The organism is Erysipelothrix urinaevulpis, from assembly GCF_009828835.1.
Taxonomy (GTDB): domain Bacteria; phylum Bacillota_I; class Bacilli_A; order Erysipelotrichales; family Erysipelotrichaceae; genus Erysipelothrix; species Erysipelothrix urinaevulpis.
Genome location: NZ_WTTB01000002.1, coordinates 173,015 through 288,357 on the forward strand (window position 1 = coordinate 173,015; position 115,343 = coordinate 288,357).

At 35.5% G+C, this 115,343-nt stretch carries 111 protein-coding genes, 1 other RNA gene and 1 other annotated feature (2 of these 113 running past the window's edge); of the genes, 12 read left to right on the top strand and 100 right to left on the bottom strand.

Going from position 1 to position 115,343, the window contains the following annotated elements:
• The 21 genes from ribF to rplU form a co-directional block, all read right to left on the bottom strand.
• Positions 1-185, bottom strand: partial view of a riboflavin biosynthesis protein RibF gene (ribF, locus tag GVV10_RS02890; RefSeq protein ID WP_159519414.1) — the 5' end (the start) only. 742 nt of this gene lie to the left of the window's left edge; the window shows 185 of its 927 coding nt (coding positions 1-185); the start codon lies at positions 183-185; its stop codon lies beyond the left edge, outside the window.
• Between the two features lies 1 nt (position 186).
• Complete coding sequence (gene truB, locus GVV10_RS02895; RefSeq protein WP_159519416.1) at positions 187-1,023, bottom strand: tRNA pseudouridine(55) synthase TruB; 837 nt, start codon at positions 1,021-1,023, stop codon at positions 187-189.
• A 96-nt stretch (positions 1,024-1,119) separates the two neighbouring features.
• A complete protein-coding gene (rbfA, locus tag GVV10_RS02900; protein ID WP_159519418.1) occupies positions 1,120-1,461 on the bottom strand; it encodes a 30S ribosome-binding factor RbfA in 342 nt (113 codons plus the stop codon).
• Positions 1,462-1,468: 7 nt separating this feature from the next.
• Positions 1,469-3,313, bottom strand: a complete 1,845-nt coding sequence (infB, locus tag GVV10_RS02905; RefSeq protein ID WP_159519420.1) for a translation initiation factor IF-2 — start codon at positions 3,311-3,313, stop codon at positions 1,469-1,471.
• 13 nt (positions 3,314-3,326) lie between these two features.
• On the bottom strand, positions 3,327-3,629 hold the full coding sequence (locus GVV10_RS02910) for a L7Ae/L30e/S12e/Gadd45 family ribosomal protein (protein ID WP_159519422.1): 303 nt from the start codon (positions 3,627-3,629) through the stop codon (positions 3,327-3,329).
• A complete protein-coding gene (gene rnpM, locus GVV10_RS02915) occupies positions 3,619-3,873 on the bottom strand; it encodes an RNase P modulator RnpM (protein ID WP_159519424.1) in 255 nt (84 codons plus the stop codon). The genes GVV10_RS02910 and rnpM overlap by 11 nt, the downstream gene beginning before the upstream one ends.
• Before the next feature lie 8 nt (positions 3,874-3,881).
• Positions 3,882-5,510 (bottom strand): transcription termination factor NusA, encoded by a 1,629-nt coding sequence (nusA, locus tag GVV10_RS02920; RefSeq protein WP_159519426.1) that lies wholly within the window; start codon positions 5,508-5,510, stop codon positions 3,882-3,884.
• A 60-nt stretch (positions 5,511-5,570) separates the two neighbouring features.
• Positions 5,571-6,002: a ribosome maturation factor RimP gene (locus GVV10_RS02925; RefSeq protein ID WP_159519428.1), complete on the bottom strand. Its 432-nt coding sequence runs from the start codon at positions 6,000-6,002 to the stop codon at positions 5,571-5,573.
• Between the two features lie 94 nt (positions 6,003-6,096).
• Positions 6,097-10,401, bottom strand: a complete 4,305-nt coding sequence (locus GVV10_RS02930; RefSeq protein ID WP_159519430.1) for a PolC-type DNA polymerase III — start codon at positions 10,399-10,401, stop codon at positions 6,097-6,099.
• A gap of 23 nt (positions 10,402-10,424) precedes the next feature.
• The gene (rnc, locus tag GVV10_RS02935; RefSeq protein ID WP_159519432.1) at positions 10,425-11,105 is read right to left on the bottom strand and encodes a ribonuclease III; all 681 of its coding nucleotides are present in this window, start codon (positions 11,103-11,105) and stop codon (positions 10,425-10,427) included.
• A 6-nt stretch (positions 11,106-11,111) separates the two neighbouring features.
• The gene (locus GVV10_RS02940) at positions 11,112-13,046 is read right to left on the bottom strand and encodes an ATP-dependent DNA helicase RecG (RefSeq protein WP_159519435.1); all 1,935 of its coding nucleotides are present in this window, start codon (positions 13,044-13,046) and stop codon (positions 11,112-11,114) included.
• A gap of 25 nt (positions 13,047-13,071) precedes the next feature.
• Entirely contained in the window at positions 13,072-14,688 is a 1,617-nt protein-coding gene (locus GVV10_RS02945; RefSeq protein WP_159519437.1) for a DAK2 domain-containing protein, read from the bottom strand.
• Positions 14,688-15,047, bottom strand: coding sequence for an Asp23/Gls24 family envelope stress response protein (locus GVV10_RS02950; protein ID WP_159519439.1), 360 nt, complete (start codon positions 15,045-15,047; stop codon positions 14,688-14,690). The genes GVV10_RS02945 and GVV10_RS02950 overlap by 1 nt, the downstream gene beginning before the upstream one ends.
• 27 nt (positions 15,048-15,074) lie before the next feature.
• On the bottom strand, positions 15,075-15,890 hold the full coding sequence (locus tag GVV10_RS02955; protein WP_159519441.1) for a cell division protein FtsQ/DivIB: 816 nt from the start codon (positions 15,888-15,890) through the stop codon (positions 15,075-15,077).
• Positions 15,887-16,960 carry an undecaprenyldiphospho-muramoylpentapeptide beta-N-acetylglucosaminyltransferase gene (murG, locus tag GVV10_RS02960; protein ID WP_159519443.1) on the bottom strand — a complete coding sequence of 358 codons (1,074 nt, stop codon included), beginning with the start codon at positions 16,958-16,960 and terminating at the stop codon, positions 15,887-15,889. Before murG ends, GVV10_RS02955 begins: the two co-directional genes overlap by 4 nt.
• A gap of 11 nt (positions 16,961-16,971) precedes the next feature.
• Positions 16,972-17,967 carry a Holliday junction branch migration DNA helicase RuvB gene (ruvB, locus tag GVV10_RS02965; protein ID WP_159519445.1) on the bottom strand — a complete coding sequence of 332 codons (996 nt, stop codon included), beginning with the start codon at positions 17,965-17,967 and terminating at the stop codon, positions 16,972-16,974.
• Positions 17,964-18,545: a Holliday junction branch migration protein RuvA gene (gene ruvA, locus GVV10_RS02970; RefSeq protein ID WP_159519447.1), complete on the bottom strand. Its 582-nt coding sequence runs from the start codon at positions 18,543-18,545 to the stop codon at positions 17,964-17,966. Before ruvA ends, ruvB begins: the two co-directional genes overlap by 4 nt.
• A gap of 14 nt (positions 18,546-18,559) precedes the next feature.
• Positions 18,560-19,843, bottom strand: coding sequence for a GTPase ObgE (gene obgE / locus GVV10_RS02975; RefSeq protein ID WP_159519449.1), 1,284 nt, complete (start codon positions 19,841-19,843; stop codon positions 18,560-18,562).
• A 59-nt stretch (positions 19,844-19,902) separates the two neighbouring features.
• On the bottom strand, positions 19,903-20,187 hold the full coding sequence (gene rpmA, locus GVV10_RS02980) for a 50S ribosomal protein L27 (RefSeq protein WP_159519451.1): 285 nt from the start codon (positions 20,185-20,187) through the stop codon (positions 19,903-19,905).
• Positions 20,184-20,504: a ribosomal-processing cysteine protease Prp gene (locus GVV10_RS02985; protein WP_159519453.1), complete on the bottom strand. Its 321-nt coding sequence runs from the start codon at positions 20,502-20,504 to the stop codon at positions 20,184-20,186. Before GVV10_RS02985 ends, rpmA begins: the two co-directional genes overlap by 4 nt.
• 2 nt (positions 20,505-20,506) lie before the next feature.
• A complete protein-coding gene (gene rplU, locus GVV10_RS02990; protein WP_159519455.1) occupies positions 20,507-20,818 on the bottom strand; it encodes a 50S ribosomal protein L21 in 312 nt (103 codons plus the stop codon).
• A 15-nt stretch (positions 20,819-20,833) separates the two neighbouring features.
• Positions 20,834-20,909: a sequence feature (ribosomal protein L21 leader region), on the bottom strand.
• A 355-nt stretch (positions 20,910-21,264) separates the two neighbouring features.
• On the opposite strand from rplU, the gene GVV10_RS02995 reads away from it, so the two are divergent.
• Positions 21,265-22,608: a polysaccharide deacetylase family protein gene (locus GVV10_RS02995; RefSeq protein ID WP_159519457.1), complete on the top strand. Its 1,344-nt coding sequence runs from the start codon at positions 21,265-21,267 to the stop codon at positions 22,606-22,608.
• A 51-nt stretch (positions 22,609-22,659) separates the two neighbouring features.
• On the opposite strand, the gene GVV10_RS03000 is transcribed toward GVV10_RS02995, so the two are convergent.
• From GVV10_RS03000 to GVV10_RS03045, 10 genes are all read right to left on the bottom strand, one after another.
• Positions 22,660-23,295, bottom strand: a complete 636-nt coding sequence (locus GVV10_RS03000) for an ATP-binding cassette domain-containing protein (protein WP_201289974.1) — start codon at positions 23,293-23,295, stop codon at positions 22,660-22,662.
• Position 23,296: 1 nt separating this feature from the next.
• Entirely contained in the window at positions 23,297-25,423 is a 2,127-nt protein-coding gene (locus GVV10_RS03005) for a hypothetical protein (RefSeq protein ID WP_159519459.1), read from the bottom strand.
• Positions 25,424-25,823: 400 nt separating this feature from the next.
• On the bottom strand, positions 25,824-27,188 hold the full coding sequence (locus GVV10_RS03010) for a sensor histidine kinase (protein WP_236261856.1): 1,365 nt from the start codon (positions 27,186-27,188) through the stop codon (positions 25,824-25,826).
• A 31-nt stretch (positions 27,189-27,219) separates the two neighbouring features.
• Positions 27,220-27,888: a response regulator transcription factor gene (locus GVV10_RS03015; RefSeq protein WP_159519461.1), complete on the bottom strand. Its 669-nt coding sequence runs from the start codon at positions 27,886-27,888 to the stop codon at positions 27,220-27,222.
• 20 nt (positions 27,889-27,908) lie between these two features.
• Positions 27,909-30,932, bottom strand: coding sequence for a DNA polymerase III subunit alpha (locus GVV10_RS03020; protein ID WP_159519464.1), 3,024 nt, complete (start codon positions 30,930-30,932; stop codon positions 27,909-27,911).
• A 44-nt stretch (positions 30,933-30,976) separates the two neighbouring features.
• Positions 30,977-31,903 (bottom strand): DHH family phosphoesterase, encoded by a 927-nt coding sequence (locus GVV10_RS03025; protein WP_159519466.1) that lies wholly within the window; start codon positions 31,901-31,903, stop codon positions 30,977-30,979.
• Positions 31,890-33,092, bottom strand: coding sequence for an acetate kinase (locus GVV10_RS03030; protein WP_159519468.1), 1,203 nt, complete (start codon positions 33,090-33,092; stop codon positions 31,890-31,892). The genes GVV10_RS03025 and GVV10_RS03030 overlap by 14 nt, the downstream gene beginning before the upstream one ends.
• Complete coding sequence (gene ylxM / locus GVV10_RS03035; RefSeq protein ID WP_159519470.1) at positions 33,085-33,399, bottom strand: YlxM family DNA-binding protein; 315 nt, start codon at positions 33,397-33,399, stop codon at positions 33,085-33,087. The genes GVV10_RS03030 and ylxM overlap by 8 nt, the downstream gene beginning before the upstream one ends.
• Positions 33,392-34,342 (bottom strand): signal recognition particle-docking protein FtsY, encoded by a 951-nt coding sequence (gene ftsY / locus GVV10_RS03040; protein ID WP_159519472.1) that lies wholly within the window; start codon positions 34,340-34,342, stop codon positions 33,392-33,394. Before ftsY ends, ylxM begins: the two co-directional genes overlap by 8 nt.
• Entirely contained in the window at positions 34,339-37,269 is a 2,931-nt protein-coding gene (locus GVV10_RS03045; RefSeq protein ID WP_159519475.1) for an AAA family ATPase, read from the bottom strand. Before GVV10_RS03045 ends, ftsY begins: the two co-directional genes overlap by 4 nt.
• Before the next feature lie 165 nt (positions 37,270-37,434).
• Here GVV10_RS03045 and GVV10_RS03050 point away from each other — a divergent pair, with 165 nt between their 5' ends.
• On the top strand, positions 37,435-37,962 hold the full coding sequence (locus GVV10_RS03050; RefSeq protein WP_159519477.1) for a hypothetical protein: 528 nt from the start codon (positions 37,435-37,437) through the stop codon (positions 37,960-37,962).
• Here the strand turns inward: GVV10_RS03050 and GVV10_RS03055 are convergent.
• From GVV10_RS03055 to parE, 8 genes are read right to left on the bottom strand one after another with little or no spacing between them, the layout of a single operon-like run.
• A complete protein-coding gene (locus GVV10_RS03055) occupies positions 37,959-38,642 on the bottom strand; it encodes a 5'-methylthioadenosine/adenosylhomocysteine nucleosidase (protein WP_159519479.1) in 684 nt (227 codons plus the stop codon). The genes GVV10_RS03050 and GVV10_RS03055 overlap by 4 nt on opposite strands.
• Complete coding sequence (locus GVV10_RS03060) at positions 38,639-39,313, bottom strand: class I SAM-dependent methyltransferase (RefSeq protein ID WP_159519481.1); 675 nt, start codon at positions 39,311-39,313, stop codon at positions 38,639-38,641. Before GVV10_RS03060 ends, GVV10_RS03055 begins: the two co-directional genes overlap by 4 nt.
• Positions 39,297-39,632 carry a ribosome silencing factor gene (gene rsfS / locus GVV10_RS03065; protein ID WP_159519483.1) on the bottom strand — a complete coding sequence of 112 codons (336 nt, stop codon included), beginning with the start codon at positions 39,630-39,632 and terminating at the stop codon, positions 39,297-39,299. Before rsfS ends, GVV10_RS03060 begins: the two co-directional genes overlap by 17 nt.
• Complete coding sequence (nadD, locus tag GVV10_RS03070) at positions 39,629-40,627, bottom strand: nicotinate (nicotinamide) nucleotide adenylyltransferase (RefSeq protein WP_159519486.1); 999 nt, start codon at positions 40,625-40,627, stop codon at positions 39,629-39,631. Before nadD ends, rsfS begins: the two co-directional genes overlap by 4 nt.
• Entirely contained in the window at positions 40,627-40,911 is a 285-nt protein-coding gene (locus GVV10_RS03075; protein WP_159519488.1) for a YhbY family RNA-binding protein, read from the bottom strand. The genes nadD and GVV10_RS03075 overlap by 1 nt, the downstream gene beginning before the upstream one ends.
• Entirely contained in the window at positions 40,911-41,930 is a 1,020-nt protein-coding gene (locus GVV10_RS03080; RefSeq protein ID WP_159519490.1) for a GTPase, read from the bottom strand. The genes GVV10_RS03075 and GVV10_RS03080 overlap by 1 nt, the downstream gene beginning before the upstream one ends.
• 59 nt (positions 41,931-41,989) lie before the next feature.
• Entirely contained in the window at positions 41,990-44,383 is a 2,394-nt protein-coding gene (gene parC, locus GVV10_RS03085) for a DNA topoisomerase IV subunit A (RefSeq protein ID WP_159519492.1), read from the bottom strand.
• Positions 44,373-46,283, bottom strand: coding sequence for a DNA topoisomerase IV subunit B (gene parE / locus GVV10_RS03090; RefSeq protein WP_159519494.1), 1,911 nt, complete (start codon positions 46,281-46,283; stop codon positions 44,373-44,375). Before parE ends, parC begins: the two co-directional genes overlap by 11 nt.
• 185 nt (positions 46,284-46,468) lie before the next feature.
• Between parE and plsY the strand changes: the two genes are divergently transcribed.
• Positions 46,469-47,077, top strand: coding sequence for a glycerol-3-phosphate 1-O-acyltransferase PlsY (gene plsY / locus GVV10_RS03095; RefSeq protein ID WP_159519496.1), 609 nt, complete (start codon positions 46,469-46,471; stop codon positions 47,075-47,077).
• 45 nt (positions 47,078-47,122) lie between these two features.
• Here plsY and GVV10_RS03100 read toward each other — a convergent pair whose 3' ends face one another.
• The 7 genes from GVV10_RS03100 to GVV10_RS03130 form a co-directional block, all read right to left on the bottom strand.
• Positions 47,123-47,491, bottom strand: coding sequence for a hypothetical protein (locus tag GVV10_RS03100; protein WP_159519498.1), 369 nt, complete (start codon positions 47,489-47,491; stop codon positions 47,123-47,125).
• On the bottom strand, positions 47,488-48,318 hold the full coding sequence (locus GVV10_RS03105) for a methyltransferase domain-containing protein (protein WP_159519500.1): 831 nt from the start codon (positions 48,316-48,318) through the stop codon (positions 47,488-47,490). Before GVV10_RS03105 ends, GVV10_RS03100 begins: the two co-directional genes overlap by 4 nt.
• A gap of 92 nt (positions 48,319-48,410) precedes the next feature.
• Positions 48,411-49,547, bottom strand: a complete 1,137-nt coding sequence (anmK, locus tag GVV10_RS03110) for an anhydro-N-acetylmuramic acid kinase AnmK (RefSeq protein ID WP_159519502.1) — start codon at positions 49,545-49,547, stop codon at positions 48,411-48,413.
• Positions 49,548-49,552: 5 nt separating this feature from the next.
• On the bottom strand, positions 49,553-50,461 hold the full coding sequence (murQ, locus tag GVV10_RS03115) for an N-acetylmuramic acid 6-phosphate etherase (protein WP_159519504.1): 909 nt from the start codon (positions 50,459-50,461) through the stop codon (positions 49,553-49,555).
• 184 nt (positions 50,462-50,645) lie between these two features.
• Positions 50,646-51,479, bottom strand: a complete 834-nt coding sequence (locus GVV10_RS03120; RefSeq protein WP_159519506.1) for a MurR/RpiR family transcriptional regulator — start codon at positions 51,477-51,479, stop codon at positions 50,646-50,648.
• Between the two features lie 90 nt (positions 51,480-51,569).
• The gene (locus GVV10_RS03125; RefSeq protein WP_159519508.1) at positions 51,570-52,427 is read right to left on the bottom strand and encodes a Cof-type HAD-IIB family hydrolase; all 858 of its coding nucleotides are present in this window, start codon (positions 52,425-52,427) and stop codon (positions 51,570-51,572) included.
• A 12-nt stretch (positions 52,428-52,439) separates the two neighbouring features.
• Positions 52,440-53,300 (bottom strand): DegV family protein, encoded by an 861-nt coding sequence (locus GVV10_RS03130; RefSeq protein WP_159519511.1) that lies wholly within the window; start codon positions 53,298-53,300, stop codon positions 52,440-52,442.
• 139 nt (positions 53,301-53,439) lie between these two features.
• Between GVV10_RS03130 and GVV10_RS03135 the strand changes: the two genes are divergently transcribed.
• The gene (locus tag GVV10_RS03135) at positions 53,440-54,870 is read left to right on the top strand and encodes a leucyl aminopeptidase (RefSeq protein WP_159519513.1); all 1,431 of its coding nucleotides are present in this window, start codon (positions 53,440-53,442) and stop codon (positions 54,868-54,870) included.
• A gap of 43 nt (positions 54,871-54,913) precedes the next feature.
• On the opposite strand, the gene GVV10_RS03140 is transcribed toward GVV10_RS03135, so the two are convergent.
• A complete protein-coding gene (locus GVV10_RS03140; protein WP_159519514.1) occupies positions 54,914-55,999 on the bottom strand; it encodes a phosphotransferase enzyme family protein in 1,086 nt (361 codons plus the stop codon).
• 154 nt (positions 56,000-56,153) lie between these two features.
• Complete coding sequence (gene galE / locus GVV10_RS03145) at positions 56,154-57,167, bottom strand: UDP-glucose 4-epimerase GalE (protein WP_159519515.1); 1,014 nt, start codon at positions 57,165-57,167, stop codon at positions 56,154-56,156.
• Between the two features lie 188 nt (positions 57,168-57,355).
• Here galE and GVV10_RS03150 point away from each other — a divergent pair, with 188 nt between their 5' ends.
• The gene (locus tag GVV10_RS03150) at positions 57,356-57,808 is read left to right on the top strand and encodes a hypothetical protein (RefSeq protein WP_159519516.1); all 453 of its coding nucleotides are present in this window, start codon (positions 57,356-57,358) and stop codon (positions 57,806-57,808) included.
• A gap of 136 nt (positions 57,809-57,944) precedes the next feature.
• Here GVV10_RS03150 and GVV10_RS03155 read toward each other — a convergent pair whose 3' ends face one another.
• Together GVV10_RS03155 and GVV10_RS03160 are read right to left on the bottom strand one after the other, a co-directional pair.
• Positions 57,945-58,325, bottom strand: a complete 381-nt coding sequence (locus tag GVV10_RS03155) for a prepilin-type N-terminal cleavage/methylation domain-containing protein (RefSeq protein WP_201289975.1) — start codon at positions 58,323-58,325, stop codon at positions 57,945-57,947.
• Between the two features lie 23 nt (positions 58,326-58,348).
• Positions 58,349-60,013: a GspE/PulE family protein gene (locus GVV10_RS03160; protein WP_159519517.1), complete on the bottom strand. Its 1,665-nt coding sequence runs from the start codon at positions 60,011-60,013 to the stop codon at positions 58,349-58,351.
• A 42-nt stretch (positions 60,014-60,055) separates the two neighbouring features.
• On the opposite strand from GVV10_RS03160, the gene GVV10_RS03165 reads away from it, so the two are divergent.
• Positions 60,056-60,793, top strand: coding sequence for a prepilin peptidase (locus GVV10_RS03165; protein ID WP_159519518.1), 738 nt, complete (start codon positions 60,056-60,058; stop codon positions 60,791-60,793).
• On the opposite strand, the gene GVV10_RS03170 is transcribed toward GVV10_RS03165, so the two are convergent.
• The 8 genes from GVV10_RS03170 to GVV10_RS03205 form a co-directional block, all read right to left on the bottom strand.
• On the bottom strand, positions 60,785-61,480 hold the full coding sequence (locus tag GVV10_RS03170; protein ID WP_159519519.1) for a hypothetical protein: 696 nt from the start codon (positions 61,478-61,480) through the stop codon (positions 60,785-60,787). The two genes, GVV10_RS03165 and GVV10_RS03170, sit on opposite strands and share 9 nt — an antisense overlap.
• A complete protein-coding gene (locus GVV10_RS03175; RefSeq protein WP_159519520.1) occupies positions 61,480-62,082 on the bottom strand; it encodes a hypothetical protein in 603 nt (200 codons plus the stop codon). The genes GVV10_RS03170 and GVV10_RS03175 overlap by 1 nt, the downstream gene beginning before the upstream one ends.
• On the bottom strand, positions 62,079-62,963 hold the full coding sequence (locus tag GVV10_RS03180; protein ID WP_159519521.1) for a hypothetical protein: 885 nt from the start codon (positions 62,961-62,963) through the stop codon (positions 62,079-62,081). Before GVV10_RS03180 ends, GVV10_RS03175 begins: the two co-directional genes overlap by 4 nt.
• A 15-nt stretch (positions 62,964-62,978) precedes the next feature.
• Positions 62,979-64,163, bottom strand: a complete 1,185-nt coding sequence (locus tag GVV10_RS03185; protein ID WP_159519522.1) for a type II secretion system F family protein — start codon at positions 64,161-64,163, stop codon at positions 62,979-62,981.
• The gene (locus GVV10_RS03190) at positions 64,163-65,869 is read right to left on the bottom strand and encodes a hypothetical protein (RefSeq protein WP_159519523.1); all 1,707 of its coding nucleotides are present in this window, start codon (positions 65,867-65,869) and stop codon (positions 64,163-64,165) included. Before GVV10_RS03190 ends, GVV10_RS03185 begins: the two co-directional genes overlap by 1 nt.
• Positions 65,823-66,266, bottom strand: a complete 444-nt coding sequence (locus tag GVV10_RS03195) for a type II secretion system protein (RefSeq protein WP_159519524.1) — start codon at positions 66,264-66,266, stop codon at positions 65,823-65,825. The genes GVV10_RS03190 and GVV10_RS03195 overlap by 47 nt, the downstream gene beginning before the upstream one ends.
• Positions 66,259-66,666, bottom strand: a complete 408-nt coding sequence (locus GVV10_RS03200) for a prepilin-type N-terminal cleavage/methylation domain-containing protein (protein ID WP_159519525.1) — start codon at positions 66,664-66,666, stop codon at positions 66,259-66,261. The genes GVV10_RS03195 and GVV10_RS03200 overlap by 8 nt, the downstream gene beginning before the upstream one ends.
• 135 nt (positions 66,667-66,801) lie before the next feature.
• On the bottom strand, positions 66,802-67,767 hold the full coding sequence (locus tag GVV10_RS03205) for a nucleoid-associated protein (protein ID WP_159519526.1): 966 nt from the start codon (positions 67,765-67,767) through the stop codon (positions 66,802-66,804).
• A 115-nt stretch (positions 67,768-67,882) separates the two neighbouring features.
• Here GVV10_RS03205 and GVV10_RS03210 point away from each other — a divergent pair, with 115 nt between their 5' ends.
• The gene (locus GVV10_RS03210) at positions 67,883-68,659 is read left to right on the top strand and encodes a lipoate--protein ligase family protein (protein WP_159519527.1); all 777 of its coding nucleotides are present in this window, start codon (positions 67,883-67,885) and stop codon (positions 68,657-68,659) included.
• Positions 68,656-69,471, top strand: coding sequence for a VOC family protein (locus GVV10_RS03215; protein ID WP_159519528.1), 816 nt, complete (start codon positions 68,656-68,658; stop codon positions 69,469-69,471). Before GVV10_RS03210 ends, GVV10_RS03215 begins: the two co-directional genes overlap by 4 nt.
• Before the next feature lie 29 nt (positions 69,472-69,500).
• Here GVV10_RS03215 and GVV10_RS03220 read toward each other — a convergent pair whose 3' ends face one another.
• From GVV10_RS03220 to GVV10_RS03305, 18 genes are all read right to left on the bottom strand, one after another.
• Entirely contained in the window at positions 69,501-69,740 is a 240-nt protein-coding gene (locus tag GVV10_RS03220) for a hypothetical protein (RefSeq protein ID WP_159519529.1), read from the bottom strand.
• The gene (locus tag GVV10_RS03225; protein ID WP_159519531.1) at positions 69,737-70,312 is read right to left on the bottom strand and encodes a hypothetical protein; all 576 of its coding nucleotides are present in this window, start codon (positions 70,310-70,312) and stop codon (positions 69,737-69,739) included. Before GVV10_RS03225 ends, GVV10_RS03220 begins: the two co-directional genes overlap by 4 nt.
• Positions 70,305-71,042, bottom strand: coding sequence for an epoxyqueuosine reductase QueH (locus GVV10_RS03230; RefSeq protein ID WP_159519533.1), 738 nt, complete (start codon positions 71,040-71,042; stop codon positions 70,305-70,307). The genes GVV10_RS03225 and GVV10_RS03230 overlap by 8 nt, the downstream gene beginning before the upstream one ends.
• 52 nt (positions 71,043-71,094) lie before the next feature.
• Positions 71,095-71,403, bottom strand: coding sequence for a YjgN family protein (locus tag GVV10_RS03235; protein WP_159519535.1), 309 nt, complete (start codon positions 71,401-71,403; stop codon positions 71,095-71,097).
• Positions 71,404-71,451: 48 nt separating this feature from the next.
• Positions 71,452-71,769 (bottom strand): hypothetical protein, encoded by a 318-nt coding sequence (locus tag GVV10_RS03240; RefSeq protein WP_159519537.1) that lies wholly within the window; start codon positions 71,767-71,769, stop codon positions 71,452-71,454.
• 36 nt (positions 71,770-71,805) lie between these two features.
• The gene (locus tag GVV10_RS03245) at positions 71,806-73,083 is read right to left on the bottom strand and encodes a Glu/Leu/Phe/Val dehydrogenase dimerization domain-containing protein (protein WP_159519539.1); all 1,278 of its coding nucleotides are present in this window, start codon (positions 73,081-73,083) and stop codon (positions 71,806-71,808) included.
• Positions 73,080-73,805: a YebC/PmpR family DNA-binding transcriptional regulator gene (locus GVV10_RS03250; protein WP_159519541.1), complete on the bottom strand. Its 726-nt coding sequence runs from the start codon at positions 73,803-73,805 to the stop codon at positions 73,080-73,082. Before GVV10_RS03250 ends, GVV10_RS03245 begins: the two co-directional genes overlap by 4 nt.
• A gap of 10 nt (positions 73,806-73,815) precedes the next feature.
• On the bottom strand, positions 73,816-76,188 hold the full coding sequence (gene pheT, locus GVV10_RS03255; RefSeq protein WP_159519543.1) for a phenylalanine--tRNA ligase subunit beta: 2,373 nt from the start codon (positions 76,186-76,188) through the stop codon (positions 73,816-73,818).
• A gap of 8 nt (positions 76,189-76,196) precedes the next feature.
• Positions 76,197-77,228 carry a phenylalanine--tRNA ligase subunit alpha gene (gene pheS / locus GVV10_RS03260; protein ID WP_159519545.1) on the bottom strand — a complete coding sequence of 344 codons (1,032 nt, stop codon included), beginning with the start codon at positions 77,226-77,228 and terminating at the stop codon, positions 76,197-76,199.
• A gap of 308 nt (positions 77,229-77,536) precedes the next feature.
• Positions 77,537-79,744 (bottom strand): DNA translocase FtsK, encoded by a 2,208-nt coding sequence (locus GVV10_RS03265; protein ID WP_159519547.1) that lies wholly within the window; start codon positions 79,742-79,744, stop codon positions 77,537-77,539.
• Between the two features lie 17 nt (positions 79,745-79,761).
• Entirely contained in the window at positions 79,762-81,417 is a 1,656-nt protein-coding gene (locus tag GVV10_RS03270) for a ribonuclease J (RefSeq protein WP_159519549.1), read from the bottom strand.
• A gap of 53 nt (positions 81,418-81,470) precedes the next feature.
• On the bottom strand, positions 81,471-82,235 hold the full coding sequence (locus tag GVV10_RS03275; RefSeq protein WP_159519551.1) for a TIGR00282 family metallophosphoesterase: 765 nt from the start codon (positions 82,233-82,235) through the stop codon (positions 81,471-81,473).
• Positions 82,236-83,792, bottom strand: coding sequence for a ribonuclease Y (gene rny / locus GVV10_RS03280; protein ID WP_159519553.1), 1,557 nt, complete (start codon positions 83,790-83,792; stop codon positions 82,236-82,238).
• A gap of 191 nt (positions 83,793-83,983) precedes the next feature.
• Positions 83,984-84,976: a recombinase RecA gene (gene recA / locus GVV10_RS03285; RefSeq protein WP_159519555.1), complete on the bottom strand. Its 993-nt coding sequence runs from the start codon at positions 84,974-84,976 to the stop codon at positions 83,984-83,986.
• A 46-nt stretch (positions 84,977-85,022) separates the two neighbouring features.
• Positions 85,023-85,616: a CDP-diacylglycerol--glycerol-3-phosphate 3-phosphatidyltransferase gene (gene pgsA / locus GVV10_RS03290; RefSeq protein ID WP_159519557.1), complete on the bottom strand. Its 594-nt coding sequence runs from the start codon at positions 85,614-85,616 to the stop codon at positions 85,023-85,025.
• Positions 85,613-86,494: a helix-turn-helix domain-containing protein gene (locus GVV10_RS03295; protein ID WP_159519559.1), complete on the bottom strand. Its 882-nt coding sequence runs from the start codon at positions 86,492-86,494 to the stop codon at positions 85,613-85,615. Before GVV10_RS03295 ends, pgsA begins: the two co-directional genes overlap by 4 nt.
• A 130-nt stretch (positions 86,495-86,624) precedes the next feature.
• Positions 86,625-86,957: RNase P RNA component class B (gene rnpB / locus GVV10_RS03300), an RNA gene on the bottom strand.
• Positions 86,958-86,966: 9 nt separating this feature from the next.
• Complete coding sequence (locus GVV10_RS03305; RefSeq protein WP_159519561.1) at positions 86,967-87,278, bottom strand: DivIVA domain-containing protein; 312 nt, start codon at positions 87,276-87,278, stop codon at positions 86,967-86,969.
• A gap of 189 nt (positions 87,279-87,467) precedes the next feature.
• Between GVV10_RS03305 and recU the strand changes: the two genes are divergently transcribed.
• The 3 genes from recU to GVV10_RS03320 are packed head-to-tail and all read left to right on the top strand — an operon-like array spanning position 87,468 to position 91,790.
• Positions 87,468-88,049, top strand: coding sequence for a Holliday junction resolvase RecU (gene recU / locus GVV10_RS03310; RefSeq protein ID WP_159519563.1), 582 nt, complete (start codon positions 87,468-87,470; stop codon positions 88,047-88,049).
• A complete protein-coding gene (locus GVV10_RS03315; protein WP_159519565.1) occupies positions 88,046-91,009 on the top strand; it encodes a transglycosylase domain-containing protein in 2,964 nt (987 codons plus the stop codon). Before recU ends, GVV10_RS03315 begins: the two co-directional genes overlap by 4 nt.
• Positions 91,010-91,061: 52 nt before the next feature.
• Positions 91,062-91,790 carry a DUF695 domain-containing protein gene (locus GVV10_RS03320; protein WP_159519567.1) on the top strand — a complete coding sequence of 243 codons (729 nt, stop codon included), beginning with the start codon at positions 91,062-91,064 and terminating at the stop codon, positions 91,788-91,790.
• A gap of 42 nt (positions 91,791-91,832) precedes the next feature.
• On the opposite strand, the gene alr is transcribed toward GVV10_RS03320, so the two are convergent.
• The 8 genes from alr to GVV10_RS03360 form a co-directional block, all read right to left on the bottom strand.
• Entirely contained in the window at positions 91,833-92,951 is a 1,119-nt protein-coding gene (gene alr, locus GVV10_RS03325; RefSeq protein WP_159519569.1) for an alanine racemase, read from the bottom strand.
• Positions 92,945-93,961 (bottom strand): D-alanine--D-alanine ligase family protein, encoded by a 1,017-nt coding sequence (locus GVV10_RS03330; protein WP_159519571.1) that lies wholly within the window; start codon positions 93,959-93,961, stop codon positions 92,945-92,947. Before GVV10_RS03330 ends, alr begins: the two co-directional genes overlap by 7 nt.
• Before the next feature lie 2 nt (positions 93,962-93,963).
• The gene (locus GVV10_RS03335; protein ID WP_159519573.1) at positions 93,964-95,271 is read right to left on the bottom strand and encodes a UDP-N-acetylmuramoyl-tripeptide--D-alanyl-D-alanine ligase; all 1,308 of its coding nucleotides are present in this window, start codon (positions 95,269-95,271) and stop codon (positions 93,964-93,966) included.
• A complete protein-coding gene (gene nth, locus GVV10_RS03340; RefSeq protein ID WP_159519747.1) occupies positions 95,268-95,888 on the bottom strand; it encodes an endonuclease III in 621 nt (206 codons plus the stop codon). Before nth ends, GVV10_RS03335 begins: the two co-directional genes overlap by 4 nt.
• A gap of 5 nt (positions 95,889-95,893) precedes the next feature.
• On the bottom strand, positions 95,894-96,391 hold the full coding sequence (locus GVV10_RS03345) for a DnaD domain-containing protein (RefSeq protein WP_159519575.1): 498 nt from the start codon (positions 96,389-96,391) through the stop codon (positions 95,894-95,896).
• Positions 96,391-96,855, bottom strand: a complete 465-nt coding sequence (locus GVV10_RS03350; protein WP_159519577.1) for a transporter — start codon at positions 96,853-96,855, stop codon at positions 96,391-96,393. The genes GVV10_RS03345 and GVV10_RS03350 overlap by 1 nt, the downstream gene beginning before the upstream one ends.
• A gap of 105 nt (positions 96,856-96,960) precedes the next feature.
• A complete protein-coding gene (locus GVV10_RS03355; protein WP_159519579.1) occupies positions 96,961-98,496 on the bottom strand; it encodes a hypothetical protein in 1,536 nt (511 codons plus the stop codon).
• An 8-nt stretch (positions 98,497-98,504) separates the two neighbouring features.
• Positions 98,505-100,802, bottom strand: a complete 2,298-nt coding sequence (locus GVV10_RS03360; RefSeq protein ID WP_159519582.1) for an SH3 domain-containing protein — start codon at positions 100,800-100,802, stop codon at positions 98,505-98,507.
• A gap of 257 nt (positions 100,803-101,059) precedes the next feature.
• Between GVV10_RS03360 and trhA the strand changes: the two genes are divergently transcribed.
• Complete coding sequence (trhA, locus tag GVV10_RS03365; protein ID WP_159519584.1) at positions 101,060-101,719, top strand: PAQR family membrane homeostasis protein TrhA; 660 nt, start codon at positions 101,060-101,062, stop codon at positions 101,717-101,719.
• Between the two features lie 85 nt (positions 101,720-101,804).
• On the opposite strand, the gene GVV10_RS03370 is transcribed toward trhA, so the two are convergent.
• The 16 genes from GVV10_RS03370 to GVV10_RS03445 all read right to left on the bottom strand — a co-directional run.
• Positions 101,805-102,584 (bottom strand): DeoR/GlpR family DNA-binding transcription regulator, encoded by a 780-nt coding sequence (locus GVV10_RS03370; protein WP_159519586.1) that lies wholly within the window; start codon positions 102,582-102,584, stop codon positions 101,805-101,807.
• Between the two features lie 62 nt (positions 102,585-102,646).
• Positions 102,647-103,687 (bottom strand): S-methyl-5-thioribose-1-phosphate isomerase, encoded by a 1,041-nt coding sequence (locus GVV10_RS03375; protein ID WP_159519588.1) that lies wholly within the window; start codon positions 103,685-103,687, stop codon positions 102,647-102,649.
• Between the two features lie 2 nt (positions 103,688-103,689).
• Positions 103,690-104,886, bottom strand: a complete 1,197-nt coding sequence (gene mtnK, locus GVV10_RS03380) for an S-methyl-5-thioribose kinase (protein ID WP_159519590.1) — start codon at positions 104,884-104,886, stop codon at positions 103,690-103,692.
• Positions 104,883-105,386, bottom strand: a complete 504-nt coding sequence (locus GVV10_RS03385) for a GNAT family N-acetyltransferase (protein WP_159519592.1) — start codon at positions 105,384-105,386, stop codon at positions 104,883-104,885. Before GVV10_RS03385 ends, mtnK begins: the two co-directional genes overlap by 4 nt.
• A 2-nt stretch (positions 105,387-105,388) precedes the next feature.
• The gene (locus GVV10_RS03390) at positions 105,389-106,531 is read right to left on the bottom strand and encodes an iron-containing alcohol dehydrogenase (RefSeq protein WP_159519594.1); all 1,143 of its coding nucleotides are present in this window, start codon (positions 106,529-106,531) and stop codon (positions 105,389-105,391) included.
• Between the two features lie 33 nt (positions 106,532-106,564).
• A complete protein-coding gene (locus GVV10_RS03395) occupies positions 106,565-107,209 on the bottom strand; it encodes a class II aldolase/adducin family protein (protein ID WP_159519596.1) in 645 nt (214 codons plus the stop codon).
• 20 nt (positions 107,210-107,229) lie between these two features.
• Positions 107,230-108,639, bottom strand: a complete 1,410-nt coding sequence (locus GVV10_RS03400) for a YfcC family protein (protein WP_159519598.1) — start codon at positions 108,637-108,639, stop codon at positions 107,230-107,232.
• Positions 108,640-108,996: 357 nt separating this feature from the next.
• Entirely contained in the window at positions 108,997-109,443 is a 447-nt protein-coding gene (locus GVV10_RS03405) for a hypothetical protein (protein WP_159519600.1), read from the bottom strand.
• A gap of 32 nt (positions 109,444-109,475) precedes the next feature.
• Positions 109,476-110,537 (bottom strand): RIP metalloprotease RseP, encoded by a 1,062-nt coding sequence (gene rseP, locus GVV10_RS03410; protein WP_159519602.1) that lies wholly within the window; start codon positions 110,535-110,537, stop codon positions 109,476-109,478.
• Positions 110,538-110,553: 16 nt separating this feature from the next.
• Complete coding sequence (locus tag GVV10_RS03415; protein WP_159519604.1) at positions 110,554-111,324, bottom strand: phosphatidate cytidylyltransferase; 771 nt, start codon at positions 111,322-111,324, stop codon at positions 110,554-110,556.
• A gap of 1 nt (position 111,325) precedes the next feature.
• Entirely contained in the window at positions 111,326-112,000 is a 675-nt protein-coding gene (locus GVV10_RS03420; protein ID WP_159519606.1) for an isoprenyl transferase, read from the bottom strand.
• 2 nt (positions 112,001-112,002) lie between these two features.
• Positions 112,003-112,536, bottom strand: coding sequence for a ribosome recycling factor (gene frr / locus GVV10_RS03425; protein ID WP_159519608.1), 534 nt, complete (start codon positions 112,534-112,536; stop codon positions 112,003-112,005).
• On the bottom strand, positions 112,537-113,250 hold the full coding sequence (gene pyrH, locus GVV10_RS03430) for a UMP kinase (protein ID WP_159519610.1): 714 nt from the start codon (positions 113,248-113,250) through the stop codon (positions 112,537-112,539).
• 53 nt (positions 113,251-113,303) lie between these two features.
• Positions 113,304-114,188: a translation elongation factor Ts gene (gene tsf / locus GVV10_RS03435; RefSeq protein ID WP_159519612.1), complete on the bottom strand. Its 885-nt coding sequence runs from the start codon at positions 114,186-114,188 to the stop codon at positions 113,304-113,306.
• Positions 114,189-114,228: 40 nt separating this feature from the next.
• Positions 114,229-115,137 carry a 30S ribosomal protein S2 gene (gene rpsB, locus GVV10_RS03440; RefSeq protein WP_159519614.1) on the bottom strand — a complete coding sequence of 303 codons (909 nt, stop codon included), beginning with the start codon at positions 115,135-115,137 and terminating at the stop codon, positions 114,229-114,231.
• Between the two features lie 186 nt (positions 115,138-115,323).
• Positions 115,324-115,343, bottom strand: partial view of a pyridoxal phosphate-dependent aminotransferase gene (locus GVV10_RS03445; protein WP_159519617.1) — the end only. Its footprint extends 1,111 nt past the window's final position; only the last 20 of its 1,131 coding nucleotides appear in the window; its start codon lies off the right edge, out of view; the stop codon is at positions 115,324-115,326.

The following is a 115,343-nucleotide window of genomic DNA, read 5'->3' on the forward strand; positions in this document are numbered from 1 at the left end:
GTCCAAGGATCAGGATCAAAGGTAATGAGTGCAGATTTTAAGCCTTTTTCTTTTGCTACAGCAATTGTTTTATTGATGAGTTTTTGATGACCAAGATGAACTCCGTCAAAATACCCGATGCATGCAGCGATATCGTAATCTGATTGAAATAATTCTCGATGATCTTTTATAATTCTTTGTTGCATTTTACCATAACCCCCTAATTGATTTAAATGTATTGTCTTTGACTCGTTGATATACTGCATAAAAATCTCCACCATCAACCACAACTTGATCATGCTGAGTCATCAACTCAATGGTTTGACCATACATAATCTGCTTTTGAAATTGTTGGGCTTCAATAAGCGGTATGTTCAAGTGTTCTCTTACTGGCAATAATTCAGTTTCTAAACTTAAATCTTCTAACTTGATGGTATCCTCAAGTGTAAACGAACCAATTTGCTCACGCACTAAATACGTCATTGTCCCTAGATTATTTAAACCTTTTGCTATATCCTCACACAGCGTACGAATGTAGGTGCCGTTTGAGACATGAGCACGAATCTCAATTTCATTTTCGCTCATTGAAATTAAGTCAATCCGATAAATTTCTACATCTGTGTATTGAGTTTCGACAGGCTCACCATCTAGGACATATTGGTAAAGTCTTTTCCCGTTAACACGTTTTGCCGATACCATGGGGACCCGTTGTTTCTGTGGTCCTGTTAATGATTGGATAACCTCTTCAACCTGAGAGGATGTTATGGGCTGAATCATTTGTTCTTCCAAGACATCTCCCCATATATCGCCGGTATGTGTTTTGAGTCCTAGTTTTAATTTAGCGTGATAAACTTTGTCATAAACATCAAGATATGACAATGATTTGGTCGCTTTATTGATAGCACAAACAAGCACACCTTCTGCATTGGGATCAAGTGTTCCACTATGACCGACTTTTTTTGTGTGAAATACCCGTTTCACCTGACGAACGACATCAAACGATGTCATATTAGCTTCTTTATATATACAAATTAATCCGTTCATGAGTACCTCATTTCTGTTTAATTATAAACCTTTCATAATATATTTCAATGACTTAGCACAAAAAAGGAATCAGTTCGCTGATTCCCTCTTTTACGATTAATCTTTTTTACTTATTTGATCAAGTAATTGATCAATTTTTGCACCATGTTGAATTGAATCGTCGTACTTGAAGATTAATTCAGGTGTACGACGTGTTGTAAGAACTTTCGCAATTTCTGAACGAAGTAAGCCTTTTGCTTTATCTAAAGCTGCGAGGCCCTTTTCTTTATTTTCTTCTTTGAGAAAACTTACATAGATGGTTGCATACGATAAATCATTGGTGAGTTCAACATCCGTTATACTGACAAATTCTAATGATGGATCATTTAATCTGTTTTGAATAATCGGTGCTAATTCACGCTTAATCAATGACTCAATTCTGTCTTTTTTTACTGACATATTATCACTACTCCCTATCGATTTCTATTTCTCCATGTGATTCAATAATATCGCCTTCTTTAAGGTCGTTAAAGTTGTCGATGGTAATTCCACACTCAAATCCTGTTGCCACTTCTTTTGCATCGTTTTGGAATCGTTTCAATGACCCCATGGTTCCTTCATAAACAACAGCACCATCACGCAACAATCGAACGGATGAGCCACTTACCATTTTACCACCAGTGACCATACATCCAGCAATTGTACCAATTTTCGATACTTTATAAAGTTCACGAACTTCTGCTTGTCCAAAGACTATGTCTTCATATTCTGGAGCAAGCATTCCCTTCATGGCGAGTTCCATCGCTTCAATCGCTTTATAAATAACATTATAAAGTCTGATTTCAATCCCTTGTTCTTCCGCAGTTTTACGAATTGCCATGGTTGGACGGATATTAAAACCAATAATTAATGCATTCGATGCTGCAGCCAACATGATGTCATTTTCAGTGATTCCACCAACAGTGGCACGAATAACATTAATTCTAACATCACCATCTCCAACATCAAGTCGCTCTAAGGATGATTTAACAGCTTCTGCTGATCCTTGAACATCCGCTTTTAAGATAACATTAATATCTTGAATTGTTCCATCAGCAATTTGTTGTGATAAATCATCTAAACTGAGGGCTGATGTTTGATTACGTTCTGCTTCAACACGAGCAATATTACGTTTATCCGCAATAGCACGAGCATCTTTTTCTTCTTCAAATACTTTGAATAAATCGCCAGCAATTGGAACTTCACTAAGTCCAATTATTTCAACTGGCATTGATGGCAAGGCTTCATTAAGTTCGGTTCCACGATGGTCAACCATCTTACGAACACGACCAAAGCTTGTTCCAACGACGATTGGATCTCCTTGTTTTAATGTTCCTTTTTGAACAAGAAGTGTCGCTACAGGACCGCGACCTTTATCTAATTTAGCTTCAATCACAGTTCCAACAGCTGTTCTATCTGGATTGGCTTTAAGTTCTTCTAGTTCAGCAGCCACAAGAACAGTTTCAAGTAAATCATTAATTCCTTCTCCGGTACGGGCAGAAATTTCAGCAAAAACAGTGTCACCACCCCATGCTTCAGGAATAATGTTCAATTCGGAAAACTCTGAATAGATACGATCAATGTTTTTATCTGGTTTGTCAATCTTGTTAATAGCAACAATCAATGGTACTTTTGCTGCTTTCGCATGGTCAATCGCTTCGCGTGTTTGTGGCATCACACCATCATCCGCTGCAACCACAACAATAACTAAGTCTGTTACTTGAGCACCACGTGCACGCATTGCTGTAAAAGCTTCGTGACCTGGTGTATCTAAAAAGGTGATTTTTTGACCTTTATAGTTAATTTGATAAGCACCAATATGTTGGGTAATTCCCCCAAATTCATCACTGACGACATCTGTTTTACGGATTGTGTCAAGTGTTGTTGTTTTACCATGGTCGACATGACCCATAATGGTTACAATCGCCGGACGTTGTTTTAATGATTCAGCATCATCAACAATATCGTCTTCTAGTGTAAACTCTTCTTTTTCTTCAACTTTTGTTGGTGTTATGTCATACTCCATACAAATTAATTCAACCGTCTCATCGTCAAGGGATGTATTAATGGTAACCATTGTCCCCATCATAAAGAGAAGTTTAATAATATCTGCAGGCGATTGATTAATTTTATCGGCTAAATCTTTAACAGTAATTCCTTCAGTATAGTCGATCGCCTCTACTTTTTCGACTTTTTTAGTGTTAACGGAATTATTTTGTTTGTTTGCGTTGTTATTACGCTTGTTGTTTCTTCTTCTATTTTTATTACTCACTTATTGCGTCACCTCATTTTTCTATATAAGTACTCAGTTTTTTGGCAAGACCCTCATCAATCACCCCTACAGCAGCACGGTTCATCAAGGAAGTAGCCTCCTCAATTTCCTGACTGCTTAGAAGTTCAATGACAGGAACCTTATAAGTCTTTGCTTTGTCTTTTAATTGTTTTTGTGTTCGCAAGGATGCATCATTTGCAAGAACAATTAATTTTACTTGATGTGGTAAAGATTTCATTAACTCATCACCACTCACTAACAACCTAGCTCGTTGACATAAGCCCAATGTTTGTTGAAACCTTTGTTTAGTCAACATGTTTCAACAACTCCTCATAAATTTCGTTTGGAACCTTGCTTTTTAAACTTTTATTTAAAAGCCCTTTACTTTGAGCACTTAAAATTGCTTCTTTATTTTTCTGTATATATGCGCCTCGTCCATTTTTTCGACCCGTTAAATCAAGTTCTACTTCACCATCAGGTGTCAAAACAACTCGGATTAATTCATTTTTTGGAAATTGTTCACGACTTACGATACATTTTCTCATGGGTGTCTTTTTCATTTTACACCTTATTCTTCGTCATAGAATTCGTCGAATAAGTCGAAGTCAATCTCTTCTTCATACCATGAAGATTCCTCTTCTTCTTGACGTTTTCTAATTTCTTCTAATTCATCGTCACTATACTCTGGAACAATTTCATATTCTTTTTCTTTTAATAATTCTGATGTGCTAACTGGCTCATCAAAGCGACGTTTTTTACGTCCACGCCCACCACGTTGATCTTCATCTTGTTTCGATGCATCCGCCAATTTCTCAAATTTGGAAACATAATCTGTTCTTGGTCTAAATACATCTTCACGTTCGATGACAATTCCTTCATCTTCAAGTTCAACAGCAGGTGCAAATTCTACTTCTTCTTTTTCTTCTATTGCTTCTTCAACAACTTTTTCTTCAACAATGTCTTCTTCAATGTCTTCAACTTCAGGAGCAATCACTTCTTCAAACTCAACAATTTCTTCTGGTCTTTCATCATTGAGAACGATTTCAGTTTCTTCGATAGTTTCAACACTAGCGTCAACAACAGGTTCAACTTCAACAACGACTTCTTCGACTTTTTCTAAGCTTTCGAGGTACTCTGTCATTTTGCTCATGTAATCAATGTTTTCACCGTCAAGATCTGACGCTGACTTAATATCGATTCTTTGTTTTGTTAAACGAACCGCTAAGCGGGCATTTTTTCCTCGTTTACCAATTGCCAGTGATAATTGATCATCTGCAACAACAACAATTAAGCCTTTGTTATCTTCATTTGGGTAAACTGCTAATACTTCAGCTGGAGCCAAAGCATTACGAACTAATTCAACCATGTTTTCTGACCATTCGAAAATATCAATTTTTTCACCGTTTAATTCTTCAATAACTTCTTGGACACGGCTTCCACGTGGCCCAATACATGCACCAATCGCATCAATGTCTGGGTCATGTGAATAAACGGCCATCTTTGTCCGGTCACCTGCTTCACGAGCAATTGCTTTAATTTCAACTTGACCATCAAATATCTCAGGAACTTCAGTTTCAAATAATCGACGAACTAACATAGAATCGGCACGTGAAACCAAGATTTGTGCTCCCTTAGTGTCACGATTAACATCCGTAATAACAACTTTGAGTGTTTGACCTTCACGGTAGTTTTCTCCTTCAATTTGTGCTGAACGTGGCATAACAGCCAAATACTTCCCTAAATTAACAACAACAAATTTTTCTTCGACAGATTCAACCATCGCCATAATCATCTCGCCAAGTTGATCAATGTATTCATCATAAATCGCTTGTTTTTCAGCTTCACGTAATTTTTGTTTGATAACGTTTTTAGCCAAAGTCACCGCAGCACGACCTAAGTCAGCAATCGGTTCTTCAACACGATAGTATTCACCAATTGGTAATTTTTCTTCAATTTCATCAACGCCAACTTCAAGTTCATCGTCTTCCACTGTTTCAACAACTAGAAATTTATGGAATAAACGCATTTCTTCTGAATCTTCGTCAATGACAATCTCTACCAATGCATCTGGAACGCCAATTTCACGACGATACGCTTTAACCAGTGATTCCTCTAACGCCTCAGCGATAACATCTCGTTCAATATTACGATGTTCTTCAAGTTCTTGAATTGCTGTGACAATATCTCTAAAATTCATTTCTTTTTCTCCCTACCCAATCCTTTTTAGGATTCAATTCATACTTTGTGACTTTCATAATCAAACCTTCACCGCTAAACGGCACATTGAAATGTTATTGAGTGGAATATCCGCTTCCTTGAAACGGTGCATCACTTGATACGATAGTCGCATCATCTCATCATCCACATGAACAACAGTTCCTTCAACATAGTCGGCACCTTGAAACGGATTTTTAAATTTAACAAGAACATATTGTTCTGTTAAAGTATGAAAATCATCAGCTTCGATTTCTCGTTCCGCTCCAGCAGAACTTACATCAAGGCTAATTTCAAAATCAATCGCTTCACCAAAGGCACGACTTGCATCAACACAGGTATCCAAACTAATCGCTTGAAAATCTTGATGTGCAATTCTCAAAGCCATTAAGTCATTGTTTACAAATTCAACATCAACTATTTCTAAGCCCATTTGGTGAGCGACATCAACCAATACTTCTAAATATTTTTCCATAATCGCTCCTTACACAATATATAAGGAGTGGTCAGACCACTCCTTTGTTTCCTATGCTTTAATTATACACCAATTTTTTACAAAAGCCAAATAATTAGAACAGACTCATTTGGTTACTATCTTGAAGGTGTTTGGTAACATTTAACTCGTCTAATTTTTTGATGAGGGTCGAACTGACTCCAGCTCTTCGCATCATGTCTTCTTTTGAAATAAACATTTCTTCATCACGTGCCTTAACAATGTTTTGAGCCACTGAATTACCTAAGCCATCAACCACATTAAAGGGTGGTAAAATCGCTTCGTCATCCTGTGGATCTAAGATAAATTGTGTTGCGTGTGAATTTTCTAAAGACAAAGGATTAATTTTAAAGCCACGATGATTCATTTCCAATGTGACTTCAAGTGTATCAATGAGGTTTTTCTCTTTAATCGACACATCACGCATTGTTTCAAATTGGCGTAATCGTTGATTAATAGAATTTAAACGATGAGCAATTGTTTCGGTCGCTGCAGTCATTGTTTCAAGCTCATAAGCATTCACCCGTAATGTAAAGTAAACAGCGTAATAAGCTAAAGGATAGTACACTTTAAACCAAGCAACTCGAATCGCCATCATAACATACGCAGCAGCATGTGCTTTGGGGAACATATACTTAATCTTTATACAGGAATCGATGTACCATTCCGGCACATCATTGTCTCTCATAACTTTAATCCACTCATCACGAAGACCTCGCCCTTTTCGAACAGATTCCATGATATCAAATGATGTTTTATGGGGCAGACCATGTTGCATGAGGTAAACCATGATGTCATCTCGACACGCAATAACATCGCCTAACTCCAAGCCATCCTTAATGAGGGTTTCGGCATTATTGGCCCAAACATCCGTTCCGTGTGACAGCCCTGATATCCGAACAAGATCAGAAAATTTATTCGGTAAAGTCGCTTCGAGCATTCGGCGCACAAAAGGTGTTCCAAACTCTGGCAGACCTAGCCCACCTGTTTTTTCAAAATATTTTCTTTCATCAACACCCAACGCTTCTGTTGAACTAAATAAAGAGATTGTTTTTGGATCGTTCATTGGGACTGTGTGGATATCAACCCCTGTCATCTCTTCAAGAAGTTTCATCGCAGTAGGATCAACATGACCTAAAATATCCAACTTTAAAACATTATCATCGATATCGTGAAATTCGTAGTGAGTTGTGTACCATGATGAATTGGGATTGTTGGCTGGGTATTGAATCGGCGTAAAATCATGAACATCCATATCGGAAGGAATAACAATAATCCCTCCTGGATGTTGCCCGGTTGTTCGCTTTACCCCTTCCGCACCTGAGGCAAGGAATTCTTTCCAAGATTTATTTTCCGATTCAATTTTCATACTTTCTTGATACCCAAGCACATATCCATAAGCAGTTTTTTCCGCAACCGTTGAAATCGTTCCGGCTCTAAACACATAATCCTCACCAAAAATTTCTTTCGTGTATGCATGAGCATGTTCTTGGTAATCACCTGAAAAGTTTAAATCAATATCAGGAACTTTATCCCCTTCAAACCCTAAGAAAGTTTCGAAAGGAATATCTTGTCCTTCACGAAGCATGTTAACATGACAAGATGGACAATCTTTTGCTGGTAAGTCATAGCCACTGGAGTATTCTCCCTCAGTAAAAAATTCTGTGTGATGACATTGTTCACAAATATAATGAGGAATTAACGGATTGACTTCCGTGATTTCAGAAAGGGTCGCAACAAATGAGGAACCAACTGATCCCCTTGAACCCACTAAGTATCCATCTTCGAGCGATCGTTTAACAAGCAAATGCGAAATATAGTAGATAACACCATAACCATGACCAATAATTGACTTAAGTTCACGAACAATTCGTTCTTCGACAATTTCCGGTAAAGGATTACCGTATATTTTTTCAGCATTTCGATAAACAATTTCTTTTAACAAGGTATCTGAATTATCAAGACTTGGTGTGTATAATCCTTTTGGAACAGGTGCAACCTCTTCAATTTGTGCAAAAAGTTCTTTTGGATTAGTGATGACATATCGGTATGCTTGTTCTTCGCCTAGGTATGCCATATCGTTCAACATCTCATCTGTTGAACGAAGGTGTTGATTGGGTGCTTGGAATCGTAAACGTCTCTCTTCGTTGAATATAAACAATGGATGACGCGTTCCGCCAATACCTTGAGAATGAATATAAACATCACGAAGCATTTTTTGATTGGGATGATTATAATGAACATCTGAAGCACCAATCACAGGAATACCAAGTTCATTTGCTGTTGAAATTATTCTCTGAATGATTTCAATGAGACGTGCTTCGCTTGCAACCGCATTTCTTTCCAATAGATGACTATAAAGATTGAGTGGCATCACCTCGACGTAGTCATAAAAACTCATTGCAGTTTTTAATGCAGCTTGTCCTTTATTTGAAGCAAGTTCGAAAATTTCTGAGTTTGTACAGCCAGCACCAATTAATAGATTTTCTCGTCGTGCATCGAGTTCGGATCGAATAATTCGTGGTTCTGCCAAAAATTCTTCGCCGCCTTTTGAGGATTTACCCGATGATGCAAGATATTTTGTATGGGAGATTGAAACGAGTTCATAAAGACTTTTTAGACCGTCTTGATTTTTCGCAATAACATTCACATGTTGAGCGCGTAACTTCGCAAACGCTTGGGAATCACTGAGTTTCTGTAAGTCAGTAATACAGTCAAGTTCTTTTAGTGATTGATGACGCAACATTTCTAAAAAAACCAAACTTAAAACTTCAGCATCATAATCTGCACGGTGAGCAACTCCTTCATCATAGCCAATCTTTAAAAGACGAGCAATGCTACCCAAACGATAGGAGCGTCGATCAGAATAAAGAACTCTTGCAAAGTCTAGTGTATCAATCACCGGATTTGTTAAGGGACTTCGGTTGAGTTTATTCATCGTTTCTTGAAGGAAATCAAGGTCAAAGCCCGCATTATGTGCAACCAAGGTATCATCTTGAATAAACTCAAGAATATCATCAATTGCTTTGTCTATCGGGGCAGCATGGCTCAAATCCGCATTTGAAATCCCTGTTAATTCTTGAATAAAAGGCTTAACAGTTTCTTCAGGTTTAACAAACATTTGCATTTTGTCGATAACCTTACCATTCACAATCCGTACAGCACCAAATTCAATGATTTCATCATAATAAGCTGAAAGACCAGTGGTTTCAAGGTCAAAAACAATGTAGTTACCTGTGTGTAATGATCGTTTTTGTGCCTGGCGCACAATTTGTAAGTCTTCGTCAACTAAATTCATCTCCAAGCCATACCCCAACTTAAATTCGTGGTCGGGGTGTTGTTTTCGAAGGCCTTGAAGATGACGGTATGCTTTAGGGAATGATTGAACTCCACCATGATCTGTTATGACAAATCCTGGCATTTTCCATTCAAACGCTTGATCGAGGTATTCAGTAACATCACTGACACCATCCATATCCGATTTATTGGTATGCAGATGAAATTCTACCCGTTTTTCTTCTGCACGATCAAACCGGTCAAAAAGCCCTTCAACTAGATCGTATTGATGGATTTGAAAAACAAAATCTTTGTCAAACCGTGCTTCATAGATATAATGACCATACACTTTGACCGTTTTCCCTTTTTTCAAAATTTCGTCTTCCTTTTCGACAAACTCCATGGCCATCAACGCAGATTTACCATTATGAATGCCATATTTAACCAAAAAGTTCCCTGTTCGTGTCTCGCGGACATCAACTTTGAATATTTCACCGACGATTGCTACAAACTGTGCTTCAGTTTGTAAATGATCGAGTGCAACATCTTGATATTGTTCTTTTTTGGAACGACGTCGTGGGGTTCTATCAACTGTTTGTGTTTTCGTTAATGCTTGAGGTTTATACTCTTTTTTTACTTTAACCGTAAGATTCTCTTTTTTGTGCTCTTCCAAAACAGCGAGGAGTTCTAAATTAATTCCGCAGCCCTGCATCGCCTTCTTTAAAAAAGGAAGTTCTTCTTCAACTTGATCTTTATGGTGCTTGTTCAAACACATCAACTTAATATCGCCGTTGACTTGTAACGTAACATCACGCATCGCATTCAATGTCTCCCTGTTGACACAGTAATCTAAGTACATGCTCAAATTTGTAAAATCAAGCGTGCATGTTTCTGCTGATACTAAAAGTCTAACTTCCGTGTGTGTGTAAGCTTCAATTGCTTTCATTAACATTTCGTAATTTTTATAAAATATTGCATCATGTGTAAATAATGAGACCATTAATTGAGCCTTATCCTGGTCATAAATTGCCGATAGTAAACGGACATTTTCTAATTCTTTTTGTTGGTCTATCGGAACCTTTAATTTCTCTAATAAATCTTTCAATGTTTAGCCTCCCCAGTGTACAATTATTTAACTAATTTTTTAAATGCATCTTGTGCTGCTTTTTGTTCAGCACGTTTTTTTGACGTTCCGCTTCCTTGACCAAAAACTAAGCCATCGACTTTCACAAGCACCTCAAAAACTGGTGCGTTGGATGGACCTGTTACATTTTTAACTTCATACGAAACAGAACGGCGTGAATCGGATTGAATGTATTCCTGTAACTTTGTTTTATAGTCGGTAATACTTAACGCTTCCAAATTCGCCATTTCTTCTTCTAAGACGATATCCAGAATTTTCTCAACAGACTCTAAACCTGTATCAAGATAGACAGCTCCAATAAAACTTTCAAATAGGTCAGCAATAATTGATGCACGCTTACGCCCACCATTTTTTTCCTCACCCATCCCCAATAATAAGAACTCATTTAAACCAAGTTGCAAACTATAATTCATAAGGGCTTCCTCACAAACAAGTTTAGCTCGATATAGCGTCATTTCACCCTCGTTTAAATGGTCTTCGTGGGAGTACAAACGTTTTGACACTAAAATTTGCAAGACGGCATCTCCCATAAACTCTAACCGTTCATTGTCTTCCAATTGTTCTTTTGACTCATTCACATATGAAGCATGAACAAATGCCTGACGTATCAATGTTTTGTCCTTATAAGGAACTTTAATTCTATCCAATAACTTAAAAACACTCATCGTTAATCATTCCTTCTTTCTATTTTCAACAAGACGCTTTATGTGTTGATTCAGCGTTGGATATAACGTTAATGACGCCATCAGTGAAATAGCATCTTGTTTCGCTAACTCTAGTAATTCTACATCATCAAAAACATTTGCGAGATGAAAGCTTGGTAAGCCTGATTGCCTTGACCCTAATAAATCACCCATACCCCGTTGTTTTAAGTCGAATTCACTTAACTTAAACCCATCATTGTATTGGACTAATGCATCTAAGCGCTCCACACTTTCTTCTGTTTTATGAGAACTCAAAACATAACAAACACCTTTTTTCTCACCACGTCCAACTCGACCACGCATTTGATGTAAGGTCGCTAAACCAAATTGCTCTGCATTATATATAATCATGTGTGTTGCATTATGGACATCAATTCCAACTTCAATCAACGACGTACTAATGAGCATGTCAATATGACCTTCTGTAAATTCTTCTAAAATCATCGCCTTCTCTTCAGCACTTAATTTTCCATGAAGCATCACAACGCTATATTTGTTAAATTCATTCTTTAAATGTGAATGGATCTCTTCAACATTCTTAATGCCTGATCGTTCACCCTCATTGATTGCCGGACAAACGACATACACCTGTTCATTTCGCTTCAACGCTTCTTCAATATTAGGTTGAATTAAACGAATTGAATTTTCCTTAACATAAATCGTATCAACATTGGTTTCGTTACTGTGTGTTAATGTCGATACCTCTAAGTTCATAAATAAACTGTGAGCAAGTGTTTGTGGAATCGGTGTCGCAGATAACATTAAAACCTCAACATCTTTTCCTTTTTTTATTAATTTTTCACGTTGTTCAACTCCAAAGCGATGCTGTTCATCGATAATAACCAAACCCAATTTTTTGAAATTTGTTTGCTTTTGAAATAGCGTATGAGTCCCCAATATGAATTGAGCTTCGCCACACTCAACCTTATCAAAATCTTCAGCTTGACTATTTTGATTTAATACAGTCATTGCTACGTTTGAGAACATACGTTTAAAACTCTTGGCGTGTTGATACAATAATAACTCTGTGGGTACCATCATAGCAACTTGATACCCTTGTTCGATCATACTTAAAGCTGCCAAGAAAGCAACGACAGTTTTACCACTCCCCACATCCCCTTGCAACAATCGATGCATACTTTTCGAATCATTCATATCTTCAAGAATGCTTTCATATGCACGCTGTTGATCATCTCGAAGTGCAAATGGAAGTGTTTCTACTTTCTCACTCAACAAAACATTGCGGGACACCCCTTGAAGATTCAAATGTTGAGCATAATGATTACTTAAATGATACATCAGGAACTCTTCATACTTAATTGAACGAAGAGCTTGATTCAATGAGTCCAAATCCAAAGGATTATGAATGACTTGCATTGCTTCTTGCCGCGAAACAAGATCACGAGATTGTTGAAGATTTTCAGGAATCACATCGTTCAATTGAACATTTTTCAATATTTTTTTCATCAATTGACGAATGCTATATTGACTAATTTTCGCTTTACTTGGATAAACAGGTTTAATGACAAGTTCAGATAAATCATCGGGTTTAGAAATTGTTTGTGCCAAAACTTTATTTTGGTCTTGAACAACCCCAGCAACTGTTATCCCATGGTCATAGTGACTTGTTTTCAAAAAAGCTCGATTAAAGATTGAAACTTGAACCTCGGTGTCATCAAACATGACTGTAAAATTTGTAACCGATCTATTTTTAGCAAAACGAACATGACGAAAAGGAGACAATAAATCTCCTGAAAATATAATGTGATCACCTTTTTGCCATTGTTCTACTGCTTTATGTTCATTGATTTCATAACGGCTTGGGAAATGAAATAAAAATTGTGCTGGTGAACGATAGCCTAAATCTAAAATGATCTTACTTTGGTTTGGTGTAATATCCATAGAAAATAAAAGGGCACACGCCCTTTTATTCAACTCCTATAATGAATGCATAAACAGGTTGTCCACCTTGAACAGATTCAACCTCAACGTCAAATTTCTCTTCAATATAATCAATGAGATCTGTAATTTCTTCATCACTCACGCCTTCGCCAGCAATTAAGGTTACAAGTTCATCATCTACATCGATTAGTTTATCGCATAATAATTTAGTCGTTTCTAATTTATCAGGATTGGTAACAACGATATCTTTTTCAAGAATCCCCATAAAATGGTCTTTCTTAATTTCCATTGATTCAAACATTGTATCTTTGATTGCATAGGTAATTTGACCTGTTTTTGTACTGTCAATTGCCTCTTGCATCTCTACAATATTTTCATCCAATTCAGCTTCTGGATTAAACATAACACAAGCTGCTAATCCTTGAGGAATTGTGCGTGTTTCGAATACATGAATATCTTTATCTTCTAAAATGTCTTTCGCTTGTTTTGCTGCCATGAAGATATTTGAGTTATTTGGTAAAATAAAGATATGATCGGCATCAATTTTCTCAATCTTGGCAATGAAGTCTTCAGTTGAAGGATTCATTGTTTGACCACCACTTATAATGTGTTTAGCACGCAACTCTTCAAATAAACCAACAATCCCATCACCTGCTGCAACAGAAACAATTGCATATTTTTCATGAGTAGAAATTGTAAGTTCTTCATGATCAGTCAATGCATTGTGTTGTTCTGTCATGTTTTCAATTTTTAATTTAACAAATTCACCATATTTTTGTCCTAAATTTAATGCATTACCAGGTGTTAATGTATGAACGTGAACTTTGACTAAATCATCATCTGTAACCACAACTAAAGAATTCCCTAAATCTTCTAAATCTTTACGGAATTTCGCTTCGTTATATTTGTGGCGTGAATCATCTTCTAAACGAAGAATAAATTCAGTACAGTATCCAAATTCTTCATGGTCAATAAATTCAGCGGCTTGTTCTGCTTGTTCATCAGCATCCAAGCGTTCAATTGTTTCACCCTTGAGTGTTGCTAAAAAGCCTTCAAGAACAGTTACGTATCCTTTACCACCACTATCAACAACGCCAACTTCTTTCAAGACTGGTAGAAGTTCTGGTGTATTGTCTAAGGATACATTGGCACGCTCTACTAAGAACGTGAAGTATTCTTCAAGACTAATTGTAGGGTTTTTCAAAGCATAATCGTAAGCTTCTTGTGAACTTTCACGAAGCACTGTTAAAATCGTCCCTTCAACTGGACGCATAACTGCCTTATACGCTGATTCTTTCCCTTGTTGAAAGGCAGAAGCAACTTGTAATACATCTGCTTCTTTTAAACCTTCAACACCACTTGCAAACCCTCTAAAGATTTGTGAAAGAATAACACCTGAGTTTCCACGAGCACCCATGAGCAAGCCACGAGATAAAGCCTTTGAAACTTCTCCTAAATTCGATGATACTGCTTTTTTAGCATCATTGAGTCCATTTGTAAATGTTAAATTCATGTTTGTCCCAGTATCCCCATCAGGTACTGGGAAAACATTCAATGCATTAATCAATTGATGTTGGTTCGTAAGATTATTTGCACCATTTTCTAACATTTCTAAAAATAAATCTGCTGTTAGTGTTTTCATTATTTATCAACCTTTATCCCTTGAACGTAAACATTAATCGCTTCAAACTTTTGTCCTAGCGTCTTCTCCAACATATATTGAGTTTTCTTTTGCACCTCTAAAACAACTTCTGAAATTTTTACGTTATAACTTACAATAATATAGACATCGAGTTCAAACCCATTGTCAATTCTTCGTACAATTACCCCTTTTGAGTAATTTTCACCTTTCAACAATTCAGCCAGCCCATCTTTAAAGACTTGCTGCGAGGCCATCCCAACGACACCATAACATTCTGTTACAACACCGCCAGCTAGCATTGCGATAGCTTCATCTGATACATTAATTGTTCCAAACTTTGTAGTTTTTTCAATCGCCATCGTTATTCCTCCTCATTCTTTTATATTTTAATTCTCAAAGTCGCATGGTTTTGCCGTCGCAACTTGAGTATCTTCTGTTGGTCCATATTCCAAAAGATATATACATTTATTTTTTGGTTCGGCTCCACTTATTATAGTAGCATAATTATTCAGTAATGGTAAGGTCTCTACACTTGTAAAAACATAGTAGCCATTATTCATCACAAGTTTCACTGATTCTTTTTCAAATTTATCTTCGATGTGAATTATTTCAGAAATCGCAATTCTAGAGCCTTCATCGACCGTTTTCAGTTGTGAAATAATGTTGTTTTTCAAAGCATCATCTTTAATATTCACTAAAAGTGGTAAGGCATCAATTCCTTTAATATTTTTATCATCAAGTTCAATTTTTGCGCCGTTTTCAAAATAAATCAGATTTTTTTTAGTTTTTTCATAAGCAATCGGTGTCTCTTCTTCAATTTGTAGTAAAGCTGTTTGATCTTTATAAATAATTTTAACATGACTGTCTTTAATGTATTCGTTTTTATTTAAACGACGTTGAACACGACCAGACCAATTTAAAATCATTCGATCGTTTTTTTTCAACTTGGATAAAGAAACAACCTCACTATCACTCAATAATGCATTGCCTTTCACATGAATTTTATTTAATCGTGACCCTTCCCACTGGTCAAATTTATAACCCGCAAGAAGAAAACAGACAAGCAAAGAAACCATGATTGACCGCTTAATAAATCGTCGACGTTTTGTTTTTCGTTCATGTTTTTTTCGTCGGTCTAAATCGGCCTTGATTTTATCAAAGGAATCCGTTTGATCATTGAGTTCGATGCGTTTGTGTCTCATTTGACCACCGTTTCAATTAATTGATGAATATCTGAAACAGCTTCTGGTTTAGCCATGTGTTTAGCGTTAGCTGACAATGCATTTGTCAACACTTCATCATGTAAGACCTCGTTTATCTTAGTCAATAAACCCTCACCCGTTAAACCTTGCTCCTCCAATAACACACACGCATCCACATCACTCAAGGATTTCGCATTGAAAAATTGGTGATTATTCGCGACATGTGGACTTGGAATCAGTATGCTTGGAACCCCAAACGATTGAATTTCAGCAATCGTTGAAGCACCAGCACGGGCTACGGTAAGATCAAGTTTTGGTAAAAGTGCTTTCTGATCAACAAAGCCTGTTATTTTTACATTGTCTGGCAAGTTTTTAAAGTTTGCCTCAAATGATTCGATATGTAAGGGCCCTGTTGCTAGAATCAGTTGATAATCAAGTTGATTCAATGATTTTAACATTTCAAAGAAAATAGGATTCATTGCTGATGAACCTTGTGACCCCATTACAATAAGCACTGTTTTCATGTCATTTTTTAAGTTGAGTCGTTCAAACTCAGCACTAGAATCAATGGTTTCATCAATTAATGAAGCTCTTGGATTTCCTAAGTAAAACGAGTTTGACATTTCACTAAATGCTTCTTTATAGCATGTAACAATTGCTTTAGAGCGTTTCGCCAATAACTTATTCGCTTTCCCTGGATAAGCATTTTGCTCATGCAAAACCAAGGGGATACCCAATGAATTTGCCGCGATTCCAACTGGAACCGATACATACCCACCAAATGCAAAAACAACATCAGGCTTTAAATCTTTCAAATGTTTTTTTGCCTGTCGAATCGCTTTGAATTGCGAAAACAACGCTTTAACTTTGTCAACTTTTGAACCTTGCAAGCCTTTGTTATGTATTGGATAGAAATCATAGCCTGCTTTAGGAACAATCGTTGATTCCATTTTATGGTCATTCCCAATAAAAACGACTTCAACATCATCTTGTTTTGTTGCATAATCTGCATAGGTAATGGCTGGGAATATGTGTCCCCCACTTCCTCCTGTAACAATACAAATCTTCATAATTTAGCACCTCATTCTTCGTTAAATTCTAACCCTAAGTGAGCATAAGCTCTTGGTGTAACAATTCTTCCTCTGGGCGTTCGATTAATGAAACCTATCTGTAATAAATAGGGTTCATACACATCCTCAAGTGTCATGACTTCTTCAGAGATTGATGCTGCAATGGCTTCAATTCCGACCGGTCCGCCATTAAACCGCTCAATAATTCCGTTTAAATAGCGAATATCCACATCATCTAAGCCCAATGAATCAACCTTTAATCGGGTTAATGCCAATTGAGCAATGCCTAAATCAATGTGATTATCGTTCAGAACTTGAGCAAAGTCACGAACACGACGGAACAGACGGTTTGCAATTCGAGGTGTACCACGTGATCGACGCGCTATTTCTAAAACAGCATCTTCATCAATATCACTCTCTAAAACTCGGGAGGTTCGTGTCACTATTTTACATAATTCTTCGGTACTGTAGTACTCTAGTTTTGACACAATGCCAAATCGATCTCGTAGCGGTGCTGATAAATCTCCAGCCCGAGTCGTTGCACCGATTAGTGTAAAGGGCGGAAGGTCAATTTGAATGCTTCGACTTGAAGCGTCTTTCCCCACAATTAAATCCAAACTAAAATCTTCCATTGCCGGGTAAAGAACTTCTTCAACCATTTTGGGAAGACGATGGATTTCATCAATAAAAAGCACATCTCCTGGTTCCAACATACTTAAAACTGCCGCTAAATCTCCGCTTCGTTCAATGCTTGGACCTGAGGTAATTTTAATATTTGCTTCCATCTCATTCGCAATGATATGAGCCAACGTTGTTTTCCCTAGGCCTGGCGGGCCATAAAACAAGAGGTGATCCAATGTTTCTTGTCGACCTTGAGCGGCTTGCATAAAGATATTCAAATTATCTTTTAAAGCATGTTGACCAATATATTCGCGGATTGATTGTGGACGGAGCAATTCTTCATCTTGATTATCAATAATCTCACCAGAAACAAGCCTAGACATCATCGACCACCTCGACTTGCTAAGGTTTGTAAACCAAGTTTAATAAGTCCATCGACACCCAAATCACTGTTTTTTTCTAACAGTGGAGTAATGGATTTAAGCTCTTTACTGGTGAATTTCAAATCTTTTAAAGCCTCTAAAGCTTCAGTGACTTCACTTGTTTCTACTAAACCTACAACCTGCTCACTCAGTTTGATTTTCCCTTTCAAATCAAGAAGAATTTGCGATGCCGTTTTTTTACCAATACCAGGCAACGACTTTAAATAATCAACATCATCGTGTTCAATCGCTCTTAAAAACTCATCCGCTGTTGTTTTACTCAGCATGTTCATAGCAGTTTTGGGACCAATCCCTTTAACATTAATCATCGCCATGAAGACATCCTTTTCAACATCTTTCAAAAAACCAAAGAGTAAGATTGCATCTTCACGTACATGTTGGTACGTATGAATTTTGACTTGTTCGTTTTTTGAAACAGCAAAAGGCTTGCTCATGAAAATTTGATAAGCAATGCCTTGGTTTTCTAACAGGATTGAATCTTCGTTTTGTGCAACACAATCGCCTTTAATATAAGCTATCATTTACATCACCATCTTTATTCTACCATACCTTCATCGAAAACAAATTGAACATTCTCTAAAATGACAGTATGACCATCCCTTGCTCCTTTATTTCTTAATTCTTGATCAACACCTAATCGCTTGAGTGCCAAACCAAATTGGATGACAGACTCCTCAGAATCAAAATCAAATTGTCTGAATAATTTCGCAACAGCTGGACCTTCTAAACGCCAGGTATCTGAATTAATTTGGATGACATCAAATTCTTGCTGAGGTGCATGATATTTAAAGACAACAGTCTCATGTTGTTCTTCAACAATTTCTTCTTTGTTTTCGTCTAAAATATCAGCTAAACGGTACAAGAGTTGATCAGTTCCTTCATTCACTAAGGTAATTAATTCAAACACTTCAATTGTTGGGTGCTTTACCTTAAATCGTTCAAGGTTATTCGACGCATCTTCCATATCCATTTTATTTGCTGCAACAACCATTGGTTTTTTCAGCAAATCCGGATTGTATTTTTCTAATTCATTATTAATGACATCATAATCATCAAGTGGATCTCGGCCATATTCGCCACCCATATCTAAAACATGAACTAAAACACGGCAGCGTTCAATGTGTTTTAAGAATACATGACCCAAACCTTTCCCTTCATGAGCATCTTCAATGAGTCCTGGTAAATCAGCGACAGCAAACGAGCGATGATCGTTTGTTTCCACAATCCCTAAATTGGGAGAGATTGTTGTGAATGGATACTCAGCGATTTCAGGTTTAGCTCTAGTAATTACAGAAAGAAGTGTTGATTTCCCTACTGATGGAAATCCTATTAATCCCACTTCCGCCAATAATTTTAATTCTACACGTAGTTTTTTCGCTTCCCCAAGTTCCCCTTTTTCACTAAAATGAGGCGCAGGATTATTCGGTGTCGCAAATCGAGCATTTCCTCGACCACCTTTACCACCTTTTGCGATTATTTCACGTTGACCATGTTTTGTTAAATCGGCGATGACCACGCCGCTTTCAAGCTCAGTGACGACAGTTCCAACAGGAACATGTAAAACTAGATCTTGACCTGAACGGCCATGCATCTTTTTAGTTTTACCATGGTCACCACCGCTTGCTTTTAAAATTTTATTGTATCGTAAATCTAAAAGTGTTGATTTATGGGAGTCCGCTTCAAAAATAACATCACCACCACGACCTCCATCACCACCATAAGGTCCTCCCAGTGGGACATGAGCTTCTTTTCTAAAAGAAATTAGACCATTTCCACCATTTCCTGAGACTACTTCGATTTCAATCTTATCGACAAACATATTTAAAGACCTCCTTTCAAATAAAAATCCCCATCAATCACGATCGATGGGGATAATTGTTAAGCAATTGGGTAAACAGAGACACATTTACGATTTTTGCTGATACGTTCAAATTTTACAACGCCATCAACTTTCGCAAATAAGGTATCGTCACCACCACGTCCGACATTTTCGCCTGGATGTATTTTTGTTCCTCTTTGACGGTAGAGGATTGAACCTGCTGTAGCAAATTCTCCATCAGCGCGTTTTGATCCTAAACGTTTAGAATGTGAATCACGACCGTTTTTAGAAGACCCTACTCCTTTTTTAGAAGCAAAGAATTGTAAGTCTAATACGAATTTCATTGGAATTCCTCCTTTTCTATTATTTTTATATAATTGCCATATTGTTCTTCAATGGTTTTTAACTGATAATAAATAATCTTCATCATTTCTTGTTTTTCATCTGAACCAGACCATTCAATTAAAATTAACGGTCTTGGACTAATTTCGTAGTTAAAGGGGTAATCAAGTTCATTCAATGCATTTAACGCACCAATCATGATACTGCTTACACCCGCACAAACCAAATCAAATCCATACTCACCAGATTCAGCATGATCCCAAACTTTAATTTGAGATATGTTATTGTTTTTTTGACAAACAACTTCAACTTTAATCACGATTATGAAACGATATCTTCAATAATTAAGCGTGTATACGGTTGACGATGTCCTTGTTTACGACGGCTTGAGACTTCTTTAGCGGTATATTTGAAGATCGTAATCTTCTTCCCTTTCCCATGCTTGTCAACTTTAGCTGTAACTGAAGCACCTGATACATAAGGCGTACCAATTTTTAATGCTCTGTTTTTAACAGCAACGACAGTATCAAAAACAATTTCTTCGCCTTCTTCAAGATCTAATTTTTCAACATAGATTGTTTGACCTTTTTCAACACGAACTTGTTTTCCACCTGTTTCAATGATTGCGTACATAGCGCACCTCCTTTTATATTACGTCAGACTCGCTACACAAGGTGAATGTTTCCATTACTTAAAACCCAGTCATATGCGGTTGGAACACTCAATATAAGTGAGATGTTCAACATAGCCTTTTAACGCTTTAACATTATATAACAAATTACCTTTCTTGTCTAGTTAATTCTTCATTGCTTTATCTGCGTCTTGGTGAGGTTCGTTTTGTAGATTTCCCAAGACACATTAACGAAGATATTAAGATTACCTTTAAAGTTTATCATCTTCTAACGACTAGGTCACCTACTTTTCTCTATCTATAAAAAATACAAACTTCTTATTTTTAATAAATGTTTTTTCATTACCGGAAAAGAATTGTTAAACTCGCACAGATTTCACACATTTTGAGTGTCAATGAGCCCTTAAATATGATAAAATTATTGAGTATATAAGGAGCGGATATAGCCATGCAAGTTAAAAGAAATACAATACAAAAAAAAGCAATCTTAGCACTCGTTTTACTTGGTGTGTTAGTGATTGGTCTTGGGGTACTTTACAAAGTTACACGTTACCCAAGCGAACTTACTCAAGTGAGCCTTGAAAACAAAACAGTCGGAAGTCACGAGCAAGTGAAAGAAAAAAATGACACGATGATTAAAGTTTATCATTATCCGAAAACAAGTGTTAAGTCGTTGAATCAATGGATTGAGAACGAACACAAACATAATGATGAAATGATGAGTAAACTAAAAAAAGCTGAGCAAGCCCATCTGGTTAAACAAGATTATTCAATTAAAGAAACAGATGATTACCTCAGTGTCGCTCTTATTCTCAATGTTGATGGTAAACCACAAAAACAAACACAGCGAACCTTTTCAAAGAAAGATGATACCATGCTTCCTATTGGTGCCTTATTCAATGATACAGGACAAAACATTATCAGCTCACTTCTAAGAAATAACTACAAACAAGAAAAAATGAGCCGAAATGATTATCTTCAAACCTATTCTGCTGCAGAATTCAAAGATTTCTACATTGACGAAGAGACAATCAAAACAATGCATGCTGGACAAACCTTTGATCTACCACTCAAAGAAACATTAACGTACTTAAAAAACAATATTGGAAAGCACACAGTCAGTAAAGAACCAACACCTTCCGTCTACCTTGATGCTGGTGTAGATCCTGATAAGAAACTGGTCGCTTTTACATTTGATGATGGACCGCATTGGGAAGTTACTGAGAAAATTATGGATACCTTAGAAAAATATGATGGCCAAGGAACATTCTTTATGGTTGGTCAACGCGTTGAAGAGTCGAAAGATTACCCAAGAATCGTAAAGTCTGTTCTTGATCGGGGCCATCAACTTGCCAATCATTCTTATAGCCACGAAAACTTTAACTCCCTGGAGAAAAAACCATTAAATGAACAAATTGATAAAACCAATGATATTTTTTATAAAGCAACTGGTTATAAAGGTCCTTACATGGTTAGACCACCCTATGGGAATGCTAATGAATTTGTTCGTAACAATACAAATTCAGTCTTTGTCAATTGGTCTGTCGATACATTAGACTGGCAATCTCGAAATAAAAATGCGATTTGTAATGAAATCCAAAAACAAAGTCACGATGGTGCAATCATCTTAATTCATGACCTTTATGAAACAAGCTATGAAGGATTTGAATGCGGTATTAAAAAATTGGCTGATGAAGGCTACACCTTCGTCACTGTTGAAGAACTATTCAAAGCCCGAGGCATTCAATACGAAACAGGAGAAATTTATACTTGGGGTCCAAAAGCAAATTAAAACACAATCCATTCGATTGTGTTTTTTTATTTCTAGCCTATAAAAAAATTCTTAACGGATGTGGATGACCTTATCAGCATTCGCAATAACTTCTGGATCATGGGTAGCAACGATAATTGTTTTGCCTTGCTCTTTCATTTTATTCAGATGTTGAATCACCATCGTAGCATTGTCCTCATCCAAACTTCCTGTTGGCTCATCACAAAGGATTACTTTGCTTTTTTTAATTAAGAGTCGGGCCAGCGCGATTCGTTGTTGTTCTCCACCTGAACACTGTGCAACTAATTTCTTTTCAAACCCATTCAACCCGACATCATTCAGTGCTTTTTCAATCAGAGCTGCTTTCTTTTTACGATTTGTTTTTTCCATAAAAGCAACACTTAGATTCTTTTCAACAGTTTGCTCATTGATTAAAGCAAAATTTTGAAATAAATAACCAATTTCATTTCTAAGAATTCGAACCGCTTTTTTGCTAAAGGGCAAAGGAAGTTCACGTCCTTCAAATAAGATAATGCCACCATCGTATTCCTCAAGCATGCCAATAATATTTAGAAGTGTACTTTTACCACTTCCAGATTGCCCAGTAATCACCGTAAAGGAATTTTGAGTGATTGTGGCTGAAAAATCATCAAATATTTTGATGTTTCCATAACTTTTATTAAGCTCTTTTATTTCAAACACTTTCATTTTACTCCCCACCTTTCAAGCATTTCGTCACAATCTTACCTTGATCATTTTTCACATTCAACACGACAATCAAACCATCAATAAGTAACAATATAACTATAACTGGCAATAGGTATTGCGAAAGAAACACTCCATCTACTTTTCCAATAAGCACTAATCCATAAATAATGGCAAAAACAGCGCCATAACCCAGTAACGTTGACACAACAATGGATCGATACCTTTCAAAAAAAGTTTTTCCGAAAATATAATCAATGGCGATTTTTTTAGAATTTTTCTCAAAAAAGAGAAAAACCGAGACGAGATTAAACGAAATAATGCCTACAAATGAAATAACAAATGCTTCTTTAAATCTTAACGAACTAATTTTAGAAAAGTTTTCTTGGCGGGTAATTGCATCTTCAATCGACCCTTTACGAACGGAAATACCATCATCAGCAAGTTCTGTAATTGTTTTGTCCATGACTTCATGTGATGAATAAAACATATTAAAGTTGTACTGGAAATCACTATCAAAGGATTGTTTAACATAGATAATCGGATTGACTATTTTTCCTAAATAACCATTAATATTGGGTAATGCGATAGGATTTGAATATGTTTTTGACGACACTTCAGCACTAAAGGGTAACGTTTTATCTTTAAGTTCATTTGGGAAAAGAACTGTGTTTTCGTCCTTGAAATCATCTTTTGCAGAATATTGATGATCTGCATCATAAACCTCAAAATCTTCAAAAAAGTATGGATTGACCACAATATAGGGATATTGGGATTGAACCCCTTCACTTTCTTCCCTTAAAATATTCGAAATCCCCATTTCGTTGTACATCAAATAATCTTCGATGGAATAAGCTGCAATACGATTCTTATTAATAACTTCATAAAAAAGGTCGAGCTGTTGATTATATATAGTCGGATCTGCGCCAAAGTGGACAGTCTCAATCATTGCAGCCGCTTTATAGTCTGGATAGTCATCAAATCCTTCAATGTTTTCTTTCGATGTCTTCATAATTCCTGCTGAATTGATCAAAGGAACAATCAAACTAACAATTAATCCAATCTTAATAACCTGAAATAGAACTGAAAAGATTGACAAGACTTGTCTTTTTTTAAAATAATAATATTTAAATAAAAGGAGCATCGAAGCATTGAAACCATAAAGTCCTAAAGGTATCAACACTAATAATAAGGCATAACGGTGACTAAACGAAGCGATGAATCGGCTGAATAGATTGTCGTGAAAATAAATAGAACTAAGGTGCAGGACAAGTAAAAAGAAAAGGATCAACAAAAAAAAGAACCATGAATCTTTCAAAAAAACTTTATTCAAAACTTCAAAATTTGTAGCACCTAGTTGTCTTAGCATTAATATTTCTTTTTGTCTTTTTATGAAGGTAATGACACTGATAATCAACAGTCCTGAACTAAAAATAAGAACAAGTCCACGAAGATTACCAAGAACATTCATCGTCCAATCTCGACTTGTTAGACTAAATTCCATCTCATTGTCAAACACATTCAAAGTTAGGTCATCTCTTCCAAAATTAAAGTTTTCGAGCACGAGTTCACTGACTGACTCCAAAGTTTCAAGTTCATTCACAACCCTTAAAATAATCATGTCGCTAGTTTCTGTATAGTAGTCATTGATGGATTCTTCTGAATAAATTCTTAACGGCATTTGTTCACTACCATCTAAATTATAATATGATTTATCAAGATATTTGACGAGTCTACATCGGTTTTTTTCGTTTAAATCGTTACAGATGAAATCAAAATCCAAGGCTGTTCCTTCCACAAATTCAAGTCCTTTTGTTAAATCAAGGGTGTCATTGAGAATAAAAAAATCAATCCTTGTGTTCAATGAATTCGTTTGAAAATTCTCCTTGAGTATATATCCATCCAGTTGATATCTTTTTAAAAACTTTTGAGAATAATCAACCGCCTCCCTAGTAGACGAGAATTCACTCGTATCCACCTTTACTTCAATAATCGAGTGTGATCCTTCATGAACAAAAGCCATTCCCGGTACGAGCACTTCCAAATAGTAATCATTATTAAACGCATTATAAGATTGATAAAAAATAAAAAAAGACAATACTATCAAAAATACTTGTGACAATCGCTTCACTAAGGCATCCCCCCTTTTTTTCTTTAAATATATTCTTCCAACCCTTCACATTGACTCAGCCACTTCATGTAAGCTAAACTTTTTTTTGGTTTTAAGCAACTTGTCGATTTTATATTTTTTTACCAGTTACATCTCTTATAAAGAATATCGTACAATCTATTTTTTATCTGATTTCGTAAAGTTAGCACTAAAATGAATTACATTCTTTTTTTATCGATGTTTTTTGTTGATTATTTTCCTTGGCTTCTAATTTTAATATATAGTATCAATTTATAATTTAGTTGTCAATTCACGGTGTTACCATAATTTCAAAATGAAAATCGGAAGCGTCGGGATTGATAGACATTAAAAGGCTACTCATTTGAATAGCCTTTAGGATTATATTTTCGCATTCACAAACTCAAGTTTTTTTGCACTTTTCAAGAGTGTAAAAGAAACAAGCACCCTCACCTTTTTGAGATTCTACACCATAATCAGATCCATTCGCACTACAAATCGCTTTAACGATGGATAGACCTAAACCACTTTGTGCTGATGAACGTTGATAGTTTTTATCGATTTTAAAATAACGATCCCACAAATGGGCTTTTTCATACTCATCAAGTCCTTCACCATAGTCTTTGACGTTAACCTTTAATTTGTTGTTTTCAATTTCTTCAACAACAATATCGATTTTCTTTGTTTGGGAAGCATATTTGATCGCATTACTGATGAAATTATAGAGCACTTGCCCCATTTTAACTTGATCAGCATAGACACAATGCTTCTTAGAACATGAAATGTTTATGCGCCAATCATCAAGTTGAAACAAGTCAACAGTATGTTCAATATTATCCAAAAGATTATAATTAGTTTTATTAATTTCATACATTTTTGATTCATATTTCGATAAGGTAAGCATGTCATTCACCAAGAGTTCTAAGTGATTGACTTCATCTAAAATCACATTTAAATGTTCTTCTCTTTTTTCTTTATGATCACCTGAAATATCTTTAATCATCTCCGCATACGCTTTAATCATTGTAAGCGGAGTTTTATAGTCATGACTAACATTCGCAATTAAATCACGGCGCAAATCATTTGTTTTTTTGAATTCGGATGTAGCATAATTAAGCGTTTGTGCTAGAGAATCCATTTCATGGATCCCTTGCCCTTCAAATTCAACATCGAAATCACCTTTCGCTAAATTATGAGCAGAAGCATTAAGACGTTCGATTGGTTTTGATAAATGTCTTGATAGTAAAAATGATACCAAGGTCGCCATACTAAAAACAATGAACGCTAATAAGGCGAATTGGCGACGAATCACAAAGACCGTTGAGTCCAGTAATTCTAAGGGTGAATTAATGAAAATGTAGTACGTCCCACTTTCACTGACAACCTCTTTGCCGTAAAAATACATCCCTTGTTCAAAGATATCTGAGCTGAATCGAATTGAGAACTGTGATGTCGGCGCTTCTTGAGCCATCAATATATACTCAAGAACTGATTGAGTTGGCAAACTGTTCAAGATACAGACAAGCGACCCACTGGATGTCATCAAGATTTCACCTTCACTTGAGTAAATACTTCCACACATGTTTTCTTTCGACAACATTTTTGTTAATCGCTCTGGATCTTCGAGTGCTTTTGGATTTTGAAGCCACCGTTCAATCTCTAGTCCTTTTTGACTGATAACCTGAGTTCGATTTCTTTCGTAATATGGACGGATAAATGATATCTGTAACATCCACAATGACAAAAGTGTGATTCCAGTTAATAACATGAAATAGAACCACACTCGAAAGGTCATACTTTTAGTTTTCAACTTCAAATTTATAACCTGTACCACGTACTGTGACTATAAACTTACGATACACTCCTAAATTTTGCCTTAACATTTTTATGTGTGTATCAACTGTACGATAGTCCCCATAATAATTATAATTCCAAACTCTATCGAGAAGAACTTCTCGAGATAATGCTTGATTTTCATGTTGGATTAGAAAAACAAGTAAATCAAACTCTTTCGGAGTCAAATTAACCCGTTCATCATCCACACTCACACTACGTCCCGTAATATCGACATGCAAGCCTTCAAATTGATAGAAACTATGTTTGACGCCTTTGGCACGTTCAGCAACAGCCTTAATTCTAGCCATTAATTCTTTTGGAGAAAACGGCTTGGTAACATAGTCATCAACACCCAAATCAAATCCGAATAACTTATCGAACTCTTCTTGACGCGCCGAGAGCAGAATAATTGGAACTTCTGAAAATTCGCGAATCTTTTGGACCGCTGTGAATCCATCCATTCGTGGCATCATTATATCTAAAACAACGGCATGATAGTAATTATTTCTGATTAAGTGAAGCGCTTCTTCACCATCAGCCGCTTCATCACATTCCATGTTTGATGCTTTCGCGTATTCTTTAACAACTTCTCTTATCTTTACTTCATCATCAACAATTAGAAACTTGACCATAAAATCATCCTTTCAGCTTATTATTCAAAGCGATATAAATCTTCTAATATTATTTTACCACGTTCTCTCATGCTTGCCTTCACATATATTATAGCACCAATTTCAATTTGTTCCTCAACCCGAGCATAAAGATTCGGAAATACGATTGCATCTAAATCGCCACTTGCATCACTAAGCTTTAAAAATGCCATCTGATCCCCTTTTTTTGTTTTATGCTTTTTAATCGTATCCACCATCGCAATTACCTTGTAACGACGATGACCTTCTTGAATTTGATTCAATTCATCTGTCCGGTGTTTTTCTTGCAAGTGACGTGTCGGATGATCGCTTAAATAAAACCCAAGAACGTCTTTTTCATGTTCAAGTAACTGGTGAGGATTTTCATCAATTTTCTTGAAAATCGGTTCACTCACAAGCGAACGGTCGAGAATAAAATTGCCACCTTTATTAACTTTTATCAAGGATGAATAAGTTAATGCCTCATCTAAATTTTCTTGAAGCGCCACTCGACTTTGATTAAAACAATCCAGTGCCCCACCCTGAATCAATGAAATAAATTGACGATTTGACACATTTAATAAATTTAACCGACTGATTGCATCGTAATAAGATTTAAAATCGCCATTTTCTCTTTCCTTTGCAATAATCTGACTCGACCTTAGACTAATACCTTTGATAAGTGTCAGTGGTAAAACCAAACATTCATCAATCAATTCATAACGATGGGTACTTATTTGAATCGAAGGATTGATGACTTTTATTGATCGCGCTTTGCATTCATTCAAATATTGCGCAGTTTTACTGGAAGAAGCTTGGACAGAATTTAAAAGATATTGATAGAATTGCAATGGATAATGAGTTTTTAAATAAGCCATTTGATAAGCAATGTTGGCATAAGCAACTGAATGAGATTTATTAAAACCATAATCAGCAAAACGCATAATAAGATCATAAACCTCAATCACAAGTTTTTCTTCATATCCTCGTTTTATTCCTTGTTCAATAAATTCAACCTTTAACGATGCTAATTCAACTGCATCTTTTTTACTCATCGCTTTGCGAAGAATATCAGCCTTTGCGAGAGAAAATCCTGCCATGATTTGTGCAACTTGCATAATCTGTTCTTGATAAACTAAAATCCCATAGCTGCTTTCAGTCACAGTTTGAATATCTTCATGAATAATGGGGATTGCGCTTGGGTTTTTACGATTCTTTAAATACGTTGGAATGTTCTCCATAGGTCCGGGTCGATAAAGTGCAATTGCATCCACCAAATCAAGAAAACGGTAAGGTTTCATATCTTTTAATAATTGTGTCATTCCTTCTGATTCAAGTTGAAACAAGCCCAATGTTTCACCTCTTGATAATAATTCAAAAGTCTTTTGATCATCCATTGGAAGTCTTCCTAAATCAAATCCTGGAATGTCATTACAAATATTATCAATAATGCTTAGATTTCTAAGTCCCAAGAAATCTATTTTAATTAAACCAATTTCTTCAAGTCTTACCATATCATATTGTACTACAGAACCAACATTCTCATCGTGAAAATATGGTGCAAATTGATGAAGGGGTCGTGAAGATAAAACAATTCCAGCTGCATGTAAAGAAGTGTGTCGTGGCACGCCTTGAATTTTTAATGCAGTTTCATAGACTTTTTTTGACGTTGGTGATTCATTGATCAATCGTTGCAATACTTGACTTGATTCATAACTTTCCAACAAATTTTGGGAATGAATATGTTTGGTAATCTTATCAACTTGATGAATTGGCATTTGAAAAACTCTTGCGACATCCCTGAATGATTGTCTTGCTTTAAGCGTTCCGAATGTAACAATATGTGCAACATAATCATCACCGTATGTTTTACGAACATAGTCAATCACTTGGTCACGTTTATCATCAGGAAAATCAATATCAATATCAGGCATCTCTTGACGACTTGGATTTAAAAAGCGTTCGAAATACAATCCAAATTCAAGTGGGTCCACTTCTGTGATTCCCAAACAGTATGCAACAAGTGAGCCTGCTGAACTACCGCGCCCAGGGCCAACATAAATCCCTTCTTTTTTTGCATAGCGGATAATGTCATAAACAATGAGAAAGTAATCCGAAAAATTCATCGATGTTATTATTTCTAACTCATGATTTAAACGTTGCGTATAAACGTCATCAAAGCGCCCATTCAGTCGTTTATTTAAACCTAACGACGCAAGCCGTTGAAGGTATAGATCTGAACCAACCTCTTTTGCAGGCTCAAAAACCGGGAGAGATGTTCTCAATGTTTTGATATCTAAATCAACACTTTCAACAATCTCTTCGATCCCTTTCAACAATGATTCACCGTATAAATCTAACATCTCTTTTTTTGAGTAAAAATAGCGATTGGGTGCAGAAACTAAATTTTTATCATCATAATGAGTCCCAGCCTTGATCGCATGAAGAACCCTTAATACCTCATGATCACCTTGGTTTTGATAATAAACTTTCGGGAGCGCTATGGCACTCATACCATATTGCTTGGCTAAATTAAGTAAAAACTCATTGTTTTTTCTAAAGTAATTTGATTCTTGGTGTGAGACCCCAAGGTAAATGTGGGGACATTGTGATTTTAACTTTACAAAGTATTCTTCTATTTTCTCATGCTCTTTATTCAGAAAAAAACCTTCGAATGGCCCCCCTTCTGTGAACACAATAAAAATAATATCATCGTGGTAAGCTTCTAACATTGACCACGTTATCGGGTTATTTTGGTGAAGTTGATAGGAGCATTCAATTAAACATTGATATCCTCGTTCATTTTTAGCAATAATTTGTGAATCAAAATGCAAGTCATCATCAAGCATCGATATTTCCAGACCAAAAATAGGTTTAATTCCTTGCTTGTCACATTCACTTTGAAATTCCAAAGCAGAATATAAACCATGCCTCTCACTCAACCCTAAAGCAGTCATTCCGTTTTCTTTTGCTAATGAGACAAGTTCCTTGATACTCAAAGTTCCATTGAGCAATGAGTAATAAGAACGAGTACATAAATGTGTCAATTTGCTTCACCTCTTGTCTTCTATTATACATGAAAAAACATCGTTTATGATAACGATGTTTTAGCTAATTCTTTAATGATTTCTTCAAGTGTAAGGGTCGTTAAATCACGAACACCACTTGCTAAACGATGACCACCGCCATTGTATTTACGAGCAATCGTGTTGATTGTAATGTCTCGTGAACGAATAGATCCTCGATAGCTTTGATCTTGTTGTTCAATAAACAAGGCCCAAATTTCCACTTCAATAATATCTGCCATAATTGAAATGAACATTTTTGCTTCGTCTTCTTTTAAATTAAGTTCTTGTAATAAGTCTTGACTTAGGATGATATAAGCCAATTTATCTTTCCAAACAACTTCCTGTGAAAGACGTGTTCTTAATTCAAAGAATGCTTTAGGTCTTGTAAACAATTCTTGATTCAACTTAGAAATATTTGCACCATAATCAACTAAGTTAGCTGCTGTTCTCAGTGTTTTTGACGAGGTTGTTTCGATTGAAAAACGAATAGTATCTGTCAAAATACCTGCCAATAAATACGATGCAATTTCTTCCGTAAAGGAATATTCATCAAGGTTGATGAATAAATCAGCAATTATTTCAGCACAGCTTCCGCGTGTTGAATCGACAATTCTTAAGCTTCCATAATCTTCAACAATTGGATGATGATCAATTTTAATAATTTGATCGGCTAATTCATAACGATCATCATCAATACGAGCTTGATTCGCTGTATCTAAAATAATCGCTAAAAATTCACCCTTTAATTCTACATCATCACTTTGGGGAAATAATGTAAATGAATGATTGTTTTCACCCAAAGCATAGACTTTTTTGTTTGGGAAACGATTTTGTAGCCAGCGCACCATTCCAAATTGAGAACCTAAGGCATCACCATCAGGGTTTTGATGACGAAAAACTGCGATTGTATCATAATTTTCAACAATGTTTAAAAATTTATTTGATTTCATTGTGGATCCTATATGCATCTTGAGCAATGACTAATTCTTCATTTGTAGGGACGATCCAAACTTCTACCGCTGAGTCTTCAGTGCTAATTTTTTGTTCGACACCACGTGTCTTATTATTCAACTCTTTATCATACTTAACACCTAAACCAACCTCGAGGACATCAAGAATTGCTTCACGGGTTCCAGCATCGTTTTCACCTAAACCTGCGGTGAAAACTAAGGCATCAACTTTACCCAGTTGCATTGCATAAGCACCAACATATTCTAAGATACGTTGAGCGTACATGCGACGCGTTAAGATCGCACGTTCATTTCCATCTTCAATGCCTTGTTCAATGTCACGAGCATCACTTGATAAGCCACTAATTCCAGCCATGCCTGATTTTTTATTAAAGATATCTAAGACTTCTTCTGCGCTAATATCAAGTTTACGCATCAAGTAAGTGACAATTGCTGGGTCTAAATCACCCGTTCTTGTCCCCATGATAACACCTGCTAAAGGAGTAAAGCCCATGGATGTATTTTTACAAATTCCATCCTGAACAGCACTTAATGAAGCACCATTTCCTAAGTGCAAGGTAATTAAGTTTAAGCCATTATTTTCTTTTTCCATTAATTCAGCGGTTCGATGAGCAACATATTCATGAGAAATACCATGAGCACCATAACGACGAACTTTTAAATCCGTATAATATTCATATGGTAAAGCATACATAAACACATCTTCTTCCATTGTTTGATGGAATGCTGTATCAAATGCGAAAATATGAGTTGCTTCTGGCAGTGCTTTTTTAAACGCACGGTAACCGATCAAGTTTGCTGGGTTATGTAACGGTGCTAAATCAGCTAATTCTTCAACACGACTGATGGCTTCCTCACTACAAAACGCACTTTCTGTAAAGTATTCTCCACCATGAACAACACGGTGGCCTGCTGCAACAATTTCATCCAATTGTTCAACAACACGGTGCTCTACTAATCCTTTTAATACTAAATCAACGGCAACGTGGTGATCAGGTATATCAAGTGTTACTGTATTTTTCTCACCATTATTTTTTAGTGTGAAAATTCCGTTGTCCAATCCAATTCTTTCCACAATCCCTGAAGCTAAGACCTCTGCTTCTGGCATTTCTAATAATTGAAATTTTAGGGAACTACTTCCCGCATTTACTGCTAATACTTTAGTCATATTTTCCTCCGTTATAAAATTTTTCTATTAATTGATTGACTTCCTTATTTTTAAGTCCTTGTAAGGATTGAATTAAATCATCCAAACGTTGACTAAATCCTAAATTTTCCTCGTAATTATTAAGCGCTTCTTTGGCTCTTTTTAAATTATCAAAGGCTGCTGCTCGTGTAATATTCAAAAGATCAGCAATCTCTTGGTATGAATAATCTTCATGGTAATAATACTCAAATACTTCTTGTTGTCGCTTTGTTAGCAACGATCCATAATAATCAAACAAGCGATTAAGTGCAATCGTTTCATCAATCATCATGATTCACTAAGCGATACACAAACGCAGAGATATCAAATGGTCTCAAGTCATCCATTTTTTCACCTAAGCCAATATTGCTTACTTTAATTCCCAATTCATCTTTAATGCTTAGAATAACCCCTCCCTTAGGAGAACCGTCGAGTTTTGTTACAATAATCGAATCGATTTTCGCAACATCTTGGAATGACTTCGCTTGGACCAATCCATTTTGACCTGTGTTTCCATCAATAACACAGTAAGTATGATCAATCACACCCGCTTCACGTTCCAGTACTCTTCTCATTTTCTCTAACTCATTCATTAAATTAGTTTTATTTTGTAAACGGCCCGCACTATCACAAATCATAATATCAAAATCATGTTCTTTTGCATAGCGTGCCGCATCAACATAAACAGATGCTGGGTCTTGTTTTTCTTTACCGCCGATAAACTCTACACCTATTTCATCAGCCCAAACACCTAACTGTGAACTACCTGCTGCTCTAAATGTATCGCCACCAACCAAGAGAACTTTATGACCTTGGTCCTTGTAACGCTTTGCTAATTTAGCAGATGTCGTTGTTTTACCTGACCCATTAACACCAACTAACATAATAACATTTAAACGCCCTGCTTCATAGACAAAATCTTGACCGCTTTCACCATAATGATCTAATAAAACAGCAGCAAATGTTTCAAATGCTTCCGTTTCGCTCATGGACTTATTAATCTGTTTTTTCAAATTCTTAATAATCTTTTGAGCACTTTTCAAGGAAACATCGCCTTGAATCAAAACAGCCAAGAGATGATCGTACCATCCATCGTCATACTTTGGTTTACCCATAAACAAGGATTTTAATTTATCACCAAATCCTTCTTTACTTTTATTCAGGCCAGTTGTATATAATTCCTTATCGTCTTTTTTCTGAAATTTATTTTTCAGTTGATCAAAGAAACTCATTTAACGTCCTCCTTCAGTTCGATTGCTTCATCTAATTGAACGCGAAGCATCGAAGAAACACCTTTATTCGGCATTGTTACACCATATAGTACATCACATTGTGCCATGGTACCGGGTCTATGTGTAATGATAATGAATTGAGTATCATGACTAAAATCAGAGATATAATTAGCAAGTCGCTCAACATTGGCTTGATCTAACGCCGCTTCGACTTCATCAAAGACACACAGCGGCACATGACGCGCTTTAAGAATTGCGAAAAGTACAGAAATTGCGATTAAAGACTTTTCTCCACCCGAGAACAAGCGAATGTTTTGAACTGACTTTCCTGGTGGCTGAACGTTGATGTCGACCCCAGTATTAAGTAAGTCATCAGGATCTTCCAAAATTAAATTTGCACTTCCACCACCAAACAAGGCAACAAACACTGCTGGCAATTCTTCATTAACACGATTAAACATCGCTTCAAATTGTTCAATCATGATTGAATCCATTTCTTCTATAACTGCCAATAATTTATTACGACTTTCTTCTAAATCCTTCAGTTGATGGGTTAGAAAATCATGGCGTTCCTTTGCTTCTTCATATTCTTCAGGAGCAGCTAAGTTAACATTACCTAAACGACTTATTTCTTGACGTAAAGAATGTACTTTATGTTTTTCTTGACTTGCTTCTTTCGAATAAACATTTTCTAAAGCATATTCATAGGTCATTTGATATTCACCAGACAAACGCTCAAAACTTGTATCTAAACGTGTTTGGTGCTTGGTCATCGTAATTTGACATGCCTGACGACTTGACGCAATGTCATTCATTGCTTTACGAACTCTTCTTAACTCCTGTTCTTGTCGTTGAACATCGTTCCCCATTTTTAAACGACGTTCTCTTTGAAGTTGAAGGTTATTGGTCAATTCATCACGTTGCATTGTCATTTTATTTAATTCTGAAATCAAATTATTATGAGGATCTTCACGTTCATCTTCATTAACTTCAAAATCTAATTCTTCAAAATCGTTTTTTAAACTTAGATACTTTGCTTTTTTCACATCTAACAAAGGTTCTAATTGCGCAACTGAAATTCGTGTTTGCATCAATTTTTGATTATCAAGATGAATTGTTTGTTCCAATTGACGTGTTTCATGTTTATGCTTTGATTCTTTTTCTTTCAATTCATTAAGTTTTTCTTCTAATTGCTCAAGTTCTTTTTTCAAACCTAAGATTGATGTTTGGTTATTTCTCTGATAACCCCCACTCATAAATCCACCTTTGTGGATAACATCACCTTCTAATGTAACAATTTTAAATTGTTTTTTTAGTTTCTTTGATAAACGATTTGCATCGTCAATTGTATTAGCAACTAAAACATTTCCAAGCAAACTACGGTTTAAGGTCAAATAACACTCATCATGATCAACTAAATCAGACGCAACCCCCATAAAACCTTGGTCATGTTGACAAATAAGCAGCGCATCATCATAAACACTTCGAGCCCTAACTGCTGTTAGAGGGATGAATGTTGCGCGACCACTTCGGTTTCGTTTAAGAAACTCAATCGCTGCTACTGCTGAATGGTCATCTTCAGTTACAACATGCATCATGGCCCCCGCTAGTGCTGTTTGAATCGCAATTTCGAATTTATCATGGGGTGTAAACAACCGTCCAACAGCATCATGAATTCCACTTAATGATTTTTTATTATCCATGACTACCTGAACACCCATTTGTGATTCAAAGGGTTTATCAAGACGATGTTGAACAAATGTCATTTTTTGTTCGGTTTTTCTAACATTTGCTTCCATTTGATATTCTTCTTGTTTCAGTCGAGCTAACGTGTAATTGTGACGTTCAATGGATTGATTTGACAGATCAAGTTCTGCTTTAAGTTCATCATAACGCTTCAAACGATCATCAAATTCTAGTTTCGCCTCGAAAACTTGGGACTTTAATTCTTTAGCACGCGCTTGAATGTCACCCACCTGCATTGTATATTTTCGACGTTCTTCAATTTCAACTTTACGTGATTCCAGATCGGATAACTCTTTAACATAAGTCATCATTTTTTCTTGATTCTTAACAATTGACTGATCGAGTTCAAATAACTCTTTGCGTTTGCTTTCCAAATCATGATCTAAAACTCCCACAGATGTTTCGTCTTGAGCAAGTTGAGCATCAAATTCATTTAAATTACTTTGTTCTACTTTCAACGCTTCACTCAAATCATTAATTTCTTTGACTAAAACAGACACTTCAACAGATTGTAATTCACTTTGCAACTCTTTATAAGTAATTGCTTTTTTGGATGCGCGTTTCAACCGCGTTACTTGCTGGCCGATCTCATCAACTATGTCCTGCATCCGCTCCATGTTTTCTTTCGTACGCTCTAATTTATTTATCGATTCAATTTTACGCTTTTTATATTTTGAAACGCCCGCCGCTTCTTCGAATACCAAGCGACGTTCTTGTGGCTTCGATTCAGCAAAATGACTGATTGTACCTTGTGAGATAATGGATAAAGAATCTCTTCCGAGTCCAGTATCTAAAACTAAATCATGAATATCACGCAGACGACATTCAGTTTTATTAATTAAGTATTGAGATTCACGTGTATCCCTAAAGAGTCGACGTGTCACTTCAACTTCTTCATAATCAGAATTAAGTGCTTTTTTATCATTATTAAAAAACAAGGTTACTTCTGCTAAATTAACTTTACGTCTTTCCTCTGACCCGTTAAAGATGACGTCAGTCATTTGACTTCCACGCATTGATTTAACAGATTGTTCTCCTAATACCCAGCGAATTGCATCACTGATATTACTTTTACCACAACCATTGGGTCCAACAATCCCTGTAACAGGATTATCGAAATGAATAACAACATGATCGGCAAAGGATTTAAAGCCTTTCATTTCTATTTTCTTTAAAAACATACATACCTCCGCTCTTGCATCTTTTCTATTATACAATAAAGCATCCTCAATTTGAAGATTTGCATACTAATTAACTTGGTGCTATAATGAAAGCGATTTCACAATCGGTGCATTTGCATCTTGTGATGCGATGTGTTAAAGTTACTTTTGTATAAAGGAGGACTTATGCAGAAACGATTATTGAAACACATTCTATACTTCTCAGCAGCAGCTGTGCTTGTAGGATTCCTTTTTATAGTTTTACACGATAAATTTCAAACGAAAACTGTTGCCCTTGAATCACGAAATATTGATCAAGTTATGAGTGAACAAATTGATGTTGATTATTTATCAGATTACTTAAAAGACCATGAAGATGATTTAGTCTTATTGATCAAAGATGACAGCCAAGATTCTGAGTATGTAATTCAGACAATCTTGTCGCCCCTTGCAAATGAGCAAGAGGAACAAGCACTACCTCAAATTGTGGAAGTGAATGTTCCAAAAGATTCTGATATTTCAGTAACAAGACTTAAAACAATCTTGGAAATCGAACGATATCCAGCGTTTGTTCATTTATCATCAACGGGTGAATCGTATAAAATAATAAGTACTAAGGTCTATGACCCTCAAAAACCTTTCACATCGACTGAGTTAAAAACTTGGTTCTTTGAAAATAATTTGTGGTCAGGTCCATACGGAGTTCGCGATTAAGCGAACTCTTTTTTTATGAACTCAATGCAAATTTTTGCTGAATTTTCACTTGCCAATGGCAAATACTCTTCAAACGTTAATTCATTGCCATGATGCAAAGTAACATCTGACAAGCTTCTTAGAATAACAAAGGGAATCTTTAGACGTGTTGCCACCGCAGCAATCGCTGCAGATTCCATATCTACCGCCACAGCACATGGAAACAAATCTTGGATTATTTTAAAATGAGGAGATTGATTGGTAATAAACTGGTCACCTGCAAGCAATAAGCCAGTATGACAGTTTAAGTCCATTGATTCAATGATTGTTTCAAGGGTGGGCAAATATGAGGTTTCTGGTTTAAATATGAAACGAGGGTCCGTATGCGTGGTAGGCCCAATATCTAAATCATGATATTGACACTGTGTTGAAAGGACAATATCACCAACATTTTGACCATCTTGTAATCCACCAGCCGAACCAATGTTAATGATTGATTGAATGTCGAAGTGTTGCGAAAGCGTTGCGGTTGTGAACGCAGCATTAACTTTTCCAACCCCCGACAGCGCTAACAAAACAGTCGCGTTATCAACCATACCACTCACAACACGAATCCCTTGGACTTCTTTTTCTTCTATGTCAGTCATTTTTATTTTTAGTGCCGTAATTTCTTCAAGCATTGCCCCGATAACTAAAATCATAATGCTTCCTCCTTATAGATGTGATACATGACCTTTTCTCCTTCTTCAGAAACTCCTTGAGTATCAAAATCTGTGAAGAGATCCACCGTATACCCTTTTGCTTCGTAGAGAGCTTTTAGAACCATTGGATCAAAGACCCATTGAAAGACAGAATCAAATCGACCATCTAAAAAATTTATAATATGAACAAGGAAATTATCCTCACTCATAATCTGATACGAATAATCAAAAGAAGCAGTTTGACCTTCTTCCAAATAACCATCCTCAAACTCAATCAAGCGATAAGGATGATGACTATCCAAAAACAATTCATCAGCAAGCAAGAGTGATACATCCACAAATCGTTCTAAATCTTCAATAGTTTGAATGTAATTTAGAGAATCATTAATACAAATACCAACATCCTTTTTATGAGGATGTTCTTTTTTTAAAAAATCACCGACATATACTTTATCTTGGAGACCAGGATACTTTTCAATTGCTGTTTGAATTGATGATGCTTCTAAATCAAACCCTAGCACATCCCTTTTTGAAAATAAATTAAGTAAGTCTCCTGTACCACACGCTAACTCTATAATTGAATCCGTATCTTTAATTTTAGATTCGATCCATTGGAAATATTGATGAGTTCCATCTAAATCTTGAAATAATTCATCATAATACGATTTCATCAATATAATCCTTGTAAAGTTTTTCTAAATTATAATGGTGTCGATCATCACTTAAAAATATATGAATAACCACATCAATGGCATCAATTAATATCCATGATGACCCTTCTTGACGTTCCACTGAACGTACAGGAAAATCATTTTTTGCCAATTCTTCGATGACATCATCGGCTAAGGCATTAATTTGTCTAAAACTTCCAGCATCACAAACAACAAAAGAATCACACAACGGATTTTCATTTCTAAAATCAATGACTGTAATATCATTGGCTTTTTTTGAATCGAGTACTGTTACGATTGTATTTAATAGTTTGTTCATTTTCTACTCCTTTTTAAATAGTTTTCTTGATCTTTCTTCACCGCTTCAAAGCCCTTATCTAAATCTTCAAAGCATTGAGTTAATAATGTTTCTGTATCATAGTTTCTTTTTGGTTCACATTTATCGGCAATGTAAAGAATCTTAGCAAGCTTAGCCTTTGATCCACCATCGACATGATTCCATATTGCATCATAAACCGCATCACAATCAACATAATAACTATGTTTTAGAGAATAGGCTGCAAGATAGGCATGATAAAATGCTTGAGGTTTATCGAACATTTCCGGCAGAAATTCATGAATCATCTTATCAAGATTAGGGTCTTCTTTATAAGCATCATGCCACATAGCACATAAATAGATTTGTTCAGTGTCAAGACCATGATGTTCACCCAGTTCAAGTGCAAGTTTGGTAACGCGAAGACTGTGTTCATAGCGATACGATGACAATCGTTCCTTAATCATTTCATCAAGGTATAGCCCCTTCTTCATCATGTACCTTAAGACTTCTTTTGATGTTTTAAAACTGTTACCTTGACGGATTTCACTTGAAGAAACGGAGATGATATCGCCTGACACCGTTGGAAAATCATGTTCTTGAGATAAGCGAGAATATACAATAAACTGAACACGTTTCATTAATTCATCGTAGTCTTTCCACTTTGATAAGTTTAAAACTTGATCATCGCCAATCAAAAACTCAAATTGAATGGTCGGATAAAGTGTTTGCAACTGTTTTATTGTATCGATGGTATATGAAGGGCCTAACGATTGACCTTCAAGGTCAAAGACCTTTAACTGGGGATGATTTTCAATCATCAACTCAACCATTTTTAAACGATCCTTAAAACTTGTTTTTTGCTGCTTAAAAGGGCTAACTTGATTGGGTATAAACCAAACCTCATCAGCCTTTCGTTGTGTTAACGCTAACAAAGCCATGTTAAGGTGTCCATCATGAATCGGGTCAAAACTTCCCCCAAACAATACGACCTTCATCACAGCTTTATGCGACCCTCTTCGTGGTATTTATAAAAAATAGCAACCCGTCCTGTTTTATTCACAAGTTCACATTCATACTCATGGACAAAGGACTCGATGAGTTCATCAAGTGTTACTGATGATGTCTTGAGAATATTTACTTTCACAAGATTATGTTGTTCCAACGCCGCTTCAAAACTTTCATAGAGATTGTCAGTCAGACCATGTTTCCCAACATTGACTAAATTCTTTTCATGATGTGCTAATCGTCTTAATTCCTTTTTGTCTTTATTACTTAACATTAAATCATCGCCCTTCTAAATACAATTTCGACATTTTTATCGAAATTTGTTTCAAGTAATTTATACTTACCTTTGATATTAAAGAAACCAATATCAAATATTTCTAAATCAACATTATGGTCGGCTTTAGGCCAAATGCGTTTTCTATACGTAGCATTATCGATTACCATTTCTTTTGCTTGTTTGAAATTCGCATCCACACGTTCAGGTTTAACTCGTTTTGTTACAACTGGCACATAGGCAATCACTTGAACTTGATCAATCGGTTCAATTGTGATTGAACCAATATTACCAATAACAAGGCTTTGTTTCTCATATATTTGATAGACTTGCGGTTTCATGGTTTTTTGTGGCGCCAAACTTAGTAAATCTTCATCATTCAAATGATGGCTTAGTTTACTTTCGTTTTGTAAGCCTGGGGTATCATAGAGTGTATAATCATTCACCTTAATTTCCATTACTTGAGCAGTTGTGGATGCGACTGGGGAAACAGATAAGGTATCTTTTCCTAATAAGGCATTTAAAAGTGATGATTTTCCAGCATTAACAGCTCCCACAAACGCAATGTCTCCATGCTCTAAATAAGGTAAAATCCCTTGTAAAGTTTCGCGTTTTTTTGCGGATACAAATTGCACTTCCATGAAGGATAGAGGAAATTGATTCATTTCCCTCATCAAGGCATGCAACAATTTTGTATCTGATAACGATTGCGGATACAAATCGCGTTTATTTCCAAGTAAAACTACATTTTTATCAACCAAAGATCGCATCAAACCTGGATGCATACTTTGATTAATGTTTAGTAAATCAATAATCCAAAAGATTGTTCCTTCAAACGATTGAATAAAATCAAGCACATCTGAATCATTAACCTCTGCTCGAACATGCTTAAAGTCTCGATAATTTTTCAATCTAAAACATGACTGGCAAAATTGATGTTCTATCGCCTTCGCATAGCCACGTTCTTGAGGGTTTTCAGTTTGTAGAATTTCTCCACAACCTTGACATTTATTTTCCATAATCTATCTCCTACTTAAAGAAAGTCTGGGTTTTCCAGACTTTTCTTTTCTTCATTATATCACGATTTTATAAACTTACACATCTTGCCATCTAATACATTTGAGAAACTTGTATCAAATTTCATAATCGGGACATCTTTCACTTGTACAGTGATAATTTCTTCATCGTAAAACTCAAGTGTATCGTCTAAATTATGACAAGAAACATGCTCCACAAATGAAGGATTTGATTTAACCCATCGCATCACCGCTTGCCCTTGAGTTGCACGGTTATGTTTGGGGAATTCACTGACTTTTATGCGTTTTAATTGATGTTTATTTGAAATAAAGATAAGTTCTGTTTCATCAGCTAGTCGACTGGCATCAACTACCCAATCATCATCACGCAATTTAATGGCAATCACACCTTTAGCTCGTACACCAATGGCATTGATTGTTTCTAAATCGATTCGTAAACCTTGCCCAAGTGAGCTTACAATAACGAGCTCATCAGCATTAAATGTCTGACCTACATAGACTAACTCGTCATCTTTGTCTAAATTCATGGCTTTGACCATCTGTCCTGTTCGCTTCAGCTCATAATCTTTAAGCGCGGTTTTTTTCAACATTCCCTTTTTAGAAACTGAGATCAGATAATAAGGGTTGTTGAAATCTTTAACAACGACAGTTTTGATAATTTTCTCATCAGGCTCAATCTTTACATATTGATTTAAATGATTTCCGATATCACGCCATCTGAATTCTTCGATATCATGGACAAGCAACATTCCATACCGTCCTTTATTCGTGAAAAACAAGATGTGATCGATGGTGCTTACTTCTTCAATTAGCACTGGGTGATCATCTTCTTTTAATCCTAAAATATTTTGTTGACTTGAGCCATAAGAACGCATCGAAACACGCTTTATATACCCGTCTTGTGACAGTGTTAACATCACATTTTCATCGTTAATGAGACTTAAGTGATCAACTTCTAAGTTTGCAATTTCTGCACGAATTTCACTGCGTCTTTCATACCCAAATTCTTCACTTAATTCTTTAAATTCTTGTGTGATAACGTAGTTCAACATAGAAGAATCTTTTAATATTAAAGCTAAGTGATCTAAGTCATTGGTTAACTCTGCATATTCAGCTTGTAATTTTGTAATATCTGTCGATGACAAACGATAAAGTTGTAAATCAACAATTGCTTCAGCTTGCACTTGAGTAAAGTCAAAAGCTTTCATCAAGTTTTGATAAGATTCTTTTCGGTTATTGGATCTGCGAATTATGTCAATCACTTCATCCAAAATCGAAACAGCTTTCATCAACCCTTCCAAAATATGAAGACGTTTTTCTTTTCGATCATAACGATATTGACTTCGTTTTAAAACTACATCTTTTCTAAACTCAATATAAGCATCTAAAATATCAGCAACACTACACACTTTAGGCCTTTGATCGACAATCGCAACCATGTTTGCATTGTAATAAACCTGTAGTTCGGTGTGCTTATAGAATAGGTTCAAGATACTTGTGGTATCAGCATTCAACTTACAATCAATAACAATTCTTAACCCGTTGCGATCGGATTCATCGCGGACATCCATCACATCACCTAAACCATCCTCAGCCATTGAGAATCGAAGGTCATCAATTTTTCGAACGACGTTTGACTTAATAACTTCGTAAGGTAATTCCGTGATAATGATTTGTTGGCGACCCTTTTCCTTCACGATATCTGCTTTAGCGCGGACAACAATTCGCCCTTTTCCTGTTTTAATGATATCTTCAATGCCAGCTTGACTTTCAATGATGGCACCTGTTGGAAAGTCAGGTCCTTTAACGATTGTTAGAAGATCTTCCACCGTCGAGTTGGGATGGTTTAATCGATACGTCGCCGCTTCCATAATTTCATTAAAATTAAAGGGTGGAATATTTGTGGCATATCCCGCTGCAATCCCGGTTGATCCATTCATTAATAGATTAGGATATCGCGCAGGCAAGACTGATGGTTCGGTGGTCATGTCATCAAAGTTCAATACAAACGGAACCACTTCTTCGTCAATGTTTTCTAAGAGACGATGTGACAATTTTGAAAGACGTGCCTCTGTATAACGCATCGCTGCAGCAGGATCATCATCAATTGATCCATTATTCCCCTGCATATCGACAAGTGGCATACTCATTTTCCAATCTTGAGACATTCTAACCATCGCTTCATAGACCGAAGAGTCACCATGTGGGTGATAGTTACCGATGACTAATCCAACAGTTTTCGCCGATTTTCTATAAGGTTTATTGTAAACATTTCCATCGTGATGCATCGCAAATAAAATCCGACGTTGAACTGGCTTTAGACCATCACGGACATCAGGCAATGCTCTTTCTTGGATAATATACTTTGAATATCGTCCAAAACGATCGCCCATGATTTCTTCGATTGGCATGGGTATATTATTACTATTCGACATTCAATTCCTCCTCCAATGTAAAAGAAACATTCTCTTCAATCCACTCACGACGTATGCCTACTTTATCACCCATTAGGGTTGATACTCGCTTATCAGCAATCAATTGATCATCGATTTGGACTTGAATTAAATTGCGTGTTTGGGGATCCATGGTTGTTTCCCATAATTGATCAGCATTCATTTCCCCAAGTCCTTTGTAGCGTTGTAATTCTAGTTTCCCATACTTATCTCTTAAGTCATCCAACTCATCTTCGGTATAGCAGTAAAAAGATTCTTTTCCTGCTTTAACACGATAAAGGGGTGGTTGAGCAATATAAACATAGCCCGCTTCAATAAGTGGACGCATATGTCTAAAGAAAAACGTTAGCAGAAGCACTTGAATATGGGCCCCATCCGTATCAGCATCGGTCATAATAATAATTTTCTTATAGTTGGAATCTTTGAGAACAAAATCTTGACCAACACCGGCCCCAACCGTATGTATAATTGTATTCAATTCTTCATTTTTTAATATTTCTTCAAATTTTGCTTTCTGAGTGTTTAACACTTTACCTCGCAAGGGTAAGATTGCTTGAAACTTAGAATCTCTTCCTTGTTTAGCACTTCCGCCCGCAGAATCACCCTCAACAAGGAACAATTCATTTTTATCTTTATTCTTTGTTTGAGCATTGGCTAATTTACCCGATAATATTTTTTCTATCCGGCGTCCTTTTCCTTTACGAGCTTGTTCACGCGCCTTTCGCGCTGCAAGGCGTGCTTGACTGGCTTTTTGAATCTTCGCTAAAATATTCATCGCATCTTCATGATGAGTATCAAAGTAATACGGTAATTGTTCTAAAAGAACCCCTTCTACCGCATTTCTCGCACTTGGTGTTCCCAATTTCCCTTTCGTTTGCCCTTCAAATTGTAATAAATTTTCAGGGATTGAGACTGAAAGAATTAGAGACAAGCCCTCACGAATATCATTGCCTTCAAAGTTTTTATCTTTTTCTTTTAAGACACCATGTTTTCGAGCATACTCATTCACAACTTTAGTTAAACCTGACCTAAATCCTGCAACATGGGTTCCACCATCTTGAGTTCTTACCAGGTTAACATAAGCATAGGTGTCTTCATGGTAACCGCCGTTATACTGAAGTGCCATTTTAACGTTAATATCGTTTTGTTCACCTTCAAGTAAAATTGTTTCATTTAAAACCTCGGTATCCTCGTGAATGTAAGCCATAAACTCACGTAAACCATTTTCATATCTAAATTCACGAGTTTGGTCAATCCTTTGGTCACTCACGACAAAACGAATACCTTCTAATAAAAACGCTGATTCTTGAACGCGTTCACAGATCGTATTGTAATTAAAACGAGCATTGCCAAAGATAAGCGGATCTGCACTAAATCGAACGAAACTTCCTTGTGTTTCTTTAGAAGTTTCTTTTTTTAGGCTGCCCTTGGGCTTCCCACCATTTTCAAATTCCATGGTATAGGCTTGGTTTCCTTTGTAAACCGTAGCAACAAGTGAAGCACTTAACGCATTCACAACCGATGCCCCGACACCATGTAATCCACCTGAGGTCTTATACCCTCCAGCTTCAGAGAATTTACCACCTGCATGAAGCACAGTAAAAATAACCTCTAACGCACTGACACCCGATTGATGGGCTTCAACTGGCATCCCTCGCCCTTCATCACGAATACTAATTGTTTGATCGTCTTCAATGTTTATATAAATATTTTTTCCATGTTGATTTAATGCTTCATCAATCGCATTATCAACAATTTCCCATACTAAATGATGGAGGCCTTTTTGATCAGTTGACCCAATATACATTCCAGGTCTTTTACGAACTGCATCTAATCCTTCTAAAATCTCTATACTCGAAGCAGTATATTCTGTATTACTCACAGTATCAAAACTCCTCTCTTGTGTATTATACCATGCGAAAACAAGGGTTACACCCCTTCAATTCAAGTTTTATACATTAACATTCCACTTGATAAGTTGCATTTATTAATATAACTTTTATTTTAACAAATTACAAGATAGCACTTTTACTTATCTTTATGATAAAATAACCATGAGGTGGTATTATGGCAATTTTCTTTGCCGGGCTCATTGGTTATTTATTCGGTTCAATTCCGTTTGCTTTAGTTATCGGAAAACTTTTTTTTCAAACAGACATTCGTGAACATGGTTCAGGAAATCTGGGTGGAACCAATGCTGGACGAACCTTAGGCCCCAAAGCTGGCATATCCGTGGCAATTCTTGATGTTTTAAAAGCAACAATTGCGATGTGCGTCGCTTTTTTATTCTTTAAAGATTCAAATGCTATTTTAGCGGCTGGATTTTTTGCTACTATCGGCCATTGCTACCCGATATTTGCAAATTTCAAAGGTGGTAAAGCCGTTTCAACATCCTTTGGATTCTTGTTAGGAATCACTATTTTCCTAACTCACAACGCTCTTTTGCATTTTTTCTTACCGTTAGGGATCTTCTTTGCTTGTTTATATTTGAGCAAAATGGTTTCCTTATCAGCCATGATAAGTATTACAAGTGCGAGTATTATTTTGTTTTTAAGTCAAAGCAATCATTATTTATCAATTGCTTTCACAATTATCAATTTAATCGTCATCACTCGACACAAAACAAATATTGGTCGGATTAAAAATGGCAGCGAAAGTAAAATAACGTGGATGTAATTAGCAAATTAAAAGAGCTTGTCTTTGATGGACGAGCTCTTTTTTTTATTCGACAGATATTAAAAACTCTACACTTTGTTCAGTTTTTTTAATATAATCAATTAAATACGCTCTTTTTATCTTGCCGTCTTTAACCAAGGAATCAATAAATCTAAAAACCGATTCCAATGGTTGATCGTTCTTTATTTTTATACCAACATGCTTCATGGAGTCATCAATCATGATTGTAGCCCCTTCTAAGCCTTCGGTTGTTGCATGGGCTATGGAACAAAATGAATCATCTGGACCATGATAATCCGTAAACACCAGGACTTCAATCCCGTCTTCAAGCGACGTTATTTGTTCGTCAATGCGTGTCAGTGCATCTAAATCATTTAAATCAGCACGATAACTGTCTTTGATTGTGAAAATCATACTAACCCTCTTTTCCCATAATAGATACTTAAATCGATGGTTAATCGATCCTTGCCTTGCTTTATATAATTTCTTACGATCTTTTCATCCAAGTCCCAAGCTAATGGGCTCATTTTAATCAATGATTCACGGTCTTCTTCATTGACTAAAACCGTATATGATAGTGTCTGCACTTGATAATCAGGAAATTCTTCTTTGAAACGGTTCACCGTATGGGAGTTATCAAAATCTCCTTGATGACCCAGTTCTCTTATTTCTTTGAAATAATTAGCATTGGGAATCACTTTGATCAGTTCTCCACCTGGCTTTAATACACGTTTAAATTCTTGATAACTCGCAGGCGATAAAATCGACAACACTCTATCAATGGCGTTATCTTTTACTGGCAAATTAGCAAGATCTGCAATAAACCAAAGATGATCTGGATAGTTTTTACTTGCAAGAACAATCCCATCTTTTGCTAAATCAACCCCAATTTTTACCGACTCTGGTAACCTTGCTAATAGACTGCCTTCGCCTGTTCCACCATCCAGTACCTTGGTATGTTGAGTCCAAGGGACTAAATCTGTTAAAGCATCCACCAGTGGTTGGTAGACATTTTTTAATCCCATAATTTTGTAACGTTCTTTAAACAACTCTGCGTTATATTTTTTATCAGAACTTTGCAACGCTAGATTTAAGTATCCTGTCTTTGAAAAATCAAAATTATGATTATTGTGACATGTCATTGACAATGTGATTTCAACATCTTCATAGCAAAATGGACAACGCAAATTTTCGACTATGTTTTTGCATAAATCTATGCTTTTCTCTTTTTTACTTTTCACGTATAATCGCCTCTATTTATCATCAAGAAAACTCTCTTGCCCTATTAGAATACTATGATTTTATAATTTTCTCAAATAAAAAAGCTAGTTGACTAGCTTTTAAATGGTTTTGGACAAATTTGCCCTTGAATAACCTGTTGATTGGCGCCCGTTGCACTTGGAACATTACTTGGACGGTTATTCAATGTTTGATTTCCTAAAATTGCGAATGCAATCGCTTCTTTAGCATCACTTGAAAACCCTAAATCTTCTTGAGATAAGATAGTATATTGGGGAAGATATACTTGCAATTCATGCATTAAGACTGGGTTATAAGCACCTCCGCCTGAAATGATTATTTGATCTAAATCTTGAGGTAAGAACTTTCGATAACTATCTTGGATCGTCCAAGCAGTGAATTTAGTTAACGTATAAATCACATCATTAGGAACCGTTTTATACTGTTTGAAAAGTGGTTCAAGAATCGTTTCTCCAAACATTTCTCTTCCTGTTGATTTTGGTGGTTTTAAGTCATAATACGGATTGTTTTTTAGGGTTTCAAAGAGTTCATCAATGAGCACCCCTTGTTTTGCATAATCACCATTGTCATCATAAGGCTCTTGATAGTAATACATAGTGGCTGCATTAATCATCATGTTACCTGGCCCTGTATCAAAGGCTAAAACATCATCAAAGCCTTTTGTTTTATCAAGAAAACTTAAATTAGCGATACCACCGATATTGTGCAATACAATATTTTTTTCTTTATTATGAAATTGAACATAATCAGTAAATGGAACCAGCGGTGCACCTTCACCTTGGGCAGCAATATCCATCATCCTAAAATTAAAGACAACAGGACAATCATGCGACAGCGCCATAAACGATGGATCACCAATTTGCATCGAGGATGCTTTATGATTTTTTGTATCGTTAGGGATATGATAGATCGTTTGACCATGACTTGCTATGAAGTCAAGTGTGTAGTCAAGATTGTTTTTTTTCATAAATTCTGTGATTGCTTCAGCATACCACTGGCCAATCTCCATGTTTAACGATGTAATATCATCAATTCTACTTGTTTTTGGATCTGAGACTTTAAGAATTTTTTCCCGCATTGCTTGAGCCATGGGAATTGAATCAAACGCCAAAAGTTCAATACTTGTCTCTAAATCAAACCCTTCAATTTTACACAATGCAATATCAAGCCCATCAAGCGATGTCCCTGACATGAGACCAATACCAATCATAGCTTTCACCTATCCTTTATAGTGTTTAAAGCATCCGCAATTCGACCATGGTTGTTGGCCAATAATGCTTCTGCTGTTGTAAAGTCAATGTTCAGTTTTTCCATTACGATCGATGGTTTGACTTGACCTTGGCTTAATTCCATTAATTCTTCAGCGCGTTCATAACTACAACCACTTGCCTTCATGATAATCCCTTTTGCACGTTCAACAAGCTTTTTGTTCGTTGGTTTCACGTCCACCATCAAATTACCATAAACTTTCCCTGACTTGATCATCACAGATGTTGAAATAATATTTAATACCATTTTTTGTGCTGATCCTGATTTCATTCGTGTTGATCCTGTTACAACTTCTTGCCCAACAACCGCTTCAATTGGATAATCTGCATAGTTAGCAAGTTCACTGTTTGCAACACAGGCTAAAGATATTGTTTTCGCTCCTAAGTCATTCGCATATTTTAAACCACCGATACAATATGGTGTACGACCAGATGAAGCCAAGGCACAAAGAATATCATCTTTATTAAAATTAATGGCTTTCAAATCATCAATAACATCTTGTTCATTGTCCTCTGCGGATTCAATTGGGTGACGTAATGCATGATCACCACCTGCAATAATCCCAACAACTGACTCTTCTCCTACACCAAATGTTGGCAACCACTCCGAAGCATCTAAAACACCAATACGACCCGATGTTCCAGCACCAATATAAACTAAGCGTCCTCCTTGAGATATTACTTCATAGGTCGCATCAACAGCATTCGCAATTGATTCTGATGCATTATTTACAGCATCAATAACAGCTTGGTCCTCTTGATTAATTAAGCGTACCATTTCAAGTGTATTGAGCTGATCAATTTTCATTGTATTTTCGTTTTGTTGTTCTGTTCCAATCTTACTTAAATCTATCATAGTTACTTACCTCGTCTTTCTCATTAATTATAATGCTTTTGAAACTATATTTCAAGATAATCAAGCATTCATTGAAACATCCACTACAAAACAAGCCATAAACACCAAAATCAACCGTGATTGATGCGTTATTAACGAGTTTCATGAAGAAAAAAATCAACAAGTCGCCTTGTTGATTGTTGGGTTATATTTTTGTAATTGTTTCTCGAGTGTTGATAATTCGTCGTCGAATATCAACTGTATTTTTACGAGCAACCTCTAAATAAATTAAATCGCTCAGTGCAAACATAGAAAACCTGGAGGCAATCGAGCCCAAACGCAGTTCAGCTTCTTCCTTGGGAACATTAAAAACAAAATCCGAATATTTTGCCAATGAAGTTTTTCCAAGTTGGGTGATAGAAATCGTAGTGACACCCTTACTTTGAGCAACCCTTTGGGCAGAAATTATTTCTTTTGTCTCACCTGAATAAGAAAATGCAATCGAAACATCACCAGGTTTCGCATGGGTCAGTGCTGACATTTGTAAATGGAAGTCTTGATTGTATACGGCCCTAATATCAATTCGTGTGAATTTTTGATATAAGTCTTCACAAACCAAACCCGATCCCCCGATACCAAAAAGAAAAATACGACCTGCTTCTTGTGCACAATCAATCGCTTCTTCAAGACTTTGTAAATTTAATAAGCGATAGGTATTCTTAAACGTCATCATGTTTTCATGCGCCATTTTTTTAACAAGCATTGAGAAATTATCACTTTGTTTTATAATACTGTCAAAATCTTCTTCTTCATCTGATCGATCTTTGGCTAATTCAACTTTTAAATGGGTAAATCCATCATATCCCACTCGCTTAGAAAAACGAACAATCGCCGCAGCTGATGTATCAATATTATCCGCTAAATTTTGAGCAGATGATGAAATTGTTATTTCTTTATGATTAAGAATGTAATCCGCAATTTTCTTTTCTGTTGCGGTGTAATCATCCATATTTTGTTTAATCCTGTATATGCAACTCATATGTCACCTCTTTGGTTTAATTATACAGTATCACACAATTATTTCAATATCATTTCATACCCATAAGTTTATAAAAAAGGACTAACTTTGTTAGTCCAAGAGATAGGTTTCAAGAAAGACAGCCACACCATCTTCTACGTTTGATTTTGTTTTTTTGTCCGCCATTACTTTAAGTGAATTACGTGCATTTTCCATCGCCACACCAACCCCTGATTTATGAATCATGGTCAAATCATTATCACTGTCACCAAAACTTAAGACCTCTGACATTTCAATGCCTCTAAATTCACAATAATCAGCAATTGCTTGCCCTTTATTCACAGATTTCGGCATTATTTCAGCCCATCCACCCGCAACCATTAACAGGTCATAATCTTCAGGGAATTCTTTTGATAATCGTTCCTTAACTAATTCAGTATAATCGTCATTTTGAATATAAACCATCTTCAAAATATGCTCCCCTGCTTCAAACTTAGATTTAATCTCCGAAATGTCACGGATTCTTTGCATTTTAATGTTGTTTTTAAAAAAACGTAGTTGGTCTTCTTCCGCATTGCTTTCAAAATCTTGAACTGATAAATCATCCATGTGAAAGAACACTTCATTTTCAAAAAAATACAAAACGCCCATGTAATATTTCTCACCAAGTGCTCCAAGCGATTGACAAATCTTATAATCCATACTGACATCAAATCGATGGTAATCGTATTTAGAATCATCAACTTGCAATCCATTCAACGATACAATAGGGATTAAATCTGGGTTTAGGTCAAGTTGTGTGGCAATCCCACGTGCACTTTCAGGATTTCTTCCCGTCGCAATCCCAAACTCATACCCTTGGTCAAGTAAACGATGCACTGTTTTTCGTGTCTTTTCAGAAATGACATGATCTTCATTAATTAATGTACCATCAATATCACTCATGACTAACTTTATTTTATTTTTCATAAAAACCTCCACTCAGTCTGTGATCTTATTTTTTGTATGATAAGCAAATCCTATGGCCCCTGGACCAACATGTAAGCCAATTACAGGCCCAATATTTGAAATATGAATTGGTGCAGATACTTTGCCTTCAATCGCCTCTTGAAGGGCTACAGCTTCATCATAACAATTAATATGATGAATCGCTAATGCTTGGATTTCGTATTTTTCATGATCATCAAGCATTTTATCAATGAGTGCTTGCTTCGCACGTTTTTTTGTCCGTACAGTTTTTAAAACACTTGTTTCTGCATTATGAACGGTTAAAATCGGTGTAAGTTTAAGCATATTTCCAAACAACGTTCCAGCTCCACCAATTCGCCCTCCCTTATGAAGGTAATCTAAGTTTTCTGGAATAAAAATAAATCGACTGGAATCAATAACCCGGCGAGCTTCATCCACAACCTCATCATAGTTTTGCGTTTCTTGTGCTTTTTTTGCTGCTTCTAATACCGTAAATCCAAGTTGCATTGAATTTGTTTTAGAGTCTAGAATTGTAATTTTCGCATCTTTATATTTTTCACTAAGTTCTTGAGAAATTAAAGTAGCACTGTTAAAGGTACCACTCATACTTGAAGAAAGAAAGATTCCAAGAACATCATGTCCCTCTTTTAGTATTTCTTCCATAGCCAAAAAGATTTCACCCACTGCAGGCTGAGAAGAAATCGGAATTCCTTCTTTTTCCATTTTCGGATAAAAAACTGTATTATCAAGATCTGTTTCTTTAAAACTCTCTTGCCCAAAGGTTACATAAAGAGGTAATACAATAATTTCATACTGCTTCACTAACGCTTCATCAAGATAGCATGTACTGTCTGTTATGATTTTAATCGCCATATAAATCTCCATTTCTCTTTAGGTAAACTATAGCATGTTAATAATCATAAATCTATGCACTTTACAGACCTTTAACACAAATTTATCTCGACACGTTTCTTTAAAACTGGTACATTAATAGGAAAAGGAGCGTGTCACTATGAACATTGAATTAGAAACAATAAAGAAATTTCAGCAAAAGAATTATGAAATCATTTATCTTATTTCCACAGAAAATGCAGATCATAAAAATTTGCTACATCAACACCTTAATCTGCCCAGTGATTTTGAAAGCTTAGAAAACGATTCATTTCAAGTCTCTACATTATCATTCAATCCACGTCAAATTATGGTGGAAATTAACTTACCAGAAGCACTCAACGCGAGAGAATCTATACGTTTAGGCAAAAAAGCTGTCAGTTTAATGAATGATGAGAAATTAGAAAATGCATCGTTACTTTTCCTAGATGAAAATCATACGAACAACCACATTCAGTTTTTGAAATCATTCAAGCTAAACCAAGCCGGTTTTGATAAATACAGGAATCAAAAACAAAGCGCCAAACACTGTACGGTATATTCTGTACACGACGGCTTTTTAAATGACTTTGAAACTGTTAAAGGACTAAGCGACACCATAAGTTTCACCAAAATGCTTGTCAATGAGCCAGCCAACTTTTTGACCCCAACTGCCTTAGCAACCTTAAGCCAAGATTTTAGTTTGGCGAATGGTATTGAAGTTGAAATTAAGGGCCAAAAAGATATTGAAAGCTTGAAAATGGATGCATTTTTATCGGTAGCTCGTGGCTCTATTCAAGAACCTAAGCTCATTATATTGCGTTATTTAAATAACCCAGAAAGCGATGAGATCACAGCTCTTGTTGGTAAAGGTGTAACTTATGACTCTGGTGGCTATGCTATCAAACCTGCCACAGGCATGGTCACGATGCACTGTGATATGGGCGGAAGCGCTTCAGTCATTGGGGCAATCAACCTGTTAGCAAAACAAAAAGAAAAAGTTAATGTTATCGCTGTTGTTGCAGCTTGTGAGAATATGATTTCAGGCGATGCATTTAAAAATGGCGACATTATCAATTCAATGTCAGGGAAAACCATTGAAATTATCAATACAGACGCTGAAGGACGACTCACACTTGCTGATGCAATTTGGTATGCCCACTCCGTTGAAAAAGCAACGAAGATTGTTGATATCGCAACACTCACTGGCGCCGTATTTGCTGCACTTGGTAAAAATATAACTGGGGTTGTTTCTAATGATGATCAATTCTATCAATCATTGGAACACGCTTCAAAACTTAGTGGTGACAAAATTTGGCGTTTACCATGTGATGATGATTTAGCAAAATGCAATCATTCAAAACGTGCCGATATAAAAAATGCTTCTGCATGTGGTGCCGGAACAACAACCGCTGGTTTATTCTTAAAAGAATTTACCAACGATATTCCTTGGACCCATTTAGATATTGCTTTCACTGCATACCATGATGGCGATGACTATAACCCAGAAGGAGCAACGGGTGTTGGTGTCGAACTCTTAGCCAACGCAGTAATCCATTCATTTAATCAATAAAAAAAAACGATTGATTCTATCTAAAGGATCAATCGTTTTAATTTTATCGATATTTTTCAATGATTTGATTCATTGCGTCCCACTGACGCTCCATCTCATCAACTAATTTTAACTGTGTTCTAGCTCGTACCAAATTATGGTCATCATAAGCTGTTTTAAAATAAGTATCACCTTGTAAGAAATCAGTTAAGAAACGAATGCCCGTTTCCAAAGTCATCATTTTAGCGCCTACCGGAAATAAATCTATTTCCAAATCACTAAGACTCCCCTTTGCACCTTCCAAGAACCCTTTGACATAAACCTCAAACAATTCTAAGTCTAAACGAACTTTTTCTAAATCTTTTTCATCTTCCAAAGCTGTACTTGCTCCAAAGCGAATTGAATCACCAAAATCATCAAGAGCAAAGCCTGGCATGACTGTATCGAGATCAACAACACAAATCGCTTTACCACTTGCTTCATCAATTAAAACATTATTAAGTTTTGTATCATTGTGAGTGACTTTAAAATCTAACTTTCCTGCTTTATTTAAATCCCAAAGTGTATGAACAAAATCTTTTTGCTTTATAATCTTTTCAATCTCTGGTTGCGCTAATTTAGCACGACCTTGCGGATCATCATGCAACACAGTCATAAACGCCTCATAGCGACTTGGTGTGTGATGAAATTTTTCGATTGTGAAATTCAGTTTATCAATCGGAAAATCAGCAAGACGTGATTGGAACGTACCAAACCCTAAGCCACTTTGATAGAAATCCTCTGGATCTTCAACTAAATCATAAGACAGTGTTCCATCGATAAAATCATAAGCACGCCAAAATGATCCATGGGAATCCTTATAGAGATTTTTACCATTTTTGCAATGAATTAAACTCAAGGTCTCACGGTTAGGGTCGCCCCCCTCTTCTTTAATTTTTTCTTTTAAAAATGATGTCACCATTTCAACATTATCCATTAATTGATCAGGCTTTGTAAAAACATCATCATTGATTCTTTGTAAAATATATTTATTCGAAGGACATGTAAGTCTGAACGTATCATTAATATGGCCATTACCATATGCTTTTATTTCTAAGATTTCTCCTTCAAAATTAAACGCTTCCACAATTTCATTTATATTATCCAACATGCACTACATCCTCTCTTAAACAACATTTTTATTATACACTAATTATATTCGTTTTTATAGTGCTCTTTAAAGAATTGCCTTCATCAAACATCAAAACGATCACTTGGTCGTAAATAAAAAAAAGAAAGCATGAATAAACCATGCTTTCTTCTAATTATTCGCCATAACCATTGGGATTATTACTTTGCCAACGCCATGAATCTTCACACATCGTTTTTAAATCTTTTTTAGCTTCCCAACCGATTTCACGTTTTGCTTTATCAGCTTGTGCATAACACGTCGCAATATCTCCAGGACGACGTTCTTTGATGACATAAGGAATTTCTTTTCCAACAACTTCAGAAAAAGCTTCAACCATATCTAAAACAGAATAGCCTTGACCTGTTCCTAAGTTATAAATGCTGACACCATCATTTGGATTCAATCGTTTGAGTGCATCAACATGACCTTGTGCTAAATCGACAACATGAATATAGTCGCGTACACCTGAACCATCAGGTGTATCATAATCATCACCAAACACAGTCAATTCATCTAATTTTCCGACAGCAACTTGAGTAATATAAGGAATCAGATTATTTGGAATCCCTTTAGGATCTTCCCCAATAATTCCTGAATGATGAGCACCAATTGGATTAAAGTAACGTAGAATGACAACATTCCACGCTTCATCTGCAACATGCAAATCTTGAAGTATTTGCTCCAACATCAATTTGGTTGAACCGTATGGATTTGTTGTTGATAAAGGTGAATCTTCAACAATTGGCACAACTTCAGGAGTACCATAGACAGTCGCTGACGAACTAAAGATAATGTTTTTTACATCATGCTTTGCCATGACCTTACAAAGATTCAACGTCCCTGTAATATTATTCTCATAATACCATAAAGGGTGTGCGACCGATTCCCCCACAGCCTTTAGCCCAGCAAAGTGAATCACCGCTTCAATTGTTTCATTTTCAAAAACATCGTTTATATCTTCAATATTTAACAAATCTTTTTTATAAAAGGTTAAGTCTTTACCCGTAATTTCTTTAACACGTTCTAATGCAATTTCAGATGCATTACTTAAATTATCTAAGACAACAACCTCATGTCCTTGATTTAATAATTCAACACATGTGTGACTACCAATATAGCCAGCACCACCTGTAACAAGTATTTTCATAATTTCCTCCTTTTAATGCATGGTCTAATTATACCACACTATTTTTCTTATTAAATCGAATAACAAGATATCAAAATCTCACAGCAACATTCCGACAAGTACATAGAATTTCACTCGCTTAAACAATCATGGATTTCACTCTATCTTCACATAACAAAACATTGTATAATGATAAAGCGAGGTGGAAGATGAAGAAAAAAATTACGAATTTAACGTTTTTAAGTTTGTGTGTCCTTGTTTTAGGCGGATGCAGTCAATCAAAGGATTACAAGGTTTTTAACGATATCAAGACAAAGCATTGGACATGTGCTCATGGTGCTGAGCAAAGCACCATTGAAATCGAAGGCGAGTATTTATTAATCGAAACTGAGTCAAACCCTAACTCAAAAGATGTCTTAAAACTTAATGAAATGGAAGAAACTATATTTGAACTTCAAAGTGTCAATGATCAAGACATTAAGAGACTTTCAAAAAAATACCCAAACATTACATTACAAGCGTATACTGGTGAACTCAACATCATGAAAGTTCGATCGAACAAGACAATCGATTTAGCACATGTTAAAAACGATCAACTCAAGGACTTCAAAGAGAATGATTTAGGACATGGCTGCGAACTAACCGAAACAATCAATCATTAAAAAAAAGTCTAAAGTTTGAAATGAATCAACTTTAGACTTTTTTATTACTTCTATTAAATAATCTTATTCAGCGGCATCTTTTGGATACTCACCAGCTCTATCACCTTAGTATAAAAAATATACTTTAGAGTTTTTCTTATTCCTTTGCTTCTTTAGCAACAGGGTATTGTCCAAGTGTATCTTTGTTTTTTGGATCCCCTACTTTTACTTCAATTTTTTTATCTGCACCAATTGTAATGGTTACATTTTTCCAATCGTCAATTCCAACTAAATTACCTTTTTCTAATTCAGCTTTTAAGTCTGTTTCACTAATAGATTCTTTTTCACTTACAACAAGTGTTGCTGCTGTGTAGACGTTTCTTGCGTTTGCATCATTTTTTGATTTTTCGGCCTTTTTGTTATACCCCATTAATGATGGAATTAGAATTAATGCTAAGATTGCTAGGATAGCAATAACTACCACTAGTTCAATTAATGTAAACCCCTCGTCTTTATTGTTATTTTTGATTAGTTTCATCTTCTATTTTCTCCTCTCTAATCTTAAAATAAGTCATTACTAAATAAGATTTTACGCGCTTCTTCTACGCTGGTATCCCCTCCTTTCAAGACACGTAATACATCATCTTTTAAGAGTCTAGTACCTTGTGATCTGATGTAGTCGTACATCTCTTTATAGCTGGCGTTTTCCGCAATCATTCCTTGTAAATGTTCATCAATTGGAATGACTTCAAAAACAGCCTTTCGCCCTAAATACCCTGTGTTATTACAGCGCTCACAGCCTTTCCCTTGATAATACGATAAGATCGAATTATCTTGGAACAAAAGTCGGTCTTCATGGCTTAGACGTCTCTGGACCTTACAGTGAGGACAGTTTTTTCTAACAAGTCGTTGGGCAATGACCGCTTTAACAGAGGATCCAACCATGTAAGATTCCGTACCCATATCAATTAAACGAGTGACTGAGGACAATGCATCATTGGTATGAAGTGTCGAAAGAACTAAGTGACCTGTTATCGCCGCTCTAATAGCAATCGATGCTGTTTCAGCATCACGAATCTCCCCAATCATGATGACATCTGGATCAAGCCTTAAGATTGAACGCAGCCCTTTAGAAAAGGTCAGACCCGCTTTCGCATTAATTCCAACTTGTGAGATACCTTCAAAATTCTTTTCAATCGGATCTTCGATGGTAATAACCGACTTGTTGGGTGTCGATAATTCACTTAACATGGAATAAAGGGTTGTTGTTTTCCCACTCCCAGTTGGCCCAGTAATTAAAATAATGCCATTAGGTATCGTAATAATCTTCTTTAGAAATGCTTTAATATCATCATCAATATCAAGCGAATCAATCTCATAACTAATAGATTTCTCATTACCTAAAATACGCATAACAACTTTTTCTCCATAATGGGTAGGAATTGTTGCAACACGCATATCAATTCTAGATTCAGCCAATTTAATACTGAAAGCACCATCTTGGGGAATTCGTTTTTCTGCAATATTCATTTCTGAAATAATTTTAATACGCGTTATGACTGGATCATGAAATTCGTGTTTAATTTGCATGTATTCTTTGAGCTCACCATCAATTCGAAATCGAATATTACTAAATGTCTCTTCAGGTTCAATATGAATATCAGAAGCATCCTCAGCATAAGCTGCACTTATAACTGAATTAACAAGTTTAACAATTGGCGCTGATTCTACACGGTCTAATAAAGCTTGATCTTCTTCCGACAACTCTAAACCACTTAAAATTTCATTCTCTTGGTTATCATAAGAATAAACACGTGTAATGGTTGACTGTATGGATGCTGTTGCTGAAATCACAGGAACAACGTCATAGCCCGTCATCATGGTTAAATCTTCAAAGACTTCAAAATCTGTCGGATTATTACTTGCAACATATAAAATTCCATTTTCTACATAAAGCACGACAACATTGTTTTTTCTTGAGTAATCTTCCGTAATTAAGTCTGAAAACGATTCATTATAAAGACTTAATGGATTATTAACATACTCATACCCTAATTCTGAAGCGATCATTTTTAGTAAATCATTTTCAGTTAGAAACTGTTCTTTGATCAAAAAACCATCAAGCGTTTCATTTTCACGTCGACATTGCTCAACGATTCTTAATAGTTCTTCTTCATTTAAAACTTTATTTTTTAGTAATATTTTCGCAATTAAAGTTCTATTCATTTTTTCCGCCTTTCTTGGTATACTTACTTAGAGGTGATGTAAATGCTAAGCGCATTTTTTGTATTTGGATTGATCATCGGATCATTCCTAGGAGTATTAATTATTAGAATTCCAGAAGGACGAGATTTTGTCCATGGTCATTCAGAATGTGATTTCTGTAAAACACAATTGAAAGCCATTGATTTAATTCCAGTCCTTTCATTCCTTATGAATAAAGGTCAATGTCGTTACTGTAAACAAACACTCAGTCATCGATATCTCATTCTTGAATTATTAACTGGATTCACATTTGCCCTTGTGGCCGCAAACGAACCAGCCATAATTCCATTAATTCTAAACCTAATCTTTGTTTCATTATTGATTGTGATTGCTTATATCGATCTTGATACGATGTTAATTTATGATCGTTTCCATCTTTACCTGATCCTTTTAGCCTTATTGAAATTAATCAATAGTCCAAACAATTGGAAAGTCCATATATTGGGTGCTGTCGTTGTGAGTTTCCCTTACTATATTCTTGCGAAATTAACGAAAGGAATTGGAATGGGAGATGTTAAATTAACAATTAGTGCAGGACTCTATCTTGGATTTCCAAATATCCTTGTCGCATTTTTAGTTGCACTTATCATTGCAGGCATTCATGCAATTTCAATGATTATCACAAAGAAAGCTTCTTTAAAAACTAAAATACCCTATGGACCCTATCTTGTCATTGGCTTTATCATTGCCTTAACCCATGGTCCAGCGTTAATTCAATGGTATTTGAACATTTTATTTTGAATCTTTATCCGACTGGCTCTTTTGAACACTCATATCGAGTGTTTTTTTATTTAATATTTTATCAATCGAATATACTTCAATATTCATAGAAACCGTTTTATTTTCATAATCATACTCGAACTCATCGATATAGATTGTTTCTTTTTCACTATACAAATCATCCATAAATAACGCTAAATTTTTAATATTACCTTTAGCCACAAGTTTCATCGGATGTTGGATAACTTCATAATCCGCAATCGCATCTTCATCATCAGAACCTGTTTGTTTGTTAATTTTATTTATTTCATCTCTAAGTTCATATTTTATTGACCCTTGAGGATATTTGATTTCAGGATAAGTTGCGACATCCTCTTGATAATCAATTTCTAAAATTTCCAAATCTCTATTCTTTGCATAATTATTCAGATTAATATCAAACCATTCGGTTTTAACCGGATCAGATATTTCACTTAAACTTTTATGGATTTCTTTTTCAACCTCTTTAATATCACCAAGATATTTTTTATTTTGAGCAATGGTATTCGACATGGTTATTTGTTCAACCTCTAAATTGGAGACGGTATCAGACAAAACTTCATTCTCTGCTTTTAGTGGAAAAACTAATAACGTAAACCCACCCACAAGGATGACAATCATCGACAATACCAAAAGCAATACTTTTTCTCTAAACGTAACTTTCGCCATTAGTATCCTCCTTCCAAGTTAATCACAATAACCCCTTCATAAACCTCTACACTTTCAGTTTTTTCATCATCTATCTTCGATTTTTCACTTTTGATGATTTTCTTAAATCCTTTGTACTCCAGTGACAAATGAGGCACTTTGTTTTTAAGGTTATGTGCAAACAATGCAGGCGCATCGATTTGATTGGTATAATACTCAATCGTCACTTCCCCCTCTTTCATCTCAACGTTAGTTAAATGAACACTGTGTGGTTGTGAATTTTTAATTTGAGCAAATAAACTTGGATTATAACGGTTCTTATCCTTCAAGACTTTGTTCACTGACCCAATTTTTTCATTCAATTCATTGCGGGCATCAATGAGTTTTTTATTCTGTTGTGCTGTTTTAAACTTCTTTTGATTTTCCTTTGATTCTAGATATAAACGCAAATCTTCTTCCTGATTCAACAAACGATTGTTGCTTATTTTTTGCGTGGCGAAAAAGAATAAGACAATGATTAATGAAGCAATGATTAACATCGTCGCCACTTGTTTAAACGGAAAGGGCCGATCTTCTTTGTTAAGATCTAGATATTCTAGATACAGGTTTACGCGATCTTTCATAAAATTGCCCCGATACCATTCATATGTTCTAAGATCGATTTTTGACACGGTAAGATGACTTTTTCATAGTCGAAAAATTCGTTACTTAACGTAAGATTTTGATCAAATCGTGCTTTTAATAAATCTAATCGTTCAAGTTCTCCCATCATGATGACTTTTTCAATTTGAGTTCCATTTTCTTCTAAAACTGCGGCCGACATCAATTTAATGAGTTGTTCAACACGCGTAACATCATCACTATCTTGGAAATTAGTCTTATAGATTGTTCTAAGTGCTACAAATTTTTCATCCATAAATAAATAGAACCGAGTAAATTCACGATAAAAATCACCAATCAATAAAGGTTTGTCGCCTAAGACAACCGTCCGTTCAGATAAAAGAGAAATCATTGCAGTGGGTCCTGTAACGATCGATTTAATTTTTATATCAAAACTCAAGCTCCATGTTTCCAATTCTTTTATATCATTAAAACGAACTGCCACCGCCATCACACGTTCAAAAGGTGTATCTCCTTTTGTAAAACTATCCAGTTTCATAAAATCAACAACGTAATCACCCGTAAGATTTAACTTCATTCTTAGTTCGTTTTTAATAATATTTAACATTCTTTTTCGATCCATTTGAGGAACATCTAGTTCTTTTGAAATTCCCTGTTTATTATTTAAAACAAAGGTCGCATAACGCTCCACAATGTTTCGTTGTTCGAATTCATGTTTGATTAAATCTGTAACGATTGGGTCAGTATAGTGCAACATTTCATTTTTATCTCCAGTAGGAATTTCGATTCGAAAATGATTGATAACATCAACCTGTCCCCCAACTCTTGTTTTTGTATGAACAAAGGATAAACTCTCTTCTCTTATTTCAATTACAAGTGCCATTCTTCATCTTCCTTTCTACTGAACCGAGTCGTACATTTTAAGAATTGGTTGCATAATGGATAGAACAATAAACGCAATCATAACACCCATTACAACAATCATCACCGGTTCAAGCAAACTCACTATTCTTTCAATTGCTGCATCTGCTTCTTGATCAAAATAAACAGATATCTTCTTTAATACACCATCCAAATCTCCTGTTTCTTCACCAATTTTCATCATGGACGAAAGCATCGGATCAAACTCTTCAATACTGTCAAGTGACTTCGAGATACTTTGACCATGACTAACCTCAACCTCAACTTCATTAAGTCGTTTTTCAAAATAAGCATTATTCAGCGTTGTGGCTGCTAGACTAATCATTTCTAAGGTCGAAACACCTTGAGAATAAAGCGACGCAAACGACCGCGCTAAACGAGCAGAGTAAATGGTTCTTAAGGGCTTACCAAGCACGGGCAAATAGAGTAAATTACGATGGATTTTCCGTCTGATTCGCGGGGTATCATATAACACTTTAAATAGAACGATCATTCCAATTAGCAAAATAATAACCAACCACCAATACTTCAATATAAAATTCGAAACCGCATATAAAAATGCTGTCGTTGCTGGCAAGTCCTCACTTGGAAAACTACTGGTAATTCGCGGTAAAACAAAAACCACAAGTGTTAAGACAATCGCCATCGAGACAATTAATAATATAATTGGATACGTTGCAGCTGCTTTAATTTTGTCCCGTGTTTTTTTATTTTTCTCATAGTGATCTGACATTGTCCGAAGACTCCCTTCAAGATCACCACCAATTTCTCCAGAACGTACCATACTGATTAATAAATCATCAAAAATCCCTTCCTGCATTTCCATGGATGTTGATAAAGAATTACCTTTCTGAACACTTTCAAGCAAATCTCGATAAATAATCCGTTCATTTTGATTTGTAACCTTCGCTTGAATTAAGTCAAGCGATGTCGGTAAATCAACCCCTGCTGAGAGCATCGTACTGAGCTGGTAACAAAATATCGAAGCGATTTTTAAATTAAACTTTCCTTTACTGCTACTTGTTTTGTAATGTTCCTCAAAGGATAACAAGTAAGATCCTTCTTTATCTAAAATATCAAGAAGTAACCGTTCATTATCCGCTGTAATAAAACGCTTTGTTTCTTTGCCATCTTTTGTTATATATTTGACTTCATAGTTCATTATTCCACCTCCCTAATCGGACCATAGTCAATAACTTTTTGATCAAAAGCACCACCTGTTCCTGGCTCAGGATTCGCATTATCTTCTGTTTGAAGTTGTGACAGGATATGTAAAACAGTCGGAGGCAGTGAATTCAATATATCGGGATCATGACGAATTGTAGATCCTGACCCTGAATTATAAAACTCATTTACATAAACAAACCCATTAATCCGTACCCCTTCAGTTCTTAATTTTGTATAAGGTGCAAAAATAAAAACTCTACGTTCGTCTTCATCTAATGGACCATGATTAATCGTATTATGTAAAAACTGCATTTCACTCATACTTTTGCCATCAAGAGCATCCCTTCCTAAACTCACAATATTATACGATGCTTTCGAACTATCTTTGATGGATGCGTGAATGTAGTTAGCAATAAAAGAAGCTGATATATATCCACCTTGTTCTTTCCCTTTTATTTCGAATTGTTTATCTCCTTCAACAATTAAAACCAAACCATTTCTTCCTTGACTTTCATGGGCAAAGGTAAAAGGATTAAAGACTAAACGCTCAATGCCATCATAAGCTGGATGATCTGAATTTGTATAAATTGTTAAACTCCCAGAACCTTTAACTGTCAATACACCTTCTACTTTAAAATCATCAACGACCAATGAAACATGCTTATCTCCAACATTAATGATTAAAGAAGAATTATGAATACTATCGTAAAGACTTTCGACATGAAATTTTTTTAGATAATAAGAATCCTTACTTAAGTCCAATTGACCTTGACCATAACTCCAAATCAACTCTTCGTGTTCTAATTGATAAGGAGGATTTGTTAAATAACTCGCAGTATTTTTAATCAGTTTAATATCTTTTTCGGAAAGAGTAGAAGTGGTCTTGGGGCGATTTGGAAATTCAAATTGTGGCTCAATGATTTTCATTTCACTTCCCTTAATGTGTTCTCGGTATTTTTTATTTAAATATGTCCCCTGAATGCCACCCAATGATTGATAAAATTCTTCTGTACTTTTATCCGTTCCATGAAACAGGTAGGATTCCTTGTCCTGGTAACTAATCAGCCGTGACTCACTGTTAAACCGTATATCATTTTTGCTGTAGTTATCATTCATAAAAAAGAGACTTCCTTGAATCTGTGTTGCGAAAAACTCAGCTTTACTCTTCACTACTAGCCCATACTTATGTAAGAAGTTTAAGTCGTTTTTTCCATTGTTTTCTAAGGAAGCACGTACATCTTTCAATGTTTGTTTAACAACACGTGTCTCATCGCCAAGCGTTGCAGATGAGACTAAAACAAATTCATCGCTTACCTCATCAATGGATTCAAAGGTAAAATTAAGATCAGCATTCTTTTTTTCTAAATCAACCTGGTTTCTAACCCTTGTGGTTAACTCAGTTTCTAAATATGCTGCAAATTCAGTAATATCTAGTTTTAGGAGTTTACGAATTTCAGGCGTCGTTAAATCTGAAAAGTAATCGACCATTTTATCGGTATATTCATGAATGCCTGCTTCAGCTAGATAGTAAGCAGAGTGAAACTCATTTTCCTTGTTCGATTTCTCATAATTACTAAACGCCATTGCGCTTGACGTTGTTAGGACAATAATCAAAAATAAAAAGACAATTACAACGGACAATAAGATAGAACCCTCATCTGCTTGCCGTTTGTGCTTGCCTAAAATAAATTGTTTGTTCATATTTTTCCCCTCCACTATCTTCAATCATTATCATAAACCCTTTATTTTCAAGTGTTTTTATTTGAAAGTCATTGACCTCATCAATTAGAAATGAACCTTGACGAAATACAGAGTTGTTCTTAAAGCAATATTCTATGCTTGAACTATCAACTGAATCTGTCAAGTCATAACATGTTCCATTATTAGTTAAGGTTAACTCTTGAGAACTTTTACGAATATCCGTGTCGATTATATGACTCACTAGACGCACACTTTCCGTTCGTTTTTGAAGTGCTTCATTTTTTTTGTTGCTTTTATGACTTGTAAGAAAGACTGACATCAAAAGTAAACCAACAACCGAGATTAAAGCCATGACAATCACAAGTTCCAATAATGTAAATCCTTCTTTTTTATTCATGTGCATACCTTAGCCATGTTTCTGTTTCATAAAGCAATTTGTCTTTATAAAATACTTTAAGCATTACTTTTTTATTATGATCTTTTGCCTCAGGGTTCGTATCATCCTGAAACAGTTGTAAATCACTTGTAAAATCACTCTCTCCAATCTGATTGTTAAGCGCTTCCTTTAACTTTGAAAATTCAACATTAACAAAGTCATCTTCTGACAACTGACTACTCACCATGATGATTTCTTCAATTTGATTTTGAGCAATTGTTTTAGCTTTTAGATTATGTTCAGCCGCTTTGTTAACATTATTGGTTCCAATGATAATTGGGAGTGTGAATGTTAGAATAATTGCAAGTAAGGCCAATGCAATGACCAATTCTACTAATGTATAAGCTTCTGTCGATTTCATAGTCCCCTCCATTTTCAATCATTATAACATACATTTCTCAAGTGGTATATACCATTTTTCTATATATTACACGACTATGCAAAAAAAGATACACTTTTGACATTCTTGTCAAAAGTGTATCTTTCTAGTAATGTTTTATGCAACTTCGCCAACATTTTTAATCCGCATATCTTTTGTTCCATCATCATTTTCAATGATTTCAATGACTGAACCCATATCAAGTTCATTAACAGGGAAAATAATTTCTATGCCACTTTCTGTCTTAAATTTATGTCGACTAAGCACGCGTGATTTTTTTAAGTTCTTTAAATTCAAATCATCTTCAACATCTTCTTCCTCAAACCTTGATTCAATTAAGTGTTTCTCTTCTTCTGTTGTTCCTTGTAAGACTTCTTCTATGAGATCAGAACAGGAAACAATATCGAAATCTTGAGCAACGTCTCCTAAAATTTCTTTCACTTTAACATGACTTTCTAAAGACGGAAGATCTCGCTTCGCCATAACTTCTTGAATGGTTGATTGGATGACAGAAAAACTCTGTTTAGAATTCGCAATTAATTCACAATCAAAGACGTCTTTAAAGAAATCATGGTACAATGGATTACCATTGAGATAAAGTGTCCCAAACTCACAATCAAACATAAATGCTGATTTTACAGATGCAAAGGTGTTAGGAAGAATCATGTTATTATGGATGATTTGATTTTCAATGACTTGGTTATCTTGAGTGATTCGAATAAACCCTTCTGAAGCATGAACCTCAAAGCCTGTGAAATAAAGCGTATCCGTATTTTCAACTAACGCGAATAATAAATTAACATTCTTTGACTGCTCTTGAGTTTTATGAAATGAAAACCATTGACGCGCAAGTTTTTTAGACCACTCTAAAAAATCAAAACGATCATCAATTAACTCATGAAAAGGACTCGTTTGATTCAATCTTCCTGTATATGTTTTTGAACTATTAACACACGAACGAGCAAACCTTTCAATATATTCTCCAACATAAAGTTGGTCATTTAAATTCATTTGGCGATCTGAATAAATCTCTGTTTTTAAGTCTTCATCCAAAGAATGAATAATAATCTTTTGTACTTTCATGGTTACTCCTTTATATTTTTAAAATTCGATGCCTTTTAATTTTAATTCACTTGTAAATCATTTACAATAGAATTATACGCTAGTTAATAAACATTACAACCAAAGGAGACATTTAATGAAAGCAATTTTAATCAATGAACTCAACGATGTAAACACCGACCCTCTCATTTCTACAGCAATTGATGATTATTCCCTTAGAAATCTAGAAGACAATACGATAGTGATGCATTTGTTTCAACACAAAGGCGTGAACATGGGAACTGATGATATTCGAATAAAAAACATTCAAAAAGGACTCGATTATTACCGTCAACACGGTCAAGAGGTAACCTTTCGTCAATCTGGGGGTCGATCAATTATCGCTGATGAAGGTGTCATTAGTATGTCATTAACTTTTCCATCTTTAGGTGATGTTAAACTCAATTATGACTATTACTCTGACTTTATTACTCAAGCTTTAGCCCCCTTATCAACAGACATTAAAACTTATGAAATTACTGGCGCTTATTGTCCAGGAGATTCCGATATGAGCATTAATGGACAAAAATTTTGTGGAACAGCTCAAAAACAATTAGGTCAACGTGTTGAAATGGATTGTTATATTGCCGTGAATGGCGACCAAACAAAGCGCTCTAAACTTGTTAAAGGGTTTTATGATGTCATGGAGTATACGGACATACCAATTGTTTTAGACACCATGGCAACCTTGTCTGATTTAAGTCATCAACATGTTTCGATCGATGATGTCAGCAAACTCTTGATTTCAGAGTTGAAAAAAAGAACATCAAGCCTACATGAACGAACCATCGAATCATTCGATCATGATAAATTTGAATTTTCAGTACAGCATATTAAACGAAAACATAACTTAGTTAAAGGAGATTTAAAATGAATCTATCATCAATCACATTAAAAGTATTTGATTTGCAACGTTCTACCGAATTTTATGAACGAATTCTAGGGTTAAAAACACGAGATACACAAGACAATAAAGTTGAGCTTGGAACATCAGACAAAACACTTATCACTCTTTTATCAGATCTTGATTATTATCCACCCAGTGACAATCGCATTGGCTTGTATCATTTAGCACTTCTACTTCCAACTGAAAGTGAGTTAGCAAATTATCTTCAACACATTATTGACTTACAATTCCCTATTCTAGGTGCAGCCGATCATTTATTTTCTCAAGCACTTTATTTAAACGATCCCGATGGCAATGGCATTGAAGTTTATGCCGATCGACCTCAAGACCAATGGCAACGACTAAGTGATGGAACACTTAAACTTGTTTCTGACCCTTTGGACGTTGAACAACTTCTCGACAAGAAAACACAGCGTTGGGACCAGATTCCTGATGGTACAGTACTTGGTCATGTCCATCTTCAAACTAACGAATTGCAAGGTATGGAAGACTTTTATCTCAAAACTCTCGATTTCAAAATTGAATCAAAAGTTCCGAGTGCAATTTTTATTTCAAATCATGGGTATCATCATGATCTAGCTGTTAATGTTTGGGCAGGCCCAAGGATAACACAGGCCCTTGACAATGAAACTGGCTTATCCTTTATTTCCTATACAACCACACACACTCACTATGATTCTCTAAAACAAGCATTTCCTGAAAAGCTTGATGCGTCACATCAGAAGTATGTCGAAATTATTGACCCGTCAAACATTGAATCCAGAGTTTACTCAAAATAAAAAAAGTCTCGTTAAAAATAGAGACTTTTTTACTGGAATTTACAACTATTTCCTTTGAAAATGGTACGGATTTTTCGCATTCCATAAACGTAAAGACTTGAAACTATCAACAAGACAACATAGTAGATGACTTGTTGAATGATCCCTCTTTGCATTGTTTCCATCCAGCGCTGAAGAAATAAAGTTATTCCGACAAACAATATAAAGAGTGAACCTTGAGCGATTCGATATCGCCACTTTTCTTTTTCTAATCTCAGAATCTCCTTCATAGTTTTTTGATTCTTTCTTGGATTTTAAAGACTATTTTTCGATCTGTCATTGCAATAAACTCAATTTCCACACTCGTTAGTTTCGTCATCAGGTCTTTATGTTTAACCATAAATTCTTCTTGTGTTATTAAAGGGTGATGGAGGGCTGAAATTTCATGGGAATAGCTATCTAAAAGATGATAGTCTGCTTTCATTAAGGTCAGTAATTCGTTAATTTCTTTTATAATCTCATCATCTTCGTCCTCATCAAGGTCGAGTTTTTGGTCTTCTATATTTAGTATTTCATAGCGTAGATTATGAAGTAACTGATAGGATTTGCTTGAAATATAGGTCGTTCTTAAATCTTGGTCATCCTTTATCTCGGCCAGCAAAACTATCAAGAGCTCTGCACTCTCCATGGCTTTACGATACGATAATGTAATTTCTTTTTTTACGTTTTTTAAATCATCGATTCTTTCCGCTCTTGCTTGGTCACTTATAGCAAATTTGTGAGCCCACATCGACCCAAAAAAAGCTGCAGCTACAGTCGTTAATCCTGTAAGCATGATTTCCACAACCGTTATTTTATCCATTTTGACCTCCTGTGTCCTGTGATTTAATAAATTCAAGTGCCTCTTTATTTACATCTTTTAAATCAATTCCTTGTTGCTTCGCTGCGAAGATGCAGCCACAGTAACATTGGCGATAAATATCATACTCATCACACATCTCGACGGATCGATAAAATCCTCCTTGTTTTTTAAAGTCAGCTGGTAGATAAGAGACATCATAGATTTTTTGAACTTCATATCCTACCGCATTCACAACTTGTGCATCTTTATGAGGCGATAATGTTAAAGCCGTTCCAAAATAATCATAGCCTAAGCTTTGGGCTGCTTTCGCAACCTCATTAAGCCGCATATCAAAACAGGCTGTGCAACGTTTGCCCCCTTCTGGTTCTTGTTCCAACTTTTGATTATGCACCATTTCAATAAACTCATTGGGTTTATAATCTGCTTCAATATATAAAACATCATGACCCGTTTTATCATTAAATTTTTGGATAAAGTTTTTCTGCACTAATGATCGTCGTTGATATTCTGATCGAGGATAAATATTAGAATTTGAGAAATAAACACAAACATCAGCATATTCACATAAATATTCTAAACTATAGGTACTACATGGAGCACAACATGAATGCAATAATATTTTAGGACGTGTTGATGTTGTTTTCCACTCTTTAAACAAACTTTGTAACTCTTTATCGTAATTTACTTTATTTCCTTTAAGAAGCGTTTCAATTTTTTCATGTGTTATCATCACTTCACCTCTTCTTGATTATACCAAGGAACATAAAAAAAGGCACGAGGCCTTAATAATTTATAATATGAGTGTGCTTTGTTTTCCATTCGATCACTTTGATTCTAACCCAAAAACCATAAATGCCAACTGTGATGATGGTTAAAAATAGCCATTTCACCCAATTAGCAAATAAACTCATTGCTTTGCCATCAAAGATAAGTCTTTGCCCATCCAAGACAGTGTGATCAATCTCCCATTGATAGGATCGTGTGATTGCCCATGGCGCAGCTAAGCCAAATGTAATGACTAATAAGATTGCATTGGTAATTTGTAAAAAAACTAATGATAATAAACCACCATCAAAATATGAATTTTTCATAACTTTCTCCCTATCGAAAATAAATGCCAGGTAACCCTGGCATTTATCTTATTTTTTTAATAAATCTTTTGCTTTTTCTTCTAAATCTTTGGCGATGTTTTTAGCCTTATCAGATGCTTCTTCTGTACTAACTTTTGCTTTATATGCAAGATCAACCGCTTTATCGCCTAAGTCTTCACCGACATCTTTAAGTTTTTCTTGGGCCTTTTCAGCACCATCTTTTAGATTGTCTTTCGCATCTTTAACCATTTGTCCAGCATGGTCACCGAATTCCTCAACCCCTGCTTTTGCTTTGTCGGCTAAATCTTCTGCGCCGCTTTTACTTTTTTCCAAAACATCTTGTACTTTATCTTTCAAATCTGCCATTTTATGTAGCCTCCTTTATGTATAAAGGATAACAATTTAGACTAATCTTTGCAAGTTATATACCTCTAAAATTCGTTGATAAGCGACATAATTAGCACCTTTCACAAAATGGTAAGGATTGTCTAATACTAACGATGCTTCTTTAATCTCTTGATAAATGAGCGCCATAATTTCTTGAAGTTTTAGATCAACATCTTCGAAAGAGAAAACAGCTTTTTGAGCATTTTGTTGCATTTCAAGCCCCGATACTGCAACGCCTCCGGCGTTCGCTGCTTTACCTGGAACATAATAAACATCAAGTTCCTTTAGAATATCAACAGCTTCTTGAGTTAATGGACGATTGGCTCCTTCAGCAATAATCATACATCCTTGTTGAGCGAGTCGTCTTAAATGATCGCTGGTCAGTTCATTTTGAGTTGCACACGGTAATGCTATATCACATGGCACATCAAAAACAGACCCTTCGCTAAATTTTTTACCATCAATTTCTTTAAGACTTAATTTTTCATTGAGTCGTTTATCTTTAATGTAAGCAATATCTAAACCTTCTTCATCCTGTAAATAACCTTGTTTATCGCTTATCCCAACCAAGATGGCCCCCATCTCAACCACTTTCTCTGCTGCATGAAGTCCGACATTACCACAACCTGAAACGACAACTCTTTTATCTGTTAAATCTGTCTCTAAATCATCTAGAAGATGCATTAGAATATAAATTAAACCATAGCCAGTTGCTTCTTGTCTTCCAAGGACACCACCCATAGAAATTGGTTTGCCTGTAAATGTTCCATCAAATTCACCCGTTAAGTTTTGGTGGTATTTAGCCATTAAAGCAATTTCTTCTTGGCCCACACCCAAATCTCCCGCTGGAACATCTTTGTTGGGACCAAACAAAGAATAACTTTGATCAATAAAACTATGAATAAAGTTATTTATTTCTGCTTTAGTTTTATCACTTGGATCAAAGTCAGAACCTCCTTTAGCACCGCCCAATGGAAGATGAGTAAGCGCATTTTTAAGTGTTTGTTCAAAGGCAAGGAATTTCATCATATCAAGATTAACACTTTTATCAAAACGCAAACCACCTTTATAGGGTCCTAATGCCGAAGAGTGTTGAACCCGGTACCCAGTATTGGTTTGAATAACACCGTGACGATCTAACCAATTCACCTTGAAAATATGGATCCGTTCTGGTTCTAAAAGTTGTTTGAGCGCCGCTTCTTCTAGATAAGGTTCCATACTCGAATAAAATTCAGATGCCGCTGCTTTAAAAAGCGGCTCTGAATCGGGTATTTGGTCGATTAAATGTTTCATTCACTTGCTCCTAGTACATTATGATAAACATTTTGAACATCTTCAACCTCATCAAGCATTCCCATTAATTTATCAAAATCTGCTTGTTCCTCATCAGTTAGTGAAACATATTCAAAGGGTAAATATGATATTTCAAGAACATCAAATGTTAAGTCGCCAAGATTCTTTTCAAGAGATTCTTTGGCTTTGTGTAGATGACTTGGGTCTACTGTAACGTTCATAAAACCTTCTTCAAGTTCAACATCATTGAGTTCAACTTCATCTTCAAGTAAAATCTCAAAGACTTTTTCGTCATTGTCATACTCAAACGATAACACCCCTAAATGTTCATACATGTGCACAACACTTCCACTAACACCCATTTTACCATTCGATTTGGTAAAACAGTTTCGGACTTCACTCACAGTTCGATTGTCATTATCGGTTAAGCATTCAACAATAATTGTTGATGCTCCTGGCCCAAACCCTTCAAATGAACTTGCATGATAATTATCTTCTGAACCACCTTTAGCTTTATCAATGGCTCGTTGAATGACATCAGCTGGCACTTGTTTTGATCGTGCCTCATCAATCATCCTTTTTAAGCTAGTATTCATTTCAGGATCAGGAATACCTTGCTTGGCAGCCATGTAAATTTCTTTACCATAGCGTGAATACACCTTTGTTTTAGCTGCTGCTGTTTTAGCCATTGAGGCTTTTCTTACTTCATATGCGCGACCCATAAAAACCCTCCTATCGTATTATTGCTTCGTGTTTTTTACTGAGTTCTTCTTCTATTGCATCCATAATTGTTTGAATGTCTTTTGATGAACGAATTTTCTCACCATCAAAACGCAATTCAAATGCAATGGACTTCTTATTTCCTAATTCATTCGATTCGAAAACATCAAAGACTGATAACTCTTTAACGCTTCGTTTACTTGCCCTATTCATTGTATTCATTAAATCTTCAGCAAGGATATCTTTATTCACAAGAATTGCGATATCACGAACAATATCATGATGTTTCGGTAATTTGCTTGATTTTACAGCACCTCGTTTTGCTTCAAGAATTGGGTCTAAATTAATCTCCATATATGCACTATCACCTAAATCGTGTTTATTTGCATACTTTGGATGTAAATGTCCAATAACACCAATTTCTTTACGATCAAATTTAACGCTTGCTGTTTTATATGGATTAAAGATTTCAGATTGATTAATAGGTTCAAACGTAAAACGTCGTTCTTGATACCCTAACATAGTCATCATTTCCAAAAAGATCCCTTTGAATAAATAGAAATCAATCTTGATTGAATCTTTTAACCATGTTTCTTTATTGACAAATCCTTCGCCAATCATCGCTAAATGGGTTTCTCTACCATCCTGACTGTACAATCGACTTGTTTCAAACATGAACAAGTGATCATTTTTACGAGCTTTGTTGTAGGTCATTGTATCAACTAATGCAGGTAATAAACTTGTTCTTAGATACGCCCTACTTTCTGATAAAGGACTCAATAACTTAATTGGATGTCCAATTGATAAAGGATTGTTTGTGTTCTCTTTATTATCTAATGTGTAGGTTACAACCTGATTAGCCCCATAACTTAGTAAAATAGATTCCAAATCACGAAGTATTTTCTGTTCAACAGTATACGAACCGTGAGTAAGATCCATCTTAGGTAATGTTTCTGGTAAGCGATCATAGCCCAACACTCGAATAACTTCTTCGCTAAGATCCTCTGGTATACGTAAATCTAATCGATACGATGGTATGCTTGTTTGGATTCTTGAATCAACAATCACAGGGTTTAAGTTTAGACGTTCAAAGACATCCATAATCTCATCGTCACTAAAATCAGTTCCTAAAAGATCGTTAACTTTCTTCGTTGTTGTTTCAATGGTATGCGTTTGATTTTCGATATTCCCAACTTTAACGAGTTCTTCAAAGTCTTCAGCATTTCCGTATTCAATTAAAAGTTCAACGGCACGATTCATCGCCATGATTGGCGCCAATGGATCCATCGGTTTGCTGAAACGTTGCGAAGCTTCCGAAGATATTCCTAAACGAGTGGAAGTTTGTCGTACTGCAACACGATCAAATGTTGCAACCTCGATCACGATGGCTTGGGTTGTATCTTGAATCATTGAATTTTCAAGACCCATGATTCCCGCAATTCCAACAGGTGTTGCACCATTCATAATCATTTGATCTTTCGTTGTGATTTGATAGGTATTTCCATCCAACCCAACAACGTCTCCCTCATAATTTGTGACAACTGATAATTCAAGCGGTGATAAAAAGTCTTTTGCATAAAAATGAATCGGTTGACCTGTTTCTAACATGACGATATTTGAAATATCGACAAGGTTATTAATTGGACGCATCCCTGAAGCAATTAATGCTTCTTTAATCCACTGTGGAGACTCTTTAATTTCAACTTTATTCACAACACGCCCCAAAAATTGTTGAGCCAATTTTGTGTCAAGACTTAGTTTTAATTGACTTTTTGCTTCATTAACCGATGGCATCTCAAAATTTGGCAATGTTGTTTCTGTTTTATAAAGTGCAGCAACTTCTTTCGCAATAGAACTTAGAGCCATAAAATCAGAACGGTTTGGAGTTTGTTTTATATCCATGACTTCATCATCCATCCCCAATGCTTCAACAGCATTCATTCCAACAACAGCCTCGTCTTCAAAAACATAAATTCCTTCACGCCCATTAGGGTGTGTTTTTTCAGAAATACCTAATTCCCCTAATGAACATATCATTCCAGATGATGCGACACCACGAATAACACTGTCTTTAATTTCGAAGTCACCTGGTAATTGAGCCCCTACTTTCGCAACAATTACTTTTTGTCCTTGCGCAATATTCTTTGCACCACAAACAATTTGTAACGCTTGATCTCCAACATCAACTTCACACACATGAAGGTGGTCACTGTCTTCATGTGCCACACAAGTCTTTACAAATCCTACGACGAGATGATTCACATCTAATAAGACATCAATGCCTTCTACTTCTAATCCAGCATTGGTTAATGTGTCCGCAAGATCATTGGTACTAATATCCTTTAAATCTACATATCTGTTTAATAATTTTCGACTAACTAACATATGGCCTCCTAATCAAATCTCTTAAATTGGTCAATAAAACGCATATCATTTGTATAGAACATACGGATATCTTCAATTCCATATTTTAACATTGCAATTCGTTCAATTCCAACTCCAAACGCAAAGCCTGTTAGAGTTTCATCGTCATATCCTGCATCTTGTAAGACTTTTGGATGAACCATTCCTCCTCCAAGAATTTCAATCCAACCTGTTTGTTTACAAACGTTGCAACCCTTGCCATTACAAATATGACACGTAACATCGATTTCAACTGATGGTTCTGTAAATTGGAAATAACTTGGTCTGAATCGAATCACTCGATCTTCTCCAAACATACGTTTAGCAAATAAGGATAAGGTTCCCTTTAAATCTGCTAATGTGATGTTATGACCGACAACCAATCCTTCAAGTTGCATAAATTGATGAGAATGTGTCGCATCATCATCATCACGACGATACACTTTCCCTGGACAAACCACTTTAATTGGTATCTGTGGTGCATACTCTTCAAGTGTTCGTGTTTGAATTGCTGTGGTATGTGTTCTTAATAAATTATGTTCATCGATAAAGAATGTATCTTGCATTTCACGAGCCGGGTGATCTTTTGGTATGTTCGCTTTTTCAAAGTTATATAAATCCAACTCAAGCTCATCACCTTCCACTACTTTGTAACCCATTTCTTGAAAGAACGCTTCCATTTCTCTTACCATTAAAATTAAAGGATTTTGTAATCCTGGTTTCAAACTTGTACCTGGTAACGTGATATCGATTGCATTTTTTTTCATTGATTCATTTAAAGCAATGTCTTTAAGTTCTTGAAATCTGTCTTTTAAAACACTTTCAATCGCTTCTTTTGTTTCATTCACAGCTTTACCAAATGCTGGTTTTTCTTCATTTGATAAATCTTTCATTTGTCGCATCGCCAAAGACAAATGACCTTTTTTACTTAAAAATGAAATCCTTACTTCTTCTAAACGTTCTAAGTTATCAGCATCTTTAATTGCTTGAACCCCTTGGTTCATTATTTCTTTTAAATCCATATACCTTCCTCCTTAAAATAAAAAAACGTCCCCGTCCAGGAACGCTATAGCGTGGTACCATCCTGATTTATATACACCTGTATATACATCTTTATAGTTTTTAACGCAAACCTAACGGGAATGATTAGTTCCTCTTCAAGGTGAATTCACGATGAATGATTACGAGTGTTCTCAGCTTCCACTCTCTCTGTAGAAATCATTGTCAATCATTACTTAGCCTCTTCGACGATTTATCTCTTGTATATTATAGCATATTTCTAGTCTTAAACAAGATTTTAGTCCATATAAAAAGAGTGCAAATGCACTCTTTACTCAGTTTCTTGAAATAAATCTGTTTCTTTAACAAGAACTTCTCGAGGTTTGCTGCCTCGTGCTGGTCCAATGACACCATTTTCTTCCATCGCATCAATAATTCTTGCTGCACGATTATATCCGATAGCTAAGCGTCGTTGCAACAGCGACGTTGACGCTTTTCCATGACTCACAACAAATTCTAATGCTTCTTCATACATCGGATCTGACATGACTCCAACCAATGCAGATGACCCTTCACTATTTTCTAAGTTAACAAAGGCGTCATGATAATGCGCTTTTTTATTTTGACTCACAAAATCAGTAATCCGTTTAACTTCTTGATCACTGACAAACGCTCCTTGAACTCGAACAGGTGTCGGCTCGCCCATAGGAATATAAAGCATATCACCATAACCAAGTAATTTTTCAGCACCAGATATATCTAAAATTGTTCTTGAATCCACGGCTGAGGAAACAGCAAATGCAATTCGAGATGGAATATTCGCTTTAATAATCCCTGTAACAACATCAACTGAAGGACGTTGTGTAGCAACAATTAAATGAATTCCTGCTGCACGTGCAAGTTGAGTGATTCGCTGAATGCTCACTTCAACGTCTTTTCCAGCAACACTCATTAAATCAGCAAGTTCATCGATGATAACAACAATCCAAGGCATACGTTCAAGTCCTTTTTTCTTATTTTTATCAACGTAGTCATTATATGACTGAATATTTCTAACACCAAGTTCCGCAAAATCTTCGTAACGATTTTCCATCAAATCAACCAAGACCTTTAACGCCAAACTTGCTTCTTGCGGATCTGATATCACAGGTGAATAGAGGTGTGGAATTTTTGTATACGGTGTAAATTCCACTTTCTTAGGATCAATTAAGATTAATTTTAATTCATCGGGTGTTTTACTCAAGAGTAAAGAAGTTATGATGCTATTCATACAAACAGACTTCCCACTTCCAGTTGCTCCTGCCACAAGCAAATGAGGCATCTTATTAATCGATGCTACAATGGGTTTTCCCATTAAGTTTTTACCTAGAACAACATCGACATTTTTTGATGAAAAGAAGTCTGGTGTTCCATCGATAATCTCTTTCATTCGCACAGGAATCATTTCTACGTTTGGAATTTCGATTCCAACTGCACGTTTTCCTGGAATAGGAGCTTCAATTCTTAACGTTTTTACCGCCAACTCCATCATTAAGTTATCTTGAATTGATGATATTTTACTTATTTTAACATTTGAATCAGGAATTAGTTCAAATTTCGTCACCGCTGGACCAATGTGTATTTTATCAATCGTTGCATCGATTCCAAATTGTTTTAAGACCGCAATTAATCGATCCCCTTTTTCTTTAGCAGTCTGTTGATTACTTGTAGCACTCTTTGATGAAGAACTGATATTATCCAACAACTCTAAAGGTGGAAGTGCATAATCATCAGCACCAAGATTTGCTTTAATTTGCTCAGGTGGTCGGTTTTGAGCCGTTTGATGATCAATTGCTTCGTCCATCGTAATAAACGAAGCTCGCGCTTCACTCGGTTTTTCAAGCACTACATTGACCTTTTCCTCTGGCTGTTTAGCTTCTTTACGCTTTAATTGTTTGGCTTGCTTTTCTTGTTTAGCTTCTTTTTGTTTCGCTACTTTAAGGTCACGATTATTTTGACGTTCTGCTTTTCTTTTTGCAAGTGATTCTTGATGTTCTTTAACTTTTTTTGGCGAGATAACCAAAGCCAGTGCAATCAATAACAAAACGACAATTAAAACAAGGACACCTTGCTTATCAACTAAAAAAGACATAAAACCATACAAACAAGCACCAATAAATCCAGAAAATGCATTTGTTTTAGCATTAATGAGTATTTGAGGTGCTTGATCAAGAAATTGAGTTACAACTTGCATCCCTGTTCCTTGGTACCCGGCATTTAGACTCATCCCTAAAATAAAAGCACAAAAGATAAGCGTAGAGGAAACATACACTTTCCAATTTTGTTTCAAAAGACTTGGCTTGATTAACAACACTAACGTTAGAAGTAGAATAATTGATTCATAAATAAATGGAAACTCTCCAAATAACAAACGGATACCGTTATTTAAAATAACACCCATTGCTCCAAATCGACCCATACTAATAATTGTAAGACCCACGATAAGAAGAAGTACAATAAATCGCAAAACTTCTGGTTGCAATTCATTTTTCTTTGCCATTCTAACTCCCCCTTTAATTATCTTAATTCAATGATAACAGGCATAATCATTGGTCGTTTTCCCGTTTCCTTGAAAATGAATTTCGATATTTTATCACGTGCTTCATTCCGTGTTTCAATGTGTTCATATTTATTTTCTTTCACGTTTTTCTCAATCGTGCTCACTAATATTTTTCCAGCTTCGTTCATGAGATTTTTTGCATCTTTTAAATAAACGACACCCCGTGATTGAACATCAGGTCCCCCAATAATCTTTTTAGTTCGATGATCCATCACAACTCCAACAGTGATTGCTCCATCCGTCCCTAAAATCTTACGATCACGCAACACTAAACCTGAGGTGTCAAGATGATCTTTACCATCAATCAAAACTGACTCAAGTTTAAAGGTCTGTGATGTCGATTTTAAACGTCCGTCAACAAACTCAGCGATTTGTCCATTATCCAAGACAATAATGTTGGTAGGTGGTATTCCCATATCAAACGCTAAATCAGCATTCGCCGTAAGATCTTGGAATTCACCTTTAATCGGAACATAATACTTAGGTTTCAATAACGCCATCATCATTTTTAAATCTTCAATCGAAGCGTGCATTGATAAGACTTCTTTGGGATTCATACTTGTGATACTTACCCCATCCTTAAACAATTCATTCGTCATTTCACTTGCTACACTTTCAGTTCCTGGCACTTGTGGTGATGCGACAATAACATGATCTGTCTCTTTAATCTCAATGACTTGGTCTTCACCCATTGCAATTTTACCCATTTTTCTGAAAACATCAGGACCAATATCAGATACGACAATCACAACATCTTTCATATCGTTATTAAATTCTTTTGAACTAATCTCCATACCTTCAGGCATTTTATAGTAATTTAATGCTTCTAAATGTTTAATTAAACGACGTTGTTTCTCACCATAAATATACACACGTCGTTTGAATTTTCGAGCCATTTCAATGACTTCAATCAGACGATAAATATTTTGCTCATATAAGGTCACAAAAATTCTTTCCTCTGTGTTTTCAAAAACCTTTTCAATTCGTTGTTCTATTCTGTGATGTGGCGATGTAAAGCCTTGACGTTTTGCATAAACTGATTCAGCAAACAACATAAACACACCTTTTTTACCCAATTCTGATATGGTTGATAAATCCATTGTGAAAGCTTCCGATGGCACATTAAAGTCCATAATAAACTCACTCGAATGAACAATATAACCTTGATCTGTTTCAATGGCAATTCCCATTGAGTCAGGAATTGAATGAGTTAAAGCAAAGGCGACACAATTTCTACCTTGTACTTTAAAACGACCATTCTTTTTAATTCTAAATATTTTTGTGTTCTTAATTTTATGTTCACGTAATAAATCTTGAATCATCAAAGCAATTAAAGGTGTGGTATAAATAGGTGCTTTTAATTCTTTCATTAAATATGGTAAAGCTCCCATTACATCATCATGACCATGAGTGATAAAGATTCCTTTTACATTTTCTTTGTTTTTTAGTACATGACTAAAATCTGGAATTTGTGATTCAACTCCCAGCGTTTCATTCTCCGGATATTTTAATCCTACATCAACAATATAAAGCTCATCGTTAATCTCGATAACTGACATATTACGGCCATCTTCATCAAGACCTCCTAAAGCATAAAATTTTATTAAATCCATAGTTACTCCTTCTTAATTAAAAAAACCAAGGTTTGCTTGGTTTTTAAGCACATTTACCAAGCAAGGCGTTGAATTGATAAACTTGTCATGCTTGATTCATCGATTTCGATCATCACCGCATTAAACATCGCTTCTCCGCTTGCTAATTTATAGTAAGTTTTATTCCCTACAACCATATTATCATATAACTCTTCAAAGTCACGGCCAATGACACCATCTTTTGGACCACACATACCAACATCGGTAATATAAGCACACGTACCCATCATTTTTTCATCTGCTGTCTGTACATGAGTATGCGTTCCTACGACTGCATCAACTTGAGTTTGATACATCTTTGCAAAGAAAATTTTTTCACTTGTCGATTCTCCGTGAAAATCAACAAAATAATAATCAGCGTCAACCTCGTCTAGAACTTTATCCATATATTTATAAGGTCGATCACCGACGTTGTTCATAAAAGCTTCTCCATAAAGATTTACAACACAAATTTTTTTCTCTTTGACAGTGTAAACTTTATAATAATTACCAAAGTCTAAGGGTTCAATATTCGCAGGAACCAACAAATTAGGACATTCTTCATAATCATCCATAATTTCCCGTTTCGCAAACGTATGATTTCCCATTGTGACACAATCAATCCCTTGTTCCATAAAAAAACGATAAATACGTTTTGTGATCCCTTTACCATGGGCTGCATTTTCACCATTTGCTATGATAAAATCAATCGCTTGTTCTGCCTTTAATAGTGGTAAATGGTCAGCGATAACCTGCCGACCACTTTTACCTACAATATCACCAATAAATAAAATTTTCATCTATTTTGCCAACTCCACATGACGTAATTCACGAATAATCGTTACCTTGATTTGTCCTGGGTAGGTTAACTCTTTTTCAATGTCTTCTTTGATGTCTCTTGCTAATTTCACTGTTTCTAGGTCACTTAACTTATCTGGAACAACCATGACTCGTAGTTCACGACCAGCAGAAATTGCGAATGCTTGTTGAACACCTTCACGTGTTACAGCCATAGCTTCTAACTCTTCGAGCCGTTGAATATAGGATTCAAAACTCTCAAAACGAGCACCTGGGCGTGCAGCAGACAAGGTATCCGCAGCAGCAACTAAAACAGCAATTGCCGAGGTCGCATCTGTATCACCATGGTGAGACGCGATCGAATTGATGACGATTGGATGTTCACCATATTTTTTAGCCAAACGCACACCTAATTCAACATGGGTTCCTTCCATCTCATAATCAACAGCTTTACCAATGTCATGCAATAATCCTGCACGTTTAGCTAAACGTTGATTTAATCCTAATTCTGCCGCCATCATTCCAGCTAGATGTGCAACTTCAATTGAATGTTGTAAAACATTTTGCCCGTATGAATAACGGTACTTTAACCGACCTAATATATTCACTAACTCTTTGTTCATCTTACTCAAGCCCATTTCAAAGAGTGTATCTTGACCCACTTTTTGCACTTCATGATGAAGTTCTTTTTGAGCTTTTGTTACCGCATCTTCAATTTTACCAGGCTGTATACGACCATCTGAAATCAATGTTTCCAATGCCAATCGCGCGACTTCACGACGCACTGGATTAAAACAAGACAAAGTAATCACTTCAGGTGTATCATCTATAATCAAATCGACCCCAGTCGCTTGTTCAAAGGCACGAATATTTCGACCCTCTCGACCAATAATACGACCTTTCATGTCTTCATTGGGTAAGGTTACAGTTGACGATGTTCGTTGAGACGCATCCTCTTGAACATAGCGTGATATAGCTAAAGATATAATATTTCTTGCGATGTCTTCAGCACGCTCATGCGCTATTTCTTCTTGTTCACGAATGTATGTTAAAACTTCCATCTCCATTTGACGTTCCACAATCGCGAATAATTCATCTTTCGCTTCACTTTGTGGCATTGATGCAATTCTTTCTAGTTCTTGTAATTGAACCTCAGTACGTTTCTCTAATTCGAATTCCATCTTTTCCAGTTGTTTTGATTTAGACTCTAATTCACGTTGCTTTTTAAGTATATCGTTATCTTTTGAGACAATATTAGCATCTCTTAAATTCAAGTTTTCTTCCCGACGATCTAGACGAGATTCTGACTCTTGAATTTCTTTATTCTTTTCTTTCATTTCACGTTCAGCATTAAGCTTCAATTCATATGCTTCTGTTTTTGCTTCTAATAACGCTTGACGTACAGTTGTTTCTGCTTTTTCTTCAGCTTCGCTAATTATTGAGTTTGCACGGTTATGTGCGCTATTTAATCTAACTTTACTAATAATGACCATCGCAATTGCCATCACTATAAACACTAATAAACCGGTTAAGATAGAATATAATAGATATTTTTCCATCACTATACTCCTCTTTCTTATTTAAAAAATTTAAAAACCTAACATATGTATTATACTTTATTTTCACAAATTTCACAACAAAAAAAGTTGAGACCGCAACGAATTAAAACAAGATGCTTGCTTTTGACTTGTTTTACCAAGACTTTGAGGAAAACTCATGTCGTTAAGCATAAAAAAAGGAATGACTTTCATCATTCCTTAGCTGGTAATATTTTAACACGAATATCATTTGCTATTTCTTCTTGTATCGCAGGATTTTCTTCTAAGAATGTACGAACAGCTTCTCGACCTTGACCGATTCGTTCTTCTTTATAAGAATACCAAGAACCACTTTTATCAATCAAGTCATATTCAACACCTAAATCAATGACTTCTCCAAGATAACTAATTCCTTGTCCATACACGATTTCAATTTGAACCTTTTTAAACGGAGGTGCAACTTTGTTTTTTACAACACGAATATTAGCCTTATTACCAAAAACATCTTGGCCTTGTTTCATTTGTTCTCCACGACGAATGTCTAAGCGTACAGATGAATAGAACTTAAGTGCACGACCACCTGGTGTAGTTTCAGGATTACCAAACATAACCCCAACTTTTTCACGTAACTGATTAATAAAAATCGTTGTACATTCAGATCGATTCATTGCCCCTGACAATTTTCTCATTGCCTTGGACATCATACGAGCTTGTAAACCAACTTGAGCATCGCCCATTTCACCATCAAGTTCAGCTTGAGGCACAAGCGCTGCAACAGAGTCCACTACAATTAAATCAACAGCCCCTGAACGAACTAAGACATCAACAATTTCCAAGCCTTGTTCACCACTATCGGGTTGAGAGAGAATTAATTCTTCAATATTGACACCTAAATTTCGAGCGTACAGTGGATCAATTGCGTTTTCCGCATCAATAAACGCTGCTTTCCCGCCTGCTTTTTGACACTCAGCAATAGCATGCAAAGCGAGCGTTGTTTTTCCACTTGACTCAGGACCAAAAATTTCAATGATCCTTCCTTTTGGATAACCACCAATTCCAAGTGCAGCATCAAGACTTAATGAACCAGAGCTAATCGCATCCACATCAACAGCACTGCGATCCCCTAACTTCATTATCGATCCCTTACCAAATTGTTTTTCAATTTGTTTTATTGCATCATCTAAAATTTTATCTTTTTTTTCCATTTATATTGCCTCCATCATTATGATAAGCATATCTTTATAGTATTCCTTAAATTGATTCAACCAAGAATGAACGACTTTGAATAACATATGACGCTCCACTAACAACAGACATTAGGGTTGCAAACCAAACCATAATATTTGCTACTGGAATATTATATAATTCAAATGGTAAATTATTGAGCAAGATTAAGATAATTGCAAACATTTGTGCAACAGTTTTAACCTTCCCTAAATACCCCGCTGATAACACCATTCCTTTTTGAGCTAACAACATTCTCACTGCATCAACAATCGTATCGCGCCAAATCATAATCAAGACTGGCACAATTGATACAGATCCATTATATGCAAAAATAATAAACAAGGTATTCACTAACAATTTATCAGCAATTGGATCTAAAAATTTTCCGAAAACTGTGATCATATCACGAGACCTTGCTAAATAACCATCTAAAAAGTCAGTAAATGAAGCTACTGCAAACAAACTTAACAATGCAATATTTTTCCATGTCAAAATAACTGAGTCAATCACCACATATGGTATTTCAATGCCAAAATGGCTATATGGAAACAATTCCACTAAAACGATAATCGGTATTAATATAATTCTAAAAACAGTTAATTTATTTGCTAAGTTCATTCTGTTACTTCTCCTTCAACAAGTTTAAATTCTAAAACTAAACCGGATTGACTTTCACCTGCTTCAGGTGCTAGTTCAATTTTTTCTTCATTCAAAGTTATGATGTTCCCCTTTACATAACCTATATTTGCAGAAAGAACCTTGTCTTTTTCTGCTTTTAGTATTACTTTAACATCTTGATCTGTTTCGTAAATCCCTTGAGCTGGCGCATCTAGGACAACGCCATTTTCAGAAAAACGCACCCAGGTTCTATTCACTACTTTCAAGTCGAAGGTCAATTCATCGCCCTCTTTCCATCCTGTAATTTCATAGTGAAATGGATCCACAGTTTTCACATCAAGTTTCGCAACATCTTCTGGTTTTTCTTCAGGCTTTTCTTCACCTTCATCCTCAGGTTTTTCTTCATCGGGCACTACAATCACTGGTGGATTAATTGGATCTTTCGCTTGTAATCCAGGCCAAATGACTTTTTGCCATGCAACCACCAAAAGTGCGCCAATCACGATGACAACACCTACCAAAATAATGCTTGAAAAATCAATTTTACGTCTTGCTTTAGCGCCACGTTTGGCTTGGGTTAAAACACGTTCATTAATTTCTTCTTGTTTCCTAATTTTTGATAAACTAACAGTATCTGTGTATTGATTAATTGAATCATCTAATTGATTTCGAATTTCATTATAATCTATCCCCAACGCATTCGCATAGTAACGAACAAAATACGATAGATAAGATAAATCATCTTTGAAAAATTGGATGTCGCCACGTTCAATCGCTTGTAATTGTACAATTGATAATTTCGTTTGTGCACTCATTTCTTCGAGTGTGTAATTAAGTTGTTGTCGACGTTCCTTTAGTATAGCTCCAATATTTTCCAAGCTGGTCACCTTCCTTACTATTGTTAATTATAACAAGGTCCATACCTTAATACAATCACTTGCTTAAGTCTTTAACTTTTTACATATAAAAAAAACCGAATAGGTCGGTTAATTTTAGTGCATTGACACTCAATAAGCCATGTTCTGTTACGATAATCATTTATCTACACCGAAGTGTCCGTTCTTTGCTTCATTTTGCATTGAACAGTTCCCCTACCTAATTTGGGTTTCTCGCTTATGGGGTTTACCAACGTTCCACTTCTTATATTTCTATAAGACCTCGTCTCTGTGGCACTTTTACAGTAAAATTCCATAGCCTAAGCCTTAGGGATTTTAACAGCCGTTACGGATGCCTCCGTACCTCGTCTTGATTTTTCGACCGAGCACAAACACTACTGTCATCGCAGACAGTGCGAGCATGGACTTTCCTCTACTTTTAAAAAGCAGCGATTATCTTTTGTGTCATTTAGTTTTATTCTTTATTAAAAACAGCTTCCTCTAATTTTGAAACTCGTTTGAGAAGATCGACATGATTTACTTCTTTGGGTGAATCCTCAGAAGCTCTTTCTCGCCCTTCATACTCTAAGAGCAAACGTTTTTGTTGACTTAAGGCATCTTCGTATTTATTCAACAAGTCTTTTTGTTGTTGAATAATACTTGAAAAATACTCATAATCATGAAGTACAAGATCCAAAAATTGGTCCACTTCTAAAGCACTATACCCTTTAAAATCGACATGAAATTCTTTATTAAAAATGTCATCGATTTTTAGTTTTTGCTTCATACAATCACCTCTAGCATCATTATCTCAAATTTAAGGCTAAGTTTCAAGATAATAAGTCTTTATCATTAATTCTTTCACTTCTCTCAAAAGTAAACAGTATTATCCTTTTAATTGTACCCTTAACTTTTGTAATTTATGTGATTTCGTGAATTCAATTAAATTTTATAGTATAATACCTATGGTGATTCAATGATTAAATATCCTGGTGGAAAAAAAAGTTATAAAAAACCTGACTCGTTTGCATTAACCAGTCGGCGAGGTATGAGCCTTGAAGAAGACATCAACAAAACAAACGATTACTATTTATTTATGGATATCGGTGTGGTTCACAAAAAACCAACGCCAATCCAGATTGTGAATGTTGACTATCCTTCTCGAAACAAAGCCAAAATTACTGAAGCTTATTTTAGACAAGCATCAACCACCGATTACCAAGGGGTTTACAAAAGCATTGCCCTGGATTTTGAAGCAAAAGAGACAAAAAACAAGACTTTATTTCCACTGGCGGCTTTGCATCAACACCAACTTGATCACCTTCGTGCTGTTAACAAGCATGGAGCCGTAGCATTTTTAATCATTCGTTTTAACACACTTGATGAAACATACCTGATTTTTGCAAAAGATTTTCTACAGTATATTGATACTTCAGAGCAACGTTCTCTTCCTATTAAATGGATTAGAGATGTTGGCTACCTTGTTGAATCAACATTCAAAAAACCATGTGACTATCTAAGCATTATCGAAGATGTTTGTATAAAGGAGAAAGTATGACTAACAAAAAAACAAAAAAACCTAAGGTCAAAAGTCCATTTCACACACAGCGAATTATCGCGAAGATATTAGTGGTGATTGTCGCTTTAGGACTTATCGTAACAAGTGCCTTTTCAGTCTATGCCTTTGGCGTAATACGAAAAGCACCTGAACTATATGTCGAAGATTTCATTCAACCAGAATCGACAAAAATATATGATAGCGATAACAACGAAATCTATGATACTGGATTGAAAATCCGTGAGAACATTACTTATGATGATCTTCCTCAATCGTTGGTTGATGCCTTCATCGCAACAGAAGATTCGCGTTACTTTACACATAGCGGATTTGATGTTCCTCGTTTTACTAAAGCTGCACTTGAGAACTTACTCTCATCATTGAGACATGGAAGAATAAGTTTTGGTCAAGGGGGGTCTACCTTTACAATGCAGTTGATCAAAAACACTCACTTTATGTATGAAAATCCTGAGACTGGTGAAGTCGTGTTACCTGAAGGTGGCGTTAAAGGGATTGATCGTAAAGTACAAGAAATTTATTTATCACAAAAACTTGAGAAGTCTCAATTATTAAGTAAAAAAGTTATATTCGAGCTCTACCTCAATATGATTAACTTTGGAGCGGGCAACAATATTTTAGGTGTTCAAAACTCTGCCGAAGCCTATTTCGGAAAAGAAGTTTCAGAGTTAAACTTGATTGAATCTGCATTTTTAGCTGGAGTTATTAATGCTCCGTCTGTGAACTCACCTTATTACTCAATTAAAAACGCAACCGAAAGAACACATGATGTTTTAAACTTGATGAACAGACACGGCTATATTTCAGATGATGAATATAAATTAGCGCTTGCCGTTAAACTTGAAAATATTTTTTCCGATAACACAACTGCCATTGGTGATGCACTTCCATATCAAGCTTATATAGATGTGGTTATCGATGAAGTTACAGAGCTAACAGGTCTGAACCCTACTGTTGTTCCAATGAAAATCTATACATCAATGGACCCTGACATTCAAGATGGCATCGATAAATTCCAACGTCGTGAAATTGAATCCTTAGATCAAGATCGTGGCGGAGAAAAAACTCATATCCAAGTCGGGTCAGCCGTAATTGGAAATAAAACGGGTGAAATCATTGGGATTGTTGGTGGTTATGATTATAATGGACGCCTTATTCATAATCGCGCCCTTTCAAAATCATTCCAACCTGCCTCAGTTATCAAACCTGTTGTTGATTATGCCTTAGCCTTTGAATATTTAGGTTGGTCAACAAGTCATGTCCTTGTCGATGAGCCTTGGGTCTATCCTGGAACAAACTTCCTTGTCAGCAACTATGACAGTCGCTACTGGGGTGAAACCACAATTATGGATGCCGTAGCAGATTCTCGAAACGTTCCCGCTCTTAAAACATTGCAAGAATCCGTTGAAACAATTGGACGTGAAGGCGTGATTGAGTATCTCAACAAAATTGGTTATTCTCAAGTAAATAGTGAAAACTTTGACCTTGGTTATGGAATTGGGGGTTCAAGTTTTATAACATCCCCTATTGAAATTGCTGGATCGTATACTATGTTGATGAATGGTGGTAACTATACAGAACCACACACTGTACGTAAAATTGAATTTTCTGATGGAAGAGAACCATTGATTCCACAATATTCAAGTGTACCCGTCATTTCTGATGCTGCCGCTTATTTAACAACTCGAACAATGAAGTATGCTGTTGAGGGTCCATACCCTGGTTACTTAACCGGAATCCGAAAACCTTATACAGTCTTTGGTAAAACAGGAACTAATAACTGGGGAGAAAACAGACCGAGTTACATTCCACGTAATGCGATGAGTGACCGTCTCATGGTCGCAGCGACCGATCAATTCTCAATGGCAACATGGATTGGTTTTGATAAAAAAGATGAAAAATACAAACCTTGGTTCTCTCCTCAGGAAGCTCAATTCAATCTTCCAGGTAAATTGAACTCATACATTCTAGACTTACTCAGCGAAAAATATGGTAGTGGAAAAGATATTGCTCGACCATCAGGTGTCGCTGAATTCAAACATATTATCGGGACATTCCCTTATCAAAAACCATTGAATGATATGAACCCAGAACTTATCACAACTGGCTTAATTAAAAAAGAGTTCTTGAATTTAACGGATGCGCAGCCGCAAGAACTTAAAGATTTGAAATCACAAACAGTTAAAGCAAGTCAAGAAAATCGTCAACTAAATATTGATGTTGAATTAACACCTTATCCAGACAAAGATAAGCTAAAAGTCGCTGAAAAAACTTTAGTCATGAAATATCCTGGCGGAGGCAATTCAGCAAGCGGACGAAAACTATATGATGAATCATGGCTCTTTGGAGCAGTTCGTTATAAATCCGAACTTGTCGTTGATGGTAAGGTTGTTAAAGAAATTATGGGCGATAATCCAAAACAATCAATCAGTTATACTCTGAATGGTAATGAAAAAAATGTTGAAGTGGTTTCCTATTACACCTATGAATTAAGTGAAAGTAGAAAATCAAACATTAAAAAACATACTGTTAAAATTTCAGAGATTAAAGATCAAGGACCATCCTCCAACGATCTGGATGACATTTTAGATTGGGCCGATGACAACGATATTGACAATGTCTATTTAAATTGGTTAGAAGATACTCGAATCAATCGATTCGAAACAGTCCAAAGCACCAATCCTAAGGTGATTAACACATCTGTTGATTTAGCTTCCCTTCAAAGAAACGGACTCAACATTGATGTGTATGATTATATTTTTACTCTAAACAACAAACGTCCTTATACCGACTTCCCACGTGAAGTAGCAAATTATATGGATGTCGAAACACAAGGCACTGGTACTCACATTGTGGAAATGAAACTTGATGGAAACTCCATCAATAAACTAGTGCTTTCAAAACACAGAAATAGTACCCTACGTTTAGTTCTTGGAAACTAATTATTATCAAAGAACCCGCCCAGCGGGTTCTTCTATTTTAAAGGAGTTTATGATGAAAACAATTTTATTAAGCCCTGAATGGGAAACATATTATTCCAATATAGAAGAACGATTGAATGTCGTAAAAGTTGATATGATGGCTAAAGAGTCAAAAGATTCCTATCCTCATAGTTTGTTTATCCGAATTGATTACCCCTTACAAGAACAATGGCCCAATGAAAACGAAACAGCTCAAATCGTTAAGTATTTAGAACATCTTGAAGCGGCATTAATTCATGAAAAAATAGATCTAAAGTATGTTGGTTCAACGCAAAATAACGAGCAAATCGACCTCGTATTTGTCGCTGATGAAAAACATGACTTAAGTTCAATTCTATCTGTAATCATCCATGATCCGTTTCAACATTCATGGTTACACAATGATCACTTTAGCCTTTATGAAACTTTACTTTATCCAAGCGATCTTGATTTAATTTACATTTACAACAGAAGTCTTTTGAAGGAGTATTATCAAAGTCATGATGAAGAATCTCATGACATTTATTTTTACTCAGTATTTCATACAAAAAAAACTGCACAAGATTTTATAACGGCAGTTCATCAAGATTTTGAAATTTTAGAAACTATTTTAACAAAAGACTTACAATACATTGTCCAAATAAAACGTGTTGAAACAATGAGTTTTATTAGTTTAAATGAAGTTGCGGTGCATCTGCATCATCTCGCTTCACAATTTAGCGGGCATTACATATCACTTCATTATCAAGCAATCCAAAATTAAAAGAAGTCGTGCACTACTCTGCACGGCTTCTTTTTTCTTAAACTATTTAACGTATATTCTTGGAATCGAATAACGAATATGACTTATTAATTCATTTATCGTTTGACCAGTATGCTTGATGTAATCATAAATTGTTTGATCATCTGTTCCAAAAAGAACAACTTCATCCTCTGGTTTACAAACGACATCAGTAACATCAACCATAAATTGAGACATGGCTATATCTCCTAAAATACTGCATTTTGTCCCATTAACTATAACTTGACCACCACTTTTTGTAAATGTCTTCATAATGCCGTCAACATAACCACTTGAAATTGTAGCAATTGTCATGTCTTTTTTTGCTTGAAATTCTCGTCCATAACCAACATATTCGCCTTCTTTTATTTCTTTGATCATCGCAATTCGCAAACGCATTTCAATTACGGATTCATATCCCATTGATTTCGATTCTTCGAGCTGAGAAGGATGAAACAAACCAAACAAGACCATACCACATCTAACTGCTGAGTACCCTAAATCACCGAAATTTAAAATTGAAGGTGTATTTTGCATATGAGTCATTCTAGGATTGATACCAGAAATAATCAAATGATCTAATACAGCATTAAAGCGCTCTATTTGAAGCTTGGAAAAGTCAAGGTCATCCTTATCGTAGGATTGTGATGCAACAAAGTGAGAGTATATCCCTTCAACATCAAGACCTTCCATTGAAAATATTGATTGAATATGATCCAGTTCATGGTATTTCAATCCTAAGCGATTCAAGCCAGTATCAACCTTTATATGAACCTTTATATTTTTTCTTTGACCTTTAGCAAACTCAGCAAGGTCAAGTGCGTACTGATAATTAACCGCTGCTTGAATTACATCATACTCAAGTAAATATTTAAAATTCGAATGCAGTGTAACCCCTAAAAGTAAGATAGGTGCCTTAACGCCTGCTTTACGAAGTTCTATTGCTTGATCGATACTCAAAACAGCTAAAACATCAATACCCATACGTTCACACAGTAATGCTGATTGAACTAAGTCACAGCCATAGCCATTTGCTTTAATCACTGCAATAATCTTACTTTCATCATTTAAATTAGTTCTTAAAATTCGTGTATTTTCTTTTATTTTTGTCTCATTAATATAAAGTGTTGCATTGTCTAACATAAGGAATCCTCAATTAAACGTTGAATCAAGTCAGTATAGTCTACGCCAACATTTTCCATCATTTTGGGATAACGAGAATTGGCGGTAAAACCTGGAATTGTATTAACTTCATTAAAATATATCTCATTATTTTTTGTGACAAAGAAATCAAGGCGTGAGAATTGATCACAATAAAGTGCATCAAATACTTTTGATCCCATTTCTTTAATTTCATCTAAAACAATTTTTGGGAAAAGCGATTCCTTTAGAGTTTCAGTATTGTGTGGGTGATATTTTTCTTGGAAATCAAAAACTTCACCACTCACATTCACTTGGTCAACCTCTGAGATGATGCGACCTTCTTTTGTATCTAGAATTGACATTCCAACCTCAGTACCATCAATATACTCTTCGATTAAAACACGATCATCAAATTCAAGGGCAACGTTAATTGCTTTTTCTAAATCTTGTGCAGTCTTAACATAACTAACACCAAATGAACTTCCTTCACGACTGGGCTTCACGATACATGGATAAGCTATCAACGTATGATTAACCTCTTTGAAGGATGAAATCAATTGATACTGGGCCATCGGAATTCCGGCATGCTCACAAATAATATGAGTATAGGCTTTATCCATACAAAGTGCTGATGATAGAAGATTGCACCCTGTGAACGGAATGTGTGCTAAGGCTAGTAGTCCTTGAACATAGCCGCCTTCTCCTGTTTTCCCATGCAACATTAAAAATGCTCCGTCGATCGTCAATTTTTCATTTTTTTCTACATTATAAAAACCTGGACTTTGTTGATCAAAGCGAAGATAAAGTTCTTCATGATTTTCAAGTTTTAATGCCGTCATTTCATCAAGCGTATACAAGCCATGGTACCATTTTCCATCTTGGCCAATATAAATCAGCTGACAATTATAATCATCATGTGGAAAATTCTCATAAACCGATGCTGCCGAAGCAACAGAAACATCGTGTTCACTATCCATCGATCCAAAAATTAATGCAATATTTTTTTTCATAGTTAATCATCCTTCCTGACAAGGCGTTCAAGTGCATATGAACGTGATCCTTTAATTAGTATTAGTGCTTTTTCTTCAAATAAACATTGAACCTGGTGATCAAGTGATTCAAAATCATCAAACACTTCGATATCATAAAAGTTTGATAATTTCTTAAACTCATCCCCAAGTGTATAAACTTTCGTTACTTTAGATTGTTTTAGTGCATCTAAAACTTGACGGTGTGCAGCATCGCTTTCAAATCCTAACTCAACCATCTCTGATAGGACACAATAACGAGGCCCTTCAAATGTATAAGCATCCATCAATTCAAGTGCATACAACGTACTTGATGGATTAGACTTGTATGCATCTAATATTAGCGTACTATTTTTATGTTGTAGAATCTCAGTGCGTAGCCCTGTCAGTTCAACATTGTTAAGACCTTCTTTTATTGTTTCTTCATCAATCCCCATGGCCAAACATAGCGCAATAACACCCGCAGCATTACTTGCTTGATGAGACCCCATTAAATTAGTTGAATAGAACTCATTATTTACACTAAATTCCACACCAAAGTTCCCTAGTTTTATGTCTTTTACAATAAAATCATTGGATTCATCGAATCCATACGACTTGAATTTTCGACCAATTCTTGATTTATAATGATCAAAGTCTCCTTGGTAATAAGCAAGGTTAGGATTCTGTATACTGTCAAAAATCTTAACCTTTTCGTCTGCGATATGATCAATGTCTTTAAAATTGACCATGTGAGCAGGCGCCAATGAGGTTAAAAGTGCCCCATCAGCCTTCATGAGATTAACCATGTTGGAAACCTCTCCTGGCTTATCAAGACCAAATTCAAACACTCCATAATCATAGGAATCATCTAAATTAAATAAGTTTAGATAAGTGCCAATTTCTGTATTCTGATTTGAATGGGTTGCCCATGTTTTACCCTTTAACGATAAAATCGAATGAAGCATATCTTTCGTCGATGTCTTTCCATTACTTCCGGTAATGCCAATGACAAATAAATCTAATGTATTACGATAGGAAGTTGCTATTTTATTTAATGCAATCAGTGTATCATCAACAACGATTTGCGGGAAATCTAAATCCATTTGATGATTAACTAACAACGCACTGGCGCCATTTGAAATTGCCGTCTCAGCAAACAAATGACCATCTACTTTTTCTCCCACTAAACATACAAATAAATCATCTTTTTTCACGAGTCGTGAATCAACAGCAACGCCGGTAATGCTCGTTTCAAGAATGGCTTTCCCTTGTGCCCAGTTTGCGATAATATCTAAGCTTGTTTTTCTCATAATTGGTGTTTCTCCTTAAGTTCTTCCAACAATTTAAAGGCATCTTCGTTATTTCTTGCTGTCGAATGATAACGTCCAAACAATAGAAGTAAATGATGTGCTCGATGCCAATCTTCGCGTTTAATTTTACGCTGTAACTTTTGTTCAACTTGTAACACGGTATCATCAGGCTTTGCTAATTTTAAACGTTTTGCAACCCTTTCAACATGTGTGTCGACCGCAATTGCCGGGATTCCAAACCCTTCAGACAAGACAACATTCGCCGTCTTACGTCCAACACCACTTAATTTCATCAGCGATGTTCTAGTTTGAGGAACTTCACCCTCAAAATCATCCATAATTTGTTGAGAACACTGTTTAATAAATTTAGCTTTGTTTCGATATAAACCAATCGTCTTTAAATAGTCTTCCAAATCTTCAAGAGTAGCTTGCGCCATTAACTCAGGAGTTGGATAAGCGGAAAACAAATCTTTAGTGACTTTGTTGACAGCGATATCCGTTGTTTGAGCCGATAAAATTACGGCAATCAGCAATTCAAAAGGATTGTTGTAATCTAACTCAGAATGAGCACCAGGATATTCATGATTTAAAATCCATAATATTTCATCAACTTTCACTGTTTTCACTTTCCTTCCTGACGTTTATTCACAAGTATTGCATTAATATAATTCATTGAAGCCTTTTGGTAAATCAGCGCCTGTCTTAAGGCATCAATAATCTCTTCTTGAGTATATGTACTCAACCACTCATTCAACATAACCAATTCATTTTGTGACAAAAGTCGACCAAATTCAGATTCAAAAACTTCAAAAATATCCTCATCGACATATTCATACATTAAACCATTAGAGAACAATGCATCTAGATTAAATGCAATTCGATCACGATCAGGTTTAACACTTAACACTTGACTTTGAACAAGCGATTGAATCGTCTCATCCACTTCAGAAAGTTCCAAATTACAACTCTTCGCAAAACTTGGTAAATCAATGACACGATTATGAGAATTATAATAATCAATCATTAAAACAACAACCGTTTGTTTAGGACTTAATTCAAGTCCTCCTAAATTTTCTAAAACCCAATCTCTACGATTGACATAAGGTTTATTCCACCACATTAAAAATCACTCCCTAAATGAAACACAACATCTAACGTATCTACATCTAAATACGTTTCAAATTTATTTCCTTTTAACACATAAACTAACGTATCCTCATAAACACCATAGGATATTTTTTCTTTACTAACACCTAACTTTTTAGCAGCTTCATAGGCTCGATCTATTTCATAGACATCATTTTCTTCAACCTTTGACAAATCTTTGTTAAACCAAACAATTTTGTGGCCATCTTCTGTTTTAACATTGGTTATATAGTAGACATCATCAAGAGAAAAACGACTCAATAAGCGAGCTTCATTATACCCTTCTTTTTTCATCATTGCTTCGATAAAGAGACGGTCTTCACGCTCATATGCACGTTTAGGTCCTCCGATAAAAATTACATATGACAGTAAAATCAAAAGCGATATGATTACAAATAGAATCAAGTTTTTAGATATCTGTTTAATATTAATATTCATTACGACACCTCACTGTTTATTTTACCACATTTTATGAGTTCGGGGATGGTATTCCGCTAATATAGCATAAAAAAACTTCATCCGTAGATGAAGTTAATTAACGCCTTAGTGAAATTGTGATCGTGTCTTTTTCAAAACATACAAAAGAACAAAACAAATGATAAGTAACATCACAGATATCCCTGTTGCAATCAGTGCATACAATTGGAAATTCCCTGTTGTCGCCTGGTCAAATGATAACATCATAACTGTTGCTAAATCCTTTGAATCATTATTATTCAATAGATCAAACTCCCCATCATCCTTCGCAGCAAAAACAATTTCATTGACTTCTTTCTCTCCATCAGCTGAAACAGCCCATGAATCAAATACCGAAAGTTTTTCCTCTTCAACAAGTGTCCAAGATTTATAGGTTTTCTCAAACACTAAACTCTTGTCCATGTCGATAATCGCTTTATCAATTTCATAATTTTTAGCGGTATACCCTTCACCACGAATTTTCTCAAATTTCATGTCATCAGACACTTCAGCCACAATCAATAATTTATCAGCAGCATTTTTGACTAAATCGACCTCAAATTGAACGTTGTTTTGTTCATCAATCGAAACCCATTTAGCATTATTTTGATCATCAACCAGTAAAATAAGTTCTAGTTTATTCTTTTTAAACTTAACAGTTTCTACATCGCCAAGTTTAAACTTAACGGCTTCAAATCCATTCTCTTTCATATACTTATCTAATAAATCATCTTTATAGACCGTATATGCACTATCCTCTAATTTAAACTCAGCATCAATTTCATCATTTTTCTTAACCTCAAGGGTAATATCTTGACTAATATCACCTTGCTTTGCCTTAATTGGAATCTTTATGCTTTTTTCATCCTCTTTAAAGGTAAATTCTTTATCATACGTAAGTGTCACATCTTTTTCCAATTCCTTTAATTCAAGTGAGAATGAGTCAATCCGTTTAGGTAAAGTATAAGTATAGTCAAAAATACTTTTTTCTGACTTAATCGTTTCAATGACTTCATTTTTATTTCGATCAGACATTGATGTTATCTTCATTTCACTAAACAAAGGTGTATTTTTCTTTTCTTCTTTTTCAGCTTCCTCTTCAGCTTTTTTTAATTCCTCAGCTTTTTCCGGATCATTTTTAGCATTTTGTTTCTCTTCTTCTTCCCTTTGGCCCCCCGAACTTGGTCCGCCTGTCCCTGGTTTTGTTGGTTTAGGGTCTGGATTTGGTTTCGGTTTTGGTGGTTGAACATTATCAGGGACATTTACCCGAAAATGGCTTGTAAATTCATCACTTTTGGTGCCATTACTTATTTTTCCTCTTAATGTTATTGTAGCCTCTCCTGGTTTATTTGCTCGAATATTAATTGTCGTAGATGAATTAAACGTTACTACATTTCCACCGTTATAATCTGATCCTCCAGTGATTGAAACTACAGAATTATTAGAACTTGAGACAGTTCCTTGAATACCATAGTTCGAATCTGTAACATAAAACGTTACATTACCATTTGAGTTTATTTTTAGTGACGAAGTACCTTTTGCATTAACTGAAGCCGAAAACACGGTAAATACAGTGCTAATTAATAACACGAGAACTATAATTATTGATTTTGTTTTTTTCATAAGACTCCTTATCTATTTAGGTTAATTTTTCCTAACATATGGTTTTTAATTTGCATCAAATCAGATATATCAATCAAACCGTCCTCGTTTGTATCAGCGTTATTATAGTATTTTTTATCCAACAGTTTTTTTCCTAACATATGATTTTTCACTTGCATTAAATCAGTTATATCAATAACTTTATCACCATTCACATCACCTTTAAGATGTTTATCGGGATCTGTTGGTATTTCTGGTTTAGTCTTGCTTACATAGTCTGCATGGACATACCCTACTTTGTTATTAGGAAGTTCTATTTCATACCAAGACGCATTGTATTTAATCGCCATAATTTTGTCACCATGATTTAATGTAGAAACAATGGCCGATGATGTATTGGCTTGCTCACGGACATTTAAATAAGCAACATTATCTGGTAAATCAATGTAATGAACTGTTTTGTTTTCAACAGGTTTTCCTGGGTCTTTATCTGTTACACTTGCTTTTGGAACATAACCGAAAAGCCCTTTGTAGGAGACTTTAACCCAACCGTTTGTTGAGTCCCAAGCATCAACCTTTGTTCCTTTTGGAATTGTCATTAAGGTTCGGCTGTTTGATTGCCATACTGACTTCATCGCTGTATTGGAACTTAGATAATACTGTTTTTTAGTGTTTGATGTTGAGACGCGTGGTGAATTTATTGTTCCTTTTTTCTGAGTACCACTATCAGCCTTTTTAAGTTGTGATGTTAAGATATAACCGAATTCTTTGGTTAAATCACCTTCAACATAGTTTGTATCAAAATCTAATACTGCTTTTCCATTGAGGACAGATGTATAGAGATTTGTTTTTGTATAGTTACCAGATTTCCCTAGATTCACAATCATTTGTTTTGTTAATGGGGAACCTTCTGTTTTATACCATTCACTACTATTTGAAGCATTCTTATAAACCGGTGTTTTTGTGCGGTCTGGGGTCATATTGAGCTCGTAAGCGTTGTAATCTTTAAACCCTAATAGTTTATCGGCAGAGTAGGCATGACCTGCTACTTTCTCCCCATAATAAGGATCTGATGCATACAGAACAGTAATTCCTGAATCTTTGTTTCCAAAACTTGGACCATAATGAAAACTAAATCCTGGTCGAGTATAGTTTTTCAAGTGGACACCAGCCTGTTCTGAAATTGAATCAAAGACACTATCATATTCCTTAGCATTATCAGGATTACTATCGACTGCACCGTAGCCAAATAGATTATTATATTTGTTTGCGATATTTGATTGTGCCCAGTCCGATTCATGAATGGCTTGAGCAAACAGTAGCAATGGATTAATACCGTATTTATCACCAGCATCTCTAAAGCTTTGTTCTTTATTTGTGATGGCTGTTGATGTCTTTCCATTGATACTCATAACTTTATTAAAGTCATCGCCGTTATAATTAGAACGAGACTTAATGGGTAACCATTGGTAATAGGCATAAAATTCTTTACCCTTAGCGACTTCTTGTTTCAAATCAAGGTCTTTGTAGAAACGAATACCATCCGCAGAATAATACTTCCCTTCAGGTAGCCAGTCAGGTGCTAAAGCATAACGCAAACCACTGTGACCAAGTGAAGGATGTGTTCTTCGATAATGAAGACTTAATTCACGATAGCCATTGCTATCTTTTTGGACACGATATTCAACAGGCGATACGACCATTGAGTAAGGTTTTTCAGGATTACTGCCATAGTAAGTCTCATTTCCACCCATTCTAAACGAAACTTGCTTTTCAACATAAAGCATTGGAATAATATCACCTTTATCTGCTTCCATGTAACCTTCTTTACCAGCAAGTTCAATATGAAAAATCATTCGATTACTATAGATTTCTGTCCCGTAGTATTGCATAAGATAATGTGATGCAACATACGTACTTCCGTTTGCTAATGCTTTATCACGATAATAATTCATCGTCACTCCATGATTTGACTTTGAACCCTTCCGATAAGGATAGGTTTGAACATATCCACGATCAGCTGCAACTATTTTTTCTGGACTTAAACTTTTCGTTGACTTTACAACATAGTTCGCTTCTTTTTTGCTTAATTCTTTCATTTTATTATTTGCAGTATTAAAATTAGTACTTGTTAATAAACTTGGTCCATACGTTATTTTTTTTGTACTTGCATTATAATTAAGTTTATGAACAGAGTAACTGGCTCCTTTGTCATCAACAAAAGCCGCAACATTACTTTTTCCAATCAATGTCCCTACCATTAGTGTCAAAGCAATAACAAAAAGGAAACTTGTCTTCGCTGCTTTTTTGAATGTTATTTTATTCAAATGAATACCTCTTTTCCCAATAAAGTCATAGTATATATGAGTTAATTCTTTTGTGTTTGAAATAGTCTTAAAACTGATAGTTTATGTCTAAATTGTACCTATAATCATTATAAAGCATCAAATGGGCTTTGTAAAACATTTACATTCTTCATTTGTATCTTTTTGGCGCTTTAAAAATAAAATAGTTTGAAAGTCGAATTAATACCTTTAATTTTAATTGGTTTATGGTATCATTAAAAAGATTGGAGTATAAAAAAATGTCAAATATTAAAGAAACAGCAAAACAAAAATTAAAATTATCTTTTGGCGAAGAAGTTGCGAATTCAACAAGCCATGGTCTCATGTCACTTTTAGCACTTTTCGCTTTACCATATGTCGCCGTCAAAGCCTACCTTAGTGGTGGAGTTTTACTATCAGCATCAAGTTCAATCTTTGTGATTTCTATTTTTATGATGTTTTTAGGTTCTACACTTTACCATGCAATGGCCTTTGACACACAGCATAAATTTGTATTTAGAATTTTAGATCATATCTTTATTTATGTTGCAATTGCTGGCACCTATACGCCTATTGCTTTATATGCAATTGGAGGTAAATTAGGATGGTTTATTGTCATTGTTCAGTGGTTAATGGTTCTATTTGGTATTCTTTATAAATCATTGTCACGAAAATCCATTCCGACAATATCAGTCACAATCTATTTGGTTATGGGGTGGATGGCTGTATTGCTCATTCCAAGTCTAATTAAAAATACGAGCTCGCTTTTCTTGGCATTAATCGTCTTAGGTGGCGTGTTGTACAGCATTGGAACTTGGTTTTATATGCGACAAGAAAGACCTTATTATCATACTGTATGGCATTTATTTATTAATCTTGCCGCTACGGCTCATTTCATCGCCATTGTCTTTGTGATGTAGACCAAACATATACTTTCTTCTAAAAGTGCTGACTTTAGCACTTTTTTTGTTTGAAAAAACACTGCGTTTTAAACGCAGTGTCAATTTATTCATAGTTTGTGAAGGCATCATTGTCAATATATCGAATCGATAATTCATTCAATTTGTCTTTCCATTCTTGGGGAAGACTATTATCTGTGATGATTGTATCCACTCGATCAAGATTTGCTAAATGGACAAATGACACTTTATCAAATTTAGAGTGATCTGCGACAATTATTTTCTCAGCGCCACGATTCAAAACAGTCCGATTCAACATCACAATATCCTCATCAATATCTGTAAAACCAGCCTTAATGTCCATCGATTTGGGTGAAATGAAAACCTTGTCAAAATGATAACGCTCAACTTGTTGAATTGCATTCGGTCCCACAAAACTTCTATTTTGAGACAAATAGTTTCCACCAATTCCTACAAGATCAATTGTTTTACTACTACTAAGAAAATGAAGAATATCAATTGAATTTGTCACTACAATTAGATTTTCATTAAGAATTGACTCGGCAATACTCAATGAGGTTGTCGATGAATCTAAAAATATACAGTCACCTGAATTAAGGTTTTTTCGCACTCGTCGGGCAATGATTTCCTTATTTTCCTTGAAGATTGTTCTTAGAACAGTATTGTCGACATAACTTTGAACTCGATTTGATAAAACAGCACCACCATGAATTTTATCCAAAAAACCCTCTTTTTCTAAATCATTTAAATCACGTCTAATCGTTTCTTCACTCACATTAAACTGTTTTGATAATTTTGAAACGTGGACTGTCTTTTTCTCTAATAAAATCGACTTTATCATTTCTCTTCTGGTAATTTGTAACATGAACAATCCTCCTTCTAACTCTTATAGTATAGCATTAATACAGTAGAAGATGAATGCTCCTCCTATTTGAAATAACTATCTAAATCAAAGGGTGAAAATATTCCTTTTTCAGTAATCACACCGCTACAAAATTGTGGAGGCGTAATATCGAATGCTGGATAGTATGCTTTCACACCATCCATTGTAGCTTTTTTACCTAAATGAGTCAGTACATCGTTATGATCTCTTTCTTCAATTTCAATGGTTTCAAGATCTTTATGGATGGTACTTGGGGCTCCCGTAACATAATAAGGGATGCCATGATAATGTGCTAAGACAGCAATTTGAAATGTTCCAACTTTATTAATAACATGACCATCTTGAGTTATCATATCAGATGCAGATGTAAATAAATCAACCTTCTTTTCTTTCATAATATAACCTGGCATATTATCGGTAATGACATGAACATCAAATCCCATATCATTGATTACACTTGCTGTTAATCGAGCACCTTGTAAATAAGGTCGTGTTTCAGGTGTTATAAATTTAACATCTTCTTTTCCTTGTAACTTCAAATGTCGACATAACATCCCCACAATCGTTTCTGCAAAACATTGGGTCATAACTGTTCCGCCTTTAGGAACCTTCGTTGCTAATTGCTCTCCCATTTTCTCAATCCTGGAATAGCGACCACTTACTTCTTCAATCGCGTATTCTTTAACAAGTTCAATTAGAGCATCATGATTGTGCCAGTCATTTTCAATTACTTTTGCATATGATTGGTCAACAATATTTTTCATCCTGCTTGATGTTGTTGGACGGGCATTCGCAATTGCATCTGCTGCTTCACGCATAAAAGCAATGGTTTCTTTTTTATCTAAGTTTTTTATTTTACATTCATGCGCAGCAAGGACCATTCCCATCGATGCAGCAAGATAGGGTCCACCACTTTGTGTTACCATGTCTTGAATCGCTTTCACCACATCATGATGAGTATGACAAACAACATATTCAGTTTCCATCGGATAAATTCTTCGATCTAAAATTCGAACGACACCATCTTCAAACCACGCAACATTTTCGAACTGCAAAATAAAAGCTAAATCTTTATCAACTCTCATCTTTACACCTGCACACTTTCATTTATAATTGACGTAAAATCATTACCTACTTGGATTTTATCACGATTTAAGATAAGGTCTTTACCGATTGATAGTATTGATCGTTCTATCTCAGCAATTTTCTCATGGTCTTGTACTCGATCTAAATCCCAAACCTTAGCAACACCAACAGTTCTTCGAATCATCTCTGTTCCAGCATAACCGGCGGTATCACTCATTATTTTTTCTAGATAATAATCTTTAAAGTCACTATTGTTGAACATATAAGTCGTTACATCTTTTTCATATTCATTGTGATAAATCACAATAAACTCATCGATCATTTCTTTGATTGAATCAAGCAACCATTCTTGATAGTTTTCATGTTCACTCTTATTTTCATATTTAGAAACGACATACGAAATTGTTAAACTTGCTATAACATTACCAATGTCATATCCCATCGGTCCATAAAATGAAAACTCTGGGTCAAATACTTTGAAATCATCATGACTTATAAAAATTGAACCTGAATGGAGATCACCATGAATCATAGACTCCGTGTTATTCATAAATTGATTTTTTAATTTTGCTACTTCTAATTTAAGTTTGTCATTTTTGTATAGTTCCTTTGTAACGAAATCTTCATTCGATGCATGATAACGATTTAATTTTTGATTATTTAAATAAGGCTCTGTAAAAACTAATCGCTCAGAGATCTCACACATATCAACATTCACCAAGTGACCTGCCAAATTCTTTTTTTCTTCCTCATCCATCACTAAATCAGTTGTTTTAAATAGTACATCATACAGAAAACGACTTAGTTTTTTTGCAAGATGTGGATAGGTTTTATATTCTTTTAATCCTTCACGTAGCACATCAAAACTTGATAAATCTTCCATAATAATACAATTCATATCCGAAGAATAATGATAAACTACCGGTACAGAACCAGGGCTTAATTGGTTTTGTCTTGTTAAAATTTCATATTCTATTTCATTTCGCTTCGTTGATAACTCTCGTGTGTCTGAATCTCGAATAAAGCTATTTGCGAATTTAACAATAACCGAATGGTCTTCATCATTCACCCGATAGATATAGTTAACATTGCCATCCCCCACTTCACTAATCTCAAGTTTGGCGTCCTTAGGGAAAATTGATGTGTTTTCCTCAACTAATTGTAATAATTTTGTTTCTAATTCAATATTTTTACTCATTTTTCCTCCTTATTTTTAAGCATTAATCCCATATAATAAACGTCTTCATACGTTCCATTCACAATCGTATCTTCTTTAAAGTCACCTTCTATCACAAAACCAAGCTTTTTGTATAACTGCACAGCTGGTGTATTAGACTGTAATACTGTTAAATCAAGTTTATGTAAATCAAGCCATTTATCGCCAATTTCAATGATTTCCTTCATTAGATGATAACCTATTTTCTTACGATAATGATCTGGATGCACTGCGATTGAAATTTGAGCTTTATGTTTTTTTCGAACATTTTTACTCAATCGCAATTGTGCATAAGCTATAGCTTTACCATCAACAACGGCAAGTGTATTAAACTTGTTTTTTCCCTCAAAGTACGCCTGAGTCTCTGCCTCAGATTCATAAGGCATCGACAATAAATTAGGGTAGACATCCTTACATGTTCTTACTTTATTGAGATCTTTAGAATATTCATTTGAGTAAGGAACAATTGTGAATTCATTCATATTCAGTACACTCTTTCGTATATCTCAAGTATCTCTTTTTTTGTCGGCTGGATTGGATTTCTTGGTAAATTACCATCCTCCAGTGCTTTATCAGCAAGTATATCTAGACCATCTATACTTACACCCAATTCATTTAACGGGGTCTTTGTTTTTACCCTGATAGACAATTCATTCACTTTTTCAATGAGATAAACTGCTTTTTCTGATGTTGTCATCATTAATCCTGGATATAAGTAATCGGTAATTTCAGCATACTCAGCTTCAACTTTTTTATTATTATAAACCATGACTTCAGGTAGTAAAATTGCATTGCATAAACCATGCGGAAGATTATAAACGCCACCCAGCGCATGAGCCATCGAATGCACAAGTCCCAACCCAGCATTAGCAAAAGCAATTCCTGCAAGTGTTTGTGCATAGATCATATTATCTCTTGCTTCAACATTTTTACCATTTTCACAAGCTTCTACCAAGTTTTCAAAAACCAGTTTGATTGCTGATAAGGACAACTCTTTTGTTAAACGATATGCACCCACCGATACATAACTTTCAATCGCATGAGTTAGTGCGTCCATTCCCGTTGATGCTGTAATTGATGCTGGCAAATTAATCATCATATCTGCATCATTAAAGGAGCAATACGGTAAGGCATTGATATCTTTAAAGATAAGCTTTTCTTGTTTATCTGGATCTGATATCAAATATGCTCGTGATATTTCACTCGCAGTCCCTGCTGTTGTATTCACTAAAAATGTTAAAGGTGCAGGGTGATTCGATTGATTAAATCCTTCATAATCCTTAATATCGCCACCATTACTTGCTAATATCCCTACTGCTTTTGAACAATCGTTGGGTGAACCACCACCAACTCCAACAATGAAATCACAAGCATAGTCATGATAAAGTGCAGTTGCTTCATTGACATTGGTAATGGTTGGATTTGGGTGTACATTATCATAAACAACATATGCAATATTATGATTTTCTAAACTTGTATAAACGCCATTTAAGACACCTAATTTGTTTAGATTTTCATCCGTAATAATTAATGCTTTCTTAAGTTTTTTTTCTTTTGCCATTTCACCCAGTAATGAAATACATCCTGAACCAAATTTATTAATCGCTGGTAATACAAGTTCTTTCATAGTTCCTCCTTGAATCATAAAGGTAGCATTAAGCTACCTTTTGTATTTTTCTTTCATTTTTTCTTGATCTTTTTCAGAGACAATAACTGGATGACCTACTTGTCGTGCATAGTGATAGATTGTAGCTGCATCTTCAACATAAACAGCACGAATGTAAGCTTGTTCTACTGTAGAACCTACAGCGACAACACCATGATTTTCCAAAAGACATGCATTTCGCTCTTGCAATGCAGCAACTGCTGATTTTCCTAATGCATCAGTCCCAGGTAACGCAAATTTAGCTCGTGGAATATCGCCTCCTAGAAAAGGCAACATTTCAACTAATATTAACGGTATATCCTGATGAACAACTGCAAAACTTGTCGCTCTTGGGGAATGGGTATGAATGACTGAATTGACATTCTCTAACCCTTTGTAGATTTCCGCATGCATTTGCCATTCTGATGAAGGTTTGTGAATATCTCGATTATAAAGAATTTCACCATCTAACTTCATCAACACAATATCTTCTGTTTCCATAATTTCATAATCTAAGTTTGACGCAGTAATAGCCATAACTTCATGATCTCTATCATAAAAACTTACATTACCACTTGTTCCAGCAACTAAGTTATTACGATATGATTTTTGAGCAATGTCCTTAACACTTTTTTGTATACTTCTATAAACTTTTTCCATTACAATCTCCTAACTAAAACCTAATATCCAATAATGACCGCTACCGCCAATAAGATCCAAGACAACACAAACATAAGTGCTGTTAATTTAAGTGCGAATTTCATCCATTTATCAATAGGTACTCGTGCTATACCAAGCATTGCCATCGTAGCCCCAACTGTAGGGAAGATATAGTTTGGTATGGTTGCTCCGAATTGGAAAGCAAGCACGGTTGTTTGTTGTGTAACACCAACGATTGTACCAAGTGGTGAAAGAACAGGCATTAATGATACGGCTAATCCACTACCTGATGGAATGAAGAAATGAACAATCGCAGTAACGATTGACATCATAATCGCTCCAAAGGTTGGACCAAAATTAGCAAGAGGTGCTGATAAGGCATTGATGATTGTATCCATGATCATTCCTTGTTCCAACGTAATTTGAATTCCACGTGCAATCCCTAATATTAATGCAACACTAGCTGCAGAACTTACACCCTTAATGAACAAATCAATGATTTCATCGGTTGTAAATCCATAAACAAATCCAGCGAGTAGACCACCAATTAAGAAGACTGTCGACATTTCATCTAAATACCATCCAAGCTTACTTGAACCATAAATGATTGCGACAAAAATACCTAATAAAATTACGAGAACTGAAATATGTTTTCCTTCAATCTTGTATTCATGCAATTCTTTAGAAAGTCCCAGACCCTCTGTCGATACATCTTTAACCAAACTTTTATCAGGATTCGCTTCAATTCGTTTAGCATAAATTGACACAACTGTTGCTACAAGTGCAGTTGCTAAAAATGCTGTCAAGAATCGGAAACCCATACCTGAGAAAATAGGCAATCCGGTTATTTCGTGAGCAGTTCCAACAATGGATGCGTTAATAGGGCTAAAGTTCCAACCCGCATAACCACCACCCATAATCATCCCTAACCCAACAATTAAATCAAAACCAAGTCCCAGCGCTATACTGACCCCAATTAAAGTAAATGGTATCTGTATTTCTGGACCAACAATAATACCAATGGCAGAGAATAGGAATGTAATCACCCAAATGACTGCCGTCTTAGGAATTTTAGAAGTTTCTACTTTATTAAGCAAAACCCCCATCCCATTTTCTAACGCCCCTGTTTCAGTAATAATACCAAACGCAGCTGTAGAAATCATAATTAAGAAAATAATTGAGCTTGCTCCAACCATTCCCTCAGGAATCGATTTAAAAACACCCCAAATACCAACACCACTTTGCTCAACTGTGTGATATGATCCCGGTACAACAACAGGTCTTGAAAGCCCCTCAACATCCACTCTTTCAAACTGTCCAGCAGGTAGTACCCATGTTAAGACTGCTGCGATAACTATCATTAAAAACAAAATCACATATGTATGCGGGATTTTTTCCCACCATCTTTTTTTATTAACTTTGCTATCCATTATATTCCTCCTTATATTTTAATAGCTATACAAAACACAAGCAAATATTCTTAAACTATGATTTCTCCTTTCGACTATAATATAGCACAAGTGTAAAGCGCTTACAATGGTTATTTGTTGTTTTCTGTTGGTTATTGCAGGATATATGTTGTTTTATGTTGTTTACTGCGGCTATATTGTGTGGAAATAAGAGTTTTTCATGAAGTTTACTCGAGGTGTTTTAAAAAAAATGGATCGATTGTACAGAAAAACCATAAGAATCTCTCATCTTTAATGTGATATTCTTATGGCAATGAATGACTTGTTTTCAATTATATTTTAGATAAAAAAAAGAAGCCGAAGCTTCTTTAACATTATTTAATCTTCTGACGGTTTGTAAGGACAGTCGTAAACATAAATATCTTCACTGCTTAGAACTCTTCTCAAGTTCCCATCAGCTTCATATCCATTATCATGCAACCATTCCGCAATCCCTGTGTGGATATCCATAAATTCATCCGCTTTAATACGAATCATGAGAGGTTCCTCATCAAATTGTTTGAATTTAATAATATTTGTATCAACACCTGGATTTACAACCGCAACAGCAAGCTCTACATCGATCAATTCAATTTTCGATGATTTTTCTTCTGCCATAGTAAAATTGTATTCAGGATTTTGTATTTCAACCCCCATTTGTTGTAACTCTTTTGTTAACGTCTTTAAAGCACGCTCATAAAGATCAACTGAATATTCAGGGATTGTCATTTTCATTGTTGCTGCCCAAAACGTGGGCAGTGGGTTTTCCTCAATTTTATACGCCATATTTTACTCCTTTTAAACTATTATACCATATTTTAGAAAAGCTTTCGTATATCATTTAACATGATAAAGATAAACAATGCAAAAATTAAGACAACACCAATCATCATAATCACTTCCTCAAGTTTTTTATTAATTGGTTTGCCTGTGATCATCTCAATCAATGTAAGTATAGCACGTCCACCATCCATCACTGGAATTGGCAATAAATTAACAACCGCTAGGTTAACAGAAAGTAAAGCCACTAAATTTAAAAAGAATAAAAATCCATAAGTTCTAACCTGCGACGTTACTTCAAATATCCCGATAGGTCCTCCAACATTATTTAAACCAATGCCTCTGAACAATCGTGTAATAATAAAGAAGAATTGTACGATAACTGTTTTAATCTCAAGCAGTGCCACCGGAATTGCTGAAAAGACTGTTAAATCACGATGTTTACCCGCTGGTGCAGTGATCCCCATAATATAACGCTCATCCTTCTCATCGCGTTCTGGATGAATCGTGGTTGTGAATGTCTCACCTTGACGATCAACTGTCACATCAAAGCCATATTGACCATATGTCTCTAAGGCAATAAAAACTTCATTAAATGTTTTAGGTTTTAAATGAGTTCCATCATGAAAATTAAACTCAACAAATTTATCATTGGCTTGAAGTCCTGCTTCAGCTGCTGGAGAGTTTTCTTGTACCGTTGCGATTTCCGCTTTTGGCATATCAACGGTCCCATTGTAAGTACTCATCCCCCAGAAAATCAAGAATGCTAAAATAAAGTTCATGGTGACACCTGCGAGCATCACAATCAGTCTTTTCCATGGTTTTATCCCATTAATTGTCCGTTCTTCAGGAACCTCAATATTATCTTCTACTGGTGCATCTTCACCTGCCATCGCAACAAATCCACCTAATGGAAATGCACGGATGCTGTAAGTTGTTTCCCATTCAGGTTTCTTCAGTTTGAACAGAACTGGTCCCATTCCAATTGCAAATTCATGACAGTATACGCCAAACTTCTTAGCGGCAAGTAGGTGTCCTAGTTCATGAATCAAAACAATTATTCCCATAACCAACGCAAAAACAAGTATATTAAAAATCATAAGTAAACACCCTCTCTTACCCTACCAAAACTGATAGTACTATATTAAGTGTTAAAATTGCAAATACGAGTGAATCAATCCGATCCAAAACTCCACCATGTCCTGGAAAGATATGGCCGAAGTCTTTAATGTCATAGCGTCTTTTTACTAAACTAAAGGATAAATCCCCCAATTGTGAAAGGATCGGCATTAATAATGAAGCAACAACAAGTGGAATTAAATCAATGTGTGCTTGAACAACGAAGTAAGCAAAGACAAATGATAGGATGACACCCCCAACATAGCCTGCAATTGCTCCCTCTACTGTTTTATTAGGTGATAATCTTGGAATGAGTTTCGTCTTTCCAAACATTTTTCCACCAAAAAATGCACACGTATCTGCACCAAAAGCAGCAATCATTGGATAGATTAATACAACCATGTCAATTTCAAGCAAGCGCTTAAACGCAACAGCTGTTGTTACCAACATAACAATCATTAAGAATGAAAATGAAAGTTCATCCAGTGTATACCATTTGAACACAACTGCCATGATAAAAAACACTAAAAGTATTGCTGAAACATAAACCACATACAATGATTCTGGAATAAGCATAGCTCCTAAGACAAACAACACATAGGGTATCAATACAATCGGTGCAACTTTCGTTCTTCGGGTTCGATACACTTCATAAGCACCAACCGCTAAAAACAAGGAAACTAATGCTTGAACTGCAATCGGTCCCAAAAAAACACTTCCTAGTAATACAGCAATTAGAACAACTGCTGTAATAATTCTTTCCTTCATCTTATAAACCCCCAAACGTACGTTCTCGAGCTTCAAACTCACTGATACATTTTCTAAATTCATCACGTGTAAAATCTGGCCATGCCAAGTCTAAAAAAACCAACTCTGCATAGGCTAACTGCCATAATAAATAATTCGACAAACGCTTATCGCCACCTGTACGAATTAATACATCCACTTCAGGAAAATCAGACGTATCCAAATAACTGGAAAAAACCTCTTCAGTTATTTCTACTGGTTGATCACGAACCAATTCTCTTGTTGCACGAACAATTTCATCACGCGAACCGTAGTTCAACGCAAAATTCAAGGTCAACTTGGAATTATGTTTCGTTTTCTCTACAGCATTTTCCATGACTTTACGTGTTTTTTCAGGTATTCTTGACAAATCACCAATCGTAGATATCGCAATACCTTTTTCCATTAATTCATCTAAGAATTTATCAAAAAATACAGCCGGCAATTTCATTAGGTACTCAATCTCTTTTTCTGGTCTTTTCCAGTTTTCAGTTGAGAAAGCATAAAGGGTAATCACTTCGATCCCCATATCTAAAGCTTCAAGGGCAATATTACGAACGTTTTCACTTCCGTAATAATGCCCTACAGTTCTTTTTTTATTTCTCTTTTGAGCCCAACGACCATTGCCATCCATAATAATAGCAACGTGTTTAACCATGATTAAACCGTCATTATTTCATCAACTTTAGCTTTTGAAATATCATCAATTTTTTTAATGAATTCATTCGTTAAAGTTTGAATATCTTCAAGCATCTTTTTTTCTTGATCTTCAGGTAATCCTTCTGTCTCTTTAACATCGTCATTCAAATCACGACGAATATTTCTAATTTGAACCTTGGCCTCTTCCGCAAAAACACCCACGTTTTTAGATTCAGCACGACGTGTTTCTTCTGTTAATGCAGGAACATTAATACGGACATTGGTTCCATCATTTTGTGCTAATAAATTTAAATGCGATTCATTAATCTCGCGCTCAATTTCTTTTAAAATTGATGGATCAAATGGTTTAATAGCAATTTGAGTTCCTTCAACGACAGATATTTGTGCAATTTGATCTAAAGGAGTTGGCGTACCATAGTACTCAACATTAACACCATAAAGGATTGATGCATTTGCACGTCCAGTTCTGAGTGTCGCTAATCTTCCTTCAAAATCACTAATTACTTCTTCCATTAATAATTTACCTTCTTGCATTTAGTTTCCTCCTTTAGAAATACGGGTTGCCTCAGCTTCCCCTTTTACTGCTTTAATTATATTATTTTTCTCATTCATATTAAAGACAATTAAATCAATATCATTATCCATACACATTGAAGTTGCTGTAGAATCCATGACTTCAAGCCCTTTTTGTAATAAATCCATATACGTAAGGCTATCAAACTTCGTAGCTGTTTTAACGACATTAGGATCCGCATCGTACACACCATCAACACCGTTTTTAGCCATTAAAATAACATCCGCTTTAATCTCAGATGCACGTAACGCAGCAGTTGTATCTGTTGAAAAGAATGCAGAACCTGTTCCAGCGCCAAAGACCACTACTCGACCTTTTTCCATGTGTCGAATGGCTCTACGTGGTATAAATGGTTCAGCTACTTTTGTCATATCGATTGCTGTTTGGACACGTGTTTCAACACCATTTCTTTCAAGAGCACCTTGAATCGCTAGAGCATTAATCACAGTTCCTAGCATACCCATATAATCAACTTGGATACGATCAATCCCTAAATCTTCTGCCATACGACCTCGAACAAAGTTACCACCACCAACAACAATTGCTACCTCAACACCTGAATCAACAATTGTCTTAATTTGAGAGGATAAATCATCTAATACCTCACGGACAAATATTTCATCATGGTTAGATAACGCTTCACCACTTAGTTTTAATAAAATTCTTTTATACATGCTGTCCATCCTTTCAAAAAGGACACAAAATGTGTCCTTTAGTTAGTTTGTTATTAATTAACTTTTGAAGCTTTTGCAACTTCTTCAGCGAAGTCTTCTTCACGTTTTTCAATTCCTTCACCAACTGCAAAACGAACAAATGAAACAACATCTGCATTTTGGTCTTTAAGAACTTGAGCAACTTTAACGTTTGGATCTTTAAAGAATGGTTGATCAACTAATGAAACATCTTGCAATGTTTTATTAACACGTCCTTCAACAATCCCTTTAACAACCTTTTCAGGTTTGTCAGCTAAAGCTGGATCATTCTTGATAATTTCAATTTGAATATTTCTCTCATGTTCCATAACTTCTGCTGGAACTTCTTTACGTGAAACATAAATTGGTGACATTGATGCAACTTGCATTGCGATATCACGTGCAAATTCTTCTGATCCTTCAACAACTGTAACAGCTGAAATACGACCACCCATGTGGATATACTCACCAAATACTTGATCATCAGTTTTTGTTACAATTTCAAATCGACGCAATGAAATTTTTTCGCCAATTTTTGCTGTTGCTTGAGTAATTGCATCTGCAACACTTGAACCATTGTAATCAAGTGCTAATGCAGCATCTAAATCTTTTGGTTCTTCATTAAGAATCAATGTTGATAATCCATTAACTAAATTAAGGAACTCTTCGTTTTTAGCAACAAAATCAGTTTCTGAGTTTACTTCAATAACAACTGCTTTATTTCCATCAACCACCAAGTTTGACAATCCATCAGCAGCAATACGTCCTGATTTCTTCTCTGCACTTGAGATTCCTTTTTCACGTAACCAGTCAATAGCTTTTGTGATATCGCCTTCAGTCGCTTCAAGCGCCTTTTTGCAATCCATCATCCCTGCTCCTGTACGATCACGTAATTCTTTAACAAGTTTTGCTGTAATCATATAAAATTCCTCTCTATCTTTATATTTTATTAGATCTTAATTATTTTTCTTCTGTTTTTTCTGTTTTAACTTCTGGTCTACGGTTACCTTGTCCTCTATTTTGTCCTTGGTAACGGTTTTGACGACGACGTTCATTACGTTGACGACGTTCTTCGAAACGTTGACGACGACGACGTTCGTTTTCTGCATTTTGTTGTTCTACATTAACAATAACATCTTCCATTGTAATGTCATTTTCTTGATCACCTTGGTGAGCAACTGTTAAGATACCATTTTTTGGTTCAATCATTGCGTCTGCCATTAAAGCTGACACTAAACGAATTGAGCGAATTGCATCATCATTACCAGGAATTGCAAAGTCAACTGCATCTGGATCACAGTTTGTATCAACAATTCCAAAAACTGGAATATTTAATTTACGTGCTTCCGCTACTGCGTTAGCATCTTCGATTGGATCAACAACAAATACTGCATCAGGAAGTTTTTTCATTTCCTTAATTCCACCTAAGAAATTCTCTAAACGATCTTTTTCTTTAAGTAGTAATGCAACTTCTTTCTTTGTATAAACGTTTATTGAACCTGAGTTTTCCATTTCCTCAATTTCTAATAAACGACGAATGCTTTTTTGAATTGTTCTAAAGTTAGTTAAAGTTCCACCTAACCAACGTTGGTTCATAAAGAATGAACCTGAACGTAATGCTTCTTCAAGTACAATTGTTTTCGCTTGTTTCTTTGTACCTACCATTAATAACTTACCGTTATTTTCAGCGATTTCTAATAACGCTGCATAAGCCTCATCGATTTTACTTTGTGTTTTATTCAAATCGATAATGTGTACGCGGTTTTTTGCCGTATAAATGAATGGTTTCATTTTCGGATTCCAACGACGTGTTTGGTGTCCATAATGGACTCCACTTTCTAATAATTGCTTCATTGTCACAACTGACATAACTAAACTCCTACCTTTCCGTTAGTCCTCCACCACTTCCACAAAACAACAACTCTACTTGAGCACGGGTTGTTCCATCCATGGTGTGTGAATAAGGGCTTTATTGCCCATTGATAATAATATCATAAAAAAACAGCCTAGACAAGTCTAAGCTGTGCTTTATTATGATGAGCCGACAATCATTTTTTATAATCGCTGAGTTATAA

Coding starts and splice junctions, on each gene's coding strand:
- rnc (WP_159519432.1), bottom strand. CDS start 11,105: ATGAGTGTTTTTAAGTTATTGGATAGAATTAAAGTTCCTTATAAGGAC.
- GVV10_RS03350 (WP_159519577.1), bottom strand. CDS start 96,855: ATGAATATTAATATTAAACAGATATCTAAAAACTTGATTCTATTTGTA.
- GVV10_RS03060 (WP_159519481.1), bottom strand. CDS start 39,313: ATGAAATCGTATTATGATGAATTATTTCAAGATTTAGATGGAACTCAT.
- murG (WP_159519443.1), bottom strand. CDS start 16,960: ATGAAGATTTGTATTGTTACAGGAGGAAGTGGGGGACACATATTCCCA.
- plsY (WP_159519496.1), top strand. CDS start 46,469: ATGGCAATTTTCTTTGCCGGGCTCATTGGTTATTTATTCGGTTCAATT.
- alr (WP_159519569.1), bottom strand. CDS start 92,951: ATGTTAGACAATGCAACACTTTATATTAATGAGACAAAAATAAAAGAA.
- GVV10_RS03080 (WP_159519490.1), bottom strand. CDS start 41,930: ATGGAAAATAAATGTCAAGGTTGTGGAGAAATTCTACAAACTGAAAAC.
- pheS (WP_159519545.1), bottom strand. CDS start 77,228: ATGGATTTAAAAGAAATAATGAACCAAGGGGTTCAAGCAATTAAAGAT.
- truB (WP_159519416.1), bottom strand. CDS start 1,023: ATGAACGGATTAATTTGTATATATAAAGAAGCTAATATGACATCGTTT.
- GVV10_RS03165 (WP_159519518.1), top strand. CDS start 60,056: ATGCTAAGCGCATTTTTTGTATTTGGATTGATCATCGGATCATTCCTA.
- GVV10_RS03405 (WP_159519600.1), bottom strand. CDS start 109,443: ATGGCGTATAAAATTGAGGAAAACCCACTGCCCACGTTTTGGGCAGCA.
- GVV10_RS02940 (WP_159519435.1), bottom strand. CDS start 13,046: ATGGATATTACACCAAACCAAAGTAAGATCATTTTAGATTTAGGCTAT.
- GVV10_RS03025 (WP_159519466.1), bottom strand. CDS start 31,903: ATGAAATCAAATAAATTTTTAAACATTGTTGAAAATTATGATACAATC.
- GVV10_RS03215 (WP_159519528.1), top strand. CDS start 68,656: ATGAATCTATCATCAATCACATTAAAAGTATTTGATTTGCAACGTTCT.
- GVV10_RS03155 (WP_201289975.1), bottom strand. CDS start 58,325: ATGAAACTAATCAAAAATAACAATAAAGACGAGGGGTTTACATTAATT.
- GVV10_RS03225 (WP_159519531.1), bottom strand. CDS start 70,312: ATGGATAAAATAACGGTTGTGGAAATCATGCTTACAGGATTAACGACT.
- GVV10_RS02950 (WP_159519439.1), bottom strand. CDS start 15,047: ATGGCGATTGAAAAAACTACAAAGTTTGGAACAATTAATGTATCAGAT.
- recA (WP_159519555.1), bottom strand. CDS start 84,976: ATGGAAAAAAAAGATAAAATTTTAGATGATGCAATAAAACAAATTGAA.
- GVV10_RS03055 (WP_159519479.1), bottom strand. CDS start 38,642: ATGATTTTAGTTATCGGGGCAATGCTTGAAGAAATTACGGCACTAAAA.
- GVV10_RS03170 (WP_159519519.1), bottom strand. CDS start 61,480: ATGGCGAAAGTTACGTTTAGAGAAAAAGTATTGCTTTTGGTATTGTCG.
- GVV10_RS03185 (WP_159519522.1), bottom strand. CDS start 64,163: ATGAACTATGAAGTCAAATATATAACAAAAGATGGCAAAGAAACAAAG.
- GVV10_RS03355 (WP_159519579.1), bottom strand. CDS start 98,496: ATGAAAAAAACAAAATCAATAATTATAGTTCTCGTGTTATTAATTAGC.
- mtnK (WP_159519590.1), bottom strand. CDS start 104,886: ATGAGTAAAAATATTGAATTAGAAACAAAATTATTACAATTAGTTGAG.
- pgsA (WP_159519557.1), bottom strand. CDS start 85,616: ATGAACTTAGCAAATAAATTAACTGTTTTTAGAATTATATTAATACCG.
- pyrH (WP_159519610.1), bottom strand. CDS start 113,250: ATGTATAAAAGAATTTTATTAAAACTAAGTGGTGAAGCGTTATCTAAC.
- nadD (WP_159519486.1), bottom strand. CDS start 40,627: ATGAAGGTCGTATTGTTTGGGGGAAGTTTTGACCCGATTCATGATGGA.
- GVV10_RS03335 (WP_159519573.1), bottom strand. CDS start 95,271: ATGAGAAAAACAAGCTTAGATATTATCGCAAACTGGGCACAAGGGAAA.
- ylxM (WP_159519470.1), bottom strand. CDS start 33,399: ATGATTGATGAAACGATTGCACTTAATCGCTTGTTTGATTATTATGGA.
- GVV10_RS03195 (WP_159519524.1), bottom strand. CDS start 66,266: ATGAATAAAAAAGAAGGATTTACATTATTGGAACTTGTGATTGTCATG.
- GVV10_RS03275 (WP_159519551.1), bottom strand. CDS start 82,235: ATGAAAATTTTATTTATTGGTGATATTGTAGGTAAAAGTGGTCGGCAG.
- galE (WP_159519515.1), bottom strand. CDS start 57,167: ATGAAAATACTTGTTACAGGTGGTGCTGGCTATATTGGTAGTCACACA.
- GVV10_RS03320 (WP_159519567.1), top strand. CDS start 91,062: ATGAAAACAATTTTATTAAGCCCTGAATGGGAAACATATTATTCCAAT.
- rsfS (WP_159519483.1), bottom strand. CDS start 39,632: ATGAACAAACTATTAAATACAATCGTAACAGTACTCGATTCAAAAAAA.
- GVV10_RS02945 (WP_159519437.1), bottom strand. CDS start 14,688: ATGAAAACACTAACAGCAGATTTATTTTTAGAAATGTTAGAAAATGGT.
- GVV10_RS03130 (WP_159519511.1), bottom strand. CDS start 53,300: ATGGCGATTAAAATCATAACAGACAGTACATGCTATCTTGATGAAGCG.
- GVV10_RS03230 (WP_159519533.1), bottom strand. CDS start 71,042: ATGATAACACATGAAAAAATTGAAACGCTTCTTAAAGGAAATAAAGTA.
- GVV10_RS03385 (WP_159519592.1), bottom strand. CDS start 105,386: ATGAATGAATTCACAATTGTTCCTTACTCAAATGAATATTCTAAAGAT.
- GVV10_RS03125 (WP_159519508.1), bottom strand. CDS start 52,427: ATGAAAAATAAAATAAAGTTAGTCATGAGTGATATTGATGGTACATTA.
- GVV10_RS03100 (WP_159519498.1), bottom strand. CDS start 47,491: ATGATTTTCACAATCAAAGACAGTTATCGTGCTGATTTAAATGATTTA.
- GVV10_RS03400 (WP_159519598.1), bottom strand. CDS start 108,639: ATGGATAGCAAAGTTAATAAAAAAAGATGGTGGGAAAAAATCCCGCAT.
- GVV10_RS03245 (WP_159519539.1), bottom strand. CDS start 73,083: ATGAAACATTTAATCGACCAAATACCCGATTCAGAGCCGCTTTTTAAA.
- GVV10_RS03135 (WP_159519513.1), top strand. CDS start 53,440: ATGAACATTGAATTAGAAACAATAAAGAAATTTCAGCAAAAGAATTAT.
- GVV10_RS03415 (WP_159519604.1), bottom strand. CDS start 111,324: ATGAAGGAAAGAATTATTACAGCAGTTGTTCTAATTGCTGTATTACTA.
- nusA (WP_159519426.1), bottom strand. CDS start 5,510: ATGAATTTTAGAGATATTGTCACAGCAATTCAAGAACTTGAAGAACAT.
- GVV10_RS03305 (WP_159519561.1), bottom strand. CDS start 87,278: ATGAAGCAAAAACTAAAAATCGATGACATTTTTAATAAAGAATTTCAT.
- obgE (WP_159519449.1), bottom strand. CDS start 19,843: ATGTTTGTCGATAAGATTGAAATCGAAGTAGTCTCAGGAAATGGTGGA.
- GVV10_RS03140 (WP_159519514.1), bottom strand. CDS start 55,999: ATGTTGGATAATATAAATGAAATTGTGGAAGCGTTTAATTTTGAAGGA.
- rpmA (WP_159519451.1), bottom strand. CDS start 20,187: ATGAAATTCGTATTAGACTTACAATTCTTTGCTTCTAAAAAAGGAGTA.
- GVV10_RS03175 (WP_159519520.1), bottom strand. CDS start 62,082: ATGAAAGATCGCGTAAACCTGTATCTAGAATATCTAGATCTTAACAAA.
- GVV10_RS03270 (WP_159519549.1), bottom strand. CDS start 81,417: ATGGATTTAATAAAATTTTATGCTTTAGGAGGTCTTGATGAAGATGGC.
- GVV10_RS03420 (WP_159519606.1), bottom strand. CDS start 112,000: ATGGTTAAACACGTTGCTATTATTATGGATGGCAATGGTCGTTGGGCT.
- pheT (WP_159519543.1), bottom strand. CDS start 76,188: ATGTTAGTTAGTCGAAAATTATTAAACAGATATGTAGATTTAAAGGAT.
- GVV10_RS03150 (WP_159519516.1), top strand. CDS start 57,356: ATGAAGAAAAAAATTACGAATTTAACGTTTTTAAGTTTGTGTGTCCTT.
- GVV10_RS03370 (WP_159519586.1), bottom strand. CDS start 102,584: ATGTTACAAATTACCAGAAGAGAAATGATAAAGTCGATTTTATTAGAG.
- GVV10_RS03250 (WP_159519541.1), bottom strand. CDS start 73,805: ATGGGTCGCGCATATGAAGTAAGAAAAGCCTCAATGGCTAAAACAGCA.
- GVV10_RS03050 (WP_159519477.1), top strand. CDS start 37,435: ATGCAGAAACGATTATTGAAACACATTCTATACTTCTCAGCAGCAGCT.
- GVV10_RS03375 (WP_159519588.1), bottom strand. CDS start 103,687: ATGAGAGTTGATAAAGATTTAGCTTTTATTTTGCAGTTCGAAAATGTT.
- trhA (WP_159519584.1), top strand. CDS start 101,060: ATGTCAAATATTAAAGAAACAGCAAAACAAAAATTAAAATTATCTTTT.
- rplU (WP_159519455.1), bottom strand. CDS start 20,818: ATGTACGCAATCATTGAAACAGGTGGAAAACAAGTTCGTGTTGAAAAA.
- frr (WP_159519608.1), bottom strand. CDS start 112,536: ATGCAAGAAGGTAAATTATTAATGGAAGAAGTAATTAGTGATTTTGAA.
- GVV10_RS03210 (WP_159519527.1), top strand. CDS start 67,883: ATGAAAGCAATTTTAATCAATGAACTCAACGATGTAAACACCGACCCT.
- GVV10_RS03120 (WP_159519506.1), bottom strand. CDS start 51,479: ATGAGTTGCATATACAGGATTAAACAAAATATGGATGATTACACCGCA.
- rseP (WP_159519602.1), bottom strand. CDS start 110,537: ATGATTTTTAATATACTTGTTTTTGCGTTGGTTATGGGAATAATTGTT.
- GVV10_RS02995 (WP_159519457.1), top strand. CDS start 21,265: ATGCAAGTTAAAAGAAATACAATACAAAAAAAAGCAATCTTAGCACTC.
- GVV10_RS03030 (WP_159519468.1), bottom strand. CDS start 33,092: ATGACTAAAGTATTAGCAGTAAATGCGGGAAGTAGTTCCCTAAAATTT.
- GVV10_RS03265 (WP_159519547.1), bottom strand. CDS start 79,744: ATGGCAAAGAAAAATGAATTGCAACCAGAAGTTTTGCGATTTATTGTA.
- murQ (WP_159519504.1), bottom strand. CDS start 50,461: ATGATAGATTTAAGTAAGATTGGAACAGAACAACAAAACGAAAATACA.
- rpsB (WP_159519614.1), bottom strand. CDS start 115,137: ATGTCAGTTGTGACAATGAAGCAATTATTAGAAAGTGGAGTCCATTAT.
- ruvB (WP_159519445.1), bottom strand. CDS start 17,967: ATGATGTCTAGGCTTGTTTCTGGTGAGATTATTGATAATCAAGATGAA.
- GVV10_RS02910 (WP_159519422.1), bottom strand. CDS start 3,629: ATGTTGACTAAACAAAGGTTTCAACAAACATTGGGCTTATGTCAACGA.
- GVV10_RS03330 (WP_159519571.1), bottom strand. CDS start 93,961: ATGAAAAAAAATATTGCATTAATTTTTGGATCGATGGATAGTGAACAC.
- GVV10_RS03205 (WP_159519526.1), bottom strand. CDS start 67,767: ATGAAAGTACAAAAGATTATTATTCATTCTTTGGATGAAGACTTAAAA.
- ruvA (WP_159519447.1), bottom strand. CDS start 18,545: ATGATAGCTTATATTAAAGGCGATTGTGTTGCACAAAACGAAGATTCA.
- GVV10_RS03345 (WP_159519575.1), bottom strand. CDS start 96,391: ATGTGGTGGAATAAACCTTATGTCAATCGTAGAGATTGGGTTTTAGAA.
- GVV10_RS03180 (WP_159519521.1), bottom strand. CDS start 62,963: ATGGCACTTGTAATTGAAATAAGAGAAGAGAGTTTATCCTTTGTTCAT.
- GVV10_RS03160 (WP_159519517.1), bottom strand. CDS start 60,013: ATGAATAGAACTTTAATTGCGAAAATATTACTAAAAAATAAAGTTTTA.
- GVV10_RS03190 (WP_159519523.1), bottom strand. CDS start 65,869: ATGAACAAACAATTTATTTTAGGCAAGCACAAACGGCAAGCAGATGAG.
- GVV10_RS03045 (WP_159519475.1), bottom strand. CDS start 37,269: ATGTTTTTAAAGAAAATAGAAATGAAAGGCTTTAAATCCTTTGCCGAT.
- GVV10_RS03075 (WP_159519488.1), bottom strand. CDS start 40,911: ATGTTAAGTAATAAAGACAAAAAGGAATTAAGACGATTAGCACATCAT.
- GVV10_RS03315 (WP_159519565.1), top strand. CDS start 88,046: ATGACTAACAAAAAAACAAAAAAACCTAAGGTCAAAAGTCCATTTCAC.
- GVV10_RS03240 (WP_159519537.1), bottom strand. CDS start 71,769: ATGGCAGATTTGAAAGATAAAGTACAAGATGTTTTGGAAAAAAGTAAA.
- GVV10_RS03010 (WP_236261856.1), bottom strand. CDS start 27,188: ATGTTATTAACTGGAATCACACTTTTGTCATTGTGGATGTTACAGATA.
- GVV10_RS03395 (WP_159519596.1), bottom strand. CDS start 107,209: ATGGAAAAAGTTTATAGAAGTATACAAAAAAGTGTTAAGGACATTGCT.
- GVV10_RS03220 (WP_159519529.1), bottom strand. CDS start 69,740: ATGAAGGAGATTCTGAGATTAGAAAAAGAAAAGTGGCGATATCGAATC.
- GVV10_RS03235 (WP_159519535.1), bottom strand. CDS start 71,403: ATGAAAAATTCATATTTTGATGGTGGTTTATTATCATTAGTTTTTTTA.
- GVV10_RS02955 (WP_159519441.1), bottom strand. CDS start 15,890: ATGAGACACAAACGCATCGAACTCAATGATCAAACGGATTCCTTTGAT.
- GVV10_RS03200 (WP_159519525.1), bottom strand. CDS start 66,666: ATGAAATCGACAGAAGCTTATACATTAGTAGAATTGGTCATTGCATTG.
- GVV10_RS03015 (WP_159519461.1), bottom strand. CDS start 27,888: ATGGTCAAGTTTCTAATTGTTGATGATGAAGTAAAGATAAGAGAAGTT.
- GVV10_RS02925 (WP_159519428.1), bottom strand. CDS start 6,002: ATGGAAAAATATTTAGAAGTATTGGTTGATGTCGCTCACCAAATGGGC.
- ftsY (WP_159519472.1), bottom strand. CDS start 34,342: ATGAGTTTCTTTGATCAACTGAAAAATAAATTTCAGAAAAAAGACGAT.
- tsf (WP_159519612.1), bottom strand. CDS start 114,188: ATGATTACAGCAAAACTTGTTAAAGAATTACGTGATCGTACAGGAGCA.
- GVV10_RS03000 (WP_201289974.1), bottom strand. CDS start 23,295: ATGAAAGTGTTTGAAATAAAAGAGCTTAATAAAAGTTATGGAAACATC.
- recU (WP_159519563.1), top strand. CDS start 87,468: ATGATTAAATATCCTGGTGGAAAAAAAAGTTATAAAAAACCTGACTCG.
- anmK (WP_159519502.1), bottom strand. CDS start 49,547: ATGATTGGTATTGGTCTCATGTCAGGGACATCGCTTGATGGGCTTGAT.
- GVV10_RS03390 (WP_159519594.1), bottom strand. CDS start 106,531: ATGAAAGAACTTGTATTACCAGCGATTAATAAATTTGGTTCAGGATGT.
- rny (WP_159519553.1), bottom strand. CDS start 83,792: ATGGAAAAATATCTATTATATTCTATCTTAACCGGTTTATTAGTGTTT.
- rnpM (WP_159519424.1), bottom strand. CDS start 3,873: ATGAAAAAGACACCCATGAGAAAATGTATCGTAAGTCGTGAACAATTT.
- rbfA (WP_159519418.1), bottom strand. CDS start 1,461: ATGTCAGTAAAAAAAGACAGAATTGAGTCATTGATTAAGCGTGAATTA.
- parC (WP_159519492.1), bottom strand. CDS start 44,383: ATGTCGAATAGTAATAATATACCCATGCCAATCGAAGAAATCATGGGC.